The 113,580-nt window shown below is 61.3% G+C and carries 102 protein-coding genes and 21 pseudogenes (2 of these 123 only partly in view); 51 read left to right on the top strand and 72 right to left on the bottom strand.

Features of this window, described 5'->3' with window-relative positions:
- On the top strand, positions 1-382 hold the 3' portion of the coding sequence (locus OKW38_RS03220) for a DUF1326 domain-containing protein (protein ID WP_184071866.1). Its footprint begins 221 nt before the window's first position; 382 of the gene's 603 nt are visible here — the last part of the coding sequence; its start codon lies off the left edge, out of view; the stop codon is at positions 380-382.
- A 443-nt stretch (positions 383-825) separates the two neighbouring features.
- Entirely contained in the window at positions 826-1,059 is a 234-nt protein-coding gene (locus OKW38_RS03215; protein WP_244145027.1) for an ArsR family transcriptional regulator, read from the top strand.
- A gap of 331 nt (positions 1,060-1,390) precedes the next feature.
- Here OKW38_RS03215 and OKW38_RS03210 read toward each other — a convergent pair whose 3' ends face one another.
- From OKW38_RS03210 to OKW38_RS03200, 3 genes are all read right to left on the bottom strand, one after another.
- Complete coding sequence (locus OKW38_RS03210) at positions 1,391-1,741, bottom strand: hypothetical protein (RefSeq protein ID WP_208524380.1); 351 nt, start codon at positions 1,739-1,741, stop codon at positions 1,391-1,393.
- 101 nt (positions 1,742-1,842) lie between these two features.
- Complete coding sequence (gene zigA, locus OKW38_RS03205) at positions 1,843-3,033, bottom strand: zinc metallochaperone GTPase ZigA (RefSeq protein ID WP_184071862.1); 1,191 nt, start codon at positions 3,031-3,033, stop codon at positions 1,843-1,845.
- Between the two features lie 103 nt (positions 3,034-3,136).
- A complete protein-coding gene (locus OKW38_RS03200) occupies positions 3,137-4,144 on the bottom strand; it encodes a CobW family GTP-binding protein (RefSeq protein WP_429359938.1) in 1,008 nt (335 codons plus the stop codon).
- 227 nt (positions 4,145-4,371) lie between these two features.
- Here OKW38_RS03200 and OKW38_RS03195 point away from each other — a divergent pair, with 227 nt between their 5' ends.
- From OKW38_RS03195 to OKW38_RS03180, 4 genes are read left to right on the top strand one after another with little or no spacing between them, the layout of a single operon-like run.
- Complete coding sequence (locus OKW38_RS03195; protein WP_429359936.1) at positions 4,372-5,388, top strand: metal ABC transporter solute-binding protein, Zn/Mn family; 1,017 nt, start codon at positions 4,372-4,374, stop codon at positions 5,386-5,388.
- Positions 5,389-5,393: 5 nt separating this feature from the next.
- Positions 5,394-6,215 carry a metal ABC transporter ATP-binding protein gene (locus tag OKW38_RS03190; RefSeq protein WP_184059204.1) on the top strand — a complete coding sequence of 274 codons (822 nt, stop codon included), beginning with the start codon at positions 5,394-5,396 and terminating at the stop codon, positions 6,213-6,215.
- A gap of 6 nt (positions 6,216-6,221) precedes the next feature.
- Complete coding sequence (locus tag OKW38_RS03185; protein ID WP_090811199.1) at positions 6,222-7,133, top strand: metal ABC transporter permease; 912 nt, start codon at positions 6,222-6,224, stop codon at positions 7,131-7,133.
- 2 nt (positions 7,134-7,135) lie between these two features.
- The gene (locus tag OKW38_RS03180; protein WP_090811201.1) at positions 7,136-7,978 is read left to right on the top strand and encodes a metal ABC transporter permease; all 843 of its coding nucleotides are present in this window, start codon (positions 7,136-7,138) and stop codon (positions 7,976-7,978) included.
- 39 nt (positions 7,979-8,017) lie between these two features.
- Here OKW38_RS03180 and OKW38_RS03175 read toward each other — a convergent pair whose 3' ends face one another.
- Positions 8,018-8,137, bottom strand: coding sequence for a heavy metal-associated domain-containing protein (locus tag OKW38_RS03175; protein ID WP_244144755.1), 120 nt, complete (start codon positions 8,135-8,137; stop codon positions 8,018-8,020).
- A gap of 98 nt (positions 8,138-8,235) precedes the next feature.
- Positions 8,236-8,936 (bottom strand): annotated as a pseudogene (locus tag OKW38_RS03170) (IS6 family transposase).
- Between the two features lie 169 nt (positions 8,937-9,105).
- Between OKW38_RS03170 and OKW38_RS03165 the strand changes: the two are divergent.
- A complete protein-coding gene (locus OKW38_RS03165) occupies positions 9,106-11,847 on the top strand; it encodes a LuxR C-terminal-related transcriptional regulator (RefSeq protein ID WP_429359934.1) in 2,742 nt (913 codons plus the stop codon).
- Between the two features lie 55 nt (positions 11,848-11,902).
- Here OKW38_RS03165 and OKW38_RS03160 read toward each other — a convergent pair.
- Together OKW38_RS03160 and OKW38_RS03155 are read right to left on the bottom strand one after the other, a co-directional pair.
- Positions 11,903-12,001: pseudogene (locus tag OKW38_RS03160) on the bottom strand (transposase); the annotation flags it as partial.
- Between the two features lie 51 nt (positions 12,002-12,052).
- Entirely contained in the window at positions 12,053-12,523 is a 471-nt protein-coding gene (locus tag OKW38_RS03155) for a YbhB/YbcL family Raf kinase inhibitor-like protein (RefSeq protein WP_090811205.1), read from the bottom strand.
- Between the two features lie 538 nt (positions 12,524-13,061).
- On the opposite strand from OKW38_RS03155, the gene OKW38_RS03150 reads away from it, so the two are divergent.
- Complete coding sequence (locus OKW38_RS03150; RefSeq protein WP_090811207.1) at positions 13,062-13,256, top strand: hypothetical protein; 195 nt, start codon at positions 13,062-13,064, stop codon at positions 13,254-13,256.
- A gap of 241 nt (positions 13,257-13,497) precedes the next feature.
- On the opposite strand, the gene OKW38_RS03145 is transcribed toward OKW38_RS03150, so the two are convergent.
- From OKW38_RS03145 to OKW38_RS03100, 10 genes are all read right to left on the bottom strand, one after another.
- A complete protein-coding gene (locus OKW38_RS03145; RefSeq protein ID WP_260330550.1) occupies positions 13,498-14,235 on the bottom strand; it encodes a GntR family transcriptional regulator in 738 nt (245 codons plus the stop codon).
- 85 nt (positions 14,236-14,320) lie between these two features.
- The gene (gene hpxZ / locus OKW38_RS03140; protein ID WP_090811898.1) at positions 14,321-14,719 is read right to left on the bottom strand and encodes an oxalurate catabolism protein HpxZ; all 399 of its coding nucleotides are present in this window, start codon (positions 14,717-14,719) and stop codon (positions 14,321-14,323) included.
- Between the two features lie 5 nt (positions 14,720-14,724).
- Entirely contained in the window at positions 14,725-15,387 is a 663-nt protein-coding gene (locus tag OKW38_RS03135; protein ID WP_429359932.1) for a cysteine hydrolase family protein, read from the bottom strand.
- A 43-nt stretch (positions 15,388-15,430) separates the two neighbouring features.
- Positions 15,431-17,044, bottom strand: coding sequence for an ABC transporter ATP-binding protein (locus OKW38_RS03130; protein ID WP_429359930.1), 1,614 nt, complete (start codon positions 17,042-17,044; stop codon positions 15,431-15,433).
- A 2-nt stretch (positions 17,045-17,046) separates the two neighbouring features.
- Positions 17,047-17,739, bottom strand: coding sequence for a biuret amidohydrolase (biuH, locus tag OKW38_RS03125; RefSeq protein ID WP_090811211.1), 693 nt, complete (start codon positions 17,737-17,739; stop codon positions 17,047-17,049).
- Between the two features lie 71 nt (positions 17,740-17,810).
- Positions 17,811-18,737, bottom strand: coding sequence for an ABC transporter permease (locus OKW38_RS03120; RefSeq protein ID WP_184054130.1), 927 nt, complete (start codon positions 18,735-18,737; stop codon positions 17,811-17,813).
- Positions 18,730-19,884, bottom strand: a complete 1,155-nt coding sequence (locus tag OKW38_RS03115; protein WP_429359928.1) for an ABC transporter permease — start codon at positions 19,882-19,884, stop codon at positions 18,730-18,732. The genes OKW38_RS03120 and OKW38_RS03115 overlap by 8 nt, the downstream gene beginning before the upstream one ends.
- 30 nt (positions 19,885-19,914) lie before the next feature.
- Positions 19,915-21,012, bottom strand: coding sequence for a BMP family ABC transporter substrate-binding protein (locus tag OKW38_RS03110; RefSeq protein ID WP_184033153.1), 1,098 nt, complete (start codon positions 21,010-21,012; stop codon positions 19,915-19,917).
- Between the two features lie 32 nt (positions 21,013-21,044).
- Positions 21,045-21,395: an allophanate hydrolase-related protein gene (locus OKW38_RS03105; protein ID WP_429359926.1), complete on the bottom strand. Its 351-nt coding sequence runs from the start codon at positions 21,393-21,395 to the stop codon at positions 21,045-21,047.
- A 956-nt stretch (positions 21,396-22,351) separates the two neighbouring features.
- Positions 22,352-23,071, bottom strand: coding sequence for a TetR/AcrR family transcriptional regulator (locus OKW38_RS03100; protein WP_090811902.1), 720 nt, complete (start codon positions 23,069-23,071; stop codon positions 22,352-22,354).
- 347 nt (positions 23,072-23,418) lie between these two features.
- Here OKW38_RS03100 and OKW38_RS03095 point away from each other — a divergent pair, with 347 nt between their 5' ends.
- The 5 genes from OKW38_RS03095 to hydA all read left to right on the top strand — a co-directional run bounded on the left by OKW38_RS03095 (position 23,419) and on the right by hydA (position 30,582).
- On the top strand, positions 23,419-24,684 hold the full coding sequence (locus tag OKW38_RS03095) for a Zn-dependent hydrolase (RefSeq protein ID WP_184054146.1): 1,266 nt from the start codon (positions 23,419-23,421) through the stop codon (positions 24,682-24,684).
- Between the two features lie 127 nt (positions 24,685-24,811).
- Positions 24,812-26,197 (top strand): NAD(P)-dependent oxidoreductase, encoded by a 1,386-nt coding sequence (locus OKW38_RS03090; RefSeq protein ID WP_429359924.1) that lies wholly within the window; start codon positions 24,812-24,814, stop codon positions 26,195-26,197.
- 48 nt (positions 26,198-26,245) lie between these two features.
- Entirely contained in the window at positions 26,246-27,526 is a 1,281-nt protein-coding gene (gene preA / locus OKW38_RS03085) for an NAD-dependent dihydropyrimidine dehydrogenase subunit PreA (protein ID WP_429359922.1), read from the top strand.
- 53 nt (positions 27,527-27,579) lie between these two features.
- Positions 27,580-29,082 carry an NCS1 family nucleobase:cation symporter-1 gene (locus OKW38_RS03080; protein WP_090811229.1) on the top strand — a complete coding sequence of 501 codons (1,503 nt, stop codon included), beginning with the start codon at positions 27,580-27,582 and terminating at the stop codon, positions 29,080-29,082.
- A gap of 42 nt (positions 29,083-29,124) precedes the next feature.
- A complete protein-coding gene (gene hydA / locus OKW38_RS03075) occupies positions 29,125-30,582 on the top strand; it encodes a dihydropyrimidinase (protein WP_429359920.1) in 1,458 nt (485 codons plus the stop codon).
- 227 nt (positions 30,583-30,809) lie between these two features.
- On the opposite strand, the gene OKW38_RS03070 is transcribed toward hydA, so the two are convergent.
- Entirely contained in the window at positions 30,810-31,760 is a 951-nt protein-coding gene (locus OKW38_RS03070) for an oxidoreductase (protein WP_429359918.1), read from the bottom strand.
- 177 nt (positions 31,761-31,937) lie between these two features.
- Complete coding sequence (locus OKW38_RS03065; protein ID WP_429332799.1) at positions 31,938-32,177, bottom strand: type II toxin-antitoxin system RelE/ParE family toxin; 240 nt, start codon at positions 32,175-32,177, stop codon at positions 31,938-31,940.
- Positions 32,178-32,209: 32 nt separating this feature from the next.
- On the opposite strand from OKW38_RS03065, the pseudogene OKW38_RS03060 reads away from it, so the two are divergent.
- From OKW38_RS03060 to OKW38_RS03040, 5 genes and pseudogenes are all read left to right on the top strand, one after another.
- Positions 32,210-32,314, top strand: a pseudogene (locus tag OKW38_RS03060) (IS6 family transposase); the annotation flags it as partial.
- Positions 32,315-32,520: 206 nt separating this feature from the next.
- Positions 32,521-32,805 (top strand): hypothetical protein, encoded by a 285-nt coding sequence (locus OKW38_RS03055; protein ID WP_429332800.1) that lies wholly within the window; start codon positions 32,521-32,523, stop codon positions 32,803-32,805.
- Positions 32,806-32,854: 49 nt separating this feature from the next.
- On the top strand, positions 32,855-33,076 hold the full coding sequence (locus OKW38_RS03050; protein WP_184040877.1) for a DUF6723 family protein: 222 nt from the start codon (positions 32,855-32,857) through the stop codon (positions 33,074-33,076).
- A gap of 697 nt (positions 33,077-33,773) precedes the next feature.
- Positions 33,774-33,986, top strand: coding sequence for a 30S ribosomal protein S21 (rpsU, locus tag OKW38_RS03045; RefSeq protein ID WP_090812766.1), 213 nt, complete (start codon positions 33,774-33,776; stop codon positions 33,984-33,986).
- A gap of 188 nt (positions 33,987-34,174) precedes the next feature.
- Positions 34,175-34,465, top strand: a pseudogene (locus tag OKW38_RS03040) (PA4780 family RIO1-like protein kinase); the annotation flags it as partial.
- A 90-nt stretch (positions 34,466-34,555) separates the two neighbouring features.
- Here OKW38_RS03040 and OKW38_RS03035 read toward each other — a convergent pair.
- Positions 34,556-35,744 (bottom strand): annotated as a pseudogene (locus OKW38_RS03035) (IS3 family transposase).
- Positions 35,745-35,899: 155 nt separating this feature from the next.
- Between OKW38_RS03035 and OKW38_RS03030 the strand changes: the two are divergent.
- Positions 35,900-36,484: pseudogene (locus tag OKW38_RS03030) on the top strand (helix-turn-helix domain-containing protein); the annotation flags it as partial.
- Between the two features lie 249 nt (positions 36,485-36,733).
- On the opposite strand, the pseudogene OKW38_RS03025 reads toward OKW38_RS03030, so the two are convergent.
- Positions 36,734-37,153, bottom strand: a pseudogene (locus tag OKW38_RS03025) (hypothetical protein); the annotation flags it as partial.
- A 192-nt stretch (positions 37,154-37,345) separates the two neighbouring features.
- On the opposite strand from OKW38_RS03025, the gene OKW38_RS03020 reads away from it, so the two are divergent.
- Positions 37,346-37,672, top strand: a complete 327-nt coding sequence (locus OKW38_RS03020) for an HdeA/HdeB family chaperone (protein WP_429332812.1) — start codon at positions 37,346-37,348, stop codon at positions 37,670-37,672.
- A 694-nt stretch (positions 37,673-38,366) separates the two neighbouring features.
- On the opposite strand, the gene OKW38_RS03015 is transcribed toward OKW38_RS03020, so the two are convergent.
- On the bottom strand, positions 38,367-39,428 hold the full coding sequence (locus OKW38_RS03015) for an IS110 family transposase (protein WP_429359779.1): 1,062 nt from the start codon (positions 39,426-39,428) through the stop codon (positions 38,367-38,369).
- Between the two features lie 224 nt (positions 39,429-39,652).
- On the opposite strand from OKW38_RS03015, the gene OKW38_RS03010 reads away from it, so the two are divergent.
- Together OKW38_RS03010 and OKW38_RS03005 are read left to right on the top strand one after the other, a co-directional pair.
- Positions 39,653-40,441: a hypothetical protein gene (locus OKW38_RS03010; protein ID WP_429332862.1), complete on the top strand. Its 789-nt coding sequence runs from the start codon at positions 39,653-39,655 to the stop codon at positions 40,439-40,441.
- Between the two features lie 567 nt (positions 40,442-41,008).
- A complete protein-coding gene (locus OKW38_RS03005; protein ID WP_429359916.1) occupies positions 41,009-41,641 on the top strand; it encodes a malonic semialdehyde reductase in 633 nt (210 codons plus the stop codon).
- 290 nt (positions 41,642-41,931) lie between these two features.
- Here the strand turns inward: OKW38_RS03005 and OKW38_RS03000 are convergent, their stop codons facing one another.
- The 3 genes from OKW38_RS03000 to OKW38_RS02990 form a co-directional block, all read right to left on the bottom strand.
- Complete coding sequence (locus tag OKW38_RS03000; RefSeq protein WP_429359914.1) at positions 41,932-42,435, bottom strand: transposase; 504 nt, start codon at positions 42,433-42,435, stop codon at positions 41,932-41,934.
- A 479-nt stretch (positions 42,436-42,914) separates the two neighbouring features.
- Entirely contained in the window at positions 42,915-44,045 is a 1,131-nt protein-coding gene (locus OKW38_RS02995) for an IS110 family transposase (RefSeq protein ID WP_090803864.1), read from the bottom strand.
- 209 nt (positions 44,046-44,254) lie between these two features.
- Positions 44,255-44,527, bottom strand: a complete 273-nt coding sequence (locus OKW38_RS02990; protein ID WP_429359912.1) for a hypothetical protein — start codon at positions 44,525-44,527, stop codon at positions 44,255-44,257.
- Positions 44,528-45,113: 586 nt separating this feature from the next.
- On the opposite strand from OKW38_RS02990, the gene OKW38_RS02985 reads away from it, so the two are divergent.
- From OKW38_RS02985 to OKW38_RS02975, 3 genes and pseudogenes are all read left to right on the top strand, one after another.
- Complete coding sequence (locus OKW38_RS02985; protein ID WP_429332814.1) at positions 45,114-46,736, top strand: adenylate/guanylate cyclase domain-containing protein; 1,623 nt, start codon at positions 45,114-45,116, stop codon at positions 46,734-46,736.
- 202 nt (positions 46,737-46,938) lie between these two features.
- Positions 46,939-47,807 (top strand): annotated as a pseudogene (locus OKW38_RS02980) (tyrosine-type recombinase/integrase).
- A pseudogene (locus tag OKW38_RS02975) lies at positions 47,743-48,390 on the top strand (transposase); the annotation flags it as partial. The pseudogenes OKW38_RS02980 and OKW38_RS02975, both read left to right, overlap by 65 nt.
- 7 nt (positions 48,391-48,397) lie before the next feature.
- Here the strand turns inward: OKW38_RS02975 and OKW38_RS02970 are convergent.
- The 4 genes and pseudogenes from OKW38_RS02970 to OKW38_RS02955 form a co-directional block, all read right to left on the bottom strand.
- Positions 48,398-49,012: pseudogene (locus OKW38_RS02970) on the bottom strand (IS5 family transposase); the annotation flags it as partial.
- Positions 49,013-49,309: 297 nt separating this feature from the next.
- A pseudogene (locus tag OKW38_RS02965) lies at positions 49,310-49,501 on the bottom strand (IS110 family transposase); the annotation flags it as partial.
- Positions 49,502-49,636: 135 nt separating this feature from the next.
- Complete coding sequence (locus OKW38_RS02960; protein WP_429359811.1) at positions 49,637-50,614, bottom strand: IS5 family transposase; 978 nt, start codon at positions 50,612-50,614, stop codon at positions 49,637-49,639.
- A 95-nt stretch (positions 50,615-50,709) separates the two neighbouring features.
- Complete coding sequence (locus tag OKW38_RS02955) at positions 50,710-51,735, bottom strand: IS630 family transposase (protein WP_429359560.1); 1,026 nt, start codon at positions 51,733-51,735, stop codon at positions 50,710-50,712.
- 191 nt (positions 51,736-51,926) lie between these two features.
- Between OKW38_RS02955 and OKW38_RS02950 the strand changes: the two genes are divergently transcribed.
- Positions 51,927-52,952, top strand: a complete 1,026-nt coding sequence (locus tag OKW38_RS02950) for an IS110 family transposase (RefSeq protein ID WP_429359498.1) — start codon at positions 51,927-51,929, stop codon at positions 52,950-52,952.
- A 324-nt stretch (positions 52,953-53,276) separates the two neighbouring features.
- Here OKW38_RS02950 and OKW38_RS02945 read toward each other — a convergent pair.
- The 15 genes and pseudogenes from OKW38_RS02945 to OKW38_RS02875 form a co-directional block, all read right to left on the bottom strand.
- Positions 53,277-54,221 (bottom strand): annotated as a pseudogene (locus tag OKW38_RS02945) (IS110 family transposase); the annotation flags it as partial.
- A gap of 187 nt (positions 54,222-54,408) precedes the next feature.
- The gene (locus OKW38_RS02940) at positions 54,409-54,540 is read right to left on the bottom strand and encodes a hypothetical protein (protein ID WP_429332106.1); all 132 of its coding nucleotides are present in this window, start codon (positions 54,538-54,540) and stop codon (positions 54,409-54,411) included.
- A 308-nt stretch (positions 54,541-54,848) separates the two neighbouring features.
- The gene (locus OKW38_RS02935) at positions 54,849-56,294 is read right to left on the bottom strand and encodes an MFS transporter (RefSeq protein ID WP_429359910.1); all 1,446 of its coding nucleotides are present in this window, start codon (positions 56,292-56,294) and stop codon (positions 54,849-54,851) included.
- 93 nt (positions 56,295-56,387) lie between these two features.
- Positions 56,388-56,543, bottom strand: a complete 156-nt coding sequence (locus OKW38_RS02930) for a hypothetical protein (RefSeq protein WP_429332108.1) — start codon at positions 56,541-56,543, stop codon at positions 56,388-56,390.
- Positions 56,540-57,193, bottom strand: a complete 654-nt coding sequence (locus OKW38_RS02925) for an MBL fold metallo-hydrolase (RefSeq protein ID WP_429359908.1) — start codon at positions 57,191-57,193, stop codon at positions 56,540-56,542. The genes OKW38_RS02930 and OKW38_RS02925 overlap by 4 nt, the downstream gene beginning before the upstream one ends.
- A complete protein-coding gene (gene phnN, locus OKW38_RS02920) occupies positions 57,190-57,747 on the bottom strand; it encodes a phosphonate metabolism protein/1,5-bisphosphokinase (PRPP-forming) PhnN (RefSeq protein WP_429359906.1) in 558 nt (185 codons plus the stop codon). Before phnN ends, OKW38_RS02925 begins: the two co-directional genes overlap by 4 nt.
- 10 nt (positions 57,748-57,757) lie before the next feature.
- Positions 57,758-58,912, bottom strand: coding sequence for an alpha-D-ribose 1-methylphosphonate 5-triphosphate diphosphatase (locus OKW38_RS02915; RefSeq protein WP_429359904.1), 1,155 nt, complete (start codon positions 58,910-58,912; stop codon positions 57,758-57,760).
- Entirely contained in the window at positions 58,909-59,631 is a 723-nt protein-coding gene (gene phnL / locus OKW38_RS02910; protein ID WP_429332112.1) for a phosphonate C-P lyase system protein PhnL, read from the bottom strand. Before phnL ends, OKW38_RS02915 begins: the two co-directional genes overlap by 4 nt.
- A gap of 9 nt (positions 59,632-59,640) precedes the next feature.
- A complete protein-coding gene (locus tag OKW38_RS02905; protein WP_429332113.1) occupies positions 59,641-60,471 on the bottom strand; it encodes an ATP-binding cassette domain-containing protein in 831 nt (276 codons plus the stop codon).
- Positions 60,468-61,388: an alpha-D-ribose 1-methylphosphonate 5-phosphate C-P-lyase PhnJ gene (locus tag OKW38_RS02900; RefSeq protein WP_429359902.1), complete on the bottom strand. Its 921-nt coding sequence runs from the start codon at positions 61,386-61,388 to the stop codon at positions 60,468-60,470. The genes OKW38_RS02905 and OKW38_RS02900 overlap by 4 nt, the downstream gene beginning before the upstream one ends.
- Entirely contained in the window at positions 61,385-62,515 is a 1,131-nt protein-coding gene (locus OKW38_RS02895; protein ID WP_429332115.1) for a carbon-phosphorus lyase complex subunit PhnI, read from the bottom strand. The genes OKW38_RS02900 and OKW38_RS02895 overlap by 4 nt, the downstream gene beginning before the upstream one ends.
- Positions 62,515-63,090 carry a phosphonate C-P lyase system protein PhnH gene (gene phnH / locus OKW38_RS02890; protein WP_429359900.1) on the bottom strand — a complete coding sequence of 192 codons (576 nt, stop codon included), beginning with the start codon at positions 63,088-63,090 and terminating at the stop codon, positions 62,515-62,517. The genes OKW38_RS02895 and phnH overlap by 1 nt, the downstream gene beginning before the upstream one ends.
- Positions 63,083-63,559, bottom strand: coding sequence for a phosphonate C-P lyase system protein PhnG (gene phnG / locus OKW38_RS02885; protein ID WP_429332117.1), 477 nt, complete (start codon positions 63,557-63,559; stop codon positions 63,083-63,085). The genes phnH and phnG overlap by 8 nt, the downstream gene beginning before the upstream one ends.
- A gap of 51 nt (positions 63,560-63,610) precedes the next feature.
- On the bottom strand, positions 63,611-64,411 hold the full coding sequence (gene phnF / locus OKW38_RS02880) for a phosphonate metabolism transcriptional regulator PhnF (protein WP_429359898.1): 801 nt from the start codon (positions 64,409-64,411) through the stop codon (positions 63,611-63,613).
- A gap of 224 nt (positions 64,412-64,635) precedes the next feature.
- Positions 64,636-64,997 (bottom strand): annotated as a pseudogene (locus tag OKW38_RS02875) (ISNCY family transposase); the annotation flags it as partial.
- Positions 64,998-65,343: 346 nt separating this feature from the next.
- On the opposite strand from OKW38_RS02875, the gene OKW38_RS02870 reads away from it, so the two are divergent.
- The 3 genes and pseudogenes from OKW38_RS02870 to OKW38_RS02860 form a co-directional block, all read left to right on the top strand.
- Complete coding sequence (locus tag OKW38_RS02870; protein WP_429359896.1) at positions 65,344-66,447, top strand: porin; 1,104 nt, start codon at positions 65,344-65,346, stop codon at positions 66,445-66,447.
- Between the two features lie 312 nt (positions 66,448-66,759).
- Positions 66,760-67,425, top strand: a complete 666-nt coding sequence (locus OKW38_RS02865; RefSeq protein ID WP_184062864.1) for a GntR family transcriptional regulator — start codon at positions 66,760-66,762, stop codon at positions 67,423-67,425.
- Between the two features lie 269 nt (positions 67,426-67,694).
- Positions 67,695-67,922, top strand: a pseudogene (locus tag OKW38_RS02860) (transposase domain-containing protein); the annotation flags it as partial.
- A 223-nt stretch (positions 67,923-68,145) separates the two neighbouring features.
- Here the strand turns inward: OKW38_RS02860 and OKW38_RS02855 are convergent.
- Positions 68,146-68,406 (bottom strand): hypothetical protein, encoded by a 261-nt coding sequence (locus tag OKW38_RS02855; RefSeq protein ID WP_429359894.1) that lies wholly within the window; start codon positions 68,404-68,406, stop codon positions 68,146-68,148.
- A gap of 168 nt (positions 68,407-68,574) precedes the next feature.
- Entirely contained in the window at positions 68,575-69,291 is a 717-nt protein-coding gene (locus OKW38_RS02850) for an IS6 family transposase (RefSeq protein ID WP_429359893.1), read from the bottom strand.
- Between the two features lie 106 nt (positions 69,292-69,397).
- Here OKW38_RS02850 and OKW38_RS02845 point away from each other — a divergent pair, with 106 nt between their 5' ends.
- The 3 genes from OKW38_RS02845 to OKW38_RS02835 all read left to right on the top strand — a co-directional run bounded on the left by OKW38_RS02845 (position 69,398) and on the right by OKW38_RS02835 (position 70,584).
- Positions 69,398-69,724 carry a hypothetical protein gene (locus OKW38_RS02845; RefSeq protein WP_429359891.1) on the top strand — a complete coding sequence of 109 codons (327 nt, stop codon included), beginning with the start codon at positions 69,398-69,400 and terminating at the stop codon, positions 69,722-69,724.
- Positions 69,725-69,902: 178 nt separating this feature from the next.
- A complete protein-coding gene (locus OKW38_RS02840; RefSeq protein WP_429359889.1) occupies positions 69,903-70,223 on the top strand; it encodes a toxin-antitoxin system TumE family protein in 321 nt (106 codons plus the stop codon).
- A complete protein-coding gene (locus tag OKW38_RS02835; protein ID WP_429359887.1) occupies positions 70,216-70,584 on the top strand; it encodes a MarR family transcriptional regulator in 369 nt (122 codons plus the stop codon). Before OKW38_RS02840 ends, OKW38_RS02835 begins: the two co-directional genes overlap by 8 nt.
- 268 nt (positions 70,585-70,852) lie before the next feature.
- On the opposite strand, the gene OKW38_RS02830 is transcribed toward OKW38_RS02835, so the two are convergent.
- From OKW38_RS02830 to OKW38_RS02800, 7 genes and pseudogenes are all read right to left on the bottom strand, one after another.
- A complete protein-coding gene (locus tag OKW38_RS02830; protein ID WP_429359885.1) occupies positions 70,853-71,521 on the bottom strand; it encodes a hypothetical protein in 669 nt (222 codons plus the stop codon).
- A gap of 208 nt (positions 71,522-71,729) precedes the next feature.
- A complete protein-coding gene (locus OKW38_RS02825) occupies positions 71,730-72,113 on the bottom strand; it encodes a hypothetical protein (RefSeq protein ID WP_429359883.1) in 384 nt (127 codons plus the stop codon).
- Positions 72,114-72,206: 93 nt separating this feature from the next.
- Positions 72,207-72,923 carry an IS6 family transposase gene (locus OKW38_RS02820; RefSeq protein WP_429359741.1) on the bottom strand — a complete coding sequence of 239 codons (717 nt, stop codon included), beginning with the start codon at positions 72,921-72,923 and terminating at the stop codon, positions 72,207-72,209.
- A 67-nt stretch (positions 72,924-72,990) separates the two neighbouring features.
- Positions 72,991-73,659 (bottom strand): annotated as a pseudogene (locus tag OKW38_RS02815) (ISNCY family transposase); the annotation flags it as partial.
- A 185-nt stretch (positions 73,660-73,844) separates the two neighbouring features.
- The gene (locus OKW38_RS02810) at positions 73,845-75,287 is read right to left on the bottom strand and encodes an ISNCY family transposase (RefSeq protein ID WP_429359881.1); all 1,443 of its coding nucleotides are present in this window, start codon (positions 75,285-75,287) and stop codon (positions 73,845-73,847) included.
- 329 nt (positions 75,288-75,616) lie between these two features.
- Entirely contained in the window at positions 75,617-76,090 is a 474-nt protein-coding gene (locus tag OKW38_RS02805) for an RES family NAD+ phosphorylase (protein ID WP_429359879.1), read from the bottom strand.
- Positions 76,087-76,515 (bottom strand): antitoxin Xre/MbcA/ParS toxin-binding domain-containing protein, encoded by a 429-nt coding sequence (locus OKW38_RS02800; protein WP_429332124.1) that lies wholly within the window; start codon positions 76,513-76,515, stop codon positions 76,087-76,089. Before OKW38_RS02800 ends, OKW38_RS02805 begins: the two co-directional genes overlap by 4 nt.
- Positions 76,516-76,960: 445 nt before the next feature.
- Here OKW38_RS02800 and OKW38_RS02795 point away from each other — a divergent pair, with 445 nt between their 5' ends.
- Both OKW38_RS02795 and OKW38_RS02790 read left to right on the top strand, forming a co-directional pair.
- The gene (locus OKW38_RS02795; RefSeq protein WP_158608233.1) at positions 76,961-77,116 is read left to right on the top strand and encodes a hypothetical protein; all 156 of its coding nucleotides are present in this window, start codon (positions 76,961-76,963) and stop codon (positions 77,114-77,116) included.
- Between the two features lie 726 nt (positions 77,117-77,842).
- Complete coding sequence (locus tag OKW38_RS02790) at positions 77,843-79,219, top strand: IS4 family transposase (RefSeq protein ID WP_090812824.1); 1,377 nt, start codon at positions 77,843-77,845, stop codon at positions 79,217-79,219.
- A 727-nt stretch (positions 79,220-79,946) separates the two neighbouring features.
- Here OKW38_RS02790 and OKW38_RS02785 read toward each other — a convergent pair.
- Positions 79,947-80,237: a DUF4148 domain-containing protein gene (locus tag OKW38_RS02785; protein ID WP_429332126.1), complete on the bottom strand. Its 291-nt coding sequence runs from the start codon at positions 80,235-80,237 to the stop codon at positions 79,947-79,949.
- Between the two features lie 290 nt (positions 80,238-80,527).
- On the opposite strand from OKW38_RS02785, the gene OKW38_RS02780 reads away from it, so the two are divergent.
- From OKW38_RS02780 to OKW38_RS02770, 3 genes are all read left to right on the top strand, one after another.
- The gene (locus OKW38_RS02780) at positions 80,528-83,767 is read left to right on the top strand and encodes an efflux RND transporter permease subunit (RefSeq protein ID WP_429359877.1); all 3,240 of its coding nucleotides are present in this window, start codon (positions 80,528-80,530) and stop codon (positions 83,765-83,767) included.
- A gap of 19 nt (positions 83,768-83,786) precedes the next feature.
- The gene (locus tag OKW38_RS02775; protein ID WP_429359875.1) at positions 83,787-85,058 is read left to right on the top strand and encodes an efflux RND transporter periplasmic adaptor subunit; all 1,272 of its coding nucleotides are present in this window, start codon (positions 83,787-83,789) and stop codon (positions 85,056-85,058) included.
- A 468-nt stretch (positions 85,059-85,526) separates the two neighbouring features.
- Positions 85,527-85,826, top strand: a complete 300-nt coding sequence (locus tag OKW38_RS02770) for a transcriptional regulator (protein WP_429332129.1) — start codon at positions 85,527-85,529, stop codon at positions 85,824-85,826.
- Positions 85,827-85,884: 58 nt separating this feature from the next.
- Here the strand turns inward: OKW38_RS02770 and moaD are convergent, their stop codons facing one another.
- The 5 genes and pseudogenes from moaD to OKW38_RS02745 form a co-directional block, all read right to left on the bottom strand.
- A complete protein-coding gene (moaD, locus tag OKW38_RS02765) occupies positions 85,885-86,142 on the bottom strand; it encodes a molybdopterin converting factor subunit 1 (RefSeq protein WP_429332130.1) in 258 nt (85 codons plus the stop codon).
- 74 nt (positions 86,143-86,216) lie between these two features.
- Complete coding sequence (gene moaA, locus OKW38_RS02760) at positions 86,217-87,302, bottom strand: GTP 3',8-cyclase MoaA (protein WP_429332817.1); 1,086 nt, start codon at positions 87,300-87,302, stop codon at positions 86,217-86,219.
- Between the two features lie 505 nt (positions 87,303-87,807).
- Positions 87,808-89,244, bottom strand: coding sequence for a PLP-dependent aminotransferase family protein (locus tag OKW38_RS02755; protein WP_429359873.1), 1,437 nt, complete (start codon positions 89,242-89,244; stop codon positions 87,808-87,810).
- A gap of 335 nt (positions 89,245-89,579) precedes the next feature.
- Positions 89,580-89,693: pseudogene (locus tag OKW38_RS02750) on the bottom strand (hypothetical protein); the annotation flags it as partial.
- Positions 89,689-89,994 (bottom strand): annotated as a pseudogene (locus OKW38_RS02745) (thiamine pyrophosphate-dependent enzyme); the annotation flags it as partial. The pseudogenes OKW38_RS02745 and OKW38_RS02750, both read right to left, overlap by 5 nt.
- Here OKW38_RS02745 and OKW38_RS02740 point away from each other — a divergent pair.
- Together OKW38_RS02740 and OKW38_RS02735 are read left to right on the top strand one after the other, a co-directional pair.
- Positions 89,985-91,409, top strand: a pseudogene (locus OKW38_RS02740) (IS1182 family transposase). The pseudogenes OKW38_RS02745 and OKW38_RS02740 sit on opposite strands and share 10 nt — an antisense overlap.
- Before the next feature lie 583 nt (positions 91,410-91,992).
- Positions 91,993-94,401 carry a bifunctional diguanylate cyclase/phosphodiesterase gene (locus OKW38_RS02735; RefSeq protein WP_429359871.1) on the top strand — a complete coding sequence of 803 codons (2,409 nt, stop codon included), beginning with the start codon at positions 91,993-91,995 and terminating at the stop codon, positions 94,399-94,401.
- Positions 94,402-94,778: 377 nt separating this feature from the next.
- Here OKW38_RS02735 and OKW38_RS02730 read toward each other — a convergent pair whose 3' ends face one another.
- The 3 genes from OKW38_RS02730 to OKW38_RS02720 are packed head-to-tail and all read right to left on the bottom strand — an operon-like array spanning position 94,779 to position 98,985.
- On the bottom strand, positions 94,779-97,478 hold the full coding sequence (locus OKW38_RS02730) for a CoA-binding protein (RefSeq protein ID WP_429332133.1): 2,700 nt from the start codon (positions 97,476-97,478) through the stop codon (positions 94,779-94,781).
- A gap of 28 nt (positions 97,479-97,506) precedes the next feature.
- Positions 97,507-98,793: an ATP citrate lyase citrate-binding domain-containing protein gene (locus tag OKW38_RS02725; protein ID WP_429359870.1), complete on the bottom strand. Its 1,287-nt coding sequence runs from the start codon at positions 98,791-98,793 to the stop codon at positions 97,507-97,509.
- A 27-nt stretch (positions 98,794-98,820) separates the two neighbouring features.
- Positions 98,821-98,985: a hypothetical protein gene (locus OKW38_RS02720; RefSeq protein WP_429332135.1), complete on the bottom strand. Its 165-nt coding sequence runs from the start codon at positions 98,983-98,985 to the stop codon at positions 98,821-98,823.
- Positions 98,986-99,466: 481 nt separating this feature from the next.
- Between OKW38_RS02720 and OKW38_RS02715 the strand changes: the two genes are divergently transcribed.
- Positions 99,467-100,783, top strand: coding sequence for an MFS transporter (locus OKW38_RS02715; protein ID WP_429332136.1), 1,317 nt, complete (start codon positions 99,467-99,469; stop codon positions 100,781-100,783).
- Between the two features lie 321 nt (positions 100,784-101,104).
- On the opposite strand, the gene OKW38_RS02710 is transcribed toward OKW38_RS02715, so the two are convergent.
- The 5 genes and pseudogenes from OKW38_RS02710 to OKW38_RS02690 all read right to left on the bottom strand — a co-directional run.
- Positions 101,105-101,650, bottom strand: coding sequence for an SRPBCC family protein (locus tag OKW38_RS02710; protein ID WP_429332137.1), 546 nt, complete (start codon positions 101,648-101,650; stop codon positions 101,105-101,107).
- Between the two features lie 282 nt (positions 101,651-101,932).
- Entirely contained in the window at positions 101,933-102,184 is a 252-nt protein-coding gene (locus OKW38_RS02705; RefSeq protein ID WP_018425166.1) for a DUF1488 domain-containing protein, read from the bottom strand.
- Between the two features lie 707 nt (positions 102,185-102,891).
- Positions 102,892-103,164, bottom strand: coding sequence for a hypothetical protein (locus OKW38_RS02700; RefSeq protein WP_429332138.1), 273 nt, complete (start codon positions 103,162-103,164; stop codon positions 102,892-102,894).
- A 9-nt stretch (positions 103,165-103,173) separates the two neighbouring features.
- A complete protein-coding gene (locus OKW38_RS02695; RefSeq protein WP_429332139.1) occupies positions 103,174-103,395 on the bottom strand; it encodes a hypothetical protein in 222 nt (73 codons plus the stop codon).
- Between the two features lie 287 nt (positions 103,396-103,682).
- Positions 103,683-104,036 (bottom strand): annotated as a pseudogene (locus OKW38_RS02690) (transposase); the annotation flags it as partial.
- A gap of 450 nt (positions 104,037-104,486) precedes the next feature.
- On the opposite strand from OKW38_RS02690, the gene OKW38_RS02685 reads away from it, so the two are divergent.
- The 7 genes and pseudogenes from OKW38_RS02685 (at position 104,487) to OKW38_RS02655 (ending at position 108,340) form a co-directional block, all read left to right on the top strand.
- Complete coding sequence (locus OKW38_RS02685; protein ID WP_425199382.1) at positions 104,487-104,804, top strand: transposase; 318 nt, start codon at positions 104,487-104,489, stop codon at positions 104,802-104,804.
- Positions 104,801-105,442 (top strand): IS3 family transposase, encoded by a 642-nt coding sequence (locus tag OKW38_RS02680; RefSeq protein ID WP_429359869.1) that lies wholly within the window; start codon positions 104,801-104,803, stop codon positions 105,440-105,442. Before OKW38_RS02685 ends, OKW38_RS02680 begins: the two co-directional genes overlap by 4 nt.
- Before the next feature lie 66 nt (positions 105,443-105,508).
- Positions 105,509-105,766 (top strand): annotated as a pseudogene (locus OKW38_RS02675) (DJ-1/PfpI family protein); the annotation flags it as partial.
- Between the two features lie 126 nt (positions 105,767-105,892).
- Positions 105,893-106,333, top strand: a complete 441-nt coding sequence (locus OKW38_RS02670; protein ID WP_429332142.1) for a zinc-finger-containing protein — start codon at positions 105,893-105,895, stop codon at positions 106,331-106,333.
- 223 nt (positions 106,334-106,556) lie between these two features.
- Positions 106,557-107,615 (top strand): ABC transporter substrate-binding protein, encoded by a 1,059-nt coding sequence (locus OKW38_RS02665; RefSeq protein ID WP_429359867.1) that lies wholly within the window; start codon positions 106,557-106,559, stop codon positions 107,613-107,615.
- Between the two features lie 54 nt (positions 107,616-107,669).
- A complete protein-coding gene (locus OKW38_RS02660; RefSeq protein WP_027803752.1) occupies positions 107,670-107,912 on the top strand; it encodes an AbrB/MazE/SpoVT family DNA-binding domain-containing protein in 243 nt (80 codons plus the stop codon).
- Positions 107,909-108,340 carry a PIN domain-containing protein gene (locus tag OKW38_RS02655; protein WP_429332144.1) on the top strand — a complete coding sequence of 144 codons (432 nt, stop codon included), beginning with the start codon at positions 107,909-107,911 and terminating at the stop codon, positions 108,338-108,340. The genes OKW38_RS02660 and OKW38_RS02655 overlap by 4 nt, the downstream gene beginning before the upstream one ends.
- Before the next feature lie 428 nt (positions 108,341-108,768).
- On the opposite strand, the gene OKW38_RS02650 is transcribed toward OKW38_RS02655, so the two are convergent.
- Together OKW38_RS02650 and OKW38_RS02645 are read right to left on the bottom strand one after the other, a co-directional pair.
- Positions 108,769-109,149: a type II toxin-antitoxin system VapC family toxin gene (locus tag OKW38_RS02650; RefSeq protein ID WP_429359865.1), complete on the bottom strand. Its 381-nt coding sequence runs from the start codon at positions 109,147-109,149 to the stop codon at positions 108,769-108,771.
- On the bottom strand, positions 109,146-109,352 hold the full coding sequence (locus OKW38_RS02645; protein WP_018420240.1) for a type II toxin-antitoxin system VapB family antitoxin: 207 nt from the start codon (positions 109,350-109,352) through the stop codon (positions 109,146-109,148). Before OKW38_RS02645 ends, OKW38_RS02650 begins: the two co-directional genes overlap by 4 nt.
- Positions 109,353-109,987: 635 nt before the next feature.
- Between OKW38_RS02645 and OKW38_RS02640 the strand changes: the two genes are divergently transcribed.
- Positions 109,988-110,569 carry a hypothetical protein gene (locus tag OKW38_RS02640; RefSeq protein ID WP_429332146.1) on the top strand — a complete coding sequence of 194 codons (582 nt, stop codon included), beginning with the start codon at positions 109,988-109,990 and terminating at the stop codon, positions 110,567-110,569.
- Positions 110,570-110,737: 168 nt separating this feature from the next.
- A pseudogene (locus OKW38_RS02635) lies at positions 110,738-110,818 on the top strand (IS6 family transposase); the annotation flags it as partial.
- Positions 110,819-110,949: 131 nt separating this feature from the next.
- Here OKW38_RS02635 and OKW38_RS02630 read toward each other — a convergent pair.
- Positions 110,950-111,129, bottom strand: coding sequence for a DUF2934 domain-containing protein (locus tag OKW38_RS02630; protein WP_429332147.1), 180 nt, complete (start codon positions 111,127-111,129; stop codon positions 110,950-110,952).
- 11 nt (positions 111,130-111,140) lie between these two features.
- Positions 111,141-111,428, bottom strand: coding sequence for a hypothetical protein (locus OKW38_RS02625; RefSeq protein WP_429332148.1), 288 nt, complete (start codon positions 111,426-111,428; stop codon positions 111,141-111,143).
- A 29-nt stretch (positions 111,429-111,457) separates the two neighbouring features.
- Between OKW38_RS02625 and OKW38_RS02620 the strand changes: the two genes are divergently transcribed.
- Positions 111,458-111,634 (top strand): KUP/HAK/KT family potassium transporter, encoded by a 177-nt coding sequence (locus OKW38_RS02620; RefSeq protein ID WP_425199409.1) that lies wholly within the window; start codon positions 111,458-111,460, stop codon positions 111,632-111,634.
- A gap of 670 nt (positions 111,635-112,304) precedes the next feature.
- Here the strand turns inward: OKW38_RS02620 and OKW38_RS02615 are convergent.
- Positions 112,305-112,964, bottom strand: coding sequence for a TetR/AcrR family transcriptional regulator (locus tag OKW38_RS02615; protein ID WP_429359864.1), 660 nt, complete (start codon positions 112,962-112,964; stop codon positions 112,305-112,307).
- Between the two features lie 420 nt (positions 112,965-113,384).
- Between OKW38_RS02615 and OKW38_RS02610 the strand changes: the two genes are divergently transcribed.
- On the top strand, positions 113,385-113,580 hold the 5' end (the start) of the coding sequence (locus OKW38_RS02610) for a polyhydroxyalkanoate depolymerase (RefSeq protein ID WP_429360671.1). It continues 1,079 nt past the right edge of the window; the window shows 196 of its 1,275 coding nt (coding positions 1-196); the start codon lies at positions 113,385-113,387; its stop codon lies beyond the right edge, outside the window.

Here is a 113,580-nt window from a genome sequence, read left to right as displayed (position 1 = left end):
GTACATCGATGACCGGGCCACCGATGTCCAGTTTGAGGCGCTCTCCAGCGTCTACCGGGGCGAGCGCGGCGGCCCGCTGGCCGACTTCGCCCATATGTACGGAAAAATCGTCTCGATCGAGCGCGCGCCCATTATCTTCGACCTTCAGGGCGGTAAAGGCAAACTCGATATTGGCGTGGACATTCATGCGGAACTCGAGCCGTACTGGAGTCCGAGCGGCGCCCCCGCGGTGCTTCTCGGTAATTCCATTTCGACGACACCATGCTCCCCGGCGATCATCAGCAAAGCGAGCGCTTACCGGATGAAAAACCCTCTGCTCAAGGTCGACCTCAACCTGACGGGTCATAACGCCACCCAAGGCCATTTCAACTTCCAGGCCTGACTCTCCTCCAACGGCCACCGAGCCTCGCGATGAAGTCCGCTTCAAGTCCGCTTCGCGCTCAGGGCTTTTCCGCCATTGCTAGCCGGGCTGGTGCTTTCGGCCTGGCTGGCACTGTGGGGATTGGATGAAGGACCGTATTCACGCTATCTGAACCATACCGGTTGAATCCGCCAACCCGTCGCGGCCGTTCGACCTGGCTCCGATCGAAGGGCTACCTTGAAGGTGCAGCCGCCATCGCTCGGTTGCGGATAGCTAATCGCCCAATTCGACCCTTCGTACATAGCCTTTTCGTCGCGCCTGGATCCCGGCCACGTTAATGTGTCGAGAACCATTGGTCGACTTCGATATCCCGATGACCCCTGGCAGGAGACGGGCAACCTTGGCATTTCCGTGCATGCGGCGGTGCGTCATCTATTGGCGACGTGACTCTTTGGAATGCAAAAATGCAGGCATCCGAGTTGACCGACGACCAGGTCGCGGAACGGGTAGAGATGTTCCGGCAGATGGGCGATCCTACCCGCCTGAAAATAATTGCAGCATGCCTTCGCGTGCCGATGTGCGTTTCCTGCATCGCGGCAAAATATGGCTTGGCGCAAACGCTCGTCAGCCATCACCTGCGGCTTTTGCAGCCCGGGTGCTGCGCGCCGATCGGTGCGGAAAACAGATTTTCTGTGTAGCAACTGACGACCACGTAAAGCGTGTCATCAGCGACGTGGCTGAACACGAGTGTGAGCATCCGCCATCCGAATTTGATGAGCCACCGAAGGAGGAATGACGCGTTTTGCAGCTGACCTGCAAGGCAAGCCCCGATGTTTTGCGGCTATCGAAACCACCGCGCCGGTTAATTAAAGCATAGACGCGTTGACTTCATCGGGGGTATGGCATCATCTAGACGGAAAAAAGGGGCGTTGACTTCGGCGTGCGTAAGGAGGATCGCTTTAACATCTGGCCGGATTAACCGTTGCCCATTTGGGGGCACGCCGCGAAGCCCACGTCATGCGTTCACTATCACGTGAGTCGAGGAGCACCGCTATGAGCACCTGCAACGAACCGCATCATGCCCATCATGACCATCAGCATGGTCCGAACTGCGGACACACTGCGATCAGGCATGGCGATCACACTGACTATCTGCACGATGGCCACTTGCACCATCCCCATGGCGATCACGTGGACGAACACCGGTTGGAGGTGAGCGCAAAAAATCCGGATCAATGTACTTCGAACTGCGGCGGTCATGAGTCGGGACATGTCCACGGGCCGGCATGCGGCCACGAAGCGGTACCGCATGGCGATCACGTCGACTACCTGGTCAACGGCCACCTGCACCATCCGCACGGCGATCATTGCGACGACCACGGCCCGGTCGAGCTCGCCTGAGTGCCTGGCGCCAGGCAGGCGAAGTACCTCAATACGATTGAGTATGCATGGTGCCAGGTTACTGCCCGGGTGGACACACCTTACTGCGTCCACTCAGGGAACGGGTCGGTAAATTTGTGCCACGCGACTTCATCACGGGCCAGTTCGTCCTCGCTTAGCAGGCAGGCATCGAAGGACGCGCGCAAGGCTGCCTCGTCCATTCCGGTGCCGATCAGAACCAGCTCCTGTTGACGATCCCCGAAACGCTCATGCCAGCGGCTTCGGATGATAGCCTGTGCTTCGGGCTCCTGCGGCCAGGCGTGCCTGGGCACGGCCGCCCACCAGGTCCCGGCGCGTCCGTGACGCGAGACCGCGCCGGCTTGCGACCATTCGCCGACCGCATGGTTGCGCGAGGCCAGCCAGAAGTACCCCTTCGAGCGCACGACGCCCGGCCACTCGCTCTGAATCCAGTCGAAGAAACGCTGCGGATGAAACGGACGGCGCGCGCGGTAGACGAAGCTGGTGATGCCATATTGTTCGCTTTCGGGAATGTGTTCGCCGCGCATCTCCTTGAGCCACCCAGGCGCTTGCGCAGCGGCTTCGAAGTCGAACAGGCCGGTATCGAGAACCTGCCCGATCGGCACCTGGCCAAAGCGGCTTTCGACGATCTTCGCGCGGGCGTTCAGCACTCGCAGCACGCCTTTGAGCAACTCCAACTCGCTTGCGCTCACAAGGTCCGTCTTGTTCAGCACGATCACGTCGCAGAACTCGATCTGCTCGGTCAGCAGATCGACCACGGTGCGGCGGTCTTCCCCACCCATCGTTTCGCCGCGATCCGCCAGGAAGTCGTGGGAACCGTAGTCGCGCACAAAGTTATAGGCGTCGACGACCGTCACCATCGTGTCCAGGCGAGAGATATCCGAGAGGCTGTGACCTTGTTCGTCGCGAAACGTGAAGGTTTCCGCCACCGGCAAGGGCTCGGATATGCCCGTGGATTCGATCAGCAGATAGTCGAAGCGCTTCTCCCGCGCGAGCCGCTGGATCTCGATCAGCAGGTCCTCGCGCAATGTGCAGCAAATGCAACCGTTGCTCATTTCGACGAGCTTTTCGTCGATGTGCGAGAGCTGGCTGCCGCCGTCACGAATCAGCTGAGCGTCGATGTTGACTTCCGACATATCGTTCACGATTACGGCCACCCGCTTGCCTTCGCGGTTATTCAGGACGTGGTTCAGGAGCGAGGTCTTGCCCGCGCCGAGAAAGCCGGACAGTACGGTGACGGGGAGCTTGTGCATGGGAAAAGTGGAGCCTCAAACGTGGTGAAGAAGATCGCATGAATCGACACGGCCAGCCTGCTGGCCGAGGCGGGTGCGCGGCAAGCAGGCGCGATCCTTCGTGTCAGTTCTGCAGGACTTCGCCAACCATACAGTTGTCGAGGCCCGCCTTGATAAGGTCATGTGGCAACTGTTTGCCGATGAAAACAATCCGGGTTTCGCGCGTTTCATTCGCGCCCCAGGACTTACCGATATCCGCGCCAAAAATCATATGTACGCCCTGGAACACTGCGCGACGGTCGACACCCGCCAGGTTCAGCACACCCTTGTAGCGCAGCATCGCGGCACCATAGATCGCAACCGTGGCGCTGAAGAACGCTTCGAGCTTGTCCCGATCCAGAGGCGCAGTAGTGCGGTAGACGAAGGACGTCACATCGTCGTCATGCTCGTGCGAAACGTCTTCAAGGAAATCGGGCTCGATGTCGACAATGGCATCCAGACTGAAGCTGCGGATGTCGAGCAGTTGCTTCAGGTCCGTCTCGCCAAAATGTGCCGGCCTGATCGTCGCGCGCGGGTTCATCTGCCGCAACCGGCGCATCAGTTGCTGCGCCTGCTCTTCGCCAACGAGGTCCTGCTTGGATACGAGGATACGGTCCGCGAATCCGACCTGCTCCTGCGCTTCGTGATGTTCGTCGAGCTGCTCGCCGCCATGCCGTGCGTCGACCACCGTCACGATGGCGTCGAGCAGGTATTTCTCCTGCACGACATCGTCAACAAAGAACGTTTGCGCGACGGGCGCCGGATCGGCAAGTCCCGTTGTCTCGATGATGACCCGCTCGAACGCGAGTTCTCCTGTCTCCCGTCGCGCGGCGAGCGTCGAAAGAATGCGCACCAGGTCGCCACGCACCGTACAACAGATACAGCCGTTGTTCATTTCGACAATCTGCTCGTTACCGTCCTGCACCAGCAATTCGTTGTCGATGCCCGCTTCGCCGAACTCGTTTTCGATGACCGCAACGCGTCCGCCGTGATGCTCGGTCAGGATGCGGTTGAGCAAGGTCGTTTTTCCGGCGCCGAGGAAGCCGGTCAGGATGGTCGTCGGGATACGCTGGAAGCCGGTTGCATCTTGCATTGCATTCTCCTGTGAGCGGCACGCGCTCAAGCATGTTCGTCCGTCGAGGTGCCCGGGCGCTGAGCAAATGGTTACGGTCGAGATGCCCCCATGCGGTGACAGCCCGCTTCGCTGATGCCACGCTCCGGGACGGCCAGTCTGTCTGCTGGGAACGCTGGACACCGCCAGTGTTATGTTATAACGTATCTAATCCTATTGGATTGTTATTTTTCGTGCCAGGAACGCCAATGAAAAAAATCGCCGCCAGGCTTTGCAACTCCGTTCAGCACCGCGCATCCTGGAGTTCAGGACGGCCAGACCGGTTTGTTTGGCGCGCCGCACTTAAGCCCATCGGTAGCCTTTCGGCTGCATTGGTACTGCTTGCCGTGCATCAGGGAAGCGCCATGGCGGCATCAGCAGCGGCTGGCGTAATCAACGCCATCGGTGTCGAAAACGAGTACGCCGACGTCATCGCCCAGATCGGCGGCAAGTACGTTCAGGTGAGCGCGATCGAAACGGATCCCAATACGGATCCACACACGTTCGAGGTCAACCCGAAGGTGGCAGCGCAGCTTGCTTCCGCCGATCTGATCGTCAAGAACGGCGTGGGATACGACGCCTGGGCCGACAAGATCATCGCAGCCGCGCCCAACAACAAACGCAAGGTCATTGACGCCCAACACCTGCTCGGCCTGCCCGACGGCACGCCGAACCCGCATCTCTGGTACGACCCGAAAACCATGCCGGCGGTTGCGAAGGCAGTGGCAGCGGACCTTTCCGCATTGAACCCTGCGCAGGCAGCCTACTTTCAAGCCAACGTGAAGAAGTTCGACGCATCACTCAAGCCCTGGCTGGCTGCAATTGCATCGTTCAAGGCGCACTACGCGAAAACGCCTGTCGCGGTGACGGAGCCGGTCGCCAACTACATGCTCGAAGCGGTCGGCACCGATATCGCCACACCCTTCAGCCTGCAGGCGGCGATCATGAACGGCACCGATCCCTCTCCGCAGGACGTGACGAAACAGAACAGCCTGTTCACGGACCACAAGGTCAAGGTGTTCGTCTACAACCAGCAGGTCACGGATGCGCTCACACAGTCGTTCCTCAATCTGGCCAGGAAAAATGGTATTCCGGTGGTCGGCGTCTACGAGACCATGCCAACCCCCGGCTTTACTTACCAGTCGTGGATGCTGGCGGAAGTCAATGCGCTGGAAAAGGCAGTGACTTCCAAAGTGTCCACTGAAACCTTGCAGGCTGTGCAGTGAGCGGCATGTGCCCTGGCAACGAGGTCCTTGCGGTCGACCGGGTGAGCGTCTCTTTCCCGGGGCACAGCGTGCTACATGAGGTGAGTTTCAGTCTGGAAGCGGGAGAGTTCTGCGGCCTTATCGGTTCGAACGGTTCGGGCAAGACCACGCTGCTGCGTACGATCCTCGGCTTCCAGGTAGCGAGTGCAGGTAGCATCAGGATCAATGGTGCGCGCAGCCTGACCTCGGTGGGTTACGTCCCGCAGAAGATCGCGCTCGACCCCTACCTCCCGATGCGTGCGCGGGATCTGGTGTCGCTCGGCCTCGAGGGCCACAGGCTCGGCTTGCCGTTACCGTCGAAAAAACGCCGCGAGGCGGTCGACGGGATGCTCAAAGCCGTGGATGCAGAGCCTTTCGCGGACCAGCGCATCGGGGAACTGTCCGGAGGCCAGCAGCAGCGGGTACTGATCGCACACGCTCTGGTTCGCCGTCCGCGGCTGCTGTTGCTGGACGAACCTCTGGCCAACCTCGACATGCGCAGCGTCGCCGAAATTGTCGCGCTGTTGCGCCGCCTGAGCGTCGAGCACGGGCTTGCGGTCCTGCTTTCGGCGCATGACATGAATCCCTTGCTGCCGGTGATGGACCGGATCGTCTACCTCGCCAATGGCCACGCAGCGAGCGGGGCGACGGACGAAGTGGTGCGTACCGAGGTCCTGAGCAGACTGTACGGCTATCACATCGATGTCGTCCGCGTGCACGGCCGCGTGCTGGTGATTGCCGCCGGCACCGAGGCCGAAATGCTTGCCGCCGTTCGGCGAGACCCCGCCCACATTGTGCAGGTTCCCTGATTCAAGATGGATTCCCTGCTCACCCTCATCTTTGAACCGGGCTTCTTTAGCAGCGAACCGGTGCATACCGCGATGGTAGTCGGCGGCGGCGCCGCAGTCGTGTCCGGCGTAATTGGCGTATTCACCGTCATGAGGAGCCAGTCCTTCGCCGGCCACGCGCTGGCCGATGTGAGCAGCGCGGGCGGTGCTGCGTCGTTCCTGCTCGGCATCAACCCGTTGCTGGGATTTCTCATCATGGCGGTCATGGCAGCGGGCGGCATCGAACTGGTGCGGGTGCGCCGCGCCCGTGAGCGCGATCTTGTGACCGGCGTCGTGCTGGGCGCGGGGCTTGGCCTTGCCGCGCTGTTTCTTTACCTCGACGTGACATCGAAAAGCACGACTGGAGCGGCGATCACCGTCATGTTCGGATCAATGTTCGCCATTCCGGCATCGATCATTCCGCTCGCACTGGCGGTGGGCACGGGGGCATTGATTGCCGCGGGCGTGCTTTATCGTCCCTTGCTGCTCAGCTCCGTTGACCCAGAGCTGGCTGCGGTCATGGGCGTGCGGGTACGGACGGTCGGACTCCTGCACCTGCTGGTATTGGCGCTGGCCGTTTCCCTATCAGCTATTACGGTAGGCGCCATCCTGTCGACCGCACTCCTGATAGGTCCGGCGGCGATCGCCTTGAGGGTGGCAAAGCGGCCAGGCTGGGCCACGGGTCTGTCCGCGTTAATCGGCCTGGGCACGACCTGGGGTGGCATCCTCCTCGCGTACGACAGCTACTACTGGACCCCCGGGCACGGCTGGCCAGTGAGCTTCTTCGTGGTGACGCTTATCTTCGCCCTGTATGTCATCACAGGTCGCGCCGGACCTGCACGGAAGCCCCCAACGGGCGCGCGGATCGCCCTGAACGCCCGTGAACCGGGTGAGGCCTGACCATGTTCTCCAGTTTCATGACCAACACGTGGATCGTGGCGAGCATCGTGGCTGCGGTCGCCGGATTCATCGGTTTCTTCGTGGTGATTCGAGGCGCCTCGTTCGCCGCGCACGCCTTGCCGCTCGGCACCTTTCCGGGTGCTGCAGCGGCAAGCCTGCTCGGTATCAATCCGCTCTTCGGCCTGATCGTCTTCGCTGGTCTCGGCGTGATCGGAATCAGTTGGCTGAGCCGGCGCGGAAGACACGAAGTCGCAACCGCCCTGTGCCTCGTCACGCTGCTAGGCTTCGGGGCGCTGTTCCTGAGCATGACGAGCGGGTATTCACAAGCGGTCTATGCCCTTCTCTTCGGCGAAGTACTGGGCGTGAGCAACACCGATCTCGCGCCGGTTGCCGCGATCAGCGGGTTCTCGATTGCGGTTGCGGTTGTGCTCTTCCGGCCACTCCTGCTCAGTTCGGTATCGCCCGATCTGGCGAAGGCGAGAGGCGTATCGAGCCGCGCGATGGAACTTGCGTTCATGAGCATCCTGGCGCTTGCGACGGCAATGGCGCTCCCGGTAGTGGGCGCGCTGCTAGTGTTCAGCCTGATGATTGGACCCGCGGCTGCGGCCCGCTCGCTGACTGACCGGCCGATTCTTGCGATATGCGTGTCGGTTGGAATTTCGCTCGTCACGGTGTGGACATCGATCGCCCTCTCCTATGTCTCCAACTGGCCAGTCGGTTTCTTCGTTGGCATGCTTGGGGCCGCCTGTTACGGAGTGGGGCAGGTGTGGACCCGGGCACGAGCCTTCGCGCGCCACCACGACGAACGGCCGGCCTCGGAGGCACCGGCCGGCTCACTGACGTGACCGCCAACCGGCGTGAAGCCGAGCGCATGAGACTTGGCCTCAATCGCGGCAAGCGACGTGCGGTCCTCGTCGAATGCGAGGGTCAAGGCTTTCCTGGCCGTAGCTAACGTTGATGTCGGACACGCCTGGCAGCCGCTTCATCGCGTTCTCGATCTTCAATGCACAAGACGCGCAGTCCGTGTCCCCGATGCGCAGTTTCAGCGGTTCTGTCGCGGTAAGGCGATTTTGGCGGACGATTGCGATGTGAGAAGGATTGCTTACATCGCCAGCGAGTAGAATTGCCGGGCGGCCGATGGCTTGAGTTTGCCGGAGTCTCTCATCTGCCCCTTGGCGATCATATGCATGAGTTCAATGCCACTCAACAAGGTGCGGGCAGAACTGAAATCCTTGAATCCCAACATGGGTCGGGTACGTCGCTTGATCGCCCGATGGTCTTGTTCCACGATATTGTTGAGATACTTGGCCTGGCGGATCTTGATGGGCGTCTCACGCTCGGCGTTCACGGCGTGCAGCCCGGCCAGATTGGCACCGCTTTTGTCGATGGTTACGGTTTCGGGCGCCATTCTGATCGATGGCCTTCTCGAAGTACCGTCGGACCACTTCCTTGTCCCGCTTGGCTCGCAGCAGGAAATCAACCGTGTTGCCGGTCTTGTCGACGGCGCGTTAGAGATACTTCCATGTGCCCCGGACCTTCACATAGGTTTCGTCCATCCGCCAGCTCTTGCCGACCGGGCGCTCGCAGCGGCGGAACGTCTTTTCAAGCACTGGCAGAAGCTTGATGGCCCACCGATGCACGGTCGAATGATCGACCGCGATCCCGCGTTCGGCCATCACCTCCTCGAGATTGCGCAAGCTCAGCGGGTAGGCCACGTACCAACGCACGCACACCAACATTATCTCGAGCCGGATAGTGCAACCGCTTCAGCACTTCGGCTACCGCCGGACTCAGCGCCTTCATGGCCGTCCACATCATTCTGTTAGTTCCCGCAGCATCCCAGCCTCCGCTATTGCAACAGAACCGTCGCAGCAATAGCGCTGGCATAATTTCGCGCTATTATTTCTCGATTGGGGGCCAGTAGAGGACAAACATGCATGCGTCTTCAGACAGTACCGATCGCCCATGGAGCGTGTCGCTGATTCAGACCAAGATGCTCCCGCCCCGTCTTCCGTCTGGCTGCGTGCAACGATCCGTGTTGCTTAAGTGGTTGCGTAAGCAGCCGGTTCGCAGCATCACCGTCGTGACCGCCCCGGCGGGGTTCGGCAAGACGACATTGCTTGCTGGTTGGTGTGAAGCGCTGTCGCAGCGAAAGCATGTTGTTGCATGGCTCAGCCTCGACGCAGAAGACGATGATCCGCAGCAGTTCTGCGCTTACCTGGTGGCCGCATTCGCCAGGGCCTCGACGGAAATTGCCTCGCAAGCGCAACAGATCCTTAATAACGATCCGCTGACTCCTATAAGAACGGTCATTTCACTACTCCTGAACGGGATCGCTGCATCCGGCAGGCGCGTTTTCCTCGTGCTGGATGACGCCGACCGTCTGACTGCGAAACCAGTTCTTGCGATTACTTCCCGTCTGCTTCGCTATGCCCCCGAGAACATGCATATCCTGCTCGGGGTGCGAGGTGAACCGGCCTTGATAGTTGGTCAGTTTCGAGCTCCAGAGGAACTAGTTCGTATTGATGTCGACGATCTCCGTTTTTCGATCGCCGATGCGCAGGCATTTTTTGACCGGACAGGCACCGTGCCGCTTGACCGGACCAGTGTTGAGTTGCTGAACGAGGCAACGGAGGGGTGGGTCGCTGGCTTGCAACTTGCTGCTCTTGCGCTACGCGATGTGGGCGATGCGGCCAAGGTCGCCGGTGCGCTGGTCGGAGTCAGCTCCGGAATCGATTCGTACCTGAACGATACCGTGCTCGCACATCTGCCGCTCCATATGCTGAAGTTTCTGCTGTACACGTCGATTCTTGAACGACTCGCCCCTGAGTTGTGCGATGCCATCATGGGCAAGGGAAGTGGAAGCGGGGGCGAACTCGACTGGCTCGAGCGGCACAGCGTGTTCATCCGGCCGCTGGATGAAACACGGCACTGGTACCGCTATCATGCGCTCCTGTCCGACGCACTTCGTCGGCGCCTTCTTCGCCAGATGCCGCAACACGTCCCGTTGCTGCACCGTCGTGCGTCCCAATGGTTTGCAGGAGCACGTCTTTGGCCCGAGGCAGTCAGACATGCCTTGGCTGCAGGCGAACTCGAGCAGGCGGCACAGTGGGTTGAAAACTGTGCGACGGAGATGCTCGAGCGCGGTGAGTTGAACACGTTGCTAGGATGGATCGGAAAACTGCCACCGGATGTCATCCAGAAACGGCTTCGTTTGCGCCTGACGAAAGCATGGGCGCTCGTGTTCTCGATTCAGCCGGACGCCGCCTCAAGGGAGGTTGCTGCTGTTAACAACGAATTCTTTCGCGGGCGTCGCAAGGATACCAGCATGGTAGAGGAAGCGGCATTGGCGGAGATCAACGCGGTCAGCGCACTGATCGCCACCATGGTGGAGGAAAGCGAGCGGGCGCTCGAACTAGGGCGTGCTGCTCAAGCCTCAATGGCGCCTACAGCGCCGTGGGTGCAGCGCTGTGCGCAATTCGCGCAGCTCTTCGGCTTGATGCACAGGGGTAGGTTCGACCAGATACGTGAAATACGCGACGCCGTCGGCGAGCGAGTTGAACAGGGTCAGGAGCCCGACTACTCGGATATGTTTCGACGCTCGTCGTTCGGTGTTGCTGCATTTATGCATGGCGAGCTGTCTGAATCAAGGCGAATTTTTGAGGCGATGTTCCACCGCATCGAAAAAGCATGGGGCCACTCGTCATCCTGCGCAACCTGGGCGGCCAGTTGCCTTGCTGCGATCTACTATGAGTGCAACGAACTGCCTGAAGCGCGGAGGATGATCGCGGGCCGCACGACCGCTGCACTGGAAACCTCGCCGCTAACTGGTTTGATGCGCCATATACTGTCTGCAGCACGCTTGCTGTGGCGCGACGGGGAGATGGGTTCGGCGCTGGCTATTCTCGAAGACGGTCGACAGGCCGCCGTAACCCGACACTGGCTACGTCTGAAGTTGGCGCTGGATGCCGAAACGGTAAGATTGCTCCTTGTAGAAGGCAACGTTGCTCAAGCGAGACAGATCGCCGACGAACTGAGCAAGAGCGTGCCAATGATGTGCGAAGGGCGGACTGGGTGCGCGGTAGACACCTGGACGAGCTATTGTCTCCTGCAGGCTCGCGTACTGATCGCCGGGGATCGTGCAGATGAAGCCGTCACGCTTCTCACACCTTTGCTTGATACTCTGGCTGCTACGGGCAGGCGCTATTCGGAGGCTGTGGTTTCCTTGCTGTTCTCATGCGCGCTCGCGCAATGTGGAGCGTCCGAAAAGGCGCTTGGTGCGCTCGAACGAGCGCTACGGCTCGGAAGGCAGAGCGGCATGATTAACAGCTTCGTGGATGAGGGGCCACCCGTGCGCGCGTTGCTACAGCAATTTCGCTTGGCTTCAGCGAATGTTCCTACGGCAGAAACGGCGTATGTCGACAGGCTGCTTACAGCTTTTGATGCCTTCGGCAATTCACCGGCTGCGTCGCCCGCGCATGTTGAGGCCGTGCCGCTGTCACCGGATGTTCTTAGTGCGAGGGAGTTTGAGGTACTCGAGTGCGTTGCCCGCGGTCTTTCGAACAAGGAAATCGGCCGGTCGTTGAAACTGGCACCCGAGACGGTCAAGTGGCATCTGAAAAATATCTTCGAAAAGCTCGACGTAAATTCGCGAATTGACGCCGTACAGAGAGTTTTTGGACTTGGGGTAGGAGAGGGCCGCGCGGCCATGTAGTGACGAGCCATATGCAATAGCCCTCACCAGATTCGGCGCGGACGTCCCCAGATCGCCTGGACTTTTTTCTCAGAATCACAAGCGCAGCCGCTTCGGCCAGCGCCTTCTCCTTGCGCTGCAATTCCTTCTCAAGCTGCTGGATGCGCTTCTTGTCATCGACGCGGAATCGACAATCCCGGACAAGTAGCGTCCAGGGGTCTGCGTGTTACTTCTTGAATGTGCCGAGCAGTTCGGTGTGCGCCACGACATGGCCTTGCATCGCCTTTTCCAACGCCGCCTTTGTGGGCTTGTGAAGATCGGGCAGCACGGTGTCGAGCGCGTAGAGCTTATGGAAATACCGATGACGGCCAGTGGGCGGGCATGGGCCGCCATACGTGGTGCGATGGAAGTCGTTGGTGCCTTCAAGTGTGCCTGCCGGAAGCGCGCCCGCAGTGACGCCCTCCTGAACACCAGGAGCCGTCGTCGGGATGTTGTAAAGCACCCAGTGGACCCATGTCATCCGTGGCGCGGCCGGGTCGGGCGCGTCGGGGTCGTCGACGATCAGCACGAGGCTTTTCGCGTTGGCGGGTACCCCGGACCACGAGAGCGGCGGGGAGACGTCCGCGCCCGTGCAGGTGTAGCGCCGAGGAATCTCGCTTCCTTCGTGGAAAGCTTGTGAGGTGAGGGTGAAGGCCATGGTGCGCTCCTCGGCGTCAGCCCGCGCCGCCAGCTAATGCTTGCGATGCATCCAGCTCATATGATGCGTGTCGAGCCACTGACTCAGGCTCTCTCCCGGGTGATCGTGCCTGTAGCGCCTGGACAAGGCCGATGCAACGACAACGAGAACCACAAGGCCAACCCAAAAACTGATCATTGATTGAGCCATGGCAGCCTCCTTGGGGAATGCGACTATCCCTAAATTGTAGTCATTGGCGGCCGAACTGGCTCAACTCGAAAAGGCGGTTTACAGCCCGAACGGCCACGTCAATGATCCTCCCGATCTCCAGCGTGCCGAAACCCGTTTTTGCGTGATCGCCACCGCATCTGTTGCAGTGCGGCACTCCCCAATCGACCCAATATGCGGGACGACCCTGGATTGCCGCGCCGCTGCGCTCCCCCTACCATCAACTCCCCGCGCCATTGCAGCGAGCGCGCCATCGGCAGGCGACGTCAAAAGCGAGTGCTTCAGCCAACACAATCCATACAGCACCTACTCAAGCTATCAGGAGGCAAGCATGCTCAGCGCCCATGAATTTGCGACATTGATGCTGGTCAGGGATTCGGCTCACCACATTGCCGAGCGGGAAGAACTCGATACGCTGCTTGAACGTCAGCTCGTCACCATGGAGAGGCTTGCCGGCGGGGCAGTGCGACCTCGCGTGACGCAGGACGGCGATTCGCTCCTTCGTAACCTCGCGCGCATTCACTGAGAAGTCGAAACCTGCCGGCTGTCGGCTGGGACTCGAGCGAGCAACTAGCCTCAACCGGCGAACCGCGAAGTACCGACGAGCCCTCAAATCTTCGACTTCCTCGTAGTCGCCGGGGTGGAATGCCAAATTCCGCATGGAAAGTACGATTACCCCTTGAAGGGCGTCTCGAAGACATGAAGGCTGAAGGCTGTGCCCGGAGACCGCGCCAGATAGTTGCACCAAAGCCCCGGAAAGGCACTCTCTAGCTGACGAAGGGCAGCTTCTCGTCGCGCGCAGTCGCGAGCATCGACAGCGTGATCTTTCGCACCTCGAGCTTGCTTTGCGTAATGTGAGCGCGCAGCAGGATGGCAGCCTCGCCAAACTTGCCGCGATCGATGAGATGGAGCATCGCCGAATGCTCGTCGTACGTCGCGCTCGTGCGATGCGCCTTGAGAAAATCGAGCCGCCGCACGATGCGGATGCGCTCGGTCACTTCGTTGTGCACGCGCAGCATCTCATTGTTGCCGGCAGCACTCACGAGGCCGCGGTGAAAGCCCTCGTCGAGCACGAACATCGTGGCCGGACGGCTTTCGCGTTCCCGTTCGTCAACGCACCATACGGCTCGCAACGCATCCATCGCATCGTGTGGCGCTCCCGAGAGCCGCTCGAGCGCCGCCAGTTCGAGAACGATGCGCAGGTCATACAACTGGTCGAGTTGATTGAAGTCGATATCGCAGACTTTCCAGCCGCGCCGGAACCCCACCTCAAGATAGCCTTCGCGCGCGAGACGGAACAGCGCATCGCGCATCGGCGTGCGCGACACGCCGTGGTGTTGGGCAATGTCGTTTTCGGAAAAGCGGTCGCCGGGAAACAGTCGAAAACTGAAGATGTCCTGCTTGATGAGCTGATACACCTGCTCGGCGAGGGGGTTTGCGCTGTAGGTCACCTTCGTGCCGGATGCTGCGGGTGCTTCGGCGGCGGCTTCGGTCAAGTCGTCCATGAGTCAGGTATCGATAAACGTCGAGAGTGGTGCGGCGCGTCGGTGCAATGGTGGGCGACGGGGGCCAACTCCCTATTATCCGCCCTCAAACGGGCTCGATGAGGCTCACGTGCGCCGCCACGATCGTCCAGCCGCCGAACATATCGTTCGCCTCATGCAGCCGCGCCCAGGTCTGCATCTGGCGGCCCGTCAAAGGCGTGGTGTCGCTCGTGAACTCAGTGCTCACCGTCGCGTAGTCGCCGCCAAACGTCGTCACCACGGTGCGGTGCAACCGCCGCGAGCGGGGCACCGGCACGCAGGTTTCCCGCCAACGGAGGATCGCGTCGCCACCATGCTGGATTTCGGCGATGCCATAGCGCACTGTTTCGGGTGCGTCCCAGAACAGGGCGTTCATCGTCTCGACGTCGTTGTCGACCAGCGCTCGCTCGTAAGCCTCGAAAGCTGCCGCGACCTGCGCGACGATCTCGGGCCGGTTCACTTCCATCGTCATCAGTCTGCCCCCAGCAGGGCGTCGAGTGGAGCGGTCCAGCCGACGATGCCGCCCTGCGAATGAATCATTGCAATCGTCGCTTCGCGAAACGCCGGTATGTAGCTTGCCGTCGCGTCCTCGACCAGTAGACACTCGTAGCCCCGATCGTTGGCCTCGCGCATCGAAGTCTGCACGCAGACCTCGGTCGTCACGCCCGCGAACACGAGATGCGTGATGCCTCGTATCGACAGTTCCTCGCCGAGCTGCGTTCCGTAGAAAGCGCCTTTGCCGGGCTTGTCGATGACGAGTTCTCCATCGATCGGCGCGAGCGTGTCGATGATCGCGTTGCCGGGCTCGCCGCGCACGAGGATGCGGCCCATCGGTCCTTCGTCGCCAATGCGCGCATCTGGCATGCCGCGCATGCGTTTGGCCGGGGGGCAGTCGGAGAGGTCGGGTGTATGCGATTCGCGGGTGTGCACGACCTGCCATCCCGCCGAGCGCGCATGCGCGAGCAGCCGCGCGACGGTCGGCACGATGCCTGAAAGCAGCGATACGTCGTTGCCGAGCGCCTGGCCAAAGCCACCCGGCTCGATGAAGTCGCGCTGCATGTCGATCACGATGAGCGCCGTATGACGCGCGTCGAACGTGAACGGCGCGGGCTTTGCGCTGGCGATGGTTGTCATCGCGACATTTCTCCGTTTGCGTTGTGTATCGTTCGCGCGCCGCTCAGGCGCTTGCGTGCAGCTCGGCCGGCTCAGCCGTCTGCGGCCTGCCTTCGTCGCCATGGCCCGCCATGTAACGCCCAAGCACCACTCGATCCGCCTCGTTTGCTGCAGTCTCGTAGACGAGACGTCCCTCGGCCATCACCACGATCCGGTCGGCAAGCTCCAGCAGTTCGTCGAGATCTTCGCTGACGAGCAGCACGGCCGCACCGGCATCGCGCGCCGCGAGAATGCGGGCGTGGATGTCCGCGACGGAGGCAAAGTCGAGTCCGAACACAGGATTCGCGACGATCAGCACGTTCACTGCGTGCCCAAGCTCGCGAGCCAGCACGGCGCGCTGTACGTTGCCGCCCGACAGCGAGCCGATGGCGCGCTCGGGCAGTGGAGGCCGCACGTCGAATTCGGCGATCAGCCGCTCGGCGCGCGAGCGCATGGCGCGACGATCGAGCCACCATCCGCCGCGCCGCAGCGGCGCGCGGTCGAAATCCCGCAGCGCCATATTCTCGGCCACGCTCATGCCTGCCACGCAAGCATTGCGCAGCGGCTCCTCGGGAAGGGCGAACACGCGCATGCGTGTCATCTCTACGCGCGTCGCGGCATAGGGCAAACCTTCCACGGCCATCGCGCCCGACTGGGCCTTGCGCTGCCCGACGAGCGCTTCGATCAGTTCCTTCTGACCGTTGCCGGAGACGCCCGCAAGCCCGAGGATCTCGCCCGCGCGCACGCTCAGCGACGCCTCGCGCACGGCAGCGTGCCCACGCTCGTCGACGACCGAAAGGCTCGATAGCGAGAGCCGCACCGGAGCGTCGGGCGAGTTCGGCCGGCGCGCAGGCCGGAACTCATCGGTGTCTTCAGCGGCGCCCTCACGCGTTTGCGCGCTTGCGTCGCTGCCCATCATCCAGGCGGCCAGCCGGTCGCGGTCGGTGTCGGCCACCGCGCAGGTGCCGACGAAGCGGCCCTTGCGCAATACCGTGACGTTGTCCGAATAGGCCATTACCTCGCGGAACTTGTGAGTGATCATCAGCACCGTGAGGTCACCGCGCGAGGCAAGCGTGCGCATGAGGCCGAGCACTTCGTCGGCTTCCTGCGGGGTGAGCACGGAGGTGGGCTCGTCGAGAATCAGGAAGCGCTGCTCCAGATACAACTGCTTGAGAATTTCCAGCTTCTGCTTTTCTCCCGCCGCGAGTGACGAGACCGGCGCATCGAGTTCGAGGCGAAACGGCATGCGGCGCATGAAGGCGTCGAGCGCGTTGCGCTCGGCCGCCCAGTCGATCTTCCATGACAGGTTGCCGCGCGCAAGGAGCAGGTTCTCCTCGACGCTGAGCCCCGCCGCGAGTGTGAAATGCTGATAGACCATGCCGATGCCGAGCGCTTGCGCATCGCGCGGGGATGCGATGCGCACCTCGCTTCCATCGGCCACAATCGTGCCGTGATCGAGCGGGCCGTAGCCCACGAGCCCCTTCACGAGCGTGCTCTTGCCTGCTCCATTTTCGCCGAGCAGCGCGTGAACCGTCCCGGGCGCAACCCTGATCGAAACGTCATCGAGTGCGCGGAACGTCCCGAACGACTTGCTCGCGCCGATTACCTCGACGCCGAGCGCGCGTGTCGCGGTGATCATGGTCACTGCTCCAGGGCAGCGACGAGCGCCGCCGAACTGGACACCGTGCCGAACACGCCGCCCTGCATCAGGACCATGTTCAGCGCAGCGTCATGGTTGCCCTTATCGGTCGCGCCGCAGCAGTCCGCGAGCAACGTGCATTCGAAGCCGCGGTCGTTTGCTTCGCGCATCGTCGTGTGGACGCACACATCCGTCGTGATGCCCGTGAGCACGAGATTCGCAATGCCGCGCGTGCGTAGGATCAGTTCGAGGTCAGTCGCGCAGAATGAGCCTTTGCCAGGCTTGTCGATGATGATTTCGCCCGGCAGCGGGGCGAGTTCGTCGATGATTTCCCAGCCCGGCTCGCCGCGCACGAGTATCCGGCCGCATGGCCCCATGTCACCGATGCCAAGACCGTTCGTGCCCGCCTGGCGGCTGCGCCAGCGCTTGTTCGCCGGCAGATCGGACAGATCCGGCCGATGCCCTTCACGGGTGTGGATGATCGTGAAGCCGAGTTCGCGCATCGGCCCCAAAACGCGCTTGATCGGCTCGATCGGGGCGCGCGTGAGCGAGAGGTCGTAGCCCATCTTGTCGACGTAGCCGCCGTAACCGCAGAAGTCGGTCTGCATGTCGATGATGACGAGCGCCGTGTTGTCGGGGCGCAGGTTCCCGTCGTAGGGCCAGGAATAGGGACGGGCTTCGATGGTACGGGTCATGTCGATTCTCCGGTCGCGCGCTACGCGAGCGCGGGCGATTCTGGATTCGGTCGGTCGGAAGCCGTCCGCGCTCAGCGCGTCAGGCTCAGCTCGCCGGGTGCGCCCGCCAGCGTGCGGTCCGGCCTGCAGTTGATGATCATGAGCGCGAGCGTCAGCACGTAAGGGGCGGCGTTGAAGAGGTAATAGCCGCTGGTCACGCCGATTGCCTGGAGGGCGGGGCCAAGCGCTCCGGCAGCGCCAAACAGCAGCGCGGCCCAAAGACAGCGCAGCGGCTGCCAGCGTGCGAAGATCACGAGGGCGACGGCCATCAGGCCTTGCCCGCTCGACAGTCCCTCGTTCCAGCTGCCGGGATAGACGAGCGAGAGATAGGCACCGCCCACGCCCGCGAAGAAACCACCCACCGCCGTCGCGATGACGCGTATCCGCGTAACGGGATAGCCCATTGCACGCGCGCTCTCGGCGTTCTCGCCGACGAGCCGCAGCGTCATGCCCCAGCGCATCGAGCGCAGTCCCCACTGCAAAGCGACGGCAAGCACGACGCCAATCACGAAGAGCAGATTGATATGCAGGGCGTTGTGCACTTGCTGCGAGGCGGCCCACGCGCCGAGATCGATCGACGGGAGCATCGCTGCCTGCGGCTCGATGAACGGCTTGCCGAGATAGAACGCCAGGCCGGTGCCGAACAGCATGAGCGCGATGCCGAACGCGATATCGGAAACACGCGGCAGCGAGCAGACCAGCCCATGCAGGCAGCCGAGCACCAGACCGGCCGCCGCCGCAGCGAGCACGCCGATCCACGGCGAACCCGAGAGATACGAGCCCGCATAGCCGCACATGGCGCCGGAGACCAGGATGCCTTCGAGACCGAGATTCACGCGGCCGCCTTTCTCGGTGAGGCACTCGCCGAGGCTCACGAACAGATAGGGCGTACTCACGCGAATGGCCCCCGCAAAGAGCGAAATCAGCAGTACCGCAGCGGGCGAATGAAGGTCAGACATGGCGGGTACGTTCCAGTGAAGCAGACGAGGTGTCGAGCGCGACGGCCTGAAGTTTCACGCGCCAGGCGGCAAGACGGGGAGCAAGTGCCTCCCAGGCCAACAGGTTCGCGAAAAGCAGCCCTTGCAGCACGAGCGTGGCGGCGTCGGGCAGCTCGAGGTGACGTTGCAGCAGACTGCCGCTCGCCTCGATGCCGCCGACCATCAGGGCGCACACGATCACGGCGAACGGATTCTGGCGTGCCGCGAACGCGACAAGGATGCCCGCATAGCCGTAGCCCGAGAGCAGCGACGCATTCGCGCTGCCTTGCACGGCCGCAACTTCGAACATTCCGGCAAGTCCCGCCGATGCGCCGCCTAGCGCGCAGGCGGTGAGCGCGAGCCCGCCCACGGGCAGGCCGACGAGGCGCGCCGTGTGCACGTTGCCACCCGTTACGCGCATGGCGAAGCCGAGCGTGCTTTGGCGCACGAGCACCCAGGCAGCGAGACACGCGAGCACGCCCCAGAAGAGGCCCCAGTGCACGTCGAGTCCCGGCAGCGAGCCGATGGTCATGGCGTCGGGGAGGGGCAGCGTCGACGGTTTGTTGAGACTGGCGGGATCGCGCAGCGGCCCTTCGACGAGAAACTTGAAAACGGCGATGGCGATATACGACATCAGCAGGCTGCTGATGGTCTCGTTGACACCACGCCATTGACGCATTGCGCCCACTGCGCTGATCCACAGGCCCCCCGCGAGCATGCCTGCAATCGCCATCAGCGGCGTCGCGACGATCCACGGCGTAGCATGCGGCAGGCACTGCGGCACGACGGCGGCCGCGAGCCCGCCCAGCGCGAGCGCGCCCTCGCCGCCAATCACGATCAGGCCGACCTGGGCAGGCAGCGCGACGCACAGAGCCGTAAGCATGAGCGGTGCGGCGCGCAGCAAGGTGTTCTGCCATGCGAACGACGAGCCGAACGCACCTTCACCAATGAGACCAAGGGCCTGGATGGCCGGCTGTCCCTGCACGAGCAGGAAGATGCCGAAGATCGCCAGAGTTGCCACGATTGCACATACTGTCGGCAACCCAGGCAACAGCGCAAGCAGCAGGCGCGCGAGACTTGCAGGCAGCCTTCGCGACGGCCCGCGAGCGGGAGAAAGGGATGCGGACATCACGACTCCTGGCGAGGACGCTTACGGTCCTCAGATCTGGCCAACCACACCGGCAACCAGATAATTCATGCTTTCGAGCGCGATATCGGTCTGTGCGTAGCTCGTGCCGGCCGCAATGGCGCTGCCGCCCTTGTTGTCCTTCATCGGTCCCTTGAAGATGACGTAGTCGCCCGCGACCATCTTCGCCTTCACGGTGTCGGCTTGCGTGCGGGCATCGGGTGTCACCTTCGCGCCATACGGAGACATCTTCACGAAGCCTTCGCGCAGACCGCCGCGAAGAATGTTCGGCTGCGGCTTGCCCGTCTGCGCGTTTGTGACGAGCAGCTTGTAGGGCGTCGCCCAGTCCCATTCGGCGCCCGTCAGATAGCCCTTCGGCGCCAGCGCCGCCTGGCTTGCGTGGTAACCGCAGCTCATCGCGCCGCGTTTCTCGGCTGTCTCGATCACGACCTTGGGTCCGTCCACGTGACACGTGAGCACGTCGCAGCCCTGATCGACGAGGCTGTTGGCGGCCTCCGCCTCCTTCACCGGCATCGACCAGTCGCCCGTGAAAATCACGTGCGTGGCGATCGACGGATCCACCGACTGTGCGCCCAGCGTGAATGAGTTGATGTTGCGCAGCACCTGCGGAATAGGCTTGGCCGCGACGAAGCCGAGCTTCTTCGTCTTGCTCGCATGGCCCGCCACGACGCCGTTCAGATACTGGCATTCGTCGATATAGCCGAAGTAGCTGGAGATGTTGGCCGGATTGCCGCTCTTCCAGAGACCGCCGCAGTGGGCGAAGCGAACCTTCGGATATTTGGCTGCCATTTTCAGCACATGGGGATCGAAGTAGCCGAACGAGGTCGCGAAAATGAGCGTCGCACCGTCCTGCTCGATCATCGCTTCCATGGTCTTTTGGGCGGCGACGGTCTCGGGCACGTTTTCTTCCTCGACGACCTTCACGTTCGGCAGCTTCTTGATGACAGCCGCAGCTTGCGCTTGTGCCTGGTTGTAGCCGTAATCGCCGCGCGAACCGACGTAGATGACGCCGACCGTAAGCGGCTCGGCACCGAAAGCGAGGTCGAATGGGAGCGTGCTGCCGAGGGCGAGGGCGCCAGCGCCCTTGAGAAAATCGCGACGGTTTGTCATGGTTGGACTCCTCGTGAGTTCAATGCATATATTCAGAATTGCCGATCGGATTGGGCTTGCGTTCCGGCCGCCGTTGCGAGCCATGCACGCCAGCCGCCGAATGCAGTGATGTCGTGTGCGCCGCTGCCTGGTGCGACCGCCGAGGGCTCGCTGATAAAGCCCTTGACGATGAGTCCATCGGCTGTCTGCACGCTGCCGATGCCGAGCGGCGCCGGCACGTGGGCAACGAATGCGCCGAAGCTCACGCGCGATATCCAGACTTCGGGGCGACAGGAGGCTTCGATCCGGGCGATCACCGTGTCGACGATGTCGCGAGGCGTCGTGCTTTTGGTGGCGTCGGATTCGAGCAGCGCTCGAACCTTGAAGAAGGCGTCGGGAAGCATGAGTTCAATCTTGAATACAAGTTTGAGCTCATGCTTGCAGCAACTGTGCCAGGCAGAGGACGTTGGCAGGAAGTCCTTGCCCGGCAACGATTTTTACATTGGCGTAGACGCTGGTACTTGTCTACCCGTGATCCAGTGTGGGTCGCGATTGGTTTGGGTTGGTGCACGTGTCCCGCTCATCGTGCACCAACCAGAGGGAAGGGCGCGAGCGGTGGTTCGCTCGGCTATCGCCCCCTCGTTGGCACCCACCGGATCCTGACGCTCGCAGGACTGAGCGAGCGGTAGTTAAGGCACTCCTGGCCGAAGCGAGGAAGCCTGGCGAAGACCATTACCACCGGCTCGGAGAGGAACTGGACGGGCATGACGGCCCGCCGCCCCGCGAAGTTCACAAGTGGGTGTGTTTGGGCGGGCGATACGAAATCCATCTCGAAATAAGACCCGCATATGCCCAGCCCGTGCCACCATCTTCGTGCTCCGGGTTTGGGACACAAGGCAAGACCGCTGATCAACGGGCGTGACCAGCCGGTCACTTTCCAAAGCTGCACGATCGGGGCACAAAAAAGAAAACGCCCGTGTTATTCACACGGGCGTTTCCGTGGCCCCGCTACCGCGCCCCAATGAACGATTTCTCGTCCGCTTCTGCATCAGGGGCCGGCTTCCGCGCGGCTCTCTTCAAGTATAGGGCGCTTGGCGGGATATCCAAGTCGGCGAGACCAGATTTTTGCACGGAACGCGAGCGGATGATTCAGACGTCTGAGTACTCGCGCCGCCTCTGGACTCAACGCCGTCATTGAGCTTTCAGCCGTTCATGCCGTTCGGTACATGAAAGCGACAACCTTACTGTAAAGCCGGCTGGGTATTGCTGGTTGTTGGACATGTTAGCGCTTACATTAACGCGGAAAACAGCGACTGCGGCAACGAGACAATGACGTCATCAGGGAAACTCCCTAAACAATTCATCGGACCGGCGATCGCGCTCCGCTCGCCCGCAGGATCATGCTCACCACTTCTTCCGTCGTAGCCTCGAAGCGCTTCGTCGAGAGCGCGCGTTTGCCCGAGAGCGCGCATATTTGAGCCTCGAAATCGGCGTAGTGCTGCGTGGTCGCCCAGATCATGAAGAGGAGCGTCCGAGGGTCGACGGGCGCGAGCAACCCTTTGGCTATCCATCGCTCGATCAGCTTCACGCGTGTGTCCATCCAGGGCTTCACGCGTTCGAGCAGGATCTCTTGCATGTGCAGCGCCCCGCTGATTATTTCGTTGGCCCACACCTTCGATCCAAGTGGGCGGCGCCGTGACAGGGCCATCTTGGCGCGCACGTAGCCGCCAATCGCCTCGACCGGATCGTCGCTTGCATCGAACAGGTTGGCGGCGGCGTTCCATTCCTCGAACACATCGTCGAGTACACGCCAGTACAGCGCCAGCTTGGTCGGGAAGTAATAGTGCAGATTCGCCTTCGGTAAACCCGCGCGCTCGGCGATCAGCGCCGTGCTCGCGCCTTCGAAGCCGCGTTCGGCGAACACGGCTTCGGCACAGGCGAGTAGATGGGATTCATTCGACGCACGAATGGAGGCTTTGCGCCGCTGTGGCTTGTGCGATGTGTCGGCGGCTCGTTGCGCCTGCACGGTGCCGCGCGTCGCGAGGGGCGCGGCTCGCGTGGTGGGTTCGTCGTCGCGCATGTTCGGTCCATTCGGAAGAGAAAAGGAGCGCGGCGGCGCCGCGCGCATGCCGGAATCATTGTAGCCACGATGCAAGTGCGCCGCGAATTCACCGACATCAGGAGAAACGCGCAGCACGGACGCCTGGTTTTTTTCACGCACTGCAGCATCAATGGCACGCTTCTCGCTCGTAACTCCGCATTGAATTCGGGAAGTTTCTCGTCTAAAACCTGTCCAATCGGACAGGATTCGAAGGGCTGGGTTTCAGGGGCAACGCAGTGCCATCGAGGCGTGCACCGTCGTGGTCCTTCGCGCCCCAACACGGTGGCATGCATGCACGTTTGACAAGCACGGACAGGAGAACACGCATGAACGCAGTAAGCGAAGCCGCGCTGACGACCGCGATCCACGTGAACGGTCAGCGATTGTGGGACAGCCTGATGGAGATGGCCAGGATTGGCGCCACGCCCAAAGGCGGCGTGTGCCGTCTGGCGCTGACCGACCTCGACAAGCAGGGCCGCGATCTCATCGTGCAATGGGCGAAAGAGGCGCGCTGCACGATCAGTGTCGATCAGATGGGCAACGTGTTTATGCGCCGCGCGGGGCGCAACAACGACCTGCCGCCCGTGATGACCGGCTCGCACGCCGACTCGCAGCCAACCGGTGGGCGCTTCGACGGTATCTATGGGGTGCTCGGCGGCCTCGAAGTGATTCGCTCGCTCAACGATTACGGCATCGAAACCGAGCGCCCTGTTGAAACGGTGATCTGGACCAACGAAGAAGGCTCGCGCTTCGCGCCGGCGATGGTCGCCTCGGGCGTATTTGCGGGTGTGTTTGCGCTCGAGTACGGACTCTCGCGCAAGGACGTCGACGGCAAGACCATCGGCGAGGAATTGCAGCGCATCGGCTACGCGGGCGCGTTGCCGTGCGGCGGCCGCAAGATTCACGCGGCGTTCGAACTGCACATCGAACAGGGGCCAATACTCGAGGCCGAAAACAGGACGATCGGCGTGGTCACCGACGCGCAAGGTCAGCGCTGGTACGAAGTCGTGCTCACAGGCCAGGAGGCGCACGCAGGGCCTACGCCCATGCCGCGCCGCCGCGACGCGCTGCTGGGCGCCTCGCGCGTCGTGCAGCTCGTCAACGAAATCGGCCTGCGTCATGCGCCGCTCGCGTGCGCGACGGTCGGCATGATGCAGGTGCATCCGAATTCGCGCAACGTGATTCCGGGCCGCGTGTTCTTCACCATCGATTTTCGCCATCCGCAGGACGAGGTGCTGGCGCAGATGAACGCCGAGCTGCGCGAAGGCATCGCGAAGATCGCGGAACAGGGCAAGCTCGAAGCCGACGTCGAGCAGATTTTCTACTACGCGCCCGTGCCGTTCGACGAGGCGTGCGTGAAGTCCGTGCGCGCGGCGGCCGAGCGCTTCGGCTATTCGAATCGCGACATCGTTTCGGGCGCAGGTCACGACGCGTGCTATCTCGCGACGGTCGCGCCGACCTCGATGGTGTTCGTACCGTGCATCGACGGCATTAGCCACAACGAAGTCGAGGACGCCACGATCGAATGGATCGAAGCCGGCGCGAACGTGTTGCTGCACGCCATGCTCGAACGCGCGAGCGAGCCCGGCTGACGCAATCTCGATCGAACGCAAGCGGTCTCAGCGCCGCGCTGTCTTTCCAACGATTCCCCACCTACCGGCCGCGCACGTCACGCACGCGGCCGGCGGACCCGTGTTTTGCCTCGCAAGGAGCATCCGGATGTCCCAGACCACCTCGAATGCCGCCAACGGCATCGCGCCAGGCCGTCTCAGTGCCGAGCAACTGGGCTGCAATTTCGCCGACGTCGCGCCGCCGCTTTCCGCGAATGCGGCCGTGATCGCCGCCGACCGCTGTCATTACTGTTACGACGCGCCTTGCGTGAACGCGTGCCCCACGGGCATCGACATTCCCGGTTTCATTCGCAAGATCGGCAACGGCAATCTCAAGGGCGCGGCGCGCGATATCCTCAGCGCGAACCCGCTGGGCGGCATGTGCGCACGCGTGTGCCCGACCGAGATTCTCTGCGAAGGCGCCTGCGTGAGAAATCATCAGGATGGCGAGCCCGTTCAGATCGGCGCGCTGCAACGTCATGCCACGGACTTCCAGATGGCCCGCGAAGCCGCCGGTGCCCCTGCGCTCTTCAAGCGCGCCAGCGAGACAGGCCGTCATGTTGCCGTGGTCGGCGCGGGTCCCGCGGGTCTCGCCTGCGCGCACACGCTCGCGCTTGCCGGGCATCGCGTGAGCGTCTTCGACGCGCGCGAACAGCCGGGCGGCCTGAACGAGTACGGCATAGCGGCGTACAAGACCGTCGACAACTACGCGCAGCGCGAAGTGCGGTGGCTTCTTTCCGTTGGCGGGATAGAACTGCGCCAGGGCCAGCGACTGGGGCATGACGTGACGCTTGCGGAGTTACGCGCGGCGTATGACGCGGTCTTCATCGGCGTGGGCCTTGGCGGCACGCATACGCTCTCCATCGAGGGCGAACTGCTCGACGGCGTGCTCGATGCAGTGGATTTCATCGCGCGCGTGCGCGAGGCCGACGATCTGGCCAGCGTGCCCGTCGGTCGCAAGGTGGTGGTGCTCGGAGGCGGCAATACGGCAATCGACGCCGCCGTGCAAAGCCGCAAGCTGGGCGCGGAGCAAGTGACGCTCGCCTATCGTCGCGGCGCGGCGCAGATGAGCGCCACCTGGGCCGAACTGGAATTCGCGCGTAGCCAGGGGGTGACGTTGGCCGAGTGGATGAAGCCGCTGCGAATCGTCGGCGACACGCAGGTGCGGGCCGTGGAATTCGAGCGCACCGGGCTCGATATGAGCGGCGCATTGCGCGGCACTGGGGAGATCGTGCGCGTGGAGGCCGATATGGTGCTGAAGGCAATTGGCCAAACGCTGTTACCCGAAGGCCTCGACGGGTTGCAACTCACCGAGGAAGGCGGGCGCGTCGCGGTGGATGCGAACGGCGCCACGTCCCTTGCGGGCGTTTTCGCAGGCGGCGACTGTGCCGGCCACGGCGCCACCGATCTGACCGTCCAGGCCGTGCAGGACGGCAAGCTTGCCGCGCATGCGATCGACCGCTTCCTTGCGAGTCAGTCTGCCAAGGCCGCCTGAGCCGCGTGATAGCTACACCGAATCCAGATAAAACGAAGGAGTCGCATCATGGCCGACTTGCGCTGCACGATTGCCGGCATTCAATCGCCCAACCCGTTCTGGCTCGCTTCCGCGCCGCCCACCGACAAGGCCTACAACGTCAATCGCGCCTTCGAGGCGGGTTGGGGCGGCGTGGTCTGGAAGACGCTCGGGCTCGACCCGCACGTGGTGAATGTAAGCTCGCGCTATGGCGCCACCACCTGGCGCGGCCAGCGCATGGCGGGTCTGAACAACATCGAGCTCATCACCGACCGGCCGCTCGACGTGAACCTAAAGGAAATCGCGCAGGTGAAGCGGGACTGGCCCGACCGGGCGCTCATCGTCTCGCTGATGGTCCCTTGCAACGAGCACGACTGGAAGTGGATTCTGCCTCAGGTGGAAGACACTGGCGCAGATGCTGTGGAGCTGAACTTCGGCTGTCCGCACGGCATGAGCGAGCGCGGGATGGGCGCGGCGGTGGGTCAGGTGCCCGAGTACATCGAAATGGTCACCCGCTGGGTGAAAGAAGGCACGCGGCTGCCTTGCCTCGTAAAGCTCACACCGAACGTCACCGACATTCGTCACGGCGCGCGCGCGGCGATGAAGGGTGGTGCGGACGGCGTCTCGCTCATCAATACCATCAACTCGATCGTCGGTGTCGATCTCGACGTCATGGCGCCGCTGCCCACCGTGGACGGCAAGGGCACGCATGGCGGCTATTGCGGTCCTGCCGCGAAGCCCGTTGCACTGCACATGGTCGCGGAGATTGCGCGCGACCCGCAAACGCAAGGCTTGCCCATCTCTGGCATCGGGGGCATTTCCGACTGGCGCGACGCCGCGGAATTCATCGTGCTGGGAGCGGGCAGCGTGCAGGTATGCACCGCGGCGATGCACTACGGTTTCCGGATCGTCAGCGACATGAGCGACGGCCTTTCCAACTGGATGGACGACAAAGGGTACGCCAGCCTCGACGCGATTCGCGGCCGCGCCGTGCCGAACGTCACCGACTGGCAATACCTGAACCTCAGCTACGACATCAAGGCGCGTATCGATCAGGACCGCTGCATCGAGTGCGGGCTCTGCCATATCGCCTGCGAAGACACCTCGCATCAGGCGATCACCGCCACGCGCGACGGCAAGCGCCACTTCGAGGTGGTCGATGCGAACTGCGTCGGGTGCAATCTATGCATGCATGTTTGCCCGGTCGATCAATGCATCACGATGGAGCGTGTCGATTCGGGCGAGCGCTACGAGAACTGGACCACGCACCCGAACAACCCGGCGCGTGTCGCCGACCCGAAAGCCGCCTGACATTTCGAAGCCGGATCGAGCCGGACCCACGACAAGCACGGAGAGCCCACCTCATGAGCCAGCCCTTTGCAGTCGACGCCAATGCACGCCGCGCCGAAAGCGAGCTATACAACGATGATCTCGCGCCCACCGGCGTTGCGCAGCGCACATGGCGCTGGTATCACTTCGCGGCACTATGGGTAGGCATGGTGATGAACATCGCCTCCTACATGCTCGCCGCCGGCCTCACCGAGCAGGGCATGGCGCCATGGCAGGCCGTGCTAACCGTGCTGCTCGGCAATCTGATCGTGCTCATGCCGATGCTGCTGATCGGTCATGCGGGTACGAAGTACGGCATTCCTTATGCGGTGCTCGTGCGAGCGTCGTTCGGCACCCAGGGCGCCAAGCTGCCAGCCATGCTGCGCGCCGTCGTGGCGTGCGGCTGGTACGGCATTCAATCATGGCTTGGCGGCAGCGCCATCTACACGCTCGTCAACATCCTCACGCACAACGCGCTGGTGGGCGACGCACTGCCGTGGCTCGGCATTTCGATCGGACAGGCTAGCTGTTTCCTCGTCTTCTGGGTGTTCCAGCTGTACTTCATCCTGCACGGCACCGATTCGATCCGCTGGCTCGAAAGCTGGTCCGCGCCCATCAAGGTGGTGATGTGCGCAGTGCTCGTGTGGTGGGCATGTTCGAAGGCAGGCGGCGTGGGCTCGATGCTGTCGCAACCGTCACAGTTCGCCGCCGGCGGCAAGAAGGCGGGCCTCTTCTGGGCGACGTTCTGGCCGAGCCTCACGGCCATGGTGGGCTTCTGGGCCACGCTCGCGCTCAACATTCCCGACTTCACGCGTTTCGCAAAAACGCAAAAAGACCAGTTCGTGGGCCAGGCCATCGGCCTGCCCATTCCGATGGCGTTGCTCTCGGTGGTCTCCGTGGTCGTGACCTCGGCAACGGTTGTGATTTACGGAAGGGCGATCTGGGACCCGATCGACCTCACGAGTCGCATGGAGGGCGTCGGTGTGGGCATCGCGCTCATCATCCTCACACTGGACACGATGTGCTGCAATCTCGCCGCGAATCTCGTCGGGCCAGCTTACGACTTCTCGAGCCTCTGGCCCAAGGGCATCTCGTACAAGACGGGCGGTCTCATCACCGCGGGTATCGCCATCGTGATGATGCCGTGGAAGATCCTTGCCACCACCCAGGGCTACATCTTCACGTGGCTCGTCGGTTATTCGGCGCTGCTTGGGCCTGTGGCCGGTATCCTGATGGTCGACTACTTTCTCGTTCGCAGCACACGCCTCGACACGGCCCAGCTGTTCGAGGAAAACGGCGAATACGCCTACTCGAACGGCTGGAATCCGGCTGCCGTGATCGCGCTGATCGCAGGCGTGCTGCCGAACCTGCCGGGCTTTCTCAATGTCGCGTTCCCGAATGCGTTTGCCGCCGTGCCCGATGCGTTCAAAAGCATTTACACCTATGCGTGGTTCGTGGGGCTCGCCATTGCGGCGCTCGTCTATGGCGTGATGATGAAGCTCGGCAAGAGCCGGCGCCCACGTGTTGCGAGCGCGTGAGCGTTTCAAGCGTGAATGTTCAACTGAAGGAGACTTGGCATCATGGCGATCCTGATTCGAGGCGGCACCGTCGTCAATGCAGACAAGAGCTGGCGTGCGGACGTGCTCTGCGAACACGGCGTGATCCAGAGCGTTGGCGAGAACCTCGACGCGCCTGCGGGCGCGACCGTGGTCGACGCCGGCGGCCAATATGTGATGCCTGGCGGCATCGATCCGCACACGCATATGGAGCTGCCCTTCATGGGCACGACCGCCAGCGACGACTTCTACACGGGCACGGCGGCGGGGCTTGCGGGCGGCACGACATCGATCATCGACTTCGTCATCCCTAACCCGAAGCAACCGCTGATGGACGCCTTTCGCGAGTGGCGCGGCTGGGCAGAGAAAGCCGCTTCCGACTATGGCTTTCACGTGGCGGTGACGTGGTGGGATGAAAGCGTGTATCGGGACATGGGGCTCCTCGTGAACGAGCATGGCGTATCGAGCTTCAAGCACTTCATGGCCTACAAGAACGCCATCATGGCCGACGACGAGATTCTCGTGAACAGCTTTGCGCGCTCACTCGAACTGGGCGCGCTGCCTACCGTGCATGCGGAAAACGGCGAGCTCGTATTCCAGTTGCAACGCCAGTTGCTTGCGCGCGGTTTCACGGGGCCCGAGGCGCATCCGCTTTCACGGCCACCCGAAGTCGAAGGCGAGGCAGCGAATCGCGCTATCCGCATCGCGCAGGTGCTCGGCGTGCCGGTGTACATCGTGCATGTCTCGGCGAAAGACGCGCTCGAGGCGATCGCGCGCGCACGCGGCGAAGGGCAGCGCGTATTCGGCGAAGTGCTCGCGGGGCATCTCGTGATCGATGAGTCGGTCTATCGCGACCCGGACTGGACGCGCGCCGCCGCCCACGTGATGAGTCCGCCGTTCCGTACCCAGGAGCATCGCGACGCGCTCTGGCGCGGGCTTCAGGGCGGCCTGCTGCACACCACCGCAACCGACCACTGCGTGTTCTGCGCTTCGCAGAAAGCCATGGGCCGCCATGATTTCACGAGAATTCCGAATGGTTGCGGCGGCGTGGAAGATCGCATGGCGGTGTTGTGGGATCAAGGTGTGAACACCGGCCGGCTCACGCCGAACGAATTTGTGCGCGTCACCTCCACCAATGCGGCGCAAATCTTCAACCTGTACCCGCGCAAGGGCACGGTGGCCGTGGGTGCCGACGCCGATCTCGTCGTCTGGGATCCCGAGGCCACGCGCGCGATATCGGTCAAGACGCATCATCAGAACGTGGACTTCAACGTGTTCGAAGGGATGACGGTTCGCGGCGTGCCGACACACACCGTCTCACAAGGCGAACTCGTGTGGGCGGACGGCGACCTGCGCGCGCGGCGCGGAGCCGGGCGTTATCTGAAGCGGCCCGCGAATCCCGGCTATCTGCAGGCCTCGCGCCTCGCGAAGAGCCTGAAGCAGACGCAGCCGGTGCATCGGGAAGGTGACGCACCACAATAAACACGGCAACGCGTGGAGGCATTGCAGGGGATATCGGGGGCTCGACGCGACAGGATTCGCGTTGCGCCCCGGTAGTTCGAGTGCAAACCGGTCGGCGCTTTTTATCTGCGTCGGAGTTCGCCATCGAGCGATCAGATACAAGAACAGCGCGAGCCGGGGTGCGGTCATGGTTGAATGAGTAATCCGTATCTCGCGGTTAGTGTTTCCCGCGTTCCGCGATCCATGCGCTATCCGGTCGCTGTTCGAGTCAGCGATTCACAGGCCTGCCAGAGGCGTCTTGCATCGGTTCCGTTTCTTGCCTGACTGGCGACGTTCGCTGGTCCCACGACTCGACCACGTGTTTCGAACAATCCGAGCGGACCATAGTAGCCGCCGTCGACGACATCGGCCGCGGTTGCGGCATAGAGCGTGGAAAGCGCGCCGGTCTGGTCACTGTTGAACAAGATATCGATCAGTCCGCCTAGCGCAGAGCGGACGATCGGGCTTGCGGCAAAATGGTCGGCACGGAACAGATTCGTATTGGCGACGCCGGGATGCGCGGCAACGGACATCACGCGCGATCGTGCGGCGCGCAACCGGCGATCGAGTTCGAACGCGAACATGAGGTTGGCGAGCTTCGACTGTCGATAGGCGGTCATCGGACGGTAACGACGGGTTGCCTGAAGGTCGTCGAAGTCGAGCCGCCCGGTCTTGTGTGCGATAGAGGCAACCGTGACCACGCGCGGCCGCTCGGCAGACGCTCCTGCCGCCATCTCGAGCGCAGGCAACAGCAGGCGCGTCAGGGCGAAATGCCCGAGTACATTGGTGCCGAACTGCAATTCGAAGCCGTCGACCGTTTCGAGGCGTCGGCGGGGCGCCATGACGCCCGCATTATTGATGAGGATGTCGAGCGGCCGGCATTGCGCGAGTTCGCGATCGCAAAAGGCGCGCACCGAAGCAAGGCTTGCGAGATCCAGTCGTTGAAGCCGCAATCGGGCGGCGGGCAGTTCCCTCTGCAGACGGGACAGGGCATCGGCGCCGCGCTGTTCGTCACGGCAGGCGAGTACGACTTCCGCGCCTGTGCGAGCCAGTATTGCAGCGACGTGATAGCCGATGCCGCTGTTGGCCCCCGTGATGATGGCGCGTCTGCCGTGCTGAGGCGTGATGTCGTCGATGCTCCATTGTTTGTTCTGGTTCATTGGCGATTGTCGAGGGAAGGCCGTTAGCCGGAGAGAATGCTGATTAGCATACCCCTTGCACGCGCGCCGCATGTGCTGGACATTCTCGGGTTTCGCACGGGTCCGGCGGCTTCCTGAGTCGGGCGCGCAGCGCGCGCATGTAATGCGTGTGAAACGCAAGGCGGGCGTCCTGACCCGTTACATCAGCCGAAGCACGATTCTCTGAAGGAGGGAGGGCAGGTCGCGTCGAGCGTCGACCACGAGATGAACGAAAACGGTCTCGTCGCGGACCTGATAAATGATCCAGTTCTTGCCGGAAAGTCCTTGCCGGAAACCGTCCTCGAAGAAGCCCTCAAGCTCGGCAGGCGCATGACCGCTAGCGGGGAACTGACGAATGTGCGTGATCGTTTCCTGCAGTTGCGTCGATGGTATTGTCAAGTTGGCGCCGGGGTCGACGAATATAATGGGGCATGAAGAAAGCTTCCGTTTCCGTTTTGCTGTCGGCCGAGGCGCCGATTTCGTTCAAGGGCTATCGATTTCCGCCGGACATCATCAGCTACGCGGTGTGGGTCTACTGCTGGTCAGCTCTCTCCTCGTTCAAGAGGAAGCGATATTCCCTCTCCGGACGCCGATTCCGCTAGCTGCGCCGCTGCGATAGTTGCTCCATCCCGAACTCCGCGGCGCGCTGCGTCGCCATTTCGTTTGCGGCAATCGCCCATTTGCCACACGCCGGGCGGTCCCCGGCTACTTCTCGTCATGGCTCACACCTTTGGACTACATCATGAGCGAGTACGTCAGAACTTACAGAGGGTTGGAGATCTATCCCCTCGTCTATTCCCACATTCCCCGGGAGGCCGTTGGGTCATTCGACTATGATGCCGGCTTTGACGCTGCCGTCAGGATATGCCGCCGAGGCACCCACGACACACTGACGGCCAGCCGCGTATTTCGGATCCCACATCGTGCGCCGTTTGGCGATGCGGGCGAGGCGCGCATGGCATCCAACGACTATGCGGAGCGCCTGATTGATGGCGAGGTTGACGGGCAGTCTATGCGTGATCTATGAGCGAACGGCGATACGGTCCAATGCGCGAGGAAACGTGAATGCAGCATCTATGCTAGGCGAGAAGAACTATGAGGTCGTCGCCTCGTCCCGCCGGACGATAAATGGCGCCGTTCCGACCTTGAAGGTGACCCGCCTTTACGACAAGCGGGTTATCTATCCGTTTTGCGGTTGCCCGGACATGCCTCTATTCGACGATCCACAGAGCGCGAAGAATTTTGCCGAGGTGTACGGCTGGCAACTCGTGAAGGGCGATATTGCGGTTCCAGAGTGATCTGAGGGACCACCGTCGAGAGCCGCCGATTACGCTTTTCGGGTTGCATCGAGATAAGGCCAAACGGGCAGGAAAATTTCATGGATTCTCAATGCTGCTAACGGCTATACGATTGCATACGTTCCGCAGGATACGATGGTGACGAGCCCGAGCGGTTTTTTCTTCCCGAGACAGGCGACTATTCTTCGTGACGAGCCAGCACGTCCTCATTGACGAGCCGAGCGGCCATTACCCTAACCGCATCGAAATCGAACCGCGCGTCGATCCGGCGAACCTCGGTGCTTCCACGTTGATTTCAGTCCCGCTTTATGTCGACCGGCCGGGCAACCGTGCGGCAGGCACGCGACCTAATTGCGAGCGCCTCGGCGTATTTTCGAGTCAACCCATGCCTGCCGAAAGGGGCGTTGCGTCGTACACTGTCAAATTCGACATAAAAGGAGGTCATCGTGAGCAAAGCCCATGACGCCAAGAAGACGGAAAAGAAAGTCGCCACGAGGACGCCGAAGGAAAAGAAGGACGCGAAGAAGCTGAAGAAGGAGGCTTCGAAGCGTCGGTGATCTTGCAGTGCCACGAGCGCTGCTAAATAGCCGCGGCACACGGTGGCACGATCGAGGTGAGATCGGACGAACAAGAGATGTCTTCATAGTGCGCCTGCCGCGGCAGCAGTTACCCGGCGAGCGCTCAACCAAGGAAAAAATTGACTACCGTAATTCTGAAACCCGACGAGCCCGTGGAAGTTGCAATACGCCGTTTCCGTCGCGCGATCGAGCGCACCGGCTTGATTCCGGAGCTTCGTGCCCGGACAGCCTACGAAAAACCTACCGCAGAACGCAAGCGCAAAAAAGCTGCTGCAGCGGCACGCCTGCGCAAGCAGATCAAACGGTCGTTGCCGCCGAAAAAGCGGTACTGACCGGGAACTGCCGGGCAGCTATGCTGAAGCGGCCGTCTAGTGCCCAGGCAGGCGTCCCGCGTAACCTCCGCATGGGGAACCGGCTCTGATCTGCACCCAGTGGCCGGTTGAATCCGCCTTCGCATACCGGCCACTTGATCTTCTGCGATCGATAGACAGCTTCGGATCGGGTGCTGTCCGCCGGGCTCGTCGACGCAGCCGGCAACAATGAAGCCGCCTCGATGCTCAAGCGTGACGTCGACAACCTGGCCGCGTACTTCGGGCGATTTGCCCCGCAAATACTCACCGCAAATTATGGCACGGAGATCTGGACGCTCTTCGAAGCAGGCCGGCTGCATGTCGATGCCGAACTGACCGGCCGCATCGAGGTCGACACGCGACGTGTGGACCTCGATGGCGTGCCGCAGGAACTCGAAGAGACACGTTTTGAGGAGGACGCGCGAGTGCGGCGACAGCAGGAACTGAGCGCAGGCCGGTAACCATGCTCAATGTCCCCCGAAGATCGTCCGAATGTGAAGGTCTTCGAGGATGACCTTGCCCCTGTTTGGCGAATCCCTTAACCGAGGAAATTACGCAGCCTCGCCTTGCTGGGCTGCGAACCAGTTTTTCTCGAATGTCATGGGACTGACGTAGTCGAGTGTCGAGTGTAACCGGCGTGCATTGTAAAAGCCCAGCCAGTCAATCACCTCATCCATTGCGGCACGCCGCGTGGCGAAGTGCCGGCCATGCATGCGTGCTGCCTTCAGCGAACCCCACAGACTTTCGGTCGGCGCGTTATCCCAGCAATCGCCGCGTCGGCTCATCGACGAACTCATGCCATAGGCCTTCAACGTGTCCTGGAACAGGCCGCTGCAATACTGGGCGGATTCAACCGGTCGCTGTGCACGATTACGCCGGCTTCCGGGTGGCGCCGGAACCACGCCATACGCAGTGCGTCCGTGACCAGCTCAGCCTTCATGTGCGGCTGCATCGACCAGCCCACCACCTGCCGGCTGAACAGGTCGATGATGACCGCGAGGTACACCCACCCCTCGGCTGTCGCCAGATAGGTGATATCGCTCGTCCAGACCTGGTTCGGTGCAGTGGCGGTGAAATTGCGCTCCAGCAGATTCGGCGCCACCGGCAAATCGTGGTTCGAGTTCGTCGTTGCGATGTACTTGCGCTTGTGGCGAGCGCGAATGCCATGCTGCGCCATCAGCTTGCGAACCCGCTCCTTGCCCACGCGCACGCCACGCGCGAGCAGTTCCTTCCACATGCGCGGCCAGCCGTACTCGCCCTTGACCTGCGCGTGAATCGCCTTGATGTTTGCGAGCAGTGCATCGTCGCTCACGCGGCTTCGGTGCGGCCTGCCCTGCGCGGCGCGTTGCCGGCGCTGATGATATCCGCTGGGGCTGACCTCCAGCACTTCGCACAGCACCGAGACCGGCCAGTGGCGTCGATTGCGCTCAATGAATGCGTACTTCACATCGATTCCCTGGCGAAGTACGCAGCGGCTTTTTTTAAAATATCTCGCTCCATCTTCAGGCGAGCTACCTCCGCACGCAGCCGGGCCAGCTCCATCTGTTCCGGGCTTACTGGCCTTGTCCCAGCTCCCGCCAGCTTGCCTTCCCGCTCAGCCTTCACCCAGTTGTACAGCGTCTGTTCAACCACACCCAGTGTCGCCGCCACTGCTGCCATGCTTTGCCCGGCCTTGACCAGTCGCACCGCTTCCAGCTTGAATTCGAGCGTGTACTGTGCCCGCTTTGCCTTGCCTGTCATCGTTCTTCTCCTTGCGTGAGTTTACCTGCTCAGCAAGGGATTCGTTTTTCGGGGGCAAGCTCACTTTATAGAGATGTCGTGTTCTGGCCATTTAGAAATGTCGTGTTTGGACCTCGGTATGCTGGCCGGTTCCTCGTGGGACTACGGAGCCGGCGATGCATCCAGCCACACTGATGACATTGAACGTGCGCGAACTCGACCGGTTGAACGTGATCCAGGCTGTTGTGGACATGGGGCTGAAGCCCGGACGCGCGGCTGAACGGCTGGGTCTGACTGTGCGGCAGATCGAGCGTCTGGTGATCCGATACCAGGAATCGGGCACGGCTGGACTGGCCTCGCGCAAGCGTGGCCGCCAGGGTAACCGGCGTCTGGACGAGAATCTGGCCCAGCGGGCTCTGGCGATCATTCGCGAGCGCTACCCGGATTTTGGGCCGACGCTGGCCTGCGAGAAGCTGCGGGAGTGCCACGGCATTCGCCTGGCCAGGGAAACGGTCAGACGGCTGATGACGGACACCGGCCTGTGGATACCGCGTCGGCAACGCCTGCCGAAGGTCTGCCAGCCGCGCGCGCGGCGCGCGTGCCTGGGCAAGCTGATCCAGATCGACGCCAGCGACCATCGCTGGTTCGAGGAACGGGCGCCGCAGTGGACGCTGCTGGTGTACGTCGACGACGCGACGAGCCGGCTGATGCGCCTGCATTTCACGGCGAGCGAATCGACCTTTGGACGAACGGAGAGTTCGGTTCGCGTGCAAACGGCGGCGCTGTGCGACTGAAGGCGGCCTACGAGCATCCACGGGCATCTGAGTTGCTCCGGCCTTCGGGAACTGGTTTCCCGGTGCTAAGCTTGCGAAAGCCGGGAGGGCATCGACTAGCCTCCGACAGCTGGCTGGTCCAGCCGTCGCACGCGTGCGCCAAAGGCTCACTCCGCAGGACCTGTGCCAGCCGGCATAACGCCGGCAGCCTATCTTCGGCAGGAAACGTACATCGGCGGCATCCAAGGCCCGTGCATACAGCAAAGTGGGCTCGGGTTGCTGGCGGGCGAGGGGATGGACGGCGAATAGTTTTTCTAGCGCGTCCTGGGCGGCCGAAGCATCGCCGTTGGCAAACTGCGCACGCGCCAGCCGTTCGAGTAAGGCCGGATCGGATGAGAACGGCCCACTGGCTGCCGCTCGGTAATGCTCCAGAGCTTCGGCGGCATTTCCTGCGTCGAGCAGCGCCGCACCCAACCGCATCCGATGAGCGACGGTCGGCGCGCGATCGAAATCCGTGTGCGCCTGGCGCACCGCTCGGTTGGGATCGACAAGCTGCGAGATGGCTCTCGTTGCCGTCCTTGCCCCCCGCGACTGGCGCATGGCGGGCAATTCCGGGGGACGCCACGCCGAACCGACGCCGCCTAGGTTCTGAGTCAAGTTGGCGCGATATACGACCAAAGTCCAATTGTCTTTACTCCCGACAGCGTCGATAGTGCTTGAGGGAAATTCCGCACGCAGCACGCAGACCTTGCGGAATCGCCGAATCGGTCAGTTCCCTTGTTCTTTCCGAGGGTCATCGATAGCGGGCGGCCTTTTTTGCCGTCCCCCGCATGAGTCTGGGAGTGTTACATGAAGCGCTTTGTGACTGCCACCTGTCTTTTGGGAGCCGCTATCGTGATGCCGGCATGGGCGCAAGCCCCGACAAAAATGAATCCGCTGAAAATGAAATGCGAGGACTTCGTGGCGGTGGATGAAGCTTACCGACCCGCTGTCGTCTACTACGTGGCGGGAGTCGACAAGCTCGGCGTAACGGAAACTGACACGATGGTGAAGGACACTGCGACACCAATCGGCGCGCTTGTTGCCGAGTGCCAGAAGTCGCCGAAGGCGTCGTTTCGTACGAAGGTCCGGCAGATGTACAAGAGCGGTCAACTCGCTCTTTTCGACCATCACTGAGTGGGCCGGTCGGGTCCATGTCAGTGCACGTGAGAGGACGAGGCGGCCGCGCGGACTGCGGATGCCCGCGGTTGCGTGGATGAGATCGGCGCGCGAACGGCCGCTTGCTGGTGCAAAATGCTCACTCGAGAGTCTGCCTGGCGATACAGGCGACCGGCGCTTCCTGGCCGTTCAGTGCCTCATGCAAGCGGCATATGCACGCCAAGGTAGCGCGATGCAGCGATCGACAGCAGCCGACCCACATCTGCCCTTCGACCCGACGCGATCGCTACGGCAGCTTCCAAAGTGGAAGAGCCATTCGAGCAGCCGTCTTGGCCGGGAAGTTCTCGGCCTTTATAGCTGCCTATAAGGACTTCCCTTTTTTTGCAAGCTGGGGTTGATTTATCCATCCATCCTCGTCCATCCATTCGATTGCCATGTCATCGGGGTACACATTCGGCATTCAGCGGCGAGACAGACTGCACACCTATAAACGGCCTTGTTGAGCACTATCATTGCGGGTGCCCGGGCCCGGATAGTAACCGCGCAGCAGGACTCCATCCGTTGGACGGCGAATACATTTCGTGTAGCGCCTCACAGCTTTTCGAGTTCGCCCGCTGCCGGTCTGACCTGTCGCTATCCTTGCCTTTGCGTCCTGGATTACGAAGTCACGCTTTTAGGTGACGCTGCGAATTTACCTGTTCATGCTGTTGTCCTACCGTGGCTGGCCCGGTGTTGAGGGAGTGGAGACATACGAGGGATCGAAGCGCTCGCCCTTGGCCAGAATTGCCCAGAGGATGCGCGCGTGCTTGTTGGCGACAGCCACCAGCGTTCGATACCAACCCACGCGTGCCTGGAGCTGAACGATCCAGCGCGAGAGCCGGTCGGTTCGTCGATGGGCGCTCGTTACTGCCGAGCGCGCGCCTTGGAACAGCAGCGTGCGCAGATACGTGTTGCCCTGTTTGGTGATGCGGCCCAGGTGGGTCTTGCCGCCGCTGCTCTTCTGTTTGGGCACCGTGCCGATCCAGGCGGCAAATTGGCGGCCGTTTTTGAACAGGCGAGCGTCGCCGACGGTAGCCACCGTGGCCGACGCGGTGAGCGGCCCGATGCCGATGACCGCCATCACGCGCTGCGCGTTGCTGTCGTGCTTCACGTGCGTGGCGACTTGCGCGTCGCACCAGGCGATTTGCTGGTCGAGGCCCTGCAGGTGCTCCCAGCCTCGCAGCAGCGCAGTGCGCGCGACACCGTTCAGTTCGGTGGCCCCGTCCTCCAGTGCCTCGACGAAGTGGGCACGAAATGCATTGATGCCTTGCGGCAGGAACACGCCGAACTCGACCAGCTCACCGCGCAGCCGGTTGACGAGCGCGGTACGCTCCTCAACGAAACCGTCCCGCATCCGGTGCAGCAGCAGCACGTTTTGCTGCTCTGCCGTTTTGACGGCCACGAAGCGCATGTGCGGTCGGCCCGCGGCCTCGCAGATGGCCTCGGCATCGAGCCTGTCGTTTTTCACGTGTTTGCCGCCCTTGCGGTAGGGCGCGGCGAGCTGCGGCGCGATCAGCCGAACCTCGTGGCCGAGCGCGCGCAGCTTGCGCCCCCAGTAGTGGGCTGCGCTGCACGCTTCCATTGCGACCAGGCACGGCTCGAGGTTGGCAAACCATTCGAGAAACTTCTGCCGTGAAATGGCTTTCCTGACCACCACGCGTTCCATGCTGTCCACGCCGTGTACCTGGATGATGTTCTTGGCCAGATCCACGCCGATACGAGTAATCTTGTCCATGACTTTCCCCTTCCCAGATGAGTTGTCTAGCACCAACCATCCTGGCATATCGCTATGCCACGAGATCGGGAAAGTCCTTACTAATTCGTTGGGATTGCTGAGCTGACGAAGAACGGACCAAGCCGGTGCCTACGGCCGCTGTCGCGCGCTCGAGTTGACCGTGCAAGGCTTTGCGATAGACTGCCTTGATCCTAGAGGGGTTTGTCGTGGCTGATCTTAAAACCATGTTGGTCCGTTCGAACGCCGCTTGCGCCCTGATTTGCATGTCGCTGCTGGCGCACGCCGGGACGTCGGCAGACTCAGCCACTGTTACCCGTGCGACTGAGCCTGAAACTTCTGCCTCTGCAGATGTCCTGTCGACTCGGCCTTTCGTTGGCGACGACCCGGTTGCCATCAGGGACGCCTTGGCGGACCAGAGCTTCAATGCCAACTCTCCTTCGTTGAGCGATCGCATCAGGAACCTGATCCACGTCCCTGTCCTTAAGGCGCCAAGCGATCTCGACTTGCCGAAAGCCAGTCTCGACCGCGAGCTGGCTTTCGTCGTACCGGCGCCCTACGGAATACGATATCAGTCAAAGACGCACCTGTTGACGGTAAACGTAGATCTATCCGATGACGACAATCCGGGAGTGATCCTGCTCAAGAAGACCATAACCGGACCACGCGGTCGAGGGCTTGTGGTGGCGCCGGAGGCGAAGGCCAAGGGGTACATCCAACATATCGATCTGATTGAGCTCAAGTCCGGCGAACGGAGCAAAACCAGGGTTCACGGACGCGTGACACTCTCGCAGTCGGCGTTCTACGAAGCGAATGGAGACTTCGCGATTGTGCTGATGTGTAGCATGGCGCCGCCTTACCTGACCGACCGACGCGAACATAGCGATCCCAGCGACGACGAGCCCACAGACATCACAACAAGAACCTCGACGCTGTACACCAACATTCACGCCATCTGGCTGGTGAGCCCGCAGCGGGGTATCGTGCTATCGAAGAAGCTGCATCTGTCGAAGTAAAGAAGTAAAAAACCCTGGATTGTTTTTCGACACAACCTCTCTCGGGGCGCCGGTTTCGAATCAGACAGAGGAAGCCGCAGCTGCTGAGTGTCACCAAGCCGGATTGTGCGCGGGAGACGCCGCTACCTGGAATAGCGGCATTGAACATTAGCGTGAGACAGCGCAGGGACATCTGACATACTCTGCTTGCACGGAGCTGGATCGCGGCGCCGTGATGGTCGCGCGTAAGCTGCGACCCTTTGCAACGGTTAATTGAGGCGGGCAACGCGTCGCTACACCTTCTCTCGTTCGAAAGTGATCGGAGTCAGACTGATCTGCATCGGAAATGCCGACTTCCTTACAGTCCAGCAGGGTGCTCCCCGAAGCGTCACTGGTACCCGACCGCGCAAATTTTTCCATGGACGACGCGTGGTACGTCTATAACACCCGAACGGGGGCTGCGCTCAGATCATCGATGATCTGCTGCGTGATGTTCACGAAACGCTTGGACGGCGTACGGCCCTCCAACAATTCGTGGTTGTTGATGCAGGAAGGCAACTTGCAACGTCCGTTTCCGCTGGGAGGCAAATGGAGAAACGATTGAATGGAGAAGGGATGGATCTGCTGTTCCGTCAGGCTCGAACCCACAATAGCTGGCTGCCTAAGCCGGTCAGTGATGACACATTGCGCGAACTCTACGAGCTGATGAAGTGGTGCCCAACGAGCGCAAACTGCAGCCCAGCACGTATTCTGTTCCTGCGCACTCAGGATGCGAAGCAACGACTTCTGCCGGCATTGGCACCAGGCAATATCGACAAGACGATGAGCGCACCGGTGACAGCCATCATCGCTTATGACGGCAAGTTCTATGACAAGCTGCCCAAACTCTTCCCGCACGCAGATGCGCGAGCCTGGTTCGCCGACACACCGGAACTGGCAGAGGTCACGGCACGGCGCAATAGCTCGCTACAAGGGGCCTATTTCGTCCTGGCTGCCCGCTCGCTCGGACTGGATTGTGGTCCGATGTCCGGGTTCGATCATGCAAAGGTTGACCATGAATTTTTTCCTGCGAGCGCACAGGAGGGCACCTTCCAGCAGGAGTACTTTCCCGACAGCCACATCAAGTCGAATTTCCTCTGCAATCTGGGCTATGGTGATCCGGCAGGGCTGTTCCCGCGCAGCCCACGCCTAGATTTTGACGTGGCCTGCAAATTGCTCTGACCAGCAGGAACCCGGTTTCGCCGTCCGTTGACTAAAGCGGAGAAGCCGACGTTCGAATGTCTGCCTGAAAGCGCGTGCGAACGTTCGAAGCGGGCCGGTCACTGCCTGACGGCGAAATACCGCATTGCGGCCACCAGAGGTGGGCTTTGAATGACGACTTCACGCCCTGAGTCCGTCCGTCAAGTATTTCGAGGGGGCAGTGCGAGGCTTCCGAGGAGAGGCGAGCCCCGCTTCCTCAATGCATTCAGATAGACGCTCTCGTCGTACAGTGTCCGTGTTTGCCAGCAGCGCTAGAGGATCCGTATCCACTTGAACGCCAATGCCCCGACGGCGGCCTGATACGAACTGCCCTTCGATCGCTGTTGCAGGTAGTAAGCGCCCGCCCAGAATGACTTGTTAATTGTCTGGCCGGCCCATTCCACGAAGGTCTGGCGCAGGAACGTCGGACATTGCCAGCGCCAGTGCACCCAGCATTTCTTGCCACTGCGCTCAGTGACCGGCGCAATGCCGGAATACTTCTGCAGTTCAGCAGCGTGCCTGAAGCGCTCACGCTGCTCGCCGAATGCGGCAAGCAGCCGCGGTGTCAGATGTGGGGCCGCTCCCGGCAGGCATTCAAACAGGGCGAAGGCAGGTAGCGTTCGCGCGACCGTCGCAATCTCGCTGTCGAACACATCGATCCCAGCGAGAGCCGCTCGCAGTTGTGCCACCAGCGCCAACGCGTGCAGCCGGCAGGGTGAGAGGATGCCGGGATCTTCAGTCAGAGGGGTGGCCGAGCGAATGGACTCCAGACGCATTTCGATCAGCCTGGGGCGGCGGCAGTTGTGCGCATGGAAGAACGCCTCAAGGGTACTGCGGTGGGCGCGTTTGACGGCCGAAAGCGTCGGCCAACGCGCGATGAAGTCGCAGAACAGTACCGTGTCGATGTGCGCGAACCACTCCGGCGCCTGCGGGTAATACTGTTTGAGCGTATTGCATAAACGGTTGATATGACTCCGCTTGTCAAGAGGGGATCGGTTTTGGGTTTTGAGCTGCCATCTGAATTTCCTGAGGGCGACGTAGCAGTAAATCTCGACGGTGGATCATGCTGATATCCGCGGGTTGGTTACCGCATTACAGAAGTCCGCCCAGCGAGCCTGCCGCTATCTAGTGCCGCAAGTCGAATCAAATCCGTTGCCTAACCGTCTCGCGGGTTGCTCGGGTGCCGGGCTACGCCGCTTTCAGGAAACTCTTGCTCGGGTGGTGAGGTTGATTTACTTGTTGCTCAAGGGTTCGGTCACGCCATGCGCACCTCGGGCCGTACGGAGAGCGACATGGCGAGCTGGCTGATGTCCCAGATGAAACCGGCGAGTTCGCGAGCGACCGCGACCACCGCAATATTCTTCTGCTTGCCGCGCGCGAGGAGCTTCCGGTAGCGCCGGCACAGGCGCATCTGCGCGTCCCAGGCGCGGTCAACGATGGGCTTGGGGATGCCTTCGTGGCGGCGCTGGATTTCGGGGCTCACGCGGGCCGGATGCTGGTAGCTCCAGGCCGCTTCCACCAGCAACTTTCTTGCATAGCTGTTGCCGTTCTTGGTGATGCTGCCCTGACGGCGCTTGTCGCCCGACGAGTGTTCGGATGGCGTCACCCCCAGCCAGGCCATCAGCTGGCGCGGGTGGGCGAAGCGTGACAGATCCCCGAGCTCAGCGAGCATGCCCACTGCCGTGGTGAACTGCACGCCGCGCATCGTCTGCAGGCCCAGCACGGCAGGATAGAATCGCCAGTTGACGACAGCCTCGCGCAACGCGGCCTCCAGCCGGTCGCATTGCGCCAGGCGATCCTCGATCGTGCGCCGATACTCCTCGAACGCCAGTTGCTGCCAGACGCTGTCGAAAGCATAGGCGCTGAGCCAGCGCCGGTGCGCAGGTCCCCAGTCGGCGCGGCCGGCATAGCGCACGCCATGCAAGAGCAGAAAGGCCTTCAGCCGTTGCCGCGCACGCTTAAGATCGTCCTTGGCGCTGACCCACGCGCGAGCCAGATCGCGGAATGCTTCGTCTTCCACGCTTGGCACGTACACCGCTGACAGGTCGCCGGCGCGCAGCGACCGCACCAGCTTGATCGCATCACGCCGGTCAGTCTTGACCCGATCGCCCGGCTTTTTCGGAATCAGCGACGGCGCGCACACCAGGCAGTCGAATCCCTTCTGCACGAGCTGACGATAAAGTCCATAGCCGCACGGGCCCGCCTCGTAGACGATGCGGATGTGCCGCGCCTTCGATTGCAGGCGCGTACACAGCCGATCAATATCCGTCTTCGTCGTGCCAATCTTGCCGAGCAGTTCGACCTCGCCTGTGCCCAGCGCATAGGCAACCGTGATCGAATCCTTGTGAACGTCGAGCCCTACGTACAGTGTGATATCTTTTTCCACGCTGGCCTCCGTGATGGATATCGCCGGGTGTGGCCCTGTCCACACCGTGCGGCTCTGGCAGAAATACTAACCCGCGTTTGAGTCCTCGCGGCGGGCCAGCCTCTACCTCGCGGAGTCATACTGACTAGTGAATCGCGTCTTGTCGCCGACCATTTCACGGCGCTGATCGATCAGGCTCATCAGACAACGCATACCCGCGCTTTGCGGCCTCAGCGGAGCGAACCGCTCGGGATGCAAAGCAGCAGATCGAGTGCCAGTTTGGCATCGGTGGGATCGTCTTTGGCCCGACTCGGTTTGAACGCCTCGCGGTATTTTGCGAGCGTCGATGGATTAAACGGAAAGAGGACCAGGAAATCATACTTCTGAAGCGCGGAAACTATTGGTCCCCTTGCCAGCTCGAGGGCAACTGCGATCATCCCGTCAAAGCGCTGATGCAATCCATTTGCCCACTCATCAATGCATGCGACCTGATGGGAACACAACTGAACTCTCGACTGGTGTCGTCGGCAGCCTGCAGGCAGATATCGTGTTTCGTATCCGCCCAGTCGATGCCTACATACGCTGCAAACTGCTGATCCGATAGAGGCGACATGTGAACCTCTGCAAGTGATAGATTGTCTGGCAGGGACATGCATGCTTGCGCTCTGCGAAGCCAATATAGTGAGCCGGTGCGACGGCGAACCCTGAGTATTCGTTGACGAGCGCAAGCGCACCTGCGGACTTGGAGCTAAAGCCGCAAACGTCCAGGCGTTTGGGTCGAGATATTCGTAGCCCCGCGGGTGCATGTTCCGCTTGCGCTGGCAGCAAGCTGCCAGTGCTACCAGTATCAGTGAAAGCGGAACGGACTATCTATACAGGGTCGATCAATGGACCATTCGACTGTGCACTAACAGGCGCTCACGCTGCTGCCTGCACTGCAGAGGAAAGCGATTCGCGAGTGTAATCGCTCGGCGGGCAAGAACTGGCGCGCATCGTGACGCGAGGAGCTAGAGCATGTCACACGTTCCCTACCTACGATGGTTGCGGCCGGCGGGTGTGCGATCGGTCCGGCTGACTACCGGACTGGTGATGTTCACCTACGTAGGCACGCATCTCCTGAATCACGCGCTGGGGAATATCTCGCTCGCATGGCTGGAGCGTGATCTGCTTGTGCAGAAGTACGTCTGGCAGGGATGGCTTGGAACGGTCGTGCTGTACAGCGCGCTCGTGACGCATTTCTTCCTGGGTCTGTGGGCTTTGTACGAACGGCGCTCGCTGCACTGGACTCCGGGCGAGGTTGCGCAACTCGTTCTCGGCTTGTGCATACCGCCGCTGCTAGCCAACCATCTTGCGAATACGCGGGTCGCCTTTGCCGAGTTCGGCCTGAACAAGGGCTACGCGCAGGAACTGTACTCGTTCTGGATCGATTCACCGTTCTTTGGCGGTGTGCAGTTGATGCTGTTGGTGGTCGCCTGGCTGCATGGGTGTTACGGCATCTGGTTTTGGTTGCGATTGAAACCATGGTTCGGAGCGTGGCGGAGCTTGCTGCTGAGCGCTGCCGTCCTGCTCCCGGTGCTCGCGCTTCTAGGCTTCTTACAGGGCGGACGGGAAGTGATCGCGCTCGCGCGAGATCCTGTCTGGCGCGCCGCGGCGACACGACCGACGATCGTTGGAACCGGACCGCAAAAACTTTGGCTCGCCGAACTGCGCAATGACTTTTTGCTCTTCGATGGCGGTGCGCTGCTGCTGGTGCTTGCCGCGCGGCTGGTGCGCACGGTGCGGGAACGCCAGGTCGGGCGGCTCGGCGTTCTGTATCCGGACGGGCGAAAAATATTTGCGCCGCGCGGATTTTCGGTACTTGAGACTAGCCGCATGGCCGGTGTTCCGCATGCCAGCATGTGTGGTGGGCGCGCCCGATGCACGTTGTGCCGGGTACGCGTGCTCAGCGATGTTCCGCTGCCCGCGCCTGCCGAAGCGGAGCGTCGCGTTCTGGAGCGACTGGGGGCTGATCCGCAGACAGTGCGCCTCGCCTGCCAATTGCGACCGGCCCATGACCTCTCCGTGTGGCCAATGGTGCCTCCCGCAGCATCGACGGCCTTCTTGCAGCGGCGCCAGCGGGACGTTATGCCGCAAGAGCGATTCGCGGCGTTCATGTTCGTGGATATGCGGGATTCCACGAGGCTTGCGGCGGCACAGTTACCGTTCGACACCATATTCTTGGCCAGCCGCTTCCTGAGTGCGGTCAGCTCTGCCGTAGTCCAGGCGGGCGGCCTGCCAAATCAGTTCCTGGGGGACGCAGTGCTCGCGATATTTGGCTTAAGCAGCGAGCCGTCGACCGCCTGTCGTCAGGCTCTCAGCGCAGTGCCGCTGGTGGCGGCCAATATTGACGAGCTCAGCGCTATGCTCGAGCAGCAGCTGCAAACGAAAATTCGCTTTGGGATCGGATTGCATTGCGGCGCGGCGGTAATGGGTGAGATTGGTTTTCGCGAGCACGTCACATTCACTGCAATTGGTGACCCGTTGAATGTGGCCTCGAGACTTGAGCAGTTGACAAAGGAGATCGCTTGCGAGGCGATCGTCTCAGAACAGGTCTTCCAGCATGCCGGCGTTCCGGCCGCAGGCCTGCCGCAGCTTGCCGCACGCCTGAGAGGCCGCGATGATCTGGTGCCCGTCCGTGTGCTGTCCAAGGCGGCGCAGATGCCTCGGGCCTGACCACGCCCGCGGCGCCACGCTCACAGACCGCGTAGTGTCGCTTGACACATCCGAACCGAAGGTCCCGTATTACCGCGAAGGACGAAACCGCTCGCGCGGTAAGGGGCTCCGGCCAACGTTAGTGGTCCCGGAGAGGAAACCGACTCTGTTTTCATGTTGAAGGGCGAGGCAATCCGCCTCGTCGTTCAACGGGAGCAGAGCCATGACTCACACCAGCCAGGATATCAGTCCGCTGCGCCAGCGCCTGATCGACGACATGCGCATGCGCAAGCTCGCACCGAAGACGCAAGCCGGTTATGTCCGCGTGGTCCGTCAGTTCGCCGCTTTTCTCGGGCGCCGGCCCGACACCGCCACGGTCGAGGACCTGCGGCGCTACCAGCTGCATCTGGTCGACCACGGCATCTCGCCCGTGTCGCTGAATGCCGCCATCACCGGACTGAAGTTCTTCTTCGAGATCACGCTCCACCAGCCCGAGCTGATGGCGAAGATGCAGCCGGTGCGCGTGCCCCGCACGCTACCGGTCGTGCTCAGCCCCGACGAAGTGGGCCGCCTGATCGCCGCCGCCGGCAACCTGAAGCACCAGACCGCGCTGTCGGTCGCCTACGGCACCGGCCTGCGCGCCAGTGAAGTGGTGGCGCTGAAGGTCGGCGACGTTGACAGCCAGCGCATGACGCTGCGTATCGAGCAGGGCAAGGGCCGCCGGGACCGCTACGCGATGCTCTCGCCGGTCCTGCTCGAACGCCTGCGTGTCTGGTGGCGCGTGGCCCACGCGCAGGGTCGCATGCTCAAGGGCGGATGGCTGTTCCCGGGGATGGATCCCGTCGACCCGCTGACCCCGAGGGACTGAACCGCGCCATCCATGCCGCCGCCGAGGCCGCGAACATCGACAAGCGCGTGTCCATGCACACGCTGCGTCACAGCTTTGCGACTCACCTGCTCGAACAGAAGGTCGATATCCGCCTGATCCAGGTCCTGCTCGGGCACCGCCAGCTCGAGACCACCGCACTCGTTTCTGCCGGCAACGGTAACAGGTCGATGGTTCCACCTGTACATGATCCTGGACCTGTATAGCCGCAAGATTGTCGGCTGGGAGGTGCACGACAGCGACGCGGCCGAACACGCTGCTCATCTCGTGCGTCGTACGGCGCTCTCCGAAGGCATTGCCGTCCTTGAGACCCGGCCGGTGCTGCACGGCGATAACGGTGCGACGCTCAAGGCCACGACCGTGCTGGCGATGCTCCACTGGCTGGGTGTCAAGCCGTCGTACTCGCGCCCCCGTGTCAGCGACGACAACGCCTACGCCGAGGCGCTGTTCCGAACCGCGAAGTACCGGCCGGAGTTTCCGGTCACAGGCTTCGAGGACCTGAACGCTGCTCGCACCTGGGCTGCCGGCTTCGTGCAGTGGTACAACTTCGAGCATCGTCATAGCGGCATCCGCTACGTGACACCTGCGCAGCGTCATGCCGGTGACGATCGTGCGCTTCTCGTGGCACGTCACGCACTGTACGCGAAGGCGCGCGCGTGCAATCCGGCCCGCTGGTCGCGTCACACGCGCAAACGGACACCGGTTGGTGCCGTGAAGCTTAACCCCGAACGTGACTCAGTCGTTGAGATGGCGTCGATCGGCGCAAATAAACAGCCTCTGGCTGCATGAGTGAGGCGACAACCTGCTTGATGCGCGCCGCACCGCGCGCGGCCTGCGCAGGGGCTTCGCCCGTGTAACCCTGATCGGCGAAGGCCACTTTCACGGTTTCTCCCGTTGCCTGCTGCACCTGGCGTGCCAGTTCTGCCGCCTGTGCGCGCTCCTGCTCGTTGGCCGGTGTCACGTGTACGGCGAGCAACTGACCCAGCGTGTCGACCGCCATATGCACCTTGCTGCCACCCTTGCGCTTGTAGCCGTCATATCCTGCGCGTGGACCGCTCTCACATGTCGATTGCATCGTACGGCCATCAAGGATCACCGCGCTGGGCTGCCCCTGCCGCCCCTGCGCGACACGGATGATCGAACGAAGACCACTCACCATGCACTCGAAACAGCCGGCCGCCAGCCATCGCTGCGTCTGCTGGTACACCAGTTCCCGCGGCGGAAAGTTGGTCGGCAGCATTCGCCACGCAGCCCCAGCGCGAGCCATCCAGCGCAACGCATTGAACATCTCGCGCAACTCGTATTTGCGCTGTGGTGCACTCTCATCCATCAACGTCAGATACGCTGCTACGAATCTCCATTCTTCGTCTGACACGTCTGTCGGATAGGCTTTACGTTTCTCTCTTGTCATCCCTCCAGGGTGATATGACTTCTCGTGTCAATATGATCGGTTCTGTGTTTTCGATGTTTGAATTTCCTGAGGGCGACGTAGCAGTAAATCTCGACGGTGGATCAAGCTGATATCCGCGGATTGGCTACCGCATTACAGATGTCCGCCCAATGAGCCTTCCGCTACCTACCACCGCAATTCGGATGAGATCCGTTGCCTACCCTGGTCGCGGGTTACTCGTGTGCCGGGCTACGCCGCCTTCAGGAAACTCCTGCACGTGTCGTTACGGTGGATGCAGACGCAGGGCATTGCTGTACATCATGGCATCTGTGTCTCGCGCGGTATGGCCAGCGACAAGGAGAGCCGGCAGATGTCCCAGATGAATCCGCTGAGTTCACGGGCAACTGCGACTACGGCGATATTCTTCTGCTTGCCGCGCGCGACGAGTTTGCGATAGCGTCGGCACAAGCGCACCTGTGCGTCCCAGGCTCGATCTACAATCGGTTTAGGGCTACGCTGAACAAGCCGCGAATTCGGCAGCGTGTCAGCAATTTGAACGTCGCCAAGTCATGAGGCCGAGCTTAGGTCATTGCTTTTCGGCCCTCGCAGGCCTGTTGGGCGGGCGCGTTGCCCGCCTTTCGCCCACTATGGGCGTACCGGTGCCATCAGTTTCTTGCGCGACAGGTAGACGTTCGCCAGTGCGAGCGCGACGAACGCCCGGTTGGCGTTCTTTGCCAGCCCGCGATAGCGCACCTTCGTAAATCCCCACAGTCGCTTCACGACGGCGAAGACATGTTCCACCCGGGCGCGAATCTTCGACTTGTTGCGGTTCTTGCCCCGTTGCACTTCGTCGACTTCGCCGCCCGCACGGCGCGTGCGCTGATTGGTAAAGTCGCGCGCCCTGGGCGCCTTGCTGTGGATCAGCTCCTTCTGGCTCGCATAGGCGCTGTCGCCGTAGACGCGCCGCTCCTGCCCGTGCAGCAATTGCGGCAGTGGATGCTTGTCATGCACGTTGGCCGGCGTGAGCACCGCGCTGTGCGCCAGGCCGCTCTGGCTGTCCACACCGATGTGCAGCTTGGCGCCGAAATACCATTGCTTGCCCTTGCGGGTCTGATGCATCTCGGGGTCGCGCGCCTTCTGCTCATTCTTCGTCGAGCTCGGCGCGCCGATGATCGTCGCGTCCACGATGGTGCCGCTTTTGAGCTTCATGCCGCTGGCCTGCAGCACCCGGCCGACTTCGGCAAACAATTGCTCGCCCAGTTTGTGCGTCTCCAGCAGGCGCCGGAATTTGAGCAGCGTCGTCGCGTCCGGTACGGCTTCACAACCCAGGTCAATTCCGGCAAAGCGACGCAGGCTGGCGCTGTCGTAAAGTGCCTCTTCGCAAGCGAAGTCGGCCAGATTGAACCAGTGTTGCACGAAGTGGATCCGCAGCATGCGCTCCAGACCAATTGGCGGGCGGCCATTGCCACGCTTCGGATAATGCGGCTCGATCACCGCGCACAGTTGCGCCCATGGCACGATTGCGTTCATCGTGTCGAGAAACTCGTCGCGCCGCGTGCGTTTGCGGTGGGTCTCGAAACCCGCCCCCTGATCGGCTGCCATCGCCAACGTCTGCTGCTTCATCCTGTTTCGCCTTCTTCGTTCAATCCGATTTCTATAACGCTTGAGGTACCGGATCGGTGGACTTACTAAGCCGAAACAAAGTAACCGGACATGGGTCAAGCCGCGTAGCGGACTGACGGATGTTGAAACATGGATCGGACCAAAGCCGGAATCTTTTGCAACGAGCGCAGAACCGCTCGAACACGCTGCTTGAGATGCCCGGGACCTTTGATGGCAAGCTTGCCGATCTTGTGATGTTTGAGATAACCCCATACCAACTCGTCCGGGTTCAGGTCTGGCGAGTAAGCAGGAAGGAAGAACAGACAAAGGCGCCCATCTGATTCCGCGGCAAGCTGCCGGATCGCTTTGCAACGATGTACCGGATGACCATCGGCAATCAGGAAGACAGGCGCATCGGCGGTGAGCATCAGCCGTTTGACGAAGTCGACGTATACGGAGATCTTGAAGCTGCCTTCGAAACACATGAAGCGAAGTTGGCCACGCGGGCTGATCGCTGAGATCAGGTTCACCTTGAAGCGCGCGCCAGTGACTTCGACTACCGGAGTTTGACCGACCGGCGCCCAGGTCGTGCCGCTGTGATAGTCCGATCGTACCGTCGATTCGTCGACGAAGAAGATCTGTGCCCCGACGTGTTTGGCCTGCCCGACAATGGCCGGGTATTCGTCCCGCATCCACGACTCGACCAGTTCAGGGTCGCGTTGGTACGCACGCGCAAGCGGTCGCTGGGGCGAAAGCCCGAGCTTGCGCAGCAGTCGACCGACCGACACCTCGGAGAGCCTGACGTTGAAATGTTCGCGAATCAACTCCCGCACCATGTCTCGCGTCCACAATGCAAACTCGAACTTCATCTGCATGGGGTTCTTCGTTGTGACCGTCTGATAGACGAAGCGGATAGCCTCGGACGACAGCTTCATCGGTCGACCAGGGATTGCCTTGGCTCGTAACGCCTCGATGCCCCCTTCGCGCCAGGCCGCCAACCACTCGTAAATACGCGCCCTCGAGAATCCGAGCGTGCGGATCACGTCCTCCGGCGACTCGCCAGCTTCGACGCGCTTGACCGCACGAATACGGATCTCTTCAAGCGTTGCATGTGAAAGCTGCCGGCCGTCGTCCTCTCGCATCTCGCCTCTCCCTAAACCCCTTAAAGCTTAGACCATGGCGTCGATTTATGTTCGCTTACTTACGCACTGGTTAGTAATCAGCGAATGAAAGGGACTTCCCCGTCCCGCGGCTGCGGTGGAAGCCGTAAATGGGCATCGACGTGTCATCATGAAGTTTCGAACGTTCACCACACCAACAAGAGGAGAAGTCCATGCCTGTTGTCACTGTCGGAATCGATCTTGCCAAGAACGTCTTTGCGGTTCACGGAGTGGATGAAGCCGGCAAGGCAGTATTGGTCAAACCGCGTGTCTCACGGGATCAACTGCTCGCGCTGATCGCCCAGTTGCCGCCCTGTCTCATCGGCATGGAAGCGTGCTCGGGTGCGCATCAATGGGCACGTATGTTCCAGCAGTACGGTCACACCGTGAAGCTGATGGCGCCGAAACTCGTGGCACCGTACCGTATGTCGGGCAAGCGCGGCAAGAACGACGCGGCGGACGCAGCGGCGATCTGTGAGGCGGTGACACGTCCGAGCATGCGCTTCGTGCCGCTGAAGGACGAACACCAGCAGGCGACACTCTGCCTGCATCGAACGCGGCAGGGCTTTGTCGAGGAACGGACCGCAATCTACAACCGGATACGTGGCCTGCTTTCGGAATTTGGCGTGGTGCTGCCGCAAAGCCCGGAGCGTCTGCGAAGAGAGATCACAGTCCATCTCGATTCTTTGCCCAGCTGGGCCAATCGCTGCATCAGCGATCTCCTTGAGCACGCAGGCAACATCGAGGCCCGGCTCGCCGAATACGACCGCGCGATTAGCCAAATTGCGCGCGATGACGAGCGCAGCCGGCGGCTCATGCAGTTGCGCGGTATCGGCCCGACCACGGCGAGCGCACTGCTTGCGAGCCTGGGTGCCGGACATGACTTCCAAAATGGTCGCCAGGTGGGCGCGTGGCTCGGATTGACGCCAGGGCAGCATAGCAGCGGCGGCAAGCAGCGGCTTGGCAGCATCACGAAGGCAGGCGACGCCTATCTGCGCTGTCTGCTGGTGAATGGTGCGCGCGCCGTCATCGCGAATCTCGGCGAGAAGCAGGATCGCTTCAGCCGTTGGGCGAGAAGCCTCGTTGAGCGGCGCGGATATTGGCGCGCGGCCGTAGCGATCGCAGCCAAGAATGCGCGAATGGCGTGGGCGGTCCTCAAGTACGGCGAGGACTTCAAGCACGAGCCAGCCGCCGGGTGAGTTCCACCGATGTATTCGTCAACCGTTCACCAACGAGAAGCAACGGTACCCATGAGCGATTAAATGATCACTTTGCACTGCCAGCGGTGATGTGAAGCGGTTGGACCCGCGCGAGGTATACCTGATAAGGCTACAGGGATTCATTCCCGGTCAGCGAACGAGGCCCTTGCGCGCGTCTTTCATCAGGGTCCGGGCCGTCAGCCCAACATGACCGGTTGTAGTACCGCAGTCCTTCACCTTCTCACACGACGTCGGCAAGGCAACATTGCGACAACAGAAAACCACATTTGTGCTTGCGCTCAATGGGGAAGCCCTTGTAGTTGCCTTAGGCAGACCTTCGTGACGACGCTGAATATCGGGGCTCACACGCGCAGGGTGGCGATAGCTCCATGCAGCTTCAACTAGCAGCTTTCTTGCATAACTGTTGCCGCTTTTAGTGATGCTGCCCTGACGACGCTTGCCGCCCGATGAGTGCTCGGACGGCGTCACCCCGAGCCACGCCATCAACTGGCGTGGGTGCACGAAGCGTGAGAGATCGCCCAGCTCGGCGAGCATGCCCACTGCCGTGGTGAACTGGACACCGCGCATTGCCTGCAGGCCCAGGACGGCGGGATAGAAGCGCCAGTTGACGACTGCCTCACGCAGCGCGGACTCCAGCCGGTCACATTGGGCGAGCCGGTCTTCGATCGCGCGACGTAGCTCTTCAAACGCAAACTGCTGCCACGCACTGTCGAAGCTGTATGCGCTCAGCCAGCGTCGGTGCGCCGGCCCCCAGTCGGCAGAGCCGGTGTAGCGCACGCCGTGCGACAGCAGAAAGGCTTTTACCCGTTGCCGTGCACGCTTGAGGTCGTCCTTGGCAATCACCCATGCGCGGGCCAGATCCCGGAATGCTTCATCGTCGATGCTGGGGACGTATACGGCCGACAGGTCGCCGGCACGCAGCGATCGGACGAGCTTGACGGCATCACGTCTGTCAGTCTTGATGTGCTCACCTGGCTTGCGGGGAATCAGCGAGGGCGCGCAGACCATGCACTGGAATTCTTTCTGGACAAGCTGCCGGTAAAGCCCATATCCGCACGGACCGGCTTCGTAGACGATGCTGACGCATCGCGCTTTAGATTGCAGTCTCTTGCACAACCGTTCCACGTCGGCCTGTGTAGTACCGATCTTGCCGAGCAGTTCAACCTCGCCCGAACCAATGGCATAGGCGACCGTGATCGAATCCTTATGAACATCAAGACCCACGTAAAGAGTGCTATCGTGCTCCATGCTGGCCTCCGCGTCGGAAATCGCCGGGTGCGGCACGTCCGCACCGTGCGGCTCTGACAGCAATCCTAACCCGCGTTTGATTCCGTTGTGGCAGGCCAGCCTCTGTCCCGCAGGAAGTCATACTGCCTACCAGGTTTTGATCGGAAGTTCCTTCTACCTTGCAGGCTCGCGGGATCGAATGTTCGGGTCAAGCGTTGCGAAATACCGGAGTACATCCGTGCGTCTCAACTGCTTGCACAACCATGTGGCCTTGCGGATCCACGGCGTGAAGCTGCAAAACATTCTTGGCCAGATCCAGTTCAATAGTCGCTATGTTCATGATGAACGCTCCTTTGCCGTGGACGTCACGACTTCTGCACTTTGGCATAAATCCTTTCGCCGCTTAGCGGGAGTCGTCCATCAGATCAGAACCGTTGACGCTTCCCCACAATAGCCCACTGCACATTCGTGTGCTCAATAGAGCGCTTACGGTTAAGCAATCTCGATCGGGCGCGCGCCGGGAGTCATTTGCGCGGGCGAGCGGAGCATTCGACCGGTGGAATCTGCAACTCGACAGCCATTCCGAAGCCAAAATAAAAAAGGGCAGCAGAGATTACTCTGCAGCCCCTTGACTCTCCAAGCGTCTGTCTATGCTTCGCGCGTTCGGAATTTTTGCTGCACTGTGGCTTCCGTCAACGCATCATCGCTACCTTCCTCCAGCGAAATATTCCGGGTTTCGCGTCCTTTGACCCACCAGATCGCGGCGGCCACCGGACCGGGCAGAGCAAGTGCGAGCAGCACGAGCAACGGTGCGGAAGGTGTGCCCGTCGTGCTAAAAGCACTCGTCAGTAGCAGCGGCGTAATCATTGCGCCCACTCGACCGAAAGCAACGGATACGCCCAAACCCGAAGCGCGTAGCCGTGTCGGCAGGATTTCAGCCGAAACCACGTAAGCCGAGATATAGCCCCACGTCACGCCAAACTGGATCAGGCAGTAACCGAACACCATGGAAGGCAGCGTTTGCGCAAAGTAGACCACCAGAATCGCAAGCACGGTGAACGTGTAGCTCGTGAAGAGAGATGAGCGGCGCCCCCACGACTCGAGCACACGAGATGCAAGCAGGCCACCGAGCAAAGCTGCTACGTTGCCGTAAACGTAGTAGATCGGCATCGCGGCGGCCGGCACTTTCATGTACGGCAGAATCACGAGCGCCATCAACGACAGTACGCCATATACAACGACGGCCTGCGAGAAGTTCAGCGCACTGGCAAGGCTGCACGGACCGCGATAGCGGCCAACCAGTTCACTCACGTTACGCCAGAACGTCGGGTGTGCAGGCACGATCGCGGTGGGTTCATAGCGTTTCTGCGCTTCGGTTGCCGCTGCGATTCCGGCGCCCTTTGCATACGCGGCAATCTCGTCGACGATCGCTTCGGCTTCGGTCACGCGCCCTTGCTGCAGAAGCCAGCGCGGCGATTCGGGGATCACGCGGCGAATCCAGAAGAAAATCAGCGCCATCGTGGTACCCAGGCCAAAACCAACGCGCCACGCGATGTCGGGTGGCAGCAGATTGAGCGCGTAGTACGAAACAATGGCCGACAACACGGCACCGAGCGGAAAACCAGACAGGATCAGCGCGTCGGTACGTCCGCGATTGCGGCGCGGAATGAATTCGCCCATGGTGGCCGTCACGGCAGAGTATTCGCCGCCCACGGCAAGCGCGGTCAGTGCGCGGAACAAAAGGAAGGAGTCGTAGTTCCACGCGAAGATGGTTGCCACGCTGAACGCGGCATACCAGAGGAGCGTAGCCAGGAACAGGCGTTTGCGGCCGAAGCGATCCGCGAGGTAGCCGAATGCGACCGCGCCGACCAGAATGCCGAGCACCCATACGCTCACGGCCAGCGAGCTTTGGGCCGCATCAAGGTGCCAAAGCGCCTTGATCGTGCCGAACACGCTACCGATGATATTGGTTTCAAACGAGTCAAGCGTCCAGCCCATTCCCAGCGCGACCGTCAGCAGACTGTGAAAGCGGGTCCACGGCATGTGATCGAGCCGGGTTAAGACGTCGGTCTTGATGGTGGTTCGGGAAGTCATGTCGATATGCTCCTTTCCTGATTCGATTCTCTATTCGTCATACTAACTAAAATGAAATATTTCAGACACATTCGAGTCATACCGCGCGGTTAATTAGCCATGGCGCGCCCCCTCGGACGGCGGTACATTGCCCGAATCAGCGCGTAGCACGTGGACCATGCCGTCATAAGCGATCAGAACGCCTTCCGGCATGATGTTTTCCGATTGCTCCAGTAGCCACGCATCGAGCGTATGGGATGCATGAGTCATCCAGGTACGCACTGGCCGCAGTTGCTCGACCAGCGCACAGGCGGTATCCCAGTCGTTGTGATTGGCCGGCTGAGCCCTCGGGGGAACGAGCAGTCGAGTGCGAGCGAGAACCGTCCCCATGTTCGCAGCCAGTCCAGCGTCGAAGATGGCAACCCGATCGTGTCGGTCAGATAGGCAAAGCGTTCGCCATTCAGCCCTTCGATCGCATAGCCGAACGTTGGTTTGGAATGGATCGGCGGCAACGCCGTGAATTTCAGGCCACCAATCTCGAAAGATCCGAATTTTTCCGCCTGATTGAATGCGAGCAGGCCCGGGTTGCGATACAGATCGGCGCAACCGTTGCTGTCTGGCGGAGCCCAGGTCGGCATGGGTTTCCCGAAGCCCCAGCGCAGATGGAACAATCCCTGCACGTGATCGGGGCGGAAATGCGTGAGTACGATCGCGTCGAGACTGCTGGGCGGAAAGCGTTCGGACAGGTCCATCAGCCCGGCATCGAGCAAAACGCGGGTGGTGTCCGTTTCGAGCAGAGCGCTGCAGGGACGACGGACGCAAGCGGGCACATGTCGCGCTTGTGTACACGCCGGGCAGTTGCAGCCGTAAAGCGGTACGCCGCCTGCCGCTCCGGTGCCGAGGAAGGTAACGCGCATCATGTTTGCTCCGCGCAACGGAGAATCAGCGAAACCAGTGCCTCCCCCGCCTGTTCGAGATCGCCGTCATGACGGATGATTTCCGCTTTGCCGGACAACTGCGCGAGCAGGTCGTTGCGCTGCAGGCGCTGCTCGACCTGCTCGACCGTTTCGCGGCCACGCGCCAGAAGGCGTTCACGCAGTACCGCCTGCGGTACTGCGATTTCCACCGGCACGAGGTACGGGTAGCGTGCGCGCGCCTGCGGCAGATATTCGCGCGACCCGTTCATCACGACGGTGAGACCCTTGTCCAGCCAGTGGTCGATCTCGGCCCCGATGCCGTATTGCAGCCCGTTGCTCGCCCAGTTCAGCGCGAACAGGTCCGAACCGCTACGTGCCGCGAACTCTTCCGGGCTCAGGGCGACGTGGTTTTCGCCACCGGCGTCTGCTGCGCGCGTGATGTAGCGATGAGCAAAGCAGATCGCGGCGTGGCCGGACAGCTGTTCGCGCGCATAGCGCAACAGGCTGTCCTTGCCGCTGCCGGATGGGCCGCTCACGTGGATTAGCTTGCCTGACATCGAAGCGGCCTCAGTGATGCACGCGGCTCGCGCCGAGTACGAGCTTGCCGCGAGACCACACCTGGTCGGCATGCGGCAGGCCGCCTATGCGCTGGACTGCAACCAGATCGGCACGCTGTCCCACCGCGATCTCACCGCGGTCGCTTAGCCCGGCTGCGCGCGCAGGATTGCGCGTCACGAGAGTTATCGCGTGCGCGAGCGAAACGTCTGCGACCTCCGGCAGCCTGAACGTGGCCGGCAGCAACGAGGCTGGCGAGTAGTCGCCGCACAGGCAGTCCGCGACGCCTGCTAGCACGGCATCGAGCGCGCGCATGTTGCCCGACTGCGACTTGCCGCCCAGGATGTTCGGCGCGCCGAACAGCGTGGCAATGCCGTGGCCCCTCGCGGCCTGGGCCGTTTCGAGGTTGATCGGGAACTCGGAGATCGTCGCACCGAGTTCGCGCACCACATCGACCTTGGCGGCCGAATCGTCGTCGTGGCTTGCAATCGCGACACCCCTCGCGCGTGCCAGCGCAGCGAGTTGCTGCATGCGCTCGAGCGCGCCTTTGGCAGCTTCTCGCTTCTGTTTCATGATTTCGTCGAGCGTGGCATCGTCAGCCTTGTAGGCGTTCGCAAGATAGTTGCGGAACGACTCCACGTCGCGAAACTGGCCCTGGCCCGGGCTGTGATCCATGAACGAGATCAGGTCGATCACGCCTTCGTCCATCAGGGACGTCAGAACTGGTGGCGCGGTGACATCAGTCACCTCGAAGCGTGCATGGAATCTGTTATCGATCAGCGCATGCGCTTGCCACGCGAGAATCGAGCGGCCAAGTCCGGCTGCCGTTTCGTTGTTGCGCACGCCGAACTCGCGATTCGCAAAAGACAGCGCATGAAATACCGTGGTGATGCCGGCAGACGCGTTGCGTTTGTCCGCCTGCGCGCAGGCGAAGTCGAACGGAAAATACACGCCCGGACGGGGTTCGGCCTCTTTTTCCAGCGAGTCGCAGTGCAGGTCGATCATTCCCGGAATCAGCATATGGTCTTCCAGATCGATCACGGTCGCTCCGGCCGTATGCTCGGGGTCGAGTGCCGCGATTTTGCCGTCCTCGATGAGCACGGCAAGTCGCTCGCGCACTTCGTCGGCGAGAACGACGGTTGCGTTCGTCAGAAGTTGGCGGCTCATTGCGTTATTGCTTCCGAAAGAGAGGGCGGGACAACCGGCGGCGCCAGTTCGATTACATGGTCGGCAAGGCGTGCTACCAGGTCCGGGTGGTGGAAGATGGCGAGCATCGCCACACCTTCCGCCTTGATCGCCTGCAGGATTTCCACGATCTTGCCGGTGGTGCGAGGATCGAGGCTTGCGGTCGGCTCGTCGAGCAGTAGCAGGCGCGGGCGAGCGACCAGGCCACGCGCGAGGTTGACGCGCTGCTTTTCACCACCCGAGAAGGTCGCAGGCGGCACTTCCCAAAGACGCTCGGGCACGTTCAGCGCATCGAGCAGTCCACGCGCGTTGTCGCGCGCTTCGGCACGCGTCGCGCCGCGCACGAGCAGAGGCTCGGCCACGACATCGACAGCGGCCTTGCGCGGCAGGCAGTGCAGGAACTGCGTGACGAAGCCGATCTGGTGCTTGCGCAGCGCGAGCACGTCGTGCTCCGACGCCTGCGCGAGATCGACGGTCTCACCCGCTTCAGTACGGAACAGCACGCTTCCAGCGCTCGGCAGATAACTACGGTAGATGCATTTGAGCACCGACGATTTGCCCGCACCGGTCGGGCCGATCAGCGCGGACAGGGCACCGGGCTCAACGGCAAACGAGACGTTCGCACAGGACGGGATGGTCTTGCGCTGATCGTGCAGCGTGAAATGCTTGCTCAGGTTTTTAACGGTCAGGATCGCGGACATCGGTTTACCTCAGAGTGCGGAGGCCACGAGCCGCTGCGTGTACGCATGCTGCGGGTCTTCGAGGATCTGGTCGGTCAAACCCGACTCGATGATGCGGCCATACTTCATCACGATCGTGCGGCCCGCCAGCAAGCGGATCACGCCGAGATCGTGCGTGACGGCGATCATCGCCGTGCCGAGTTCCTGCTGGATTTCGAGGATCAGGTCGAGGATGCGCGCCTGCACCGACAGATCGAGGCCGGTGGTCACTTCATCGAGGAACAGTAGCGGCGGACGGGTCGCGAGTGCTTTCGCGATCTGCACGCGCTGTTGCATGCCGCCAGAAAACTTCTTCGGCGACTCGTCCATGCGCTCCGGCAGTACTTCGGTGCGCGAGAGCAGCTCGCGTGCGCGTTGCCGGATCTCGCCGAATAGCGTCACGTCGTTCATCAACAGGCGCTCGGCGATGTTCCCGCCCGCCGACACATTGAAGTTCAGGCCGAGGTGCGGATTCTGGTACACCATGCCGAAACGGTGGTTGCGTAACCAGCGCTGTTCGGCGGCATTCGCTGCGAACAGGTTCCAGTCATTGTCTTCATCGAAGAAACACGCCGTACCCGCGGTCGGCTTTTCATCGAAATACAGCGTTTTGACGACGGTCGACTTGCCCGAGCCCGACTCACCCATGATGCCGAGGATCTCGCCCGGCCGCAGGTCGAAACTGACGTCGTGGGCAGCCACCACCGAACCGCAATGCGCGCAGATGTTGGTGTCCTGTTCCGGTCCGGTGCTCTCGATGCAGCGCTCGCAGCCTGCGCCGTGAATCTTGGTCAAACCGCGCACTTGAAGAATGGGGCTCACTGGGCAGCTCCTTCAGTCGTTGCCGTGGCCTTCTCATCAGTGCGGCCGGCGCGATAGTCGTTGCAATAGTCCGAATCGGAGCATTGGTACAGCTTGTCGCCGTCGTCTCTGATGATCTCGTCGAGAAAGCTCCCGGTCGAGCCGCAACGCGCGCAGGCGCGGCGCTTACCGTGCTCATCGTGGAAGTCCTCCGTACGGAACGGCACGTCGTCGAACGCGAGCGGATCCGCGCTCGTATAGGGCGGCACTGCGTAGATCTTCTTTTCGCGGCCCGCACCGAGCAGCACGAGCGCGGCCGACCTGTTCAGCTGCCGCACGTCGTAGCGCGGGATCGGGCTCGCGTCGATCACGTAATGGCCGTTGATGCGCGTCGGATAGCGATGCGAGATCGTGATCTCGTCGAACTGCACGAGGTCTTCGTACAGCTTCGTCAGCAGCCGCGAATAGTCGCCTTCGCCATGCATGGTCTTGCGACGCGCTTCGGACGGTTCCACCACGACCAGTGGATCGGGGTATGGCACCTGCAAAACGAGAATCTGCTGCTCCGTCAACGCGGTTTCGGGAATCCGGTGGCGAGACTGGATCAGCGTAGCTTCGCTGGTGTGCTCGGTGGTCTGTACGCCCTCGCAGGTGAGTTCGACGAAGTGACGCAAATTGACCGCGTTGACCGAGTCATCGGAACCCTGGTCGATCACCTTGAGCGTATCGTCCGGACCGACGAGGGACAGCGTGAGCTGCAGACCGCCCGTCCCGAAACCGCGACCCATCGGCATTTCGCGCGAGGCATACGGCGTCTGGTAGCCGGGTACGCAGATCGCCTTGATCACCGCGCGGCGGATCTCGCGCTTCGCGTACTCATCGAGAAAGCCAAAGTTGTAACCCGCCTCGTCGAGCGGCAATTCGTAGAGGTCGTTCATAGCTCGACTCCTTGTACATCCTGTTCGGTCTGCTTGCCCGCAGCCTTTCCCTGGGTCGTGCGCAGCCGATCCATGTCCGACTGGAACGTGACGTAATGCGGCATCTTGTAGTGACTCGCGAAACCCATCGAATCCACACCGTCGATATGCAGCAGCACGAACTCGGGATCCTCCGACGGATTGGTCGGACCGTTACGCATGCCGTTCTGCAGCGAGCGGTCAAGCACGGCCATCGAGATTGCCTTGACTTCGTTGTGGCCGAAACATGCGCCATAGCCGAGGGTGAAGACAGGTGGGCCGCCGCCGTCGTCGTCCTCGTACATCGCCACCATCTCGCACTCGGTCATCAGGACCTCGCCGGCTTCGACCAGTTCGCCCGTGACCGGATGCGGAATCCGCACAGGCACATAGCCCACGCGCAGTTCGGCCACCGTCGGGTGAACATCGCCATAGCCGCGCATGTTCGAGTACGCGATCGCGAGCAGTGAGCCGGTTTCGGCGCGCGCCATCGTCGCGAGCGCGGCGGAACGCGACACCGGGAAAATCAGCGGATCACGCGTGACATCGAACGGCTCCGCCTGCGATGGTTGGAGCGTCGGCAGCAGCCCCTCCGCGCGCAGCGCATCGACGACCTTCGGGAAGGTGTCGGGCAGATCGCTTTCGTCGATCGAGTCGAGGAACGTCCGTGCAACCGAACGGAATGCTTCCGGCGATTCGTTGGCGAGGTCGAGGCGCATCAGGCGCAGCGCGTAGTCGTTGGTTGGGCCGAGCATCTGACCGCCCGGAATGTCCTTGAACGCGCTGGAAATACGGCGGATCACGCGCATTTCGCCCGTATGCTGTACGGGCGCCTCGAGCAATCGAGGCTTGGTCGATCGATAGCCACGCAGCGCGAACGCTGCCTCGAGCGTATCGCCCTGCATCTGCTTGATCGCGAGCGCGGCGAGCCGCGGGTGATACAGACCGCCTTCCGACACCACCCGCGAGGTCAGGGAGCGAAGTTGATGTTCGATCGTCTGCAGCGTCAGCGGCGTGCCGTGTTCGCCCTCGGCCGTGCGCAGCGCGTCGACGACACGTTCAGTGCCCTGGATTGCCCGGCCGCCGCCCTTGATAGCCACATAACCCATTATCGGCCTCCTTCTACGGCAACCTTGATCGTGCGCGGCAGCGCGACTACGCTGCGCTCGTCCAGCAGCACCATATCGACGCCGAGCGGGAAGGCGCTGTTCCAGCGCTTGCGCAGCTTCCACCAAAGCGGGTCGACACCCGACATCTGCAGCGAAATGCTGCTTTGAATGCCGGGACCGCTGAGGACAAGCCCGGAACCTTGCGTGATCTCGTCCGCCACCAGTAGGAGTGTTGCGCCGTTCTCGGGGCTGTCGAGCGTGCCGCATGCAAGCTCGACAGCGGGTACTTTTCTGCCCGGCATCACGACGAATTGGGCCTGATCTGCACTGGCTGACTTTGCACCGAGTCGCTGAAGGTCTGCGGCATCAACCAGCTCGCAAGGATCGGCCAGCGTCGTTGCTGGATCGGCCAGCGTGGCAAGCACGAGGGGCAGCACATGCGCGGCCTGTGTCTGCAGTTCGCTGATTCGGCCCGGATAGGAAAATGCGTCCAGGATGCGGCGAAAGGCGCGTTGCTGAACCGGCGGGGTCCAGTCGGCCGGGTGCGAGACGATACGCGTCTGCAGCTCATTCATCATCGTCCTCCTGCGCGGCGAGCAACGCGAAGTCCACGCGCGTTGCCGCCAGCAACTTCTTGCGGTCGGCTGCGGTTGCTTCGACGCTCCGCTCGCCTTCGCGAAGCAGCTCCAGCGCGGCGTCATGTCCCGGCCACGCGGCTGCCGTTACCGCGTCGAGAATCGCGAGCGCACGAATCAGGCTGGTACGGTCATCCATCACGATCGCCGCGCCTTCGGCGGTGCCGCCTTGTGGGTCGGTCAGGCGCACATGCGCCTTGGCGAGCGGAATCTCGCCGAGGTAATAGGTCTCGCCCAGGGCAGCGTCGGTGAGCGGCACCAACGCGAGGCCGGATTGCGGGATTTCCAGGTCTTCCACCTGGAATTGCTCACAGATGCGATGCGCGAGTACGCGAATGCGCTCTACCGGAACGTTCGTCCAGTAGCGCATCCAGTCGCCGCGCGCAGGCTGCGTCCCCATTGTCTTCATGAGCAGTCCTTCAGAATATCCATATGGCTGGATAAATATAAAAAAAATCCGTTAGGTTTCCTGGCAGATCGCAAGGGCACCGGTGGCCAGAACTTCAGGCGCGGCAGTGCCCTGCTGCCGTTGCAGCAGCGGAATACGCAACTGAACGCGATCTGCGCGGAATCGGGTAATCACATACTCGATCGGGTGGTTGTCGCGCTCATCCACGTTCACGCTCTTGACCCGCAAGACCGGTCGGTTTTGCGGCATGCCAAGGATTTGCGCATCGTCCCCTTGGGGCAGCACTGCGGTCACGGCGCTATCAACGCGGCGGAGCCGGCAGCCGTACTCTGCGCTCAGAAAAGCGTGAAGCGAGTCGCCTTGATATCGGACCAGCAGATCGGGGAAGGGATGTACTGGCAAAAAATGCGAAATGACACACATCGGCTTGCCGTCCACGCTTCGTAACGTCTCCAGCCAATGCACGGGCTCGCCTTCCAATATGGCAAGGCGTTCGGCAACGCGCATACTGGCAGGCAAGGTCTGCTTGCGAAGGATGCGGTTTCCGGCCTGCAAACCTTGAGCGTTCAGGTTTTCGGTAAAGCGGGTGGACTTACCGATCTGGTAGTCGATCTGGTTGTCGAGCACCAGGATGCCGCGGCCATGGCGGCGCTCCACCAGGCCGGCATCGACCAACTCGTCGATGGCGCGACGGAGCGTGTGCCGGTTCACCCCAAAGCGCGAAGCAAGCTCGCCCTCGGATGGCAGGTAGTCGCCCGGTGCGTAGAGATTGACGATCTCCTGTTCCAGTTGCCGTGCGATCTGGGCATACAAGGATTCGCCCTGCTCTCGACTGACAGCGTACAAGCTCATATGCGGTTATCTAGATAAGTGGATAACCGAATCCTACAAAGAGTCTGTGACAGATATGTGAGGAGGGATGGCAGCTTGTCGGAGCCAGCTGACGACTTTAAATCCATCTCGTTATACAGAGATCGCCGTTCTGGAGAGGATGTTCGGTAGCAAAGCTGCCAGAAGGGAGTTGGTAATGACGTCGATTCCGCGTTTATTCTCGGATTTCCCCGGGCGGTCACCCAAACGAGCTTTCGGTTCTCCACTATGTCCCCGAGCAGATAAATCACGCGGTCGTATTGGACCGTGAGCGCCTTGGTCACCTTGCGCGACTCACGCCAGGTGAGCAGCAGGTCCAGGTCCTCGTCGGCGCGCAGCGACCGATGCGCATCGAACGCGCTCTTGGGCGCCTTGGCAAAACGCGTGTTGTAGGCGGCGATGAAAGAGGGGGCGTACGCATTGGCATCCGCGTACCGTGGCGATGCCGCGCAGCTGCAGCTCTTTGACCAGGCGATCTTGCAGCGTTAAATGCGCGCGCTCGACGCGCCCCTTGGCCGAGCTGCTGTTGGCGCACCAGGTCGACGTTCAGTTCGTACATCGCGGGGCCACACGGCCACGCCCGGCGAGGGCGTGACGCACTTTTGAGGTCTTGGCTGGTCGCTGTTCCGGTTGGTTAGGCAGCCAGCGACGAGTCGTCAAGCCGCAATGTAATACCGGGGCTCAAGAGTCCAAAGCCAAATTCTACGGTTTGACCAGACGCGGGCGTCGCCAGCCGCAGGAAGAGGTTGACATGCTGCACATCGCCACCGGCCTTGTATTTCGAGCATCCATTCTCGACAAGACGCGAATGCCCGCGTTGACGCCGACACCAGTAATGCCTACTGGTAAAAATTCAAAATAAAATGCAAGTTCGATGACACCTGAAGGGCGGAGGCTGCACGATTTCGCAAGGAATGAAAGGCACCTGCAACCCAGAGATCAAAAGACAGGAGACGGAAGTGCACAAGAGAATTGCTGAATGCATGCTGGGTGTCTTGCTGCCGTGCGTAGCGCACGCTCAGTCGAGCGTCACGCTTTACGGCGTTGCTGACGTGTTTTACGGTTACTTCAAGAACTCCGCAACAAGCGTGAGCAGCCTCAATTCGGGCGGACTGGGCGGATCACGATGGGGCATTCGCGCCAAGGAGGATCTTGGCGGCGGCGTGACTGCAATTGCAGTTCTTGAAAGCGGCTTCAACATTAACAATGGAACGCTCGGGCAGGGCGGTCGGGAGTTTGGCCGCCAGGCGTATGTCGGCATCGACAGCCAGTGGGGAATGCTCGTGGGGGGGCGCTTGCAGACGGCAGGCTACGTATGGGGCACGACGTTCGACCCGATCTTGATGTCTGCAGGATCGGTCCTGGGGTCGATGACCGGCGAGGAACCGCGACCGTGGATCTTCAACCCGCTGCAGGATCCCGCCCGCCAGGACAATGCGCTGCAATACAGCTCGCCCACCTGGCATGGCCTCAGCGCGACCCTGGGCTACTCGTTTGGCTCAAACCAGGGCGCCGCCACGAATACGAAGTATCAGATCGGCACGCTGTGGTATGCGAATGGCGGCCTGGTCGCCAGCTACGGACTGGGCCGCAGTCTCACCGTGGCGCCCGGTGGCGACGCCAACACCCTGGAACATGCGTTTGGCGTCAAATACCGGTTCGACTGGCTTTCCCTGTATGGCACGTATCAGTTGCGGCGAAACAATCCTGGATTTACCGACAAGGCATGGCAAGCGGGCTTCACGGTGCCGACAGGGGGCGTGGGTATGTTCGGCTTTGCGTACGGCGGGCTGAGCGACGAGAACCAGGTCCGCTCGCAAAACTGGAGCGTGCGCTCATTCGCAGTCAGCTATACCTATTATCTTTCGAAGACCACTTCGCTCTATGGCTTCTATAAGAAGCTCTGGAATCGCGGAGTCGCGAAGCAGACCATCTTCCCACCCGGCGGCTTGCCCGCGCCCACCACGTACGATGAACATGTGTCCGCTATCGGCATCGGCATGCAGATGCGGTTCTGAACCCCGTTGGGAAATGCGGAAATCGTCATCGGGCATTCGGCTATAGCCGTGCCCTCGAGAGTCCGGGCGACCTCGACATCGATGCGATGCGCAACTGCATTGGTGCATCGTTTGCGGTCATGCGCAGTGGGCGATCAAGCTTCGTTGACGAGCGAGGCTTGATGTACTCCCGCCTCGTGGCACCATGGTCCTCGGCCGGTAATAAATAAATGTCGCGCCCCCGGGCGGCCCAATCAGGAAGGGCTCGGACGCCTTTCGCCGTCGACAATCAGGATATAATTTCGGATTGAATACAACTCTTGGGCGGTCATCGTGACAATTACAGAACTTGATGGGGTCGACTTCCCGTCCCAGATCGCGTCGGAGATGCGCAAACTGATCAATCGCGGAACACTCGCGCCGGGCTTGCAACTTCGCCAGTCCGATCTGGCCGAACGTTTTGGCATCAGTCGCGTGCCAGTGCGCGAAGCGCTAAAGCTTCTGGCAGCTGAGGGCATCATCGAACACGACCCGAATCGTGGGTTTTTCGTGGCGCCCTTGTCCAGTGACGAGGCACGTCAACTCTATCGGATGCGCCATCTGCTTGAATCCGAGTTGCTCGCCACCATTGTCTGGCCCAACCCGCCCCAGTTGAAGAGCCTCAAGGCGATGGTGGCCGAGCTCAACCAGTTACTGGCAAGCGGCTCGCGCGACGCCTGGATTGAGCGCCACCGGGCGTTTCACGACGCGATCTTCGATCTGTCAGAAAACAAGATCCTAAAGCGTGAAGCATTGCGGCTGATGCGCCTGACCGATCGGTATCGCTCGTTGGCGGCGGACATCACGCGCCAAGGTACGCACCTCGACGCGCGAATCGAGGAACAGCTTCTCAAGGCATTGTCGGCGAAAGATCGCAAACTGCTCCTGAGCACCTACGACAAGGGCCGCGCCATCGTGCTCCAAGGCTTGATGGCGGTTTTGGCTGCGCGCGGCGTTTAGGAATGTTCATTAAGGGGCCGCCGGGATCAGGCTGGTCCGCGGCGCGCCCGTTTCGCTGCTTCTAGAACCGCAACTGCATCCCGGCAGCGGGGACCGACTGGATCTTGCCCGCCGCCGCGGTGCCAATTTCGGCAGGGTAAGCGCCGTTCGTAGGTAAGCGGTAAGCCATGGGCGTTATAGATCTCGCGTAGAGGCGATCGCACAATGCTCTTCGTTCAATTCGATCAGGAGCAGGCGATGACGGCATCAGCTAGAGAAGAGCAATCGGAAACGGGATGTTCTGCTGGACCGAACTCGGTGCCAGGCAGATCGGTATCGCGCAAAGCCTCCTCGTGACGTGCAAGCTACACGACATCGATCCCTACGATTATCTGGTCGACGTGCTGCAGCGCGTGGGCCAGCATCCGGCATCGCGCGTGCATGAACTCACGCCGCGGATGTGGAAATCGCTCTTCGCCGGCAATCCGCTGCGCTCGCCCTTGCATCAGATCGCCTGACATCGCAAGGACGTCGGTGAATTGCCGATTACGTTCGTACGCTGAAACACACCGGCCAGGTGGACTGCGGTGGTTTTGGATAGCGCGTGGGTGAGCTGGATCGCCGCTTGGTTGATTGCGACATTCTTCAAAAAGGCATTGTCGTTCCGAATCGGTGTGGGCTGCACCAAGATTCCATGCCGGGGCGAAGTCAGCTTGACCGCATTGGACATGCGCTTGACGCTCACACGGTCCCAGTTGATCGCCTCAGGCCCGTGGGCACGCCGTTGTTGATGATGGGCGGGTACGGGACGACTGCGGCCACCGCGCCGATCTGCGCGGGACCCGCGACACAGAGCAGGTCGGCGCCGAAGCGTCCGGTGCGAAAGTTCAGCATGCCTCGTGCTGCTCCCGTTGCGGGATCAATGCCGCCGATCAGAAAGTAGTCGAAGGCAAAATCATTCTGTCGCCCCAACCGGAAAAAGCCCAGCCCTGTCTGGCGCATCCCGACCGAAGCGGAGTTTTCGAACAGCGCCCCGCGCGACTGCGGGTCAAGGTTGCCGGTGCTCAGGCTGATCAGGGAGTCCAGGCTGAAATTGGCGCTGAGCCCACCGCCGGGTTGTGTCGCGATAAGATTGGCAAGGCAAGAAAGTTCCGCAATGACAAGGAGTCCTTACGCCACCAGCGAATAGAACTGATCGGCGGCGGTTCGGGCGACGCCGCTGTCCTTCATTTCGCCTTTCCTGATCATATGCATCGTCTCAATGCCTGACAGGATGATGCGGGCACACCGGAAATCCTTGAAGCCCATCATGGGCCTGGTTCGTCGTTTGATCGCCCGATGATCCTGCTCGACGATGTTGTTCAGATATTTGACCTGCCGGACCTTGATCGGCGTTTCCCGCTCGGCGTTGATGCCCTGGAGGGCGGCCAGATTCGCCCCGCTTTTATCCATGGTCACGGTCTCGGGCGTCCCGTTCCGATCGATGGCTTTCTCGAAGTAACGGCGCGCGGCAGCTTTGTCGCGATACGCCCGCAACAGGAAATCCACCGTATTACCGGCCTTGTCCACCGCGCGATACAAGTACTTCCACTGGCCGCCCACCTTGACGTAGGTCTCATCCATCCTCCAGCTCTTGCCGACCGGACGTTTGTGCTTGCGAAAGGCCTTCTCGAACAACGGTACGAGTTTGATCACCCAGCGATGCACGCTCGAATGGTCGACCTCGAAACCCCTTTCGGCCATCATTTCCTCGAGATTTCGCAAGCTCAGCGAGTAGGCCACATACCACCGCACACACAGCAGGATCACGTCCAGCGGATAGTGCAGGCGTTTGAGTACATTCGCTACGCCGGCAGGCAGGGCTTTTCTCGCAGTCGCATTCTTCATATCACGCTTCACTTCAGGAAAATGTCCGCCTGAATTTTACTCCCGCATCCTTAGCGCGACACAACTCGCGGAACTGGCGTGGCTGGCGCCCGCACGGTTCGCGGCGTTGCTGCCCGGACTGGGCGACGCGTCGCTTGACGCGCTATGCCGGCGCTTCGATGCGGAGTTTCCCGGCACCGGCGAGATCGACGATTACGCCTGGTTTCCTGCGTGGCTGCTGGTGGTCAAGCCGGCGCTCGCGGGCCAGCTGGGTGACGCCCGGGCGCAACGTGAGGTTGCGGCATCGCGGGCCACGGTCCTGCTGGGCGAGATCCTGCGCCGGGAGCATGACGGCGACCAGCACGAACTCGTCAGTCTGCGTCAGGCGCTCCGTCGCCTGCATGCGGCCCTGTTCGACGTGTACATGGCCGCGCGGAAAGTGCAGCACCGATGAGTGCGCCTTCTTTGCCGCTGCCAGATTCACTTCCGAAACGCTGCTGATTTTCCTTCGTCGGACGCCTCTTAACCCGTAACCGGGGCATCCCTTGCGTTAGTTGTCACCTAATGATAACATGCAGGTCATGACAGATCGAGACTCAAGCCTAGACACCCTCCTCGAGCTGGACGGAGTGGTGTTCACCGTCGACGACACCGGGTGTTGTTGGGTGAAATTTGAAGTGGCGCAAATCGCAGCATCACCGGAGCGCCCGCACGGGCTGCGGTATTCGCTGACCTTGCACGACGAAACGGGTGCTCGCCTGTTGGGATTCGATAACGCGCATCCGATTCGGGAGGGTTCGGGCCCCGGCGCACGGACGCGGATCGAGTACGACCACAAGCACGCCGGCGAGCGTATCCGGTTTTACGAGTATGCGGATGCCGCGAAGTTGCTTGAAGACTTCTGGACCGAAGTCGAAACAGTGATGAGGGAAAGGAGCGAGAGCGATGACTAACGAACATATTCTGAAGGTCGGGATTGCCCCGATGGAGCAATTCAAGGCGCGGACCATGGCAATCGCGCGAGGCGAATACAAGCCCGCCCCCGACGAGCCGAAAATCTGGTTCTCGTCGCCCGAGTCGTTCGCGCAGGTGCTGTCGGGCAAGAATCAGGCATTGTTGGCACTGATCGCGAAAACGAACCCGTCATCGTTGACGGAGCTTGCAGCGACGTCCGGACGCGAGAAATCCAACCTGTCGCGCACGCTTAAGACGATGGAGCGGTACGGCCTGGTGCACTTCGAGAAAGGCGACGGCCGCGAGGTCGCACCACGGGTCAACTATGCCGGCATCAGCCTGGAAATGTCGTTCGCGTAACGCCACACTACGCAGCATCAAGCCCGCGACACGCCGACCGGTGTCGCGGGCTTCTTCATTCTGAGCACCAGAAACTACGCATGGAACGCGAATATCGGCTCGTGTTAGCGGCGGTGTAAAAGCCAGCCCTTTCAAGGGGCGTGGTTCGAAAAGCGCCGATTTTGGGTAACACGGACGAACTGAGCCGCACCGCTCGTGGAGGGCGGTGTTTTGATTTTTGATTAGTATCCCGATGGATTTGGAGGTCTTGGGTATCGACCTCCCGCGCTCAGACTTGCCGCGGTTGAAGCGCTCCGAGTCCCAGCATCATGAGCCAGTGCGGGTGGTCCCGCCCCGTCATCAACTCACACGGACTTTTGCCTTGACGCTCGGCCCGGCGGCTGCGCACGAAGCGCCGATGATTCAGGAAGAAGCGCAGCAGGTCGAGGTAAGGGGCGCCCAGATGGCGACGCAGCGTGAAAAAGTTGCGCAAGCGCGAGTTCAGATTTTCGACGAGCGCGCTGCTGCGCGGCGTGTGGGCCATGGCCTCGGACACCGCGGCGAACACGGCGTGGAACTGGCCGCCCAGTCTGGCGCGTAGCCGGCCCCATCCCTGCCAGTACGCGGGTGAGGTGCGCGGCTTGCGATGCAGCACACACGCGGCGCGCACGAGCTCATCCGAGACGTTGGCGCGCTGCGCGATCGCGGCGAGCTTCTCATCGAGCACGCCGGCGAACGCGAGCAGGTCATCGCGCTGGTTCTGCAGCGCGATGCGCACCGGGCGGATGCGGCGCGCATCCAGCGCTTCGCGCACGCCCAATTCCTCGACGATGAAGTCGAACAGCGCTTGCCGCGTGGCGAGTTGCGGACCCGCCAGCGACACGATGTCATGACTGAGCCACTGGGTCAGCGTGCGGATGTCGCAGGCTAGCTGATGCGCCTGCGCCTCTGTTGTCAAACGAACTATCGTTGATACGAATTTCTACAAAAGTTGGTGCATTTTCAGTTCTGTGACGAATTCCGGGCTGAAGAGCCTTGTGTAGCAAGGGTTTCCGGCTGATTGACGTAAAGATGGTACGCTGTGTAGCGAGAGACTTTGGCCTGTCTCACCCGACGCGTGGCGTCTCAATCAAGAATCTCGAGCCCGTTTTCAGCGCCCCATTGCCTCAGTGCCTTTTCGACAGAGTCGGCTTCAAACGCATACCAGCGTTCCAGAGCACCTTCGCGCTCGAGTAAATCCTTGAAGCGCGCGTATCCCCCTCGCGGCTGGAAAACCCTTCAATCTGGTCATAACGCGCAGGCAGCTGCTGTGCGGCAAAGCGCAGGGCGAGACTGCTTCCGAGATCAAGTTCGTTCTTGTGCGGTATCGCGAGGTAGCGATCCGGGTCTTCCAGATCCTCGGGAATCGCCTCCTCGATCGTGTCGATGGCATCGGAAATCCAGTAGATTTTTCCCGTATCGAGCGAGATATACGCCTGGTGTTCCATCGGCGCTGCATAGCTGACGAAGTCGAAGGCCGAGGAAAGATCATCGAATTTGACGGCGACCATGACGTTGACCTCATCGGGATGTTTTTGCTTTCTGTGGGGTTGTGTCGCGATAAGATTGGCAAGGCAAGAAAGTTCCGCAATGACAAGGAGTCCTTACGCCACCAGCGAATAGAACTGATCGGCGGCGGTTCGGGCGACGCCGCTGTCCTTCATTTCGCCTTTCCTGATCATATGCATCGTCTCAATGCCTGACAGGATGATGCGGGCACACCGGAAATCCTTGAAGCCCATCATGGGCCTGGTTCGTCGTTTGATCGCCCGATGATCCTGCTCGACGATGTTGTTCAGATATTTGACCTGCCGGACCTTGATCGGCGTTTCCCGCTCGGCGTTGATGGCCTGGAGGGCGGCCAGATTCGCCCCGCTTTTATCCATGGTCACGGTCTCGGGCGTCCCGTTCCGATCGATGGCTTTCTCGAAGTAACGGCGCGCGGCAGCTTTGTCGCGATACGCCCGCAACAGGAAATCCACCGTATTACCGGCCTTGTCCACCGCGCGATACAAGTACTTCCACTGGCCGCCCACCTTGACGTAGGTCTCATCCATCCTCCAGCTCTTGCCGACCGGACGTTTGTGCTTGCGAAAGGCCTTCTCGAACAACGGTACGAGTTTGATCACCCAGCGATGCACGCTCGAATGGTCGACCTCGAAACCCCTTTCGGCCATCATTTCCTCGAGATTTCGCAAGCTCAGCGAGTAGGCCACATACCACCGCACACACAGCAGGATCACGTCCAGCGGATAGTGCAGGCGTTTGAGTACATTCGCTACGCCGGCAGGCAGGGCTTTTCTCGCAGTCGCATTCTTCATATCACGCTTCACTTCAGGAAAATGTCCGCCTGAATTTTACTCCCGCATCCTTAGCGCGACACAACCTCTCCGAGCGTCGCTTCACGTAAAAAACGCTGGCCCTGTCGCTGTAGAACGCCACCGGCTTGCCATGCTGCTCCAAATACGCGCGCGTCGCCTCGAAGTAGCTGAAGGTCGATTCGGTCGCCGTGAAATGCAGCATCATCAGGCGGCTCGTGGCGTCATCGACGTACACCAGCAGCGTGCAGGCCGGCGCCCGGTCCTCGAACCAGCGATGGTCGCTGCCGTCGATCTGCACCAGCTCACCGAAGCACGCGCGCCGGGCCCGCGGCTGGTAGACCCTGGGCGGCCGCTGCCGGCGCGGTACCCACAGGCCGGCGTCCGTCATCAGGTGTCGCACGGTTTCCTTCGACAGCACGATGCCATGACATTCGCGCAGCTTCTCGCAGGCCAGCGTCGGCCCGAAGTCGGCATAGCGTTCGCGAATGGTGGTCAGGGCCCGCACAGCCAGTCCTTCATCGAGCTTCCGGTTGCCGGGCGACCTGCGCTTGCGTGAGGCCAGTCCCGCCGCGCCAGATTCACGATACCGCGCTACCAGCCGCTCGACCTGACGCACGGTCAGGCCAAGTCGCCCGGCGGCACGCCCGGGCTTGAGCCCGATGTCCACCACGGCCTGGATCACCTTCAGACGGTCGAGTTCGCGCATGTTCAATGTCACCAGTGCGGCTGGGCTCATGACTGGCTCCTGCGATCGCGCAGCAAAATGCCAGCTTGCCAGTCACGGTAAAACACGACATTTGTATCTTGCTAGAACACGACATTCTCATATTGCCGCTACATGTCATGTCGAGGCCAGATAGAAATGTCGGGGTTCCAGCAAGATACAGATGTCGGGGTTGAGGGTCGGTTTTGGGTGGTGGGTTAGGGTCGTTTTGCAGTCCTTTTATCTCTCTCTGGAGGGGTTTTTAGCACCGAGCCTCCCGGGTTCTGGTGTGTCCCCATGACTGCCGCATTCCAGTCCTCGAGCGTGACTTCGCGCTGCTTCCTCGTGCCAGGCAGCCGCGCCTTCGTACGCACGGGTTCACCGCGGTTCGTGCGTGACGGTGAGCCGGATATCCGGCGGTTGTCGCGCTGCGCCTGCAGTGCCTGGGCGACCTTCAGCGCATGACCAAGACGCTTGTGCTCCACCACCGCGCCCTGGTCGATCTCGGCAAGCTTGTCGTACTGGACACAGGGCAGCGCGACACCATCGGCGCGGATCTCGAGGCGTCCGTCCGGATACTCCCACACGTCGATGTAGCGGTGAATCAGCCTGCGGTTGGCCGGCGTATCGTCAAGCAGCCAGATCACGCGGTCGTTCAGCAGCGTCAGTGAATCCGAGACCTTGCGCAGGACGCGCCAGGTCAGGATCGCGTCGAGATTCTCGTCGGCGCGCACGGGTCGATGCGCATCGAAAGCGCTGCGTGGCGGCTTCGCAAAGCGCGCGTTATAGGCTGCCATGTAGGCGGGCGCCCAGGCGTTGGCGGCCTCGATGGTGCTGATGCCGCGCAGCCGGAGCTCCTTGACGAGCCGATCCTGCAGCGTCAGGTGGGCGCGCTCGACGCGCCCCTTGGCGGGGCTTGAGTTCGCGCAGAACGTGTCGATGTTCAGCTCGTACATCGCCCGGCCGAACTGCGTGACACCTTTGCCCGCTGTCTCCGAGCGTCGCTTCACGTAAAAAACGCTGGCCCTGTCGCTGTAGAACGCCACCGGCTTGCCATGCTGCTCCAGATACGCGCGCGTCGCCTCGAAGTAGCTGAAGGTCGATTCGGTCGCCGTGAAATGCAGCATCATCAGGCGGCTCGTGGCGTCATCGACGTACACCAGCAGCGTGCAGGCCGGCGCCCGGTCCTCGAACCAGCGATGGTCGCTGCCGTCGATCTGCACCAGTTCACCCAGGCAGGCACGACGGTTTCTCGGCTGATGCAGCTTCGGCGGCCGCTGTTTGCGGGGAATCCACAGCCCGGCCTCACGCATCCAGCGCCGCACGGTTTCCTTCGACAGCACGAGGCCATGACATTCGCGCAGCTTCTCGCAGGCCAGCGTCGGCCCGAAGTCGGCGTAGCGCTCGCGAATGGTGGTCAGGGCCCGCGCACGGACATCCACCGGCAGTTCGCGGTTGCTGGGCTGTCCACGCCGCGCTGAAACCAGCCCGGCCGGTCCCGCCGCCTCGTAACGCCGCACGAGCCGGCTGACCTGACGCTCACACAGCTGCAGCCGTTCAGCCGCCAGTACGCCCGTCAGGCGATGCTGGACGACCGCCTCGATGATCTTCACGCGCTCGAGCTCGTGCATGCTGATCGTGATGAATCCACGTCCGTTCATGGTCTAGCTCCGGGCTGACGGTGATGCCGCAGCATGCGCCACAGCAGCCAGCCCGGAGCAGGAAACCGGACATTTCTAATGAGCCAGAACCGGACATTTCTAAAAAGCTCTGACATTCTCATTGTTGATAATACGTTATGTCAAATTGTCGGGGCGATTGACAAAAACTGACAGCCGTGTCGGCTCTGGCAACCACACAAGGAGAATATAAGACGGCGCTGCACTGGCCATTGCGAGCGGCGAGTGCGAGCTAAACCAGAAGCGACGCCCTGGTCATCTCCCTCGAGGAGCAAAGCGTCGAGGCGAGGCTAGCCGACCACCATCATGATCTAGCAGTGTCCGACCGACCGCATCACAAAGAGGCGTTCGTCCCACACCACGGGTTGCGGCTCGGTCACGGCAATCCGCGTCGCGTCGGGGTGTGCGGGATTGACCAGCACGTTGAACTCTGCACGGACCACGACGGAAGGTACGATCAGGAGCGCGGTACGCGACTCGGTCAGCCAGGCGTCGCCGAACACCCTTGCCACCTGCAGTGCTGGCGCATCCCATCCCCCCGGCAACGATTCGGCCGAATGGCGTTCGACGCGAATATCGTCGGGAACCGCTGCTTCAACCCATCCGTGTGTCTTCGGTACCTTGCCGATGCGCGCATGAACAAGAACCTCGAGCATCGCACCGGCGAAGGTCGACGCGGCGTAGATGACCGGTCGCCCCGGGCTATTGAAGCGGCCGCCCACCAGCATCGCGCCGGTGCCACTCCAGACCGGGTGTCGAGTGTCGGCGATTCGAAACAGCTTCACGCCGGCAACCCGTAAAACAGTTTCCAGAGCAGCTCTTCGACCCGGCGCGCGCCGAGCTCGGTCAGCGCAACATCGAGCGGCGCCCGCCCTTCGAGCTCCGGGTGCGGCGCCGACAGGAATTCCCGCGCGTCCTCTTCGTCGTTCCAGACGTAGGCCGTCGTCGCGACGATCCTGGCCAGCCGCTCAGTCTTTTCCGATTCGTCTGGCGTCAGCCGATCGCGACGCCGCTTATAGGTCGCTTCGGGGATGATGCGGGCAAGTAGCGCACGCCGGGCGTCGGCACCCTGCGTCGCATGTTCGACGCCCGCGCGCAGCGCGGACTTGGGCAGGCCGTCGCGGACAAGTGCCTCGAGTTCCGCGAGCGTGTGCGGGACCTGCCGCAGTTCCATGACCGCGGCCACTGCTTCAGGCGTGATCAGTGACATGCGACTCCCGACCAAAGTATCAGTTGATGCCTAATGATAGCGCAATTGATACCGTCCGCAAACCCATCTTCGATCTAGCGGGCTCCAGCGGGGAGACTGCCGAGGCGGTCTCCTCGACATCGTCCGTGCCTGCGAGAATCGCCCCGGCCTACAGAAATCTTTCATACACGAAACGCTCAAGCAACTAAGCATCCGCTCGCGACAGGATGTCGCACCGGGCACACGGATAAACCATTTATAGTGCACTGCACAAGCCCGTGTGATTGGCAGCTGCGATCTGACGGTCGTGTTATAGTGCACTGCACAATCTCCGTCCGATCGGCAAGTGCGATCTGACGACCGCGTCCGGCGTTGCCGGGTTGCGGACAGACATGCCGCTGAAGGTGAATCGCCACGCCTGTCAGCTACGCCCAGTTTCTGTCTACATCATCAAAATGAGGTCCCTGTGAAATACCTTCCCCGCATCGCCGCGTCTGGAGCACTCCTGGTCGTCGCTCTCGGTATCGTCACCTTCGCCCAGATCAAGTTCGCGCCGCAATCCGCAGACAACAACCCGGTTGCACGGATCGTCCTGAACGTCGAGTCGCAACTGAACGGCTGAGCGACTCCACCGCTGTATGTAGCCCGCGCCCCACAGGCAAAGGCCGGCAAAGAAAACCCGCCAGGCTCCGAAGAGAACTGGCGGGTTTGAGCTACTGATTTCGGATTCACACGCCAGGCGATGGTAACGGAGTTGACGCCTGCTCAGTCTCCTCCAGCGATCAGTCAGCCTCCATGTCCACGGCATCGAACACCTTGGCAGGTCACCAATCGTCAATTCGAGACGCTTCATTGTGGCCTCGTGAGACAGGCAATCGTCCCCCTCGACGTTTCGATCATCAGAAACTTAAAGGAGCGTGTCGCCACACTGATCCAGCGCAAGCCAGCCCTCCCCGCCTTGCGCAAATTGTCACCGCGCAACCTGAAGGCATGGCCGAATCCAGAATTTGTGCAGCAGCCTCCTGCACAAATTGAAACCCCTTCGGCTTGGTAAACATAGGATTGCGAATTAATCTTCGATCATTCCTTTTATGTCAAGTGCAAACGAACCGGGCGGATAAACGAGGTGGAACAGTTCCCTGAATCTCCGGACACCTATCACCTCTTAAAGTCGAGGATAGTCTTGTGACTGGTTTCAAGCCTAGCTAGGGTGAATGGCACTTACTTAAGCCTACATGGAGGAGAAGACGCGGGTAAGTGCTTGAAGAGAAAGGGAGGGGGCTGATCCAGGGATTGATACGATGGTTGTTACCAGGCAAACACCGTCTCATTCCAAAGATCAGCCCCCATGGATCGTAATGCACGAAGTCATCACAGGCAAACACGAAGCAGGGTTCAAAGCCGGGCGTGCAGGGCCCAGGCGGTAGACTACTTCAACATACTGACGAGCCCGGGGCTGTTGGGCATAACGGAAGCGTATTTGCCAGAACATCGGGAACGGCTGTATCCGCCGACGGTGACACTGTCGATGTTCATGCGCCAGGCGCTGGAAGAGGACGCCTCCTGTCAGAAGGCAGTCAACGGGTGGGCGGCGCAGCGAGCTGCCGACGGGCTGCGGCCCATGAGTGTGCGTACGGGAGGCTACTGCCGCGCTCGCCAGAGACTGCCGCTGACGATGGTGCGGGAGTTGGCGCGCGAGACGGGGCGCCAACTGCATGAGCAGGCCGAGGCTGCCTGGAAGTGGCGCGGGCGCCCGGTCAAGCTGGTTGACGGCACCGGGATCTCGATGCCCGATACGCCGTCGAACCAGGCCCGTTTCCCGCAGTCCAGTGCTCAGGCCGAAGGAGTGGGCTTTCCATTGGCCTATCTGGTTGCGGTGATCTGTCTGGCAAGCGGCGCAGTACTGGAGTCGGCGGTCGGAACTTACGCGGGCAAAGGCAGCGGGGAGCTGACGGCGTTTCGCATGCTGCAAGGCACGTTTCGCAAAGGTGACGTGATCGTCGCCGATGCCTTGTACTGCCACTACTTTCTGATGGCCTCAATGATCGCCGCCGGGGTGGACGTCGTGATGGAACAGCATGGGGCACGCCGCACCGACTTTCGGCGAGGCCGGTCCCTGGGCACGCGCGATCACATTGTGACGTGGCCCAAACCCCGGCAGCGTCCCGACTGGATGACGCATGAGCAGTACCAGGCCTTCCCCGATGAACTGATGGTGCGCGAGTCCAGGCTGCATCACCGGGTGCTGGTCACCACGATGCTTGATGCACGCAAGACCAGCAAACAGGACCTCTCGCAGTTGTACGCCAGGCGCTGGAACGTGGAACTGGATCTACGTAACATCAAGACGACGATGGGCATGGATGTGCTGCATTGCCAGACTGCCCACATGAACGAAAAGGAGATCTGGGTCCATCTGCTGGCCTACAACGTGATTCGGCTGCTGATGGCTCAGGCCGCCAGTCACCATGCCACTGACCCGAGAACACTGAGTTTCAAACACACGGTGCAGTTATGGACTGAATGGCTGGCCAGAGGTCTGACGGCAACTCACAACCAGAGTCTCCTGTTCAACCTGATCACGCAGTCTTGCGTTGGGAGTCGCCCCGGTCGCATCGAACCACGAATGCGCAAACGAAGACCGAAGTCCTACCCATGGCTGAAAGAGCCTCGTCACATCGCACGTGAGCGCGTCCAAAAATATGGGCACGCTCCACGGGCTTAAGTAAGTGCCATTCTAGCTAGGGTTTGATTCCACTGGTGCAGCTCATCATCCAAACAACGAGCTCACTCGACCTTCGATAGTGCGATAGAACTCCATCGTTGCGGCGATATCGGCATCGCCCAGATCACGCGACACCAACCACCGATTCAGGTGCGAACCGGGACTACACGCCGACAGGGCGAATCACAAACATGCTCAAGAATATGCAAAATGCGCAAGTTCTTGGACGATCGGTTGGGCTCCCGTTGCCATTCACGAGCCTCGCAGGCATGCGCCCACGTTTTCGCAGTCGAATGCATAGTCTTGACGTGCAGTAGTCCTTATTCATATCAGCATAGTAACAAATCTACGGCTGCAGTACTAACCGGGTGTACGCACTGGCCGCACTCAAGTCCATCCTCGGTGCATCCAGCGCTGTCTGGACGGCCTCGCCGGTGTGCTGGAAATGATCCACCAGACTCGATGCCGGATCCAGCCCTCACGCTCCTATCCAGGGCCACCCAGAAAAGCCAAGCCCCACTTCCATCTCGCGTACAAACTCGCTTCATGCAGTGAGGCTTAAGTTGAGAGCATTGCCCCGCACAGGGGCAATGCTAATAAAGGCTTAAGTTGAGAGCATTGCCCCGCACAGGGGCAATGCTAATAAACCAATAAGAAATCAAGGAAAGGCCAAAGCAGCAGGCGAACAACAAGGAAGAGTCAACTCCGCAGGCGAACAAACCCAGCCTCAATTGGAAGCCGCCGCAGCACCCACACCACCCGCTCCGGCCGTCTTCACAGCCGCTGCTTCCCCCGGATGCTGAATAGCATAAATCTCCCGATTCCGGGCAATCGTCGCCTCACTAGGCGGATAGTCATCCTTAGGCGCCGGCACTAGCCCTTCAGCCTGGGCCTGCTGCAACTGGGCCAGCACTTCAGCCCGCGTCAACCCTGACGAATTAGACTGAGCAAAAGCAGTCGACCCAATCGACAAACCAAGCGCGGCAACAGCAACAGCCAAAGCGGTAAAACGTTTCATGATGTCTCTCCGGATATGTGCAAGAAATGAGTGGCCTGAACCACGCTTCCCATTCTTGTCATTTCAGCTGTCGGAGCACTGACCTTCGGATTACCGTTTTGTTATCTACGCACCGCGCCTGAATCAGAACAGAAAACCCAAACTCCAGATAACAGAACGGTAATCTATCCGACCACCGCCGGTAAGCGCCACCCCCACACACTCCTGACTCACGAAGAAGCCCGCGTCCCGCGCCGCCAGGCGTTGAAACAAACCGTGCGCTTCCCTCTGCCTCTTTTCAGGAAACCGTCATGTGGATCGTCAAGCTCGCGCTGCGCCGCCCATATACATTCGTGGTTCTTGCGGTGTTGATTTTTATCGTCGGCCCGCTCGCGATACTGCGTACACCCACCGATATCTTTCCGAACATCGACATCCCGGTGGTCAGCATCGTCTGGACGTATAACGGCTTTTCCGCACAGGACATGGCCAACCGCATCACGTCGAACTACGAGCGCGCGCTGACCTCCGACGTCGACGATATCGAGCATATCGAGTCGCAATCGCTGAACGGCGTCTCGGTAGTGAAGATCTTTTTTCACCCGGGCGCTGACATCAATCGCGCGATTGCCGAGGCGGCCTCCAATTCGGCTTCGATCCTGCGCGTGCTGCCGCCCGGCACGTTGCCGCCGAACATCATCACGTACAACGCGTCGACGGTGCCAATCCTGCAACTTGGGCTCTCCAGCGACACGCTGTCCGAACAGCAGCTCTATGATCTCGGCAACAGCCAGATCCGCACGCAACTGGCGACGGTGCAAGGCGCGTCGGTGCCGCTGCCGTTCGGCGGCAAGGTGCGGCAGATCATGGTCGATATCGATCCGCGCGCGCTGCAGGCAAAAGGCCTGTCACCACTCGACGTGGTCAACGCCGTCAACGCGCAGAACCTGATTCTTCCGGGCGGCACCGCCAAAATCGGCACGAAGGAATACAACGTGCAGATGAATGGCAGCACTGACACGGTGGCCGCGCTGAACGACCTGCCGATCAAGACGGTAGCCGGCGGCGTGGTGTATGTGCGCGACGTTGCCCATGTGCGCGACGGCTATGCGCCGCAAACCAACATCGTGCGCAGCGACGGCAAACGCGCGGCGCTCCTCACCATCGAGAAGTCCGGCAGCGCGTCGACGCTCACCATCATCCAGCAGGTCAAGGCGATGCTGCCGCATATCGCGGCTGGCTTGCCTAGCGCGCTGCACATCACCGCGCTGTCGGATCAATCGGTGTTCGTGAAGTCGGCGGTGGTGGGCGTGGCGCGCGAGGCCGTGATCGCCGCCGCGTTGACCGCGTTGATGATCCTGCTCTTTCTCGGCAGTTTGCGCGCCACGCTGATCATCGCGGTGTCGATTCCGCTCGCGGTGCTGACCTCCCTGATCGCGCTGTCCGCGCTCGGACAGACCATCAATATCATGACGCTCGGCGGGCTCGCACTCGCGGTGGGGATTCTCGTCGACGATGCCACGGTCGCTATTGAAAACATTACGCATCATCTGGAAAACGGCGAGCCGCTGCACGACGCGATCCTAAACGGCTCCGGCGAAATCGCCGTGCCGACTTTCGTTTCGACACTGTCTATCTGCATCGTATTTGTGCCCATGTTCCTGCTTTCCGGCGTTGCGCGTTACCTGTTCGTGCCGCTCGCCGAAGCGGTGGTGTTCGCGATGATCGCGTCGTACTTCTTCTCGCGCACGCTGGTGCCGACGCTCGCGATGTACCTCATGCGCGCACGCAGCAACGCGCCGGTGACGGGCAATGGACCGATTGCGCGCCTGATCCGCTTCCAGGCCGCCTTCGAGCATCGCTTCGAGATGCTGCGCGAACGCTATCGCGGCGTACTCGGCTCGGCGGCAGCGAGTCCGCGGCGCTTCATCGCGATCTTTCTGCTGCTTTGCATCGGCTCGCTCGCGCTCGTGCCGTTTGCGGGGCGCGACTTTTTCCCCGCCGTCGATACCGGCGAAATTCGCCTGCATTTGCGTGCACCGACTGGCACGCGCATCGAAGACACCGCGCGCATCACCGATGAAGTCGAAGCCCGCGTGCGCAGCGTGATCCCGAAGCAGGAACTCGCGGCCATGCTCGACAACATTGGTGTGCCGGTGAGCGGCATCAACCTGACCTACGATTCCTCCGACCCGATCGGTCCGGAAGACGCCGACGTGATGATCACACTCGCGGCGAAGCACAAACCGACCGCTCAATATGTGGCGACGCTACGCACGACGCTCGCCAGGGATTTTCCGGGTGTCATGGTCGCCTTTCTGCCCGCGGACATCGTCAGCCAGATTCTGAATTTCGGGCTGCCCGCGCCGATCGATATCCAGATTGTCGGCAACAAGCTCGATGCCAACCGCGCCGTGGCGAACCGCCTGCTCGCGCAACTGCGCGGCGTGCGCGGCCTCGTCGATGCACGCATCCAGCAACCGGGCGACGAACCCGCGATCAATGTGAATGTCGACCGTACCCGGGCAATTCAGGCCGGCCTGTTGCAACGCGACGTGTCGCAGAACCTGCTGATCGCGTTGTCCGGCAGTTCGCAGACCACACCGAATTTCTGGCTCGATCCGCACAACGGCGTGAGCTATCCGCTGATGGCGATGATGCCGCAGTACGACATCAACTCGTTGCAGGCGCTCGCCAATATTCCGGTCGCGCAAACCGGAGGCACCGGGTCCGGCATGATGACCACGGCCGCAAACACGGGCGGTCCGGCGCCGCAAAACCTGCTCGGCGCGTTGAGCACGCTGACGCGCGGCACTCAGCAAGCCGTCGTCTCGCACTACAACGTGCAGCCGGTGCTCGACATTTTCGCGTCGGCGCAAGGACGCGATCTCGGCGGCGTGGCGGCCGACGTGACCCGGCTCGTCGATCAGATCCGGCCGCAATTGCCGCCGGGCGCGTCGATCGTCATGCGCTGCCAGGTGCAGGCGATGCACGATTCGTTCAGCGGACTCGCGAGCGGCCTCGTGTTCGCCATCGGCCTCGTCTATCTATTGATGGTCGTCAATTTTCAGTCCTGGCTCGACCCGTTCATCATCATCAGCGGCTTGCCGGGCTCGCTCGCGGGCATCGCGTGGATGCTGTTCAGCGCCGGCACCCGCCTGAGCGTGCCGGCGCTGACCGGCACCATTCTGTGCATCGGCATTGCCACGGCCAACAGCATTCTCGTCATCAACACCGCGCGTGAATTTCACCATGGCGGCAAGCCGCCGCTGCGGGCCGCGCTCGAGGCCGGCTTCAGTCGCTTCCGTCCGGTGCTGATGACCGCCCTCGCCATGCTGATCGGCATGCTGCCGATGGCGCTCGGCCTCGGCGACGGCGGCGAACAGAATGCGCCGCTCGGGCGCGCCGTGATCGGCGGCCTCGCGCTCGGCACGGTGTCGACCTTGCTGTTCGTCCCGGTCGTCTACGGGATGGTGCATGCATGGCTCGACAAACGCCGCGCGGCGCGCACCGACATACAAGAATCCGGCGTTCCCGCCCGCACTCATTGACTCCGACGAGACCTTGCCCATGAACGATTCATCCCTTCCGCCCGAGCTTGGCGAGCGGTCCAAAGCGTTCGCCGAGACCGCCGACACCGCGCGTTTGCATAGCGACAACGAAACCCGGCATGCCACGGCGGCAGCGCCCGCCAGCACGAAGCCGCGCCGCCGCCTCTGGCCGCTTGCGTTGACCGGACTTGCCGCGGCGTTGCTGATCGTCGGCATCGTGCCGCGCCTGCATGCCAGTGCCGCGCTGACGCAACAGACGCAGGCGCAAAGCGTGCTCAGCGTGTCGGTCGTCACACCGCGCGCCGCGCCGGCCGTCCAGGAACTGTTGCTGCCGGGCGCGGTTACGCCGTTCGCGGAAGCGTCGATCTATGCGCGCACGAGTGGTTATCTGGCGCACTGGAACACCGACATCGGTGCACGGGTGAAAAGCGGTCAGACGCTCGCGACAATCGAAGCCCCCGAACTGGATGCGCAATTGCGCCAGGCCCACGCCGACGAAGCCACGGCGCAGGCCAATTTCGACTACGCGAAGACCACCGCGCAGCGCTGGCAGGAGATGCTGAAGACCCAATCGGTCGCGCAGCAGGACGCCGACACCAAGGTCAGCGACATGGAAGCGCGCCGTGCGATGCTGGCGTCGGCGCAGGCCAATGTCGCGCATCTCGCCGAACTGGTCTCATACGAGAAGATCACCGCGCCGTTCGACGGCGTGATCACTGCGCGCAACGTCGACGTCGGCGCACTGGTGACGGCGGGCGGCACGCCCGGCACCGCGGGCATGTCGGGCGAACTGTTCCATATCCAGCAGAACGGCGTGCTGCGGGTCTTCGTCGACGTGCCGCAGAACGACGCGCCCTATATCACGCCGGATACCGGCGTGTATCTGACCGCCCAGCAGTATCCGGGGCGCCGCATCGCGTCAAAGGTGGCGCGCAGCGCCGGCTCGATCGATCCGTCGAGCCGCACGTTGCGCGTCGAGGTCGACGTCGACAACAAGGATGGCGCGCTGATGCCCGGCGCTTACACGCAGGTGCATCTGCAATTGCACTCGACCACGCCGGCGCTCGACCTACCTGTCAGCGCCTTGCTGTTCCGGCCGGACGGCGTGACGGTCGCCGTGGTCGATAGCAACGGCCGTGCGCTGCTCAAGACCGTGCATATCGGCCGCGATTTCGGCACGCACGTCGAAATCACGACAGGCCTCGCCGCCACCGACCGCGTGATCGACAACCCCGGCGATCCGCTGAACACCGGCCAGATCGTGCAGATCGCGCCGGCCATGCCTGGCTAAGTGCATCGTCACAGAAAGGATTCACTGATGGTTTCTCTGTCTCTTTCACGGCCGGTGCAGCGCCGGCCTGATCATCAGCGGACGTCGGCAAAACGCCGGCTTTTTAGTGCCGGCGTCGCCTATGTATTGGGGCATCAGTCCTGCGCGGTCGGATTCCGGCGGCCTTCGAGATATTGTCTGCGCCAGTCGAAGACCTGATTGGCGGTCTGTTGGGGACTCTTAATTTCCGCTCTCGGTTTGCTGTGCGGAGAGTTGCGTAGCGCGCCATGCAGCTGATATAAAGTCATTTGTCCCACAACTTCGTATCAGCGCAACGGGGATTACAGTTGGCGCGGAAGTAGATCGAAAACTGTGTCTGCCGGAGCAAGGCGATGCACCGCTAGAATCTCTTCACCGGAATCACTCCGGAGCGATCGGGCGTCCCGCACTCCAGCGACGTCACAACGACGTTGAGCGGAGGGCAATTCGATGAAGGACGATCGGCAAACCGAAGTGGAAAGCGGCACCCTGCACACGCACGACCCTGAGCTTCAACTCGTGGAACTGCTTGTCGAACTCTGGCAGGCGCAGCAGGCGTCACCGGACAAACCATGGTCGCTCGCGAAGCTCAGCAAACGTTCGCAATTACCGATGAGCACGCTCAGGCGCTTGCTGACGGAACTGGGTACGGCGGGCCTCGTCGATGTAACGATTCACCCCGACGGCACCGGCTCCGCGACGCTGACCACGCAGGGCCTCGATCTATGCACCGAACTCTTACCCGCGTGAATGGCTGCCGACGCCGGCGAGCACGGCTTCATTGAGGCCGGTCTGCGGCCGCGCCCCATCAGCCTCCTGTGACAGGAGGAAAGAACGCCACTTCGCAACCGTCGTTGAGCAAGCAGGCATCCGAACCCATGACGCGGTCAACTGCGACACGCACCGGCCGCCCGCCCGCAAACGTGGTTGCTTCCGCCTCGCCGCGCGCGGCCAGTTGCCGGCGAAGATCCGCTACGGTAGTGCCCCTGTTCGCGATGTCGACTTCTTCGACGGCGATACCCAACATTTCCCGCACGCCGGCGAAATATCTGACGGTGACTTTCATCGTTTGTCCTGATGCCCGGTTGCGGGCCTGTCTGGATGGTGAGTGAAGCCGTGGCAATTGTGATTCGCATCCGGTCAGCCGCCGACGAGCGACATACGCACCGTCGGGTAGTGCTTTTTCCCCGGCATGGCTCGCTTTTCTTCGCGCAGTTCCGAGTAGCGGTCGCGGCGGCGAGCCCAGACTTCGCGGATCTCGCCGGCGAGGTCGCCGGCGCCGCAGCCGCGGTCCAGCAGCCGTCGCAGATCGAACGATTCGGTGGCGAACAGGCACAGGTACAGCTTGCCGTCCACCGCGACGCGCGCTCGCGTGCAATCCCCGCAAAACGGCTGAGACACGCTCGAAATGAAGCCGACCTTGCCGCCGCCGTCAGCGTAACGGTAGGTCGCGGCAGTATCGCTGCCGCGCGCCGCGGCACGGGGGACGAGCGGGAAGGTCTGCTCGATTTCGCGGCGGGCGTCGGCGGAGGTGAATACGTTGCCCTGCGTCCACGACGCGGCGCCGCCGACGTCCATGAATTCGATAAAGCGCACGGTCACGCCGCTAAACCGGAAATGGCGGGCTATCGGCACGATCTGATGTTCATTGACGCCGCACTCGACGACCGTATTGACCTTCACCGGTGCAAGCCCGACGGCGCACGCTGCTTCGATGCCTTCGAGCACGCGCGCAACGGGAAAATCGACGTCGTTCATGCCCCTGAACAGACGGTCGTCGAGACTGTCGAGGCTGACGGTCACACGCCCGAGTCCGGCCACTTTCAGCGCGCGCGCTTTCGCGGCGAGAAGCGACCCGTTTGTCGTCAGTGCAAGTTCCACGGGGCGGCCATCGCGTGTCGTCATTGCGGCAAGCCTTTCGATCAGGCGTTCGAGGTTCTTGCGCAACAGCGGTTCGCCACCGGTCAGGCGGATCTTTTCGACGCCGAGGTGCACGAAGGCGCCGGCGACCGTGGTGAGTTGCTCGAATGAGAGCCGGGCAGACGAACTGAGGAACGAATAGTCTTTCGTGAACACCTCCTTCGGCATGCAGTATGTGCAGCGGAAGTTGCACTGGTCGATCACCGACAGCCGCAGGTCCTTCAGCGGACGGCCGAGCGCATCGATGCATTCGATGTCGGGCCATGCGGCGGCGCCCGCATCGGTGCGTGAAAGCGGCGAGCGAATCGCGACGGTGTTAGTCTCAGGCAAGCAAACGGTGCTCACGACGATCTCCCTTAAACAAGGCGCGGGCGACGCGGGGAACATCCGTGTCCGCGTCCAGCATAGTGTCAGGATAAGGCCGCGCGGCGCGAGACCTGCATACAGTAGGGTGCCGTTTGAAGGGGTACAGTTCGCGCGCCCGATCCGGCGCGTGCGTCATGCGCAGTCCCGCAGTCCGGCATCGGCCTGCAAAGCGTTGCGTCCTGCCGGTGCGTGTCTGCGCCCGGCGACCTCAGACTGGCTGCGCGCCCGGCCTGCTGGCTGACGATCTGATGGATCGACGCCGGCCCCGCCGAGAACGTATGGATACGGCTCGCGATGTAGACGCGCCGGAGCCGGTACTGGGTCTCGCCGACGGCCTGCCGGATACGCTGCGCGTTTCGCTCGAAGCGTTGGGCCCAGCATTGCATTGAACATTGAACGAAGAGGAGCTTTCGGGACCGCTACAAGCGTAACATCCGCTGCGCGCTCAGGCAGCCTCGCGCATACACGCAGCCGCAAGCTTGCCGAGCTTCACCACAGCGCCTTCGATTTGCGGCGACCACGCGTAGCTGTAATTGAGTCGAATAAAGTTGCTGTAGCTGTTGGAAGTCGAAAACATATACCCCGGCCCGATCGTGATGCCGTTTTCCAGCGCGAGCTGATACAGCCTCATCGAGTCGATCTGCGGCGGCAACTCGACCCACAGCACGTAGCCGCCAGCAGGATGCGACGTTCTCGTCCCTTCTGGAAAGAACCGGTTGACGACCGCACGCATCAGGTTCGCCTGCTGCGTGAAGACCTTGCGGACTCTGCGCAGATGGTGTTCGTAGCCGTCGTTCTCCAGATACTCGGCGATCGCCAGTTGTGGAATCGACGGCGTAGTGAGCGTGTTGAGAAACTTCAGCTTCTCGACCTGCTGGCGGTAACGCCCCGGTAGCGCCCAGCCGATCCGGAATGCCGGCGTCAGGCTCTTCGAAAACGACGCGCAGTGCAGCACCAGCCCTTTCGTGTCGTAAGCCTTTAGCGCGCCGGGATGCGCGTCGCCGAAATACAGTTCGTGATAGACGTCGTTTTCGATAATCGGCACACCGTGGCGCGTCATCAGCTCGACCAGTTCGCGCTTCTTTTCGTCCGGCATCTGGAAGCCGAGCGGATTCTGGAAGTTCGGCATCACCATGCAGGCGGCGATCCGTTGCTTCTCCATGATCCGCGCCAGCGCGCCGACGTCGATACCAGTGCGCGGGTCCGTCGCGACTTCGATCGCGCGCATCCCCATCCGCTCGATCGCGTGCAGCATCGCGTAGAAAGTCGGCGATTCGACGGCCACCGTTTCGCCCGGTTTGCCGACCGCCTGCAGGCACAGATTGATGGCCTCCGTCGCGCCGACAGTCACAACGATTTCGTTCGGGTCGATCGACGCCCCGTTCTCAAGATAGCGCCGGGCGATCTGCCGGATCAGCTCAGGATCGCCTGGCGGCAATTCGGACGTCACGCCCCATTGGGTCTGGCGGCGCGCGATCGCGTAAGCGTAGCGATTGATCTTATGAAACGGGAACAGCGATGGGTCCGGATACGGCGAACCGAGCGGAATCGCGTCGTCGGCGCCGATCGAGCGCAAGGTCGACAGCACGAGGCGGCTTACGTCCACCCGTGCAGAAACCGCAAGCGGCGTCGACGCATTCAGTTCGAGCGCGGCACCGCGGTGCGTGCCGCTCGCATCGGAGCGCACGAAATAGCCGGACTGCGGACGGCTCTCGATGACGCCCTTGCTCTCTAGCAGCAGATACGCGCGGATGACCGTGGTGATGCTCAGCCGGTGATGCCGGCCCGTTTGCCGGACCGATGGAATGCGCTCGCCGGTCCGGAGGACACCACTGTGAATCTGCTCTTCGATGTCTTTCGCCAACTTTTCGTATAGCTTCACCTCTCCCCCGATCGTCGAACGCAGTTTGCCCGTCGCGGCCCGCGCGCCGTTTTCGCGCACAGTGTCATGGATTCGTCTGCGGCGTTAAAGCTGTACTCTTTCTAACCCTGCCGATGTGTGCGTTCAGCGCATGACTGAACGCTTTTAATCAACCCAAAAGCCTTCTGCCAAATGTGATCGAATTCATTGCTTGCCGTGAAAGACGGTGGGGTCATCAGCCTACTTCCGTTGAGTGACCACTGTTGGGGACTCTTACAGTAATGTCCGCTCTGGGTTTGCTATGCGGAGAGTTGGGTAGTGCGCCATGCAGCTGACCTAAAGTCACTTTCCCACAACTATCTCAAGTTGTAGAACGCCGACTTGCCCGGGTAGCTGGAGCTATCGCCGAGATCTTCCTCGATACGCAGCAGCTGGTTGTACTTCGAGATACGGTCGCTACGCGACAGCGAGCATCGCCTGCGCTTTTTGCAGCGCCGGCTTCAGCTCTTCCGGCTTGAACACGCGAATCGCCTTGCAGCCGAGACCTTCGGCGACGGCGACGTGATCGACGCCATAGCCGTTCATCTCCGGCGAGTTGATGTTCTCGAAGCCGAGCTGCACGCAGAAGTCCATGTCGAACGCGCGCTGCGCCTGGCGAATCAGCCCGAGGTACGAGTTGTTCACGACGACATGCACGTACGGCAGCTTGAATTGCGCGCCGGCCGCGAGCTCCTCGATCATGAACTGGAAGTCGTAGTCGCCTGAGAGAGCAGGTCGCACTACTTCCCGAATGCGTCGATGACTACATTGGACAGGACAACCCCGTCAGGGTCATCAATGCCTTTGTCGACGAACTGGACCTTGCGGAACTTGGTTTCAATGGCATCATGCCGGCGCTCACGGGCCGCCCGTCCTATCATCCTGGCGCGATGCTCAGGATCTATATCTACGGGTATCTGAACCGTGTGCCTTCGAGTCGGCGTCTCGAGCGCGAATGCCAGCGTAATGTCGAACTGATGTGGCTGACAGGACGTCTGGCACCAGACTTCAAGACGATCGCCGACTTTCGCCGCGACAACGGCCCAGCCATTCGCAACGTATGCCGACGTTTCGTCGAACTGTGTCGTGGACTGAAGCTGCTGTCCAGTGACATGGTGGCGATCGACGGCAGCAAGTTCAAGGCTGTGAACAGCCGTGACAGGAACTACACGGCCGGCAAGATCGACAAGCGTCAGCAGCAGATTGAGGAAAGTGTTCAGCGATATCTTGACCTGATTGAAACCGCAGACCGGACCAGCCGGACAGGTTTCGACGTGAAGACCGTGCGCCTGTACGAGAAGATCGCTCTGTTGCGCCAGCGGATGCGTGAGCTCGAGCAAATCAAAGCGCAGCGCTGAAGAAAGAACCGGACGGACAGCTGTCGCTTACCGACCCGGATTCTCGTTCCATGACCAGCAGTGGCAAACGAACCGGAACGGTCGGCTACAACGTTCAGGCCGCCGTGGACACGAAACATCACCTGATTGTTGAGCACGAGGTAACGAATACCGGAAGCGATCACGGGCAACTCAGCAGGATGGCTTTATCGACGAAGAACGCAATGGGCAAGCCGAAGCTAAAGGCATTGGCCGATCGAGGTTACTTCAGTGGTCCAGATATCCGTGCGTGCGAACTGGCAGGGGTCAAAGCGTATGTCCCGAAACCACTGACTTCGGCATCAAGGATGAAGGGCCTCTTTACCAAGCGAGACTTTGTCTACATCGCGAAGAGCGATGAATATCGATGCCCCGCTGGCGAGCGTGCAATTCGTCGATTCACGACTGTTGAGCATGACATGACTCTGCAGGTCTAACTGGCCCAGTGCCTGCCCGCGCTGCCATCTCAGGGAGAGATGTTCTCCCAGCGACTATCGTCGCATTCGACGATGGGAACACGAACACGTACTGGAAGCCATGCAGCATCGGCTTGAGCGGAAACCGGATGCAATGACCATCCGCAGAAGTACCGTTGAGCATGTATTCGGTACACTCAAGCACTGGATGGGTGCCACGCACTTCCTGACCCGCACGCTTGGAAGAGTGAGCACTGAAATGAGTCTTCAGGTACTGGCCTACAACCTGAAGCGGGTCATGAATATACTTGGCGTTGCCGGGGCGATAAAGGCGATGAGGACGGCTGAAAGCTAAGGCCCCGAGGGGCTTCTTTGCGCTTGAGACGTTACGTTAGCGCGAACCCGATCTACCAATCCCTATTAACCGGACGCGTGAACTGGCCTTCGGCGATAAGAAATCTGTTTTCGCACGCCCTCGGCCGATTTGGGACCCGCAGGCAAGATTCGACGCGGTCGGTCAAGCTTTACAAAACGATGTTCGTGATCACCATTTTGGCTAACCATTCCAAACCGAACGGTTGTCACGAAACTCCTGCCTCGCTGCGCACCACCGGCCGAAAACACAGCAGGTCGTCCAGACATGTCCGTCTGGAACGGTGACGGCTAATTGGACAGGGAGAAGGGATCCGATCGAAAGGAAAGGAATGGCTCGGGCGGCCTCCCGGACCGCCAGCCTTCGTCGTGCCCGTCCTGCGAGCCCGGTTGTCGCCAGGAAACCATCGAACAGGCCAAGGGTAAAGATTTTGCCAAACGTGTCGATATAACGAGGAAGGTGTCGCCCGATCACGAATTCATCTGCAGGGACGTTCGTCCTCCGCCTGTACCTGCAGTATCGGGCTCGCCAGTTCAAGGTATCATTCCGTCGAATTGGAGAGCGCGTGCTAACGAAGCGCTTGTTTGTCTTCGCACTTAAGCCCAGGCTTTCCCGAGCATTTCTGAAGACCATGATTCGAGTCGCAAGCTCCTTTCTCACAAGACCGGCCCTGTTCATTTTCGCTGGGATTGCAATCACGCTCGCGACCACCGGCGTCACGGTAGTCTCGCTGTACGAAATGAGACTGGACGCGATGGCACAGGCGCGCGATGCCGCACAAAACCTCGTGATCTCCCTGCAAAAGGAGACGGAGCGTAATCTCGACATCTATCAACTCGCCATGCGCGATGTCGTGACAAGTATCGAGACGCCCAGCATTTACCGTCTTCCCCCAGAAGTCCGGCAGCTCGTCGCTTTCAGCACGGCTAGCAATGCGAAAGAACTGGGCGCATTGTTCGCGACAGATGCAGCAGGCAATTTGATTCTCGACTCCCGTTCCGTTCCGCCGCGCAAGCTCAATGTGAGCGAGCGGGATTACTTTCAGGTTCAGCGACAGAAAAAAGATGCTGGCTTGTACCTCAGCAAGCCTTTCCTACCGCGCGCAGGCGATCGGGAACAACCGCAGATCGCATTGAGCCGGCGACTTGAGGATAAAGACGGCCAGTTCGCGGGCATTGTCGCCGGTACACTTCGGCTAAGCTATTTCCGCCGGTTGTTCGAAGACTCAATACTCGGTCAGCACGGGACCATTACGCTGCTGCGCACGGACGGGACGGTCCTGGTGCGGCAACCGCATCACAAGGACGATATCGGCAGTTCGCTCGCTGGCGGCCATTCGTTTCCACCACTCGTGCAATCGGATCACGGAACGTACGTCGACATTGCGGTACTCGACCACGTTGAGCGGCTGTACAGCTTCAGGCGGATTGGCCGCTACCCACTGGTCCTCGTCGTCGGCTTCGCGACTGGGGACATCTACGCAGGATGGCGCAAACGAGCAATTGCCATCGGCATCGTCACTTTCGTTCTCGATGTGCTCTTCATCACGTTGTCACTGATGTTCAGCGGACAATTGCGCAAGAGACTGGCAATGGAACGCCAATTGCAGAGACTCGCGTGGTTCGACTCGTTAACGGGCTTGCCTAACCGGGCGCAACTCCGGAGAGACGCACTCCGCGTCCTGACGGACGCCGGCCGGAATTCGTCGAGTTTCGCAACGCTGTTTATCGATCTGGACCGTTTCAAGCGCATCAACGACACACAGGGGCATGCCGCCGGCGACGAAGTGTTGAGCGAGATCGCAAGTCGTCTTCGGGGTCATGTCCGGGGTCAGGACGTGATCGGCCGGCTCGGCGGAGACGAGTTTCTCGCCATATTGCAGAACTGCGACGTACTTGGGGCCACCCACATAGCCGGACGCATTCTGCAAGCGGTAGATCAGCCTATCGTCATCAACTCCAAGCATGACAGTAGCATCACGATCAGTGCCAGCATCGGCATCTCACTCTATCCGCACGACGGACAGGACAGCGATACCCTGCTGAGAAACGCGGACATGGCGATGTACCAGGCGAAGAGCGCGGGACGTAACCAGGTGCATTTCTACGCTCCCGAGTATGAGCGCCAGGCCAAAGAACATCTCGAGCTGGAAATCGCGCTGCAACGAGCCTTGAAAGCAAGTGCACTGAGTGTCGTCTACCAGCCCAAGGTCGATGTGACTGGAGGGCTGCGCGGTGTCGAGGCCTTGGTGCGCTGGTACAGCGATAAGCAAGGGTTCATTCCGCCGGATCGCTTCATCGCCGTCGCGGAAGAAAGCGGTCTGATCGCAGAGGTGGATGCATGGGTGCTCGGCGAGGCCTGCCGCCAACTTGCCGAGTGGCGCTCAGGTGGCATCGACGTGCCGAACATTTCCGTGAATGTCTGTGCCGCCGACTTCAGGCGGCCAGATTACCCCGCCTTTATCGCGCGCACTCTGCGGGCTCATGGCCTGGATCCTGAAGACCTGATCCTGGAAATGACCGAGCGAGTCATGTTTGATGAGTCGGCCGATGACATTCGCACGTCGCTCGATGCGATACATGCCCTGGGAATAGCGCTGTCGATAGACGACTTCGGTACGGGCTACTCGTCCCTGAGCTACCTCCACCGGTTCCCCGTCAAAGAACTGAAGATTGACAAAAGCTTCGTGCGGGATATCGGGGGCGACGCAATGGCAGAGTCTCTGGCACAGACTGTAATGAACATTGGCAACGTGCTAAAACTGACTGTTGTCGCTGAAGGCGTGGAAACGCAAACGCAGCGCGACTTTCTGAGCGACCATGGCTGCCATTTGTATCAAGGACATCTTTTCTCGCCGCCGTTGCCGCCGGAGGGTTTTGCGCTCTGGATACAAGCGCATCGGCAGCGAACGTACACACGCGGACCAACCAGTGCTCACATTTTGATGGAAAGCCTAAGCGCGCAGGTAAGCTAATTCGACGACCGACGTTATGACCGTTTAGCGGGTATCGTGACAATGCCGTCTGACGTGATGACGGTGCCGTCACGCCTGCGTGGTGATGTCCTGTTCGACCGGGGGCGGCTATCGCGAAGGATCTGGCTCGATACTGCTTCTGGACTCAGCCGCCAACACGGACATCGATTTCGGCGCGACGCTCTGTCGCCGAACTCCTGTTTGCCCCTACGTTCGTCGCATTGCCAAACTGACGCGAGAAGCCCTCACAGATCGGCTCTACCTGCCAGTGGACAAACTGCTGCGCATCGGCCGTCGGCACGCCCAATGCAGCGAAGACGGCGTGTCGAAGCCAATCAATGGGGCCGGTCGATGCGTGATTTGTCAGCCATGGTCGATCAAGCGACGAAAACGCACTGCGACGCCGGCGTGCGCGTGTCCATATTGCGGCCGCGGTTCATGTGGTCGTCGACTTCGGCGGCACAGCCGAGCATGCGCGGATAAAGGAAGATCGTGAAGGCCGCCGTCTCGAGTGCCGCTCCGGTATAAGCGCCGTTGCGATACGGCAGCCACAGCATCTTCAGCAGCAGCGCGGCAATCACCGCGTCGATATTGACGCAGTAAACGTTGCGCGAAACGCCTGCATCGAACAAGGTCTGAACCAGGGTACCGTAGAACTCGTGGAAGACGTTGTATTCATTGCGCCCGGCCATCAGCTCACGAATGAAGACCTCGCGCGGATCGTGATTGACCGGCTTGTCCTTGAATACCGGGTGATTGACGCCAGGAATTTTCTGGATGTCGAGGCTTCCGGTGTTCTTTTTGTTTGACTTGTAGCGGGCATACGCCTCGACATACTTCAAGGCTAGCGCCTTCAGGTCAATGCCATGGTTAGGATCACCAGGATCAACAAGGCCCGTATCCTTGAACTGCTCGATCAGGAAAGCGATCCCCTCGTAGCCGTTGCCACCGTGGGTGTACCCGGTGTGGGCCAGGAACCCGACGAGGCCCTTGTTGAGCTGCACTCGCTCGGGGTCCTCGGGACCATCGGCGGAGACCGCGCCCTTGGCGCCCTGGGCCGAGATCGTGCCGGGTCCGTTGGACAGCAGCAGCCCCACCAGCACCTGAAACGCAAACAGGTCGGCCGGCTGCGGCGCGAAGCCAAGCAGCGCGACGAACGCTACCTCGCTGATCGGCCGTTTCTCGAGGACATCGGTCATCGCTATGCCGCAGAAGCTGTCGGCCTGGTGCTGGTCCGCGCTGACCGACGCGCCGATCAGGGTACCAAACAGACGCAACCACCACGGCAGGCTTTCGACAGTCAGCCGCGACACGCGCTTGCGCATCAGTGGCCCCCAGGCCAGGGTGGCGCTGATCGCAGCCAGCACGGCATCCGCAGTAGGATGGCCTGGCAATGCTTGCAGGTAACGCACGAAGACTGACCTGGCGCCTCTGGCGCGCAGGCCCTCGAGCAGCGCCTCTGCACCGGCATCGGGCGTAGCGCCGACGAAGAGGCCCGGGTCGTCGATGCGAATCGCGCTCAGGTCGAAACTTTCGTCCAGCGCATCGCTCACGCCGGCCGCCGCAAAGGCGTCGATCAGCACCCGCGTAGCCTGCCTCGCCGTGCCCTGGCAGCGCGGCCCAAGGATGCTGGCGGCAGCGGCCAGCACGGTGTTCGGCGCGTTGCCGGCCTCGCGCGCGGCCTGTGCCGCGGCCAGTGCCGGGTGGCCGTGCAGGTTGAGGCCGGCGCCGATGGCGACGTTGATCAGGCGCCGGTCGTTCTCGCCGCCGGGCTCGTGCAGCAGCGCGAGGCTGACGTTGGCTTCCAGCGGATACTGCGCGGCGTCGAGCATCGACACGCCGTACAGGCTCGTGACCTGGGTCCTGGCGTCCATCTGCGACGCGCCCGAGGCGTCCTTCATTGTCTGGCGTGGCGGTACCGCGCCGATCTGCCGGTTCAGGGCTGCGATTTGCTCGTTATACGGGGCGCTGGCCTCGACGACGGGCAAGTCGAGCTCGGGCGTCAACGTCAGCCCGTGGCTCGCGCCGAACCACGGCTTGAGTGCGAGATTGCCCTCGGAGGCGAAGTCGGGCCGGCAGGCGTTCTCGCCCATCACCGCAGTCAGTGCGGCCGGGATATGGGCGATGTTGGTGACGAGCGCCCCCTTGGCCGAGAACACGGGATGCTCCGGTGTGAAGATGCCGTCCACGCCGAATTTGTCCATGAACCAGCCTTCCTTGCTGAGCGCGTCGTCGGCACCACCGGCCATCGCGCCCGCATGCCCGACCGCGCGGGTCAGCTTGGACTTCCAGCGCCCGACCACGCATGCCACCACCGGCTTGGTGAAGTTGGCATCAAGCTCGTAGTAGCCGCCGGGTTCGACATAGAGCACGGCCGCCTTGCTGCGTGCATCGTTGGACAACGCAAAGGCGAACTCGGGTGCCGCAAAGTGGATATAGACGTCCTTGCCGCAGGAAATCGAGGTGGTGGTGCCCCAGCCGGCCATGCGCAGATAGGTTGCAATGGTGGTGGTGAAGTTGCCCGAGTTGGAGAAGATCGCAATCGACCCACGGCGCAGTGCTTCCTCCGGATGATCGCCGCCCAGTGCCCCGCCGATGCGCACCAGGTTCCACGCATCGGCCACGCCCAGGCTGTTGCCGCCGAAGATGTCGATGCCGTTGGACTGCCCCATCGCGCGGATTTCGCGCGAGTCGTGCACCGCCAGCTTCTCAGTGACGATGAAGATCTTCTTCAGATCCGGATTGACCCGGATCAGTTCGGCCACGCCGTCACGCGCCGCCGCCGGCGGCAGGTAGATCACGCCGCAGTTGAAGCGGTGGCCGTCGTTGATGCCTTCGAGCACGTTGTTGTAGACCGGCACTTTGCCGAGTGCCGTCTCCAGCGCCTGGCCGCGCTTGCCAGGCGCCGTGCCGAACACCACGTTGCCGCCCGAATACACATGGCCCACCGGCGTCACGTCGCTCGACTCGCCACCGAGGATGTTGAGTACGCAAACCCGGTCTTCGCGCGTGGCCACCTGGGTGAGAGAACTGATGCCGACGAAATATTTGAAATCACCTACGCCTTGCTTGTACATGACACGCTCCTTATGCGCGGGGCGACCTTCAGGCGGCCTGATTCGGCGCGATGCCGAGCCGCGCGGCGATCTGCTCGCGACCGCCGGCTTTCATCCATGCATCGACCTTCTTCGCATACAGAACGACCTCGCTCATGTCGGAGTCGAAGCCGAAGAAACGGTAGGGCAGGCCTAGCGCATCGAGCGTGTCGCGCATTGCGCCCATGCCGCGCACCAGGTTCGGCCCGCCGCGGCCGACCACCACGTAGAGCGGGGTCGCGCCATGCTGGCTGAAGTGCTCGCGCAGCGCGTCGGCCATGGCGCGGAAGGTCTCGAAGATGTCCGTGTTGTTCGACTTGCCACCAATGATAAACAGCACATTGCTCTGTTTGATCCAGTGCTTGAAACAGATGCGCGCCACCTCCTTCATCTTCTCGTAGGGCGGGTTGCCGCCGAAGTCCGAGGAGATGATGGCGTCGTCGCCCAGCATCTGGGTGACGAGCGAGTTCGCCCCGCCACCGAAGGTCGGCGCGAGGATGGTGCCCTCCGCGTTGATCACGTAGACGTCGCTCTGGCCCTGGTAGGTTCGCAGCTGGTTGATCTCCTGCTCGAAGTCCGAGTAGTCGACCGCAAACAGGCTCGCCGGCAGGTTCAGCCGGCGCCAGCGCGGGTCGTCGCGATCGAAGCCACATTTGAAGTCGCAGGCCACCGGCGTCATGCGCCCCTTCCTGTCCTCGCGCATGCGGATCGGATTCAATTCCAGCGTGGTCATGCCGTAGTCGTGGTACAGCTCCCACAGCTTGGGCAGATGCTGCACCAGCGGCGAGATGATCTGCCGCGGCGCCCCCAGCGCGGACAGCGCATTGGCCACGACGAAGGCCTTCAGTCCGGTGAGCGGATCGAAGGGCACCTGCGCCACCTGGCTCCTGTCGAGTTCCTCGATGTCGATGCCGCCGTGGTGAGTCAGCGTCATCGTCGGCGCACGGAAATGCGTCGAGTCTGTGATCGAGAAGTAGACCTCGTGCTCGGCGGGCACACCGGCCTCGAAGGTGACACCGTTGGCCTTGGCCACCGTGTTGCCGATGCGGTGCTCGACAAAGTACAGCCGTTCCTTTTCCTTCAATGCGGTCTTCAGGTCAGCAGCCTTGCCGATCAGCCCGGACTTGCCCTTCTTGCCGACACCCCCCTTGAAGACCGGCTTGATGAACACCAGGCCGTACTTGTCGATCAGTGCGCGGATCTCTTCTTCGCTCGCGTCGGGCCCGAGCACCTCAGTGGTCGGGAAGTCGACAAACTGGAGCATTTTGGCTCCGTGCAGCATGCCTGTGACTTGCATGATCACCTCGCAGTGGAGAAGCGCTGGTTAGACATAGCGCGACAGGAGAATCAGCACGGTCGTGACGGTAATCGCCCCGCCGATCCGGGTCGCCATCGGGCGAACGGGACGGAGGTACTCGTCGCAGACGCGGTTGGCGATCGACCGATAAGTCTGCTTATACAGCTCGCTATCGACTTTCTGGATTGTCAAAGACACGCCTCATGCATGCCGTGACCGCTGAACGGGTTGTCCGCAGCCTGGCTGAAGTCCGCACTCAATAGCATCGTGCGCGTAGCATTCAGAGCGTAGCACTGCGTGCGCAGCGCGGATAGCGTGTCTACCCCTACCGTACCGTCGTCAAACGCCCTTTCTTGCGCGTTGCCTGTACGCGCCTCCGCACGAGTTTGCGCGGAAGATTGCGGCGGCAATAGCGAAAGTTCGTGTCGAGAAGTATGCTGAATATGCATGGTCACCGTTCATGGTGCGCTCCCCAGACGCAATGGCATCTACCGCGGCGCGGCGTTACTGAAATCGGCAATCGAAAAGCGACAGAAGAGCGGTGCACAGGTGGGATCGGATTGACGCTGTTAGCGGTTCGTTTTCAAAGTGCGGTGCCGTCAGGTCGGCAAGGTAAATGCTCCGGACCTGCCGGCTCACAAGCCAGACAGACAAACGCAAGGAGACAGTAATCATGGACCCTTCAACCAGCATGGTGGCAGACGCACCCAGACCGCCCCGCTCCAAGGTCGGCGCCGTTTTGCGCGTCACCAGCGGTAACTTCCTCGAACAGTTCGACTTCTTTCTGTTTGGCTTTTACGCCACCTACATTTCGAAGGTGTTTTTTCCGTCGAGCAGCGAGTTCGCCTCGCTGATGTTGACGTTCGCCGTGTTCGGCGCGGGCTTTCTGATGCGGCCGTTAGGCGCCATCGTGCTTGGCGCCTACATCGACGAAGTCGGCCGTCGCAAGGGCCTGATCGTGACGCTGTCGCTCATGGCGAGTGGCACGATACTTATCGCCGCGGTCCCCGGCTACGCGACGATCGGCATGCTGGCGCCGGCACTGGTGCTGATCGGCCGGCTGCTACAGGGCTTCTCGGCTGGCGCCGAACTGGGCGGCGTGTCGGTCTACCTGGCGGAAATGGCGACGCCAGGCCACAAGGGCTTTTATACGAGCTGGCAGTCGGCAAGCCAGCAGGTCGCAATTGTAGTTGCAGCGGGGCTCGGCTATGGACTCCACAGCTGGATGTCCGCGGCGAATATCGGTGAGTGGGGCTGGCGCATCCCGTTCTTTATCGGCTGCGCGATCGTACCGTTCCTGTTCGTGTTGCGCCGTTCGCTACAGGAAACCGAGGAGTTCAAAGCGAGGCAGCACCATCCGAAGACAAAGGAAGTCCTCGCGACGATGATGGAGAACTGGCAAATCGTGTTCGCCGGCATGCTGCTGGTTGCGATGACGACCACCACGTTCTATCTGATTACCGTCTACACGCCGACGTTCGGCCGGGCCGTCCTGAAACTCAGCACCGCCGACAGTCTCGTCGTTACGCTGTGCGTTGGCGTTTCCAATTTCATCTGGCTGCCGATTGGCGGTGCGCTGTCTGATCGTATCGGACGCCGGCCGCTTCTGATAGCGATCACGGTGCTTGCCGTTTTCACCTCCTATCCGGCGCTTTCGTGGCTGGCGGCGGCGCCGAGCTTTCTCCGGATGCTGATCGTCCTGCAGTGGCTCTCGTTCTTCTTCGGCATCTACAACGGGGCAATGGTCGTCGCGCTGACCGAAGTGATGCCGGTAAATGTCCGCGTGGCAGGGTTTTCGCTGGCATACAGTCTCGCGACGGCGCTCTTCGGCGGATTTACACCTGCGGTGTCGACATTTCTGATTGAGGTCACGCATGACAAGGCTGCACCGGGATACTGGATGAGCTTCGCGGCGATGTGCGGGTTGGTCGCGACGCTTGTGCTGTATCGTCGCGGTGGCGCGGTGGAACGTTCGGCGAAAGTGGTTTGACGGTAGCCGGTAGCTGAGGCGATAGACGTCATTCCCGGTGCCCGGCGTCGAAGTGGTCTCTGATGCCCCTGACGCGCACGGAACCTGGCAGTCGTACTTTCGATTTTCCGACGCTGTAAACGGCGGCCAAGGCGGGCGGTCATTCGGTAGCGAGGGACGACTATCTCTTCATGGCCGCGCGCTGACTCGGAACCGGTTTCGCATATGGGGCGCCCCTCTTGCGCTTCGATGGCCCTCACGAATGGCCGCTGGCAGACTTGTACCCAAGGATTCAGTCTGGTCGTGAAAACGCCACGTAGTAACGCCAGCCGAGCGACGTTGCTAATGCTGCGGTGACGCTTCCACAAGGCTCTTAAGTCGCAAGACTGCCGTATCCGATTCAGATTGAATCCGCGCGCGCAGCACGGACCAGTTCAATATCGCGAACCACAACGACGGCGCGCGATAGGTGAATTCACGTTCGAAACGGGTTCCGCTCACGGTCGATGTCAGCGAATAAGTGACGGTGCCGGCCGGTCTGCCGTCAATCGTTCCTGCTATCACCCATTTGCTCGGACGCACACGTGCCGCGACTGTCCACACAACGCGGCCGCGCCTGCCCGCCACCCTGAATTCCTCCGTCACCTGCTCGCCCACATCGAGCGAATGGTCCACCGAACCGCTGACCGCGAGCGATGACGGATGCCAGACTGGCCAGTGAGCCGGCGTCGTGACATAGTCGAACACGACCGTGGGAGGGCGCTGTATCGACGCAACCGTAACGATGCGCGTGTCGAACCCGATCCGCTGCGGCAACGGGATAAAGAGCACCGCGATGGCGGCGAGCACCGCGAACACTGCGGTGACGCCCCGCGTACGGGTTTTCATAGCGCCTCGTACTCTTCGCTGTCACAAGCGAAGCTATTTTACGGCGGAGTGGTAGGGACGGCGATCGGCGGCACCCGACCCACTATCTATATCGGGTCGATTGCTGTTCTAGACGCGGCCAAGGGATCAATGGATCTTTCGAGGCTTCATCGCATAAGTTTCTCGAAGCAAGTCGACGCGAGCGTGCGCTTTCTCCTGCATCCTCGCCTTGAGCGCAATCCTCTGCGGATGCCTGCGCGCCCGATGCGGCGGGTGTGTCGCTCGCGGCCTGCCCAGGCTTCTTCAGTGCAGCGTGTAGAGTGTCTGCGGCCCCTCGGCATAGAGGGTCATGGCGACCTTCAGGATCTCATTGCGATTCCGGTCGAAGGAGGCCAGCACCTCGGCTTCGTCAGTCCCGAGGGCGGAGTCGAAATGCTTCAGTACGCGGTCTTCCACAAAGAAGGTAATCTCGCGTGCTTTGTCGTATCCCCAGAACCACACGCCATGCCTGATCCCATCATAGCTGCGGCTGGGATTGGAAAAACTGAGTGCCATGTGTTGTCCTTCGTTCTACGCCTTGGATAGACCGGGTTGCACGCTCACTACCTGCGCGGAGCGCTCCCGCTAGTGCGGATCGCCTTTCATGCTTTCGGCTTCCATCGCGGCATGCAATTCCTCGTACGCCTCGATTGGTTCCATGTTCTGATCGACGAACGCCCTGCCGACCACCTACGCTGGCGTCACGCTCGCAGATCCATGCAAACGCCCACTGCTGGCCAACCTCGATCGCCTCGTCTTCAGTGTCGAACCAGGCGAGATGACGCTCGATGTGCATTTCACTGTCAACATCTTCGTCGGGCGATATGCGGACCAGCCGCGCATGTGCGAAAAATTTCCCAAGGGAAAAATCCGGGGTCGAGTCAATGATCCACCCACGGTATCCGCACTTCATGATTACCTCCGATACTCAGGCTAATCGGGATTGGAAAGGCAAAGCATAGATGCATCCGGTCGTAATCGCTAAACCTCCTTGCTGGGCAGAAGTACGCATGGCACCCGCGCCTCGTCAACTGGACAGACTTCATCTCGGACTTCAGATACTGTTATAGACCTTCGGCGACCCGGCGGCGATTTCAACTAGTCGAGACAGGCAAGACCCGGTCATCAACAGACTTTCGAGGACTTGTGGCAGACGGCCGCAAGCTCTGCGTATAGCGAACGTTCACGCTATGGCAAAGGGTAGAGCAGGGGTTAGCGATGGGTTAGCGAGGCTGCTGGCCAAAAAGATCATCGACGATTTTTCGCGCAGCGCTGTAACCGCCCATCACGGCGTCGGCCTCCGTGGCGAACGGCCGACCGCTGGCCTCACCGAAACGCAACGGAGAAAATACGGCGACGGCCGTGCCTGACTGAAAAATCGTGACTATAGCCACGAAGCCCCGTTGTTTGGCGGGACCGGCTTTTTGCTGCCAGCGAAAGTCGGATTCGACTGCCACGGTAAGGGTGAACCCGTGATATTCATAGGTACGATTCATGGCCCACCCTCAATTGTGATGTCGGCACTCTTGGGCGCCTGGCATGGCTTCCAGCCGTGAACAGATGGCCGTGAATTCGCTGCTCGTCGCACGCGACAATCCGATCTGTACTTCGTCGAGCGCAGGGTCATCTTCCGACTGCTGGACGATGAACTGTTTGACCCTGACGTTACCGGAGCCCAGGGCGGTGTTGACGCTGTCGAGCGTTACAGTGCCGTGCTCCGCAACCATGCATGGACGCCCCCGGTTTGCCAAGCTTTCTTTTCATGACGGCTTGAAGGAAATGATTGCAGCCATGCATCCGGACTTTGATGTCAGGCGCATGCCTGCCTGTCCCTGATGGAATCCGCTGGTCGAGTCCCAATCAGTTGGGCGCACTGGAATCGTGCGTTGGTTGCGTCGGGTTTGATCGACCACGGTCTGACCTGTCTTGCCATCACTGCTTGATCGCCTGAGCAATCGGTGGTTTGAATCTCCCTTGCTTGATTGCTGTTTTCGGATTCGGGCGGCCGGTTCGGCTACGCGGCCGCCTTGACGGTCGTGTAGTCGGGTCGGAACTCGCGGTCGCGGGCAAGCATTGCCCAGACGATGCGCGCATTCTTGTTGGCCAGCGCAACGGCAGCCACATTGGGATTTCGCCGCGCCAGGAGGGCTCCCAGCCAGCCGTCGACCTTATCCTTCTTGCGCCGGAAGGCGCAAATCACTGAGCGCGCGCCGTGGATCAGCAGCGTACGCAGGTACGTGTCGCCTCGCTTGCTGATGCCCAGCAACACGTTCTTGCCGCCACTGGAGTTCTGCCGCGGCACAAGGCCTATCCATGCCGCCAATTGACGTGCGTTGTCGAAGTTCTTCGCATCGCTCACCAGCGCGATTGCTTCGTATCCGTCAGCGCATCCCGTCTTGAGCGCACGTACGCGCGGTGCGAACGCGTAGCCATCGTAACGACGGAGCGATGCGATGGAGAACACCACGGGAGAGACTGTATCGACGGGCTCGCGTCGATGCGCGAACGCATGACCTCATCGCACCACTGATCGAGAATTTGCCCGCCCAGGCAGGTGACTCGTAGTCCCAGAACTGCTGGAAGTATTTCTTGAAGAGATAGGCCCGCACGCTTTTGAGCGACCCGCTCAAGAAATTCGCTCGCACAGTTCGCAATCACCGGGAACTCCTGCGCAACTATTTCCGGGCACGAAAGGAGTTTCTCCAGTGGCATCGTTGAAGGACTGAACAACAAGGCCAAAGTCACCATGAGAAAAGCATACGGGTGAAGTTGACCCGCAAAAACGGACATCTATCCTTTGGAGAAGGAGGTGCCGATTATGGCCAAGCATCGTACCCCGTACCCGGCGGAATTTCGGGCGCAAATGGTCGGGCTGGTGAAGGCCGGACGCAGGCCGGAGGAACTGGAAAAGGAGTTCGAGCCGACTGCACAGACCATCTACAACTGGGTGGCGCAGGCTGATCGCGACACAGGTGTGCGGCATGACGGTCTGACCACAGCCGAACGCCAGGAGCTCACACGGTTGCGTCGCGAAGTCCGGCAACTGAAGATGGAACGCGACATACTCTCTCACGCGGCAGCCTGGTTCGCGAGGGAGACGGGATCCATTCCACCGAAGGGCGGTACGGATTCATGAAAGCGAACCGGGCCCGCTGGCCCATCGCGATGATGGCACGGCTGCTCGGCGTCTCGACGAGCGGCTATTACACATGGCTGGTGCGGGAGCCCGCGATGCGCACGCGTAGCGATGCGCAACTGCTCGCGCATATCCGCACGCTCCATGCAAGCTCGCGCGGCACGTATGGGGCACCGCGTATTCATGCGCAGCTTGCGCGCGAAGGCATACACGTGGGGCGCAAGCGGGTGGCGCGCCTCATGCGTATGGCGGGTCTGTGCGGGGCAAGCCGGCGGCGCTGGCCGCGCACCACACGGCCACGCGCAGGCGCCCGGCGTGCGCCTGATCTGGTGCGCCGGCACTTCAGTGCCGAGGCGACAAACGTGCTGTGGGTCGCAGACGCGACCTATGTACCCACGGGTGAAGGATTCCTCTATCTGGCGGTTGTGCTGGATGTATTCAGCCGTCGCGTCGTCGGCTGGGCGATGTCCAGCCATCTGTACACCGAACTGATGTTGCGGGCGTTTGACATGGCGTTGCAGCAGCGACGCCATGACGGTGTGATTCTACATTCCGATCAAGGCTGTCGGCTCGCGGGAAGATTTTCAGTCTGCGGGGGCAACAATCACCGGCCAACGATTGCCCGATCAATTCGCTGAATTCGTTTTCCTGATCAACGCGTTAGATCACTTTTGGCGAAAATTTTACGAATCCCGGCCGACCCTCTGGTTCGCGACGGCAATCTGATTACGGGCGGTGGCGTGACGGCGGGCATCGACTTCGGCTTGACCGTGGCTGCCGAACTGGCGGGCGTCGAAGAGGCGCAGGCGATTCAGCTCGAACTCGAATATGCGCCGGCGCCGCCGTTCGACGCGGGCGATCCGGCGCTGGCGCCGCAAGCGGTGGTGGAACTGGTCCGGCAACGGTCGGCTGAAGGCCTGGCCGCGCGGCGCCGGATAGTGATGGAAATCGCGCAGAGATAGGCTACCTAATCGCGAGCCTTGCATACGGTTGGTGCGGGCCTTCCATTAAACTGTATGGCTCTACCCCTTGTCCGCCAGCCGGATCGATGCGATGAAGTCCTGCAAATTTGCCCGGGAGCCCTTCCGATGCGCGTAGGCAAGCCCGTCAAGGCCCTGCCGCAGCCGTCATGCGACTACTGCGGCAACCGCGCATTGCTCGCGCGTTACGGCGACGAGTCGTACCCGTATCGCAGCGATCAAGGGCTGCGGTGGATCTGCACTTCGTGTCAGGCGTGGATCGGCGTTTATTCGCGCAGCAAGCACAACCTGCGGCTCGGCCGCCTTGCCGACGCAACGTTGCGCGAGGCGAAGAGCAAGCTGCACGATGCGCTTGAACCGCTCGTTGCCGGGAAGCTGCGCCGCGATGGCGTCAACGCGTTCGAAGCCCGCGCGAAGGCGACCCGGTGGGTTGCAACCGAGCTTGGCTTCGATTCTGTTCCAGCGAGCATTCACGCGTTCACGCCCGAGCAGTGCGAGCAGGCGTTGCGTTATGTCGAGGCTTTTATCGAGGCTCGGCGTGCGCGATAGCTAGCGCGATGTCCCCCAGCCGATCAGTTCGTTCCGTTCCTTCCAATATCCGCGCCATTCCAGCTTTCCCGCGGCTTTCCACCGCCACCAAAAAGTGCCATTGAATCTACTTTTTGTGTAGGGACGCCTGTCCCGTCCTCCCCTATTCTTACGCCATCGAGACGACACGTCCTAAGCTGCGACCCGTATCCCGCAGCCCGCGACGAATAATCCACAGGAGAGGATGTTGACCAAGAAAGTCCCGCTCAAGATCGCGATCGCTGAGCATCCGCACACGTCGGCCATTCGTAACGGGTCCATCCCTATCGAAGGCGTCGACGCCGACTTCGTCACCGCGAAGCCGCAAATCGGCGCGTTCCGCCGCATGGTGCGCGACGTCGAATTCGACGTTTGCGAACTCGCACCGACCACCTACATCATCGCGCGTGCTTATGGCGCGCCGTTCGTCGGCTTGCCGATCTTCGTCGTGCGGCGTTTTCATCACGGCGGTCTGCTGGTGCGTCCCGACGCGGGCATCAACACGCCGAAGGACCTGGAAGGCAAAAAGGTCGGCGTGCGCGCCTATTCGGTCACGACCGGCGTGTGGACACGTCAGGTGCTCATCGATGAGTTCGGTCTCGACTCGTCGAAGGTGACGTGGGTCGTCGACGACGAAGAGCACGTGACGCAATTGAAGCTGCCGTCGAACGTCGTGCATGCGCCGCAAGGCAGCTCGCTCGCGCAGATGATGGCGTCGGGCGAACTGTCGGCCGGATTTGCCGCAGCCGCCGGTATCGGCCGCACCGGCGCGCCGACGGGTGGCTGGCAGGAAGTCGAGGCCGATTACCCGGATCTGCTGCCGAACGCGACCGAACTCGAAACCGAGTACTACGCGCGCACCGGCGTGTATCCGATGCACGGCACGATCGTCGTCAAGGACTCGGTGCTCGCTGCGCATCCGTGGATTGCGAAATCGCTGTTCGATGCCTTCGCGCAGGCGAAAAAAGAATGGCTCGAGCGTCTCGATGCGGGTGAGGCGACGAGCGCAAGCGACAAGAAGTATCTCGAACTGCGCAAGATCGTCGGTCACGATCCGCTGCCGTACGGTCTGCAGGAAAACCTGCAGACGATCGAAACCCTCGAAGCGACCGCGTTCAAGCAGGGTCTCACGCCGCGCCGCATATCGATCGACGAGCTGGGGGCGGTATGCCGTTGGGCTCGCCAAAGCATAAGCCTGCGCTTGGGAGCGACGTGCACGGATAGTCGCCCGCGAGGCAATCATCAGAACCGTCTTCGCACTTGAAAAGTATTGGGTTGGATATACAATACGGTTTATGTATATCTACCGGAGATAATGATGCAAGTCGCTAAATGGGGCAACAGCCTTGCCGTCCGGCTGCCCGCGAGCGTCGTCGATGCACTGGGTTTGAAGGAGGGCGACGACATTGAGATCTATGCCGAACAATCCGGCGCGTTCTCGGTCAGCAAAAGGCCGACCGTCGCTGAGCGGATCGAGCGCCTGCGCAAGTACCGCGGACGACTGCCTGCCGACTTCAAGTTCGATCGGGAATCGCTCAGCGAAAGGGGAAACGCTGAATGACGGTTGAGGCACCCGCGCGATTTGCCGTCGATAGCAATGTGATTGCCTATCTGTTCTCCAGCGACGCCGCGAAGGCTGACCGGGCCGAGGCGCTGGTGGTGCAGGGAACTCCGATGCCCGTCATCAGCACGCAGGTAATGAACGAGATTACGCTCGTCATGAGCCGGAAAATGGGGCTCTCGTGGCCGGAAATCAACGTTCTCCTGGGCGATGTGGAGGAGTTCTGCGAGATCGTGCCACTGACGCTTGAAGTCCACAAGGAAGCACGCCGTATCGCCGAACACTACGGATTCAGGTTCTACGATTCGTGCATCATCGCCTTCGCTTTGCTTGAAGATTGCGAAGTACTCTACAGCGAAGATATGCAACACGGCCAGGTCATCTTCGACCGGCTGACGGTGGTCAATCCGTTCCGATCACCCAGTTGACCGCCGTCTAATTCGTCATCGGGCGTTGCACGGTTTGTAGCGGCGACGCTTTTTCCATCCGGCGCGGCGAACTGCTGCGCCAGGAAACGGTCGACCGTCCATATCCACGCGCCGCTGTTCAGCTCGCAGAATTCCTTGCGCGAGCCGGTGAAGCGATTCGGCTCGCTCGTACCGACGCATGAACGTGGCGGCCACGACCGCAAAAATGAGACCGCCTGCCCTCCGCTTGAGCACTGACTTGACATAATGTAATTGGCGAATTTTCATTAGTAAAACTAAGTAGCGTGCGGTATATAAAATCCACTTGCAGACCGGAGAAGCGTCGTGAGGATCTGCTTAGGTGGGTGAGCTGTAAGACCGCAGGTTGTTGCACAACGATAGCGCTGATCCTGGAGAGTGCCGAATGACGTGCCTGGTGGATGACGTGCCTAGTGCATGTCATGCATGTGCGCGATGCCGAGTTCACCGGCGAGCTGGGCGAGTCGTTTGTCCAAGGTCCAAAGTGACGCACCGGGAGTCATCAAAGTTGACGCAAGCAGCGTAAGGTCGCTGCTGCCGCAGCCTCGACCATAAAATTGTCTTGCCTCGATCAACTCCATCACCTCGGTCCATGTCGCGTGCGTCGCATGTTGCAGCAGCCCGATGTCGTGGAGCGTACGTGCGCGGGGTGCAGGCGGAGTGCCGCAGGCGAGTTCAACAAGCACGACTGGATGTGTGAGCGCCTGATCGCTGGTGATCAGCTGGGTAAGTCTCATATTCGCGCGACGGAAATGATCAACCCACACAGATGTATCGATGAGGACGCTCATTGAGCCGCAGGCTCCGAGCGGCGCCGCGGGATGTCGGGCATACCGGGCTCGGTGCCACCCAGGGACGCCAGACGCTTACCAGCCTGAACGCGAACAAACGTCTGCATCGCCACCCGAAACAGGTCGGCCTTATCCATGTCAGGGTCGGCGAGCTCAAGAGCGCGCTCGTAAAGGTTGTCGTCGATCGTAACAGTGGTTCGCATTTTGATGACTCCCGGTTGATGCTGAATCGCATCAATTATAGCATCAAATATTTAACGCTTCTGAAGCAGGCCGCACGGAGTGTCGAGGGGACTGGACTGTGTCGGAGGACTATTCCGCCATGGCACCCCGTTATACCTATTGCCGTGAGCCTGTCCCAGCATGGGGCGACAGAGCAGCGAAGAAGGACGGCGCTATGCCTCTCGAACGTTGGCGCCTTCGGACCGTGATTCATGGCTGTAGCTGGCGCTAGCCGGCCATCCACGGCCGTTTGCGCGCCCCTGTCAAGTGGACATTCGAACGTCGGCTTCGCTCAGGTAACCGACCTTCCTCGAAAATTATGTTCGATGCGTCCCTCGCTTTTTACCAACTTTCGCAACAGCGCTTTCAGAAACCCATAACGGAAGCGTAAAACCCGTGATCGTTCCGGTAATTTGCGGCCAGGACTGCTGAGGTGCGTTCAACAATTAGGGATGGATTCATTTCGTATACCGGTTGGCCGTAAACCGGGCATGTGCGTCGTTGCACCGTCAAGCCGCGTGGGTCAAGCCCGCGCTGAGGACATGAAGATGACGCGCTCACCTACCGTTCTGTAGCTGACCCGACCATATCAACGAAACTGACGATCAAGCTTCCCGTGGCGTTCGCAGCCTCGCTATTTCCGATGATCGCCGGTGCGATGTACGGACTTCATTCGCAGGATCAGTCGATTACGGCATACCACACCGTTGTCCGCGATAACGTCGCCAACGAACGGGTAGTCACCAGCATACTGGTGACATTCAAGATGCAGGTTCAGGAGTGGAAGGACATTTTGCTGCGCGGGAAGAACCCCGCGAAGCTCACGAGCGGATGGGCGGCTTTCGAGCAGCAGGAGCGTTCCGTCCACGAGCAGACCGCCATGCTGCTGGCGAAACTGGGCGACGGCAGGAGCCGTAAGTTGATGGAGCAGTTCGCCACTGCACATTCGATCATGGGTGCGGGTTACAGAAAGGGGCTTGAAGCCTTCAAGGCGGCAGGTTTCGATACCTCCGTGGGGCGCAGTATGCGTGCCGGTGTTCTGCGTCGGACTGTCGCCAGTCGATGCTGGCGGACGTCGCTTGAGCGAGGCGCTTCAGGAAGCGGTGGGGGCGCAGCGATGTCCCCGCAGGCGGCGATTATCCCGCGCAGGAGTTCGATGGCATTGTCAGCGTCGGCGCGGGGGCGGTTTTCATCTTGATGTGCTAAAAGCCGCATCGCTACAACGGAATGCATCTGGTGAAGCGCCAGGCGCAAATGCGAAAAAGCAGTTGTCGCTGGATCTGAACGGGGCGGGCTGATTTCGAAGCCAACGACGGCATGGTTGGCACAAGCAAGGGAGGTGTCTTATGCGACAGCGGAAGCTTGCATGATCGCCAATGGACAGATGAAGTGTGCTCGCGGAACCCATCTGTCCACCGCCGATCAATTTTACGACCTCGCAATATAAGCAGTACTGTGCATATCGAGCTCGTTCACCCCGCATTCCTCACTGCGACAAAACCCTTTCGAATGCCGGGCAGGCCCGACGGCGCGCCCCCAGGCAGTGGACCGCGCGGGCGGCGGATCGCGGGAGATCCGTCACAGCGTTCCGGGTGGCTCCGTGGGCACACCCGAAGCGTCGGCATGCGCGTCTTCATCGTCGATCTCGGCACGCGCCTGTTCCCAGTATTCCTCAGGTGTCCCCTTGGGCTCGGTCGCCTTTTCCCACAAACGGTAAGCCCTGGTCCTGATGCGTTCTTCCACCGACATGTATTCCATGTTCATGCTCCTCACGAGACCAGAAAAAAGACCTGCTCCGGGTTTGCGGAACTTGCCGTTTGAAACGGATTGCGCGGCGGCAACATGGAGTGCAGCAAGCGCTGTTCCTTGCTGGGGCCGACCGCCGGCACAGGTCGTCCGTCTTCGCGCGCGGTACGAATTTTTCCTCCGCCACTGCCCTTGCCCTTGCCGACAGAAGGTGAAAAGCCATGATCCAACGAACGATCTCCGATGGCGTCGGGCCGCGCATCGCGCGGAACAATTTTTGCAGCACGCCTTCGTATCTGAGGCTCACCCAAGCCCCCATTCATGCGCGAACACGTAGGTCATCGGAGCGCCTGGGCCTGAGCGCAACGAACACCGCGCCGGAACGCCCCTCTTAATCCTCGGCGCACTCGGCGTGGTGCTCGGCGACATCGGCACCAGCCCGATCTATGCGCTGCGGCAAGGCGTGCTCGATGTCGGCGCGCCGACTGAGCAAATCGTCATGCGTAGAACGCGTTAAAGCCGTCAACGTTGAGACAATAAAAATGTCAATTCGCTGTACCACATTGAGCGACTTCGCAGCCCACGGCGTGCGTGCTGAAGCAGCGCCGGCTGGCGAATCAGACGTTGCCGTCTTCCTCGCCAGCCTCTCTTCGGCATGGAAGGAAGGTGAGGCACGTCCAACGCACCGAAAGCAACCTAAGGCAAAGCACTGGTGGAGAAGTCGGGTGGATCCGTTCGCCGACGTGGCCGCTAATCGAAGGACGGTTGAATCCGCCCTCTATGCCGGCCAACGTATTGATGGATCGGTTGGCCGAGATGTTTCCGCAGGCGTACGCAAGTCAGGCACAACTACGAACGCTGCAGCGCCGGGGCAAGGCATGGCGAGCAGAGCGCGTAAAAGAACTGATTCTGGGCGGCCTGCGAAAGTCCGCTGATGCGCCAGCCGAAGTGTAGTTGCGGAGACGTCGAAAGTCGCCGGGGGCCGGGCGCTCCGCGCCCGGCAAACCACGAAAGAAGAGAAGAAAGAAAGCGAAACGACAACAATCCGTCCGGGTAACATTCCTTCATGAGGCAACACGACCGGACGTAGTCATTGTCGCCGCCCACAAGGGTTTGCCGCGTTGAGACGACGAGGCAGGGACGCCCGCGGCGACCCGCTCGTATCAGGTGGTCGAATTTGAACGCGCTTATTGAGGCGCTTTACTCAGCGCTTTCCAAACGACTTTTGCGGCGGTCTGAAATGCGCCCAGATCAGGCGCGTTATCTCCAGCTCGACGGATAAAAACGACCAGGCCCTGCAAGTGCGAGACGAGCAAAGCACCTCGGAGCGCGCATTCCCCAGACGTCAGCGCCGGGTTTATTTTCGCAACAAGACTCGCAAAGATTTCCTGGAATTCTCCCGTGATTTCCGCCGTCAAATCGCGCGCAAACTCCTCATGCTCGGCCAAACTCCACGATTCGAGGGCGAAGGCGCTCGTGCTGGTGCCAGGCCGCGTCAGTGCAGCAAACGCCTCGTCGACGATCGCATCGAGGCGGGCTTCCGGCGATCGAAGCTTATCCCTGGCGAGCGTTCGATAAAGCTCAAGGTAGCGGTTGGCCATCGCTCTCAACGTGGCTCGCAACAGGTCTTCCCGGGTACCGAAATAGTGCTGCAAGGTGCTCAGGCGAATACCCGCATCGCTCGCCACACGGCGTTGTGTGAACCCTGCGTTACCTTCGGTAGCGAAAACGCTGATCGCGACCTCGAGGATCTCCGGCACGCGCGTTGTTCTGTTGCCTCGCCGCCGGGGCTCGCCTGGCGCGCTCGAGCCTAGCATTTCCGCCGATGTGATCGTCATTTCTTTCATCTGCGCCCAACTCCTCAGTGACGGGTTATCTCCGCAGGACAGTTCCTTCCGGCCGCCGAAATGGTGCGCCTGACTCGGCTCGCGCCTGGCTCAAGAGGGGATTCGTCAGTCAGTGTCGCCGGGCCGCCGCAAAGCGGAAGCAGCCGTCCCTTCCTGTCATTCGACCTATGTATGGTAGGTCAAGAAACCAATTAAGCACAGTTAACATACTGCCCAACACCGGCTTAACGACCAATTGCTTGGGCTTGACCCACCGAGCAGTTGCTAAATCCTCGTACTTATTGGTATTTCTCCCCTCGTTACTGGTCTTGATTATTGGTCTAACGACCACTAGTATTTGGTCATAAGACCTATTTCAGCAGCTCAGGTTGCTGAATGCGTCGAGGCGGCTGCCGTAGTCAAGGAGAAGCTGACGTGTTGATGTCCTACCCCCTGCGCGAGTTGCAAACTGCGATCTGGGCGCCGTTCCTTCCCTGGCTGCAGGCCACCGGCAGCTTCCTTGCAGGTTCCGGCAACGCCGCTTCCGCGCTGCCCACCAGTCAGCTCGTGGCCGGCTGCGAGCTGTTGGCGCGGCTCTGCAAGCGCTACCCGAAACCGGAATTCGGCCTGACCGACG

It is taken from the genome of Paraburkholderia sp. MM5496-R1 (genome assembly GCF_050436205.1).
GTDB classification, from domain to species: Bacteria; Pseudomonadota; Gammaproteobacteria; order Burkholderiales; family Burkholderiaceae; genus Paraburkholderia; species Paraburkholderia tuberum.
Note: the sequence above shows the minus strand (reverse complement) of the source record. Positions and strands in the feature narration are given on the sequence as shown.

What these genes read in the sequence shown, in the direction of transcription:
- OKW38_RS02780 (WP_429359877.1), top strand. Translation starts at nt 80,528, where the DNA reads ATGTGGATCGTCAAGCTCGCGCTGCGCCGCCCATATACATTCGTGGTT.
- OKW38_RS02615 (WP_429359864.1), bottom strand. Translation starts at nt 112,964, where the DNA reads ATGAAAGAAATGACGATCACATCGGCGGAAATGCTAGGCTCGAGCGCG.
- OKW38_RS02985 (WP_429332814.1), top strand. Translation starts at nt 45,114, where the DNA reads ATGTTCACCTACGTAGGCACGCATCTCCTGAATCACGCGCTGGGGAAT.
- OKW38_RS02715 (WP_429332136.1), top strand. Translation starts at nt 99,467, where the DNA reads ATGGACCCTTCAACCAGCATGGTGGCAGACGCACCCAGACCGCCCCGC.
- OKW38_RS03190 (WP_184059204.1), top strand. Translation starts at nt 5,394, where the DNA reads ATGTGCCCTGGCAACGAGGTCCTTGCGGTCGACCGGGTGAGCGTCTCT.
- moaD (WP_429332130.1), bottom strand. Translation starts at nt 86,142, where the DNA reads ATGAAAGTCACCGTCAGATATTTCGCCGGCGTGCGGGAAATGTTGGGT.
- OKW38_RS02710 (WP_429332137.1), bottom strand. Translation starts at nt 101,650, where the DNA reads ATGAAAACCCGTACGCGGGGCGTCACCGCAGTGTTCGCGGTGCTCGCC.
- OKW38_RS03150 (WP_090811207.1), top strand. Translation starts at nt 13,062, where the DNA reads ATGCTCAGCGCCCATGAATTTGCGACATTGATGCTGGTCAGGGATTCG.
- OKW38_RS02935 (WP_429359910.1), bottom strand. Translation starts at nt 56,294, where the DNA reads ATGACTTCCCGAACCACCATCAAGACCGACGTCTTAACCCGGCTCGAT.
- OKW38_RS02835 (WP_429359887.1), top strand. Translation starts at nt 70,216, where the DNA reads ATGACTAACGAACATATTCTGAAGGTCGGGATTGCCCCGATGGAGCAA.
- OKW38_RS03195 (WP_429359936.1), top strand. Translation starts at nt 4,372, where the DNA reads ATGAAAAAAATCGCCGCCAGGCTTTGCAACTCCGTTCAGCACCGCGCA.
- biuH (WP_090811211.1), bottom strand. Translation starts at nt 17,739, where the DNA reads ATGACCCGTACCATCGAAGCCCGTCCCTATTCCTGGCCCTACGACGGG.
- OKW38_RS02775 (WP_429359875.1), top strand. Translation starts at nt 83,787, where the DNA reads ATGAACGATTCATCCCTTCCGCCCGAGCTTGGCGAGCGGTCCAAAGCG.
- preA (WP_429359922.1), top strand. Translation starts at nt 26,246, where the DNA reads ATGGCCGACTTGCGCTGCACGATTGCCGGCATTCAATCGCCCAACCCG.
- hpxZ (WP_090811898.1), bottom strand. Translation starts at nt 14,719, where the DNA reads ATGGAAGTGAACCGGCCCGAGATCGTCGCGCAGGTCGCGGCAGCTTTC.
- OKW38_RS02790 (WP_090812824.1), top strand. Translation starts at nt 77,843, where the DNA reads ATGGATCGTAATGCACGAAGTCATCACAGGCAAACACGAAGCAGGGTT.
- OKW38_RS02950 (WP_429359498.1), top strand. Translation starts at nt 51,927, where the DNA reads ATGCCTGTTGTCACTGTCGGAATCGATCTTGCCAAGAACGTCTTTGCG.
- OKW38_RS03110 (WP_184033153.1), bottom strand. Translation starts at nt 21,012, where the DNA reads ATGACAAACCGTCGCGATTTTCTCAAGGGCGCTGGCGCCCTCGCCCTC.
- OKW38_RS02725 (WP_429359870.1), bottom strand. Translation starts at nt 98,793, where the DNA reads ATGCAAGTCACAGGCATGCTGCACGGAGCCAAAATGCTCCAGTTTGTC.
- OKW38_RS02685 (WP_425199382.1), top strand. Translation starts at nt 104,487, where the DNA reads ATGGCCAAGCATCGTACCCCGTACCCGGCGGAATTTCGGGCGCAAATG.
- OKW38_RS03135 (WP_429359932.1), bottom strand. Translation starts at nt 15,387, where the DNA reads ATGACAACCATCGCCAGCGCAAAGCCCGCGCCGTTCACGTTCGACGCG.
- phnF (WP_429359898.1), bottom strand. Translation starts at nt 64,411, where the DNA reads ATGAGCTTGTACGCTGTCAGTCGAGAGCAGGGCGAATCCTTGTATGCC.
- OKW38_RS03000 (WP_429359914.1), bottom strand. Translation starts at nt 42,435, where the DNA reads ATGCGTCTGGAGTCCATTCGCTCGGCCACCCCTCTGACTGAAGATCCC.
- phnL (WP_429332112.1), bottom strand. Translation starts at nt 59,631, where the DNA reads ATGTCCGCGATCCTGACCGTTAAAAACCTGAGCAAGCATTTCACGCTG.
- OKW38_RS02940 (WP_429332106.1), bottom strand. Translation starts at nt 54,540, where the DNA reads ATGAACATAGCGACTATTGAACTGGATCTGGCCAAGAATGTTTTGCAG.
- OKW38_RS02825 (WP_429359883.1), bottom strand. Translation starts at nt 72,113, where the DNA reads ATGGTCGCCGTCAAATTCGATGATCTTTCCTCGGCCTTCGACTTCGTC.
- OKW38_RS02785 (WP_429332126.1), bottom strand. Translation starts at nt 80,237, where the DNA reads ATGAAACGTTTTACCGCTTTGGCTGTTGCTGTTGCCGCGCTTGGTTTG.
- OKW38_RS03185 (WP_090811199.1), top strand. Translation starts at nt 6,222, where the DNA reads ATGGATTCCCTGCTCACCCTCATCTTTGAACCGGGCTTCTTTAGCAGC.
- OKW38_RS02915 (WP_429359904.1), bottom strand. Translation starts at nt 58,912, where the DNA reads ATGAGCCGCCAACTTCTGACGAACGCAACCGTCGTTCTCGCCGACGAA.
- OKW38_RS03080 (WP_090811229.1), top strand. Translation starts at nt 27,580, where the DNA reads ATGAGCCAGCCCTTTGCAGTCGACGCCAATGCACGCCGCGCCGAAAGC.
- OKW38_RS03100 (WP_090811902.1), bottom strand. Translation starts at nt 23,071, where the DNA reads ATGCGCGACGACGAACCCACCACGCGAGCCGCGCCCCTCGCGACGCGC.
- phnG (WP_429332117.1), bottom strand. Translation starts at nt 63,559, where the DNA reads ATGAAGACAATGGGGACGCAGCCTGCGCGCGGCGACTGGATGCGCTAC.
- OKW38_RS03015 (WP_429359779.1), bottom strand. Translation starts at nt 39,428, where the DNA reads ATGGACAAGATTACTCGTATCGGCGTGGATCTGGCCAAGAACATCATC.
- OKW38_RS02900 (WP_429359902.1), bottom strand. Translation starts at nt 61,388, where the DNA reads ATGAACGACCTCTACGAATTGCCGCTCGACGAGGCGGGTTACAACTTT.
- OKW38_RS02665 (WP_429359867.1), top strand. Translation starts at nt 106,557, where the DNA reads ATGTTGACCAAGAAAGTCCCGCTCAAGATCGCGATCGCTGAGCATCCG.
- OKW38_RS03005 (WP_429359916.1), top strand. Translation starts at nt 41,009, where the DNA reads ATGGAGAAACGATTGAATGGAGAAGGGATGGATCTGCTGTTCCGTCAG.
- OKW38_RS02660 (WP_027803752.1), top strand. Translation starts at nt 107,670, where the DNA reads ATGCAAGTCGCTAAATGGGGCAACAGCCTTGCCGTCCGGCTGCCCGCG.
- OKW38_RS02925 (WP_429359908.1), bottom strand. Translation starts at nt 57,193, where the DNA reads ATGATGCGCGTTACCTTCCTCGGCACCGGAGCGGCAGGCGGCGTACCG.
- OKW38_RS02650 (WP_429359865.1), bottom strand. Translation starts at nt 109,149, where the DNA reads ATGAGCGTCCTCATCGATACATCTGTGTGGGTTGATCATTTCCGTCGC.
- OKW38_RS03215 (WP_244145027.1), top strand. Translation starts at nt 826, where the DNA reads ATGCAGGCATCCGAGTTGACCGACGACCAGGTCGCGGAACGGGTAGAG.
- OKW38_RS02705 (WP_018425166.1), bottom strand. Translation starts at nt 102,184, where the DNA reads ATGGCACTCAGTTTTTCCAATCCCAGCCGCAGCTATGATGGGATCAGG.
- OKW38_RS02655 (WP_429332144.1), top strand. Translation starts at nt 107,909, where the DNA reads ATGACGGTTGAGGCACCCGCGCGATTTGCCGTCGATAGCAATGTGATT.
- OKW38_RS02630 (WP_429332147.1), bottom strand. Translation starts at nt 111,129, where the DNA reads ATGGAATACATGTCGGTGGAAGAACGCATCAGGACCAGGGCTTACCGT.
- OKW38_RS02855 (WP_429359894.1), bottom strand. Translation starts at nt 68,406, where the DNA reads ATGCGCCAGACAGGGCTGGGCTTTTTCCGGTTGGGGCGACAGAATGAT.
- OKW38_RS03105 (WP_429359926.1), bottom strand. Translation starts at nt 21,395, where the DNA reads ATGCTTCCCGACGCCTTCTTCAAGGTTCGAGCGCTGCTCGAATCCGAC.
- OKW38_RS02895 (WP_429332115.1), bottom strand. Translation starts at nt 62,515, where the DNA reads ATGGGTTATGTGGCTATCAAGGGCGGCGGCCGGGCAATCCAGGGCACT.
- OKW38_RS03130 (WP_429359930.1), bottom strand. Translation starts at nt 17,044, where the DNA reads ATGATCACCGCGACACGCGCGCTCGGCGTCGAGGTAATCGGCGCGAGC.
- OKW38_RS02810 (WP_429359881.1), bottom strand. Translation starts at nt 75,287, where the DNA reads ATGAACGGACGTGGATTCATCACGATCAGCATGCACGAGCTCGAGCGC.
- OKW38_RS03200 (WP_429359938.1), bottom strand. Translation starts at nt 4,144, where the DNA reads ATGCAAGATGCAACCGGCTTCCAGCGTATCCCGACGACCATCCTGACC.
- OKW38_RS03115 (WP_429359928.1), bottom strand. Translation starts at nt 19,884, where the DNA reads ATGTCCGCATCCCTTTCTCCCGCTCGCGGGCCGTCGCGAAGGCTGCCT.
- phnH (WP_429359900.1), bottom strand. Translation starts at nt 63,090, where the DNA reads ATGAATGAGCTGCAGACGCGTATCGTCTCGCACCCGGCCGACTGGACC.
- OKW38_RS02695 (WP_429332139.1), bottom strand. Translation starts at nt 103,395, where the DNA reads ATGGTTGCGGAGCACGGCACTGTAACGCTCGACAGCGTCAACACCGCC.
- OKW38_RS02850 (WP_429359893.1), bottom strand. Translation starts at nt 69,291, where the DNA reads ATGAAGAATGCGACTGCGAGAAAAGCCCTGCCTGCCGGCGTAGCGAAT.
- OKW38_RS02800 (WP_429332124.1), bottom strand. Translation starts at nt 76,515, where the DNA reads ATGTCACTGATCACGCCTGAAGCAGTGGCCGCGGTCATGGAACTGCGG.
- OKW38_RS03145 (WP_260330550.1), bottom strand. Translation starts at nt 14,235, where the DNA reads ATGGACGACTTGACCGAAGCCGCCGCCGAAGCACCCGCAGCATCCGGC.
- OKW38_RS02960 (WP_429359811.1), bottom strand. Translation starts at nt 50,614, where the DNA reads ATGAAGCAGCAGACGTTGGCGATGGCAGCCGATCAGGGGGCGGGTTTC.
- OKW38_RS02645 (WP_018420240.1), bottom strand. Translation starts at nt 109,352, where the DNA reads ATGCGAACCACTGTTACGATCGACGACAACCTTTACGAGCGCGCTCTT.
- OKW38_RS03070 (WP_429359918.1), bottom strand. Translation starts at nt 31,760, where the DNA reads ATGAACCAGAACAAACAATGGAGCATCGACGACATCACGCCTCAGCAC.
- OKW38_RS02770 (WP_429332129.1), top strand. Translation starts at nt 85,527, where the DNA reads ATGAAGGACGATCGGCAAACCGAAGTGGAAAGCGGCACCCTGCACACG.
- OKW38_RS03055 (WP_429332800.1), top strand. Translation starts at nt 32,521, where the DNA reads ATGAGCGAGTACGTCAGAACTTACAGAGGGTTGGAGATCTATCCCCTC.
- OKW38_RS02955 (WP_429359560.1), bottom strand. Translation starts at nt 51,735, where the DNA reads ATGCGAGAGGACGACGGCCGGCAGCTTTCACATGCAACGCTTGAAGAG.
- OKW38_RS02700 (WP_429332138.1), bottom strand. Translation starts at nt 103,164, where the DNA reads ATGAATCGTACCTATGAATATCACGGGTTCACCCTTACCGTGGCAGTC.
- OKW38_RS03180 (WP_090811201.1), top strand. Translation starts at nt 7,136, where the DNA reads ATGTTCTCCAGTTTCATGACCAACACGTGGATCGTGGCGAGCATCGTG.
- zigA (WP_184071862.1), bottom strand. Translation starts at nt 3,033, where the DNA reads ATGCACAAGCTCCCCGTCACCGTACTGTCCGGCTTTCTCGGCGCGGGC.
- OKW38_RS03020 (WP_429332812.1), top strand. Translation starts at nt 37,346, where the DNA reads ATGAAGCGCTTTGTGACTGCCACCTGTCTTTTGGGAGCCGCTATCGTG.
- OKW38_RS03010 (WP_429332862.1), top strand. Translation starts at nt 39,653, where the DNA reads ATGTTGGTCCGTTCGAACGCCGCTTGCGCCCTGATTTGCATGTCGCTG.
- hydA (WP_429359920.1), top strand. Translation starts at nt 29,125, where the DNA reads ATGGCGATCCTGATTCGAGGCGGCACCGTCGTCAATGCAGACAAGAGC.
- OKW38_RS02820 (WP_429359741.1), bottom strand. Translation starts at nt 72,923, where the DNA reads ATGAAGAATGCGACTGCGAGAAAAGCCCTGCCTGCCGGCGTAGCGAAT.
- phnN (WP_429359906.1), bottom strand. Translation starts at nt 57,747, where the DNA reads ATGTCAGGCAAGCTAATCCACGTGAGCGGCCCATCCGGCAGCGGCAAG.
- OKW38_RS02870 (WP_429359896.1), top strand. Translation starts at nt 65,344, where the DNA reads ATGAAAGGCACCTGCAACCCAGAGATCAAAAGACAGGAGACGGAAGTG.
- OKW38_RS03090 (WP_429359924.1), top strand. Translation starts at nt 24,812, where the DNA reads ATGTCCCAGACCACCTCGAATGCCGCCAACGGCATCGCGCCAGGCCGT.
- OKW38_RS03120 (WP_184054130.1), bottom strand. Translation starts at nt 18,737, where the DNA reads ATGTCTGACCTTCATTCGCCCGCTGCGGTACTGCTGATTTCGCTCTTT.
- OKW38_RS03155 (WP_090811205.1), bottom strand. Translation starts at nt 12,523, where the DNA reads ATGGCCTTCACCCTCACCTCACAAGCTTTCCACGAAGGAAGCGAGATT.
- OKW38_RS02680 (WP_429359869.1), top strand. Translation starts at nt 104,801, where the DNA reads ATGAAAGCGAACCGGGCCCGCTGGCCCATCGCGATGATGGCACGGCTG.
- OKW38_RS03050 (WP_184040877.1), top strand. Translation starts at nt 32,855, where the DNA reads ATGCTAGGCGAGAAGAACTATGAGGTCGTCGCCTCGTCCCGCCGGACG.
- OKW38_RS02730 (WP_429332133.1), bottom strand. Translation starts at nt 97,478, where the DNA reads ATGTACAAGCAAGGCGTAGGTGATTTCAAATATTTCGTCGGCATCAGT.
- OKW38_RS03095 (WP_184054146.1), top strand. Translation starts at nt 23,419, where the DNA reads ATGAACGCAGTAAGCGAAGCCGCGCTGACGACCGCGATCCACGTGAAC.
- OKW38_RS02930 (WP_429332108.1), bottom strand. Translation starts at nt 56,543, where the DNA reads ATGACTCATGCATCCCATACGCTCGATGCGTGGCTACTGGAGCAATCG.
- OKW38_RS02670 (WP_429332142.1), top strand. Translation starts at nt 105,893, where the DNA reads ATGCGCGTAGGCAAGCCCGTCAAGGCCCTGCCGCAGCCGTCATGCGAC.